Source organism: Vibrio sp. 99-8-1 (assembly GCF_013114595.1).
GTDB lineage: Bacteria > Pseudomonadota > Gammaproteobacteria > Enterobacterales > Vibrionaceae > Vibrio.
The window spans coordinates 57,672-142,750 of sequence record NZ_VTXE01000011.1 but is presented as its reverse complement, the minus strand read 5'-3'; the positions used below and the strand labels follow the sequence as shown (position 1 = coordinate 142,750).

The following is an 85,079-nucleotide window of genomic DNA, read 5'->3' as shown; positions in this document are numbered from 1 at the left end:
GTTCAGCGAGAATTTATTGGCTGCTGATCAAGGCACTGATTTGAAGGCATAGTCATTCTACGGCAAGAATCAGTAACACAGAGCTGGAGCCAATAAAACTCGCCATTTGGGAGCACATCAACACGTCCATTTCTGCGTCAGATAATCTTGAAAGGGAATGCCATTCCTTCAATTATCTTTCTTGAACTGAACGTGTTGATGTTGCTCTGAATCCTGCATCTTGAGGTCACTTGAGTATATGACATATATCGGTCGATTTGCCCCATCACCTTCAGGCCCTCTTCACTTTGGCTCATTAGTCGCAGCACTTGGGAGTTACTTTCAAGCTAAACACAACCATGGTTTGTGGTTAGTACGAATGGAAGATCTTGACCCTCCTAGAGAAGTGAAAGGTGCAGCTAAGCTTATTCTACAAGCATTAGAACATTATCAACTATTTTGGGATAGTGAAGTCATCTATCAAAGTCAACGTCATACTATTTATCAACAACAAATAGATAAGTGGCTAGACAATCAACAAGCTTATTACTGTCAATGCAGTCGAAAACAGATCAAGCAAAATGGCGGTTTCTACCAAGGAACGTGTCGGCAAAAAAACGTAGCCAGTACAGGCAATGCGATTCGGCTGGTCATGCAGCACCCTACTTATCAGTTTCAAGATAAAAAGCACGGCATAATTACCATTCCGCCACAATTGGCTAATGAAGACTTTATTATTAAAAGGCGTGATGGGCTTTTTGCTTATAACCTAGCGGTTGTTATTGATGATATTGAACAGAACATAACAGAAGTGGTTCGGGGTGCAGATTTAATTGAACCGACCGGTAGGCAAATAAGTCTTTATCAGACATTAGGTAAACATAGCGTCAGTTATCTGCACCTACCGTTAGCTTTAGATAGCAAAGGCAATAAGCTATCAAAACAAAATCATGCTCAACCCATCGATATTAAAAATGTAAAACCGACCCTACTTCAAGCTATGTTATTTCTGGGTTTTGTATTCCCCAAGGATATAGAACAGGGCTCAGTAAAAGAGATTCTTCAGTGGGGATGTGAAAACTGGTCTATTTCCGCCCTAAGCGCAAAGTCAGAAATCATGTCACCATTCTCAAATGAACATTCTCAAACGAACAACTCTACGTTATCATAGCGCGATAACCGTGAGGTAGAGGAATGAGCAAGAAATCGTCAGACTCAATTCCTTAGAAAGCAACGACAATTGCAGCAAAGACTAAATAAGATTTAATTGGAGAAATCGCTCTGAATATTATTACCCGTGATGAACACAGTATTTCCAGACAAGATATTAGCGAAAATGCGCTGAAAGTACTTTATCGCCTGCATAAAGCGGGTTATGACGCCTTTTTAGTTGGTGGTGGTGTTCGCGATCTTCTGTTAGGCCAGAAGCCAAAAGACTTTGATATTGCAACCAACGCAACACCTGAACAGATCAAGCAGTTATTTAGAAATTGCCGCTTAATTGGTCGACGTTTTCGCTTAGCGCATATTATGTTTGGTCGTGAAATTATTGAAGTTGCTACTTTCAGAGGCCATCACCAAGAACCAACGAAAAACATCTCTGCCCAATCCGATGAAGGGATGTTGTTAAGAGACAATGTATACGGCTCTATTGAAGAAGACGCCGAACGCCGAGATTTCACTATCAACGCGATGTATTACAACATTGCCGACTACAGTATTCATGATTATGCCGAAGGGATGGAAGATCTAGAAGACCGTCTGATTCGTCTCATTGGAGATCCGCAAACTCGCTATAGAGAAGATCCAGTTCGAATGCTTAGAGCCGTTAGGTTCGCAGCCAAATTGGATATGGACATATGTGATACTACTGCAGACCCTATCCTAGAGCTCGCTCATTTATTAGAGGATATTCCTGCTGCTCGCCTGTTTGAAGAGTCATTAAAATTACTTCAATCCGGCCAAGGTCTGGAAACGTATTTCTTAATGCGGGACTACGATCTGTTTAATCCACTGTTTCCAATTATCGCACGCGACTTTACCGATGAAGGTGAAACTCATAGTGAGCAGATGCTGGAGCTGGTACTAGAGTCTACTGATAAGCGAATTAATGAAGGCAAGCGTATCAACCCTGCCTTTATGTTTGCAGCAATGCTTTGGTACCCATTAAATAAAGAAGCGCAATCTCTCATTGATGATAAAGGTTTCAATTATTACGATGCCATAATGGAAGCCAGCAACACAGTATTGGATGTGCAAGTAAAAACCTTAGCGATCCCAAGACGCCATACCGCAACAATTAGAGAGATCTGGCAATTACAGCTAAGACTACCAAGAAGAAGCGGTAAGCGCGCACAACGCCTTATGGAACTAAACAAGTTCCGTGCAGGTTTTGATTTTCTTGAGATGCGCGGAAAAATTGAAGGTGGAGAGACTGCCGAATTAGCGGCTTGGTGGCAGACATACCAAAACGCTGGACGTAACATGCGACAAGCTATGGTGAATGAACTTGGTCAAGATAAGCCTAACTATCGCCGCCGCAAGAACTACCGCAATAAAAAGAGCAAAGCAACGTCATGATCAAGGTCTATATTGCTATCGGAAGTAACTTATCCGATCCGGTAGCACAAGCAAATAATGCCATCGTTGCATTGCAGTCTTTACCTGAGTCGAAGCTTATCCAAGTCTCATCGCTTTATAGCAGTACTCCAATGGGGCCGAAAGAACAGCCTGATTACATTAATGCTGTAGCGGAGATCGATACGGATTTATCTCCGCTAAAACTACTTGAGCAGACACAAAACATAGAGCAACGTCATGGTCGTGTTCGCAAGGAACAGCGTTGGGGGCCGAGAACTCTCGACCTCGATATTCTGCTGTTCGGCGATCAAACCATAGAAACAGAAAGATTAACCGTCCCTCATTACGGAATGAAAGAACGAGAGTTTGTTCTTTATCCACTTGCTGAAATCGCACCAGAATTAACACTACCCGATGGAACTAAGCTCCAACAGTTGATTAAAACAGTCGCTAAAAATGGGCTTAGTGTTTGGCAACCTTAGCCAAAATCGAATAAGGAATAACAATGAAAAAAATCACTATTAATGACTTAATTAAGTGGAAGCAAGAGGGTAAAAAATTTGCCTCCTCCACCGCTTATGACGCCAGTTTCGCCCAGCTATTCGAACAACAAGAGATGCCAGTATTATTAGTTGGTGACTCATTAGGTATGGTACTGCAAGGTAAAAACGATACCCTGCCAGTGACAGTACAAGATATTGTCTACCATACTCGCTGTGTTCGAGCAGGAAGCCCAAACAGTTTACTCATGGCTGATATGCCATTCATGAGTTATGCCACTGCCGAACAAGCCTGTGAGAATGCCGCTGAGTTAATGAGAGCTGGCGCTAATATGGTAAAAATTGAAGGTGGTGACTGGCTGGTAGAAACCATAGAGAAACTCACACAGCGAGCAGTACCTGTGTGTGCACACTTAGGCTTAACCCCTCAATCTGTTAATATTTTTGGCGGTTACAAAGTCCAAGGCCGTGATGATGAAAAAGCAGAAAAAATGATACAAGACGCACTGGCATTAGAAGCTGCTGGCGCTCAAATTGTACTGCTTGAATGTGTTCCTGCCTCTCTAGCAAAAAGAATCACTGAAGCCGTTAGTGTCCCCGTGATCGGTATTGGAGCCGGTAATGTGACAGATGGTCAAATCCTCGTTATGCACGACATGTTTGGCATTTCAGCTAACTATATGCCTAAGTTTTCAAAGAATTTCTTAGCGGAAACGGGTGATATTCGCTCGGCGGTTAGTCAATATATTGAAGATGTGCATTCTGGTGCTTTCCCTAGCCCAGATCATACCATCGCGTAAGGTATAGAAGATGCAAACATTTGCAAATACTCAATCTCTGCAACAGCAGCTTGTTGAGCATCGTCGTGAAGGCAAAACAATCGCGTTGGTCCCTACCATGGGAAACTTGCATCAAGGACATTTAACCTTAGTAGAGGAAGCGGCCAAATTAGCAGATATTGTCGTCGTGACTATTTTTGTTAATCCTATGCAGTTTGAAAGAGCAGATGACCTCGCTAACTACCCAAGAACATTACAGCAAGATAGTGAAAAACTTGCACAAGCTGGGGTGGATTTTCTGTTTACTCCAACTAGCGAAGTCATGTATCCAGACGGGTTGGATAAGCAGACATTTGTAGAAGTCCCAACACTATCTCACATGCTAGAAGGTGCCTCTCGTCCCGGACATTTTCGCGGTGTGGCGACAATCGTAACAAAACTGTTTAATCTCGTTCAGCCTGATATTGCCTGCTTCGGAAAAAAAGATTACCAACAGTTAGCCGTTATTCGAAAAATGGTCACCGATCTCTGTATGAATATTGAGATAAAGGGCGTCGCTACGGTTCGCGAATCAGATGGTTTAGCCATGAGCTCTCGGAATGGATTATTGACCGAAGAACAACGCAAACAAGCGCCTACAGTAGCAAAAACCATGAACTGGATTGCAAGCCACGTCTCTCTTAACGAGCAAAACAATACCGAACTTATTGAACAAGCCTGCCAACAACTGCTTGCTGAAGGGTTGCAACCCGATGAGATATTTATACGAGATGCAGCGACGCTAGAATCACTTCACTGTGACTCAACTCATGCGGTTATTTTGATGTCGGCTTTTTTAGGTAAAGCGAGATTAATTGATAATCAAGTACAGGCACTTTAGCGCGTTACTAATTTAGTATGTACAAAAAATGGCGGTCATATGACCGCCATTTTTCTATTTAACCTCAACAAAACACCCGTGCACTAACTTCTTAGACCTATCCCTTTCGTCACCAAATAGTGAGCGATGGCGTAAAGTACCACAACAAAAGCCAGCAATACGCTAAATGAAGTCACAATAGCCACATCTGATACGCCTAAGAAACCATATCGGAAGGCGTTTACCATATACACTATTGGATTGATTTTAGATACACCCTGCCAAAGTTCGGGTAATAGATTAATCGAGTAAAATACACCACCTAAGTAAGTTAACGGCGTTAATACAAAGGTCGGGATGATGGAAACATCATCAAATGTTTTAGCAAAAATGGCATTGATTAAACCACCTAGTGAAAAAACAACGGATGTCATAAAGACGGTTGCAATAATGATTCCCCAATGATCTACCTGAAGATCGACAAAAAACAGAGAAACAACCGTAACAATAACCCCCACAGCTAATCCACGAGCGACGCCACCCATGACAAAACCCAAAATAATTATGTAATTGGGCACCGGGGCGACAAGTAACTCTTCTATATTTCGTTGAAATTTTGAGCTAAAAAATGAGGACGCAACATTAGAATAGGAGTTGGTTATAACAGACATCATAATCAAACCTGGAACAATGTATTCCATATAGCTAAAGCCGTTCATTTCACCTATTCGTGAGCCAATAAGGTTACCAAATATTATAAAATACAGCGTCATGGTGATTGCTGGCGGTACAAGAGTCTGAACCCAGATGCGGGTAAAGCGGTTAATCTCTTTCGTTAACAGGCTTTTAAAAGCCGTCCAGTATAATTGATACATTGTGTTCTACTTCCCACTCTGATCGCGTACGATGCCGACAAAAAGCTCTTCCAATCGGTTTGCTTTGTTGCGCATTGATAGCACATTAATGCCTTGTGATGTTAGCTGTGAAAACACCTGATTCAGCCCCTGAGTTTTATCAATCTCAATCTCAATTGAATCATTGTCCAGTACGCTTGTTTTCACCCCCTGCAGATCAGGACGCTCACTTCCAGGCTGAAGATCCAAAATAAACGTCTCTACGTGCAAGGTGTTTAACAAGTTCTTCATTGTGGTATTTTCAATTAACTCACCACGATTAATAATGCCGATGTTTCGACACAACATCTCAGCTTCTTCAAGGTAATGGGTAGTTAAGATGATGGTTATGCCTTGCTTATTTATTCTCTTTAAGAAATCCCACATTGAGCGACGTAATTCAATATCAACCCCTGCGGTAGGCTCATCCAAAATTAAAATATTGGGTTCATGCATCAAGGCACGAGCGATCATCAATCGCCTTTTCATACCACCAGATAGGTTTCTCGCACGCTCTGTACGCTTATCCCATAAATCAAGCTGAGTCAGGTACTTCTTCGCCCTCTCTTTAGCCATCTCGGGTGTCACACCATAATAACCCGCTTGTTGAATTACGATCTGCTCAACCGTTTCAAACTGATTAAAATTAAACTCTTGCGGTACTAACCCTAAATTCTGCTTTGCTCGCTCAAGTTCATCATCAATATCGTGACCAAACACTTTTACCCGACCAGAAGTTTTATTTACCAGTGAAGAGATAATACCTATTGTGGTAGATTTACCCGCCCCATTGGGACCAAGCAAGGCATAAAAATCACCTTTCTCTACTTGTAAGCTCACGCCTTTGAGGGCTTCGAACCCACCTGCGTAAGTTTTGGTTAAATTCTCGATTTCTAATGCATACATAATTTAATTCTTGTCTTATTTAGAAGCGCAGCCAATCTTTCTGCTTAGCTTATATATGGAGCTGAATAGAAAAAAAACAACGGTTTTAATTAGATTTAGCTAATAAAAATACCGACACCGCCAGAGCGAATTCGCCACCGGCCAGATCACAGGGATAACTACTCCAACCAGTACATAATTGACATAAAATTTCCGAGTACCTAAGCGAAACCTTGTGTATAGTACCGAGAGCAAAAAGGGGATTTACATGCCAGATATAAAAAATTTATTTGAAAAAAATGCGGCTTGGTCAGATAAAATGACCTCCGAAAGCCCGGAATATTTCACTAAATTAGTTAATAGACAGAGACCAGAGTATCTATGGATAGGGTGTTCTGATAGTCGAGTACCTGCAGAACTATTAACAGGGTTAGACTCCGGTGAGTTATTTGTTCACCGAAACGTAGCCAATCAAGTTATTCACACTGATTTAAACTGTCTGTCCGTTGTTCAGTACGCCATTGATGTATTAAAAGTTAAGCACGTTATAGTTTGTGGACATTATGGCTGCGGAGGCGTAAATGCCTCTATTGATAACCCGCCTCTAGGCTTAATTAACAACTGGATTCTTCATGTGAGGGATCTGTACCTAAAACATCGTGGCTGGCTTGGTAAGCTTCCTGAAGAGCAGCTTGGTGACCGACTCTGTGAGATTAACGTAGCGGAGCAAGTTTATAACCTAGGTAACTCTACCATCATGCAAAATGCATGGGAGAGAGGCCAAAAAGTCGATGTACATGGCGTGATCTATGGAATTGGTGACGGGAAACTTGTCGATTTAGGCATGCGGTGTGACAGCAGAGAGTCATTAGAAATTGTCTATCAAGATGCGATAAAAAATATCACTGACGGTAAATTGCTTAAGTAAGCGAGACAAAAAATGGGAGGCCAATCGATTGCCTCCCATTTTAAAAAAAACGATTACTCTTGAGGAACAACTTTGCCAATGTAAGGCAAATGGCGGTACTTCTGAGCGTAATCAATACCAACACCAACAACGAACTCATCAGGAATTTCAAAGCCAATCCATTTTACATCCACTTCCACTTCGCGGCGAGAAGGCTTATCCAGCAGAGTACAAATTTGAATCGAATTTGGTTCTCGAATAGACAGAATTTCGCACACCTTGCTCAAGGTATTGCCGGTATCAATGATGTCTTCCACTAAAAGAACATCTTTCCCTTTTATATCGTCATCCAGATCCTTAAGAATACGAACATCGCGAGAACTCTCCATACTATTTCCATAGCTCGATGCTGTCATAAAGTCCACGCAGTGGTTCATCTCAATAGCACGTGCAAGATCCGCCATAAAAACAAATGAGCCTCTTAGCAGACCAACTAAAACAAGTTCTGTTGAATCCCCGTAGTGCTCGGTAATTTGTTTACCCAATTCAATAACACGTTTCTGTACCTCTTGTTCAGAGATCATCACTTCAACTGTATGTTTCATTTTTTACTCGTTCCGTTAATCACCCGCCTATTATACTCAAGTAGTTTGAATATGCTTGCTTGAGAAAAAATTTTTGCTATTTTTTATTTTTTCTATTGCTGTTGAAACTGTTATTTCATGCGGGATATTGACGAAAATAATTCACTCAATCTTGCCGAATTCTTGCTCAATCTCAAATTAATGACATAAATATAAACAACAGCATTTGACCAATCGTATATGCACTTGTACACTCATCATGACGATATAAAAGTCAATATAACTATTAGAAATATAAAACAATCAACATCTTGGCAAGGTATATATAATGGATATGATTACAAAACGTCCTAGAACGCGTCTTTCTCCTCAAAAAAGAAAGCTTCAACTCATGGACATAGCACTAGAAGTATTTGCTCGTCGCGGTATTGGCCGTGGCGGTCACGCAGATATCGCCGATGTCGCACAGGTATCGGTAGCAACAGTATTTAACTACTTCCCTACCAGAGAAGATCTGGTTGACGAAGTCCTTCACCATGTTGTTCGTAATTTCTCAGGCTTTCTTAATGAGAATATCGACACATCACTACACGCGAAAGAGAACCTTAAAAATATTAGTCTACAGTTAATCGAACTGGTTCAGGAAGATAACTATTGGCTGAAAGTTTGGTTTGAATGGAGCGCATCAACACGTGATGAAGTATGGCCGCTGTATATGTCTCTTAATAAAAACAGTCGCCTATTGGTACAAAACATGTTTGAACAATCTATCTCTCGCGGTGAGATATGTGACAAACAAGATCCTGAAAATCTAACCAAAATGTTTCAGGCTATCTGTTATGCCATCTACCTAGAAGCACACAGAAACCCGGACCCAGACCATTTACATCAGTTTGCAGACAGTTTCTTAAATATGCTTTGCATCTATAAAGAAGATTGATCCCACTCTTCTTTATAAGTAGATAATCAGCTTATCGCAGATAGAAAAAAACCGCCAAATAGGCGGTTTTTTATTAACCGTTTATCGCTAAATTATTTCTTCTTTTTAGCTTTAGCATTTGGAAGATCGGTAATTGTACCTTCAAATACTTCTGCGGCCAAACCAACAGACTCATGCAGAGTCGGGTGAGCATGGATAGTCAATGCGATATCTTCCGCATCACAACCCATCTCAATAGCCAAACCGATTTCACCTAACAGCTCACCACCATTAGTACCAACAATTGCGCCACCAATCACTCGGTGTGTCTCTTTGTCAAAAATCAGCTTAGTCATACCATCTGCACAATCGGAAGCGATAGCACGTCCAGACGCAGCCCATGGGAAGGTTGCAACTTCATACTTAAGACCTTCTTCTTTCGCTTCTTTCTCTGTCTTACCTACCCAAGCGACTTCTGGCTCAGTATAAGCAATCGAAGGAATCACTTTAGGATCAAAGTAGTGTTTCTTACCAGAGATGACTTCTGCAGCGACATGCCCTTCATGCACACCTTTGTGAGCAAGCATTGGTTGACCAACAATATCACCAATAGCGTGAATATGAGGGATATTCGTACGCATCTGCTTATCAACATTGATAAAGCCACGTTCATCCACTTCAATGCCGGCTTTCTCTGCATCAAGCAGCTTACCATTTGGTACACGACCAATAGCCACAAGAACCGCGTCATAACGCTCAGGTTCTGCAGGAGCCTTCTTACCTTCCATAGTAACGTAGATACCGTCTTCTTTAGCTTCAACAGCGGTTACTTTGGTTTGTAGCATCAAGTTGAACTTGTTCTTAATGCGTTTGGTATAGACTTTAACGATATCTTTATCAGCGGCAGGAATCACTTGATCGAACATCTCTACAACATCGATCTGAGATCCCAGAGAGTGATACACAGTTCCCATTTCAAGTCCGATGATACCACCGCCCATGATCAGTAACTTACCTGGAACTTCTTTCAGCTCAAGAGCATCTGTTGAGTCCCAAATACGCGGATCTTCATGAGGAATGAAGGGTAATTTAATCGGGCGAGAACCCGCAGCAACAATGGCATTATCAAAGTTAACCGTGGTTTTACCTTCTTCACCGTCCACTTCGATAGAGTTAGGGCCAGTAAATTTACCAAAACCATTTACTACCGTTACTTTACGCATCTTAGCCATTCCGCCAAGACCACCAGTAAGCTGATTAATTACCTTTTCTTTCCAAAGACGGATTTTAGTAATATCCGTTTGCGGCTCACCAAACACGATACCGTGCTCAGCTAGCGCTTTGGCTTCTTCAATTACTTTTGCCACGTGAAGTAGTGCTTTTGATGGGATACACCCAACATTAAGACACACACCACCTAGCGAGCTATAACGCTCAATTAATACGGTTTCCAATCCTAGGTCTGCACAGCGGAATGCAGCAGAGTATCCAGCCGGTCCCGCACCAAGTACAACCACTTGGGCTTTAATTTCTTTGCTCATTGTGACCTCTTGTAGTCATTATCCCTAATAGGCTGATGTTCTTTTTCTTTTCAGACCGCGATAGTTTACAAAGATGTTAACGAAGTGAAAAGAAATTCCCCGTAGCCTGTGAGCTATACAACAATTCCTCTTGATGAAAATTCAATTGAAGCGGAATCGGTTGCTCTCATGATGAAAGATAAGGTGGTTATACAACCACCTTATCATCTATACGTTACAGTACTAAACGACGGATATCAGACAGACATCCATTTAAGTAAGTAATAAAGCGCGCACCTTCTGCACCATCAACCACACGGTGGTCATACGATAGTGACAAAGGAAGTTGCAGACGTGGAACGAAGTCTTGTCCATTCCAAACTGGCTTCATTTCAGACTTAGACACACCTAAGATTGCCACTTCTGGTGCATTAACGATCGGCGTAAATGCCGTACCACCAATACCACCAAGACTTGAAATAGTGAAGCAACCACCTTGCATATCTGCTGCGGTCAGTTTACCTGAACGCGCTTTCTTCGATACAGCCATGAGCTCTTCTGAAAGCTCATAAATACCTTTTTTGTTCACATCTTTAAAGACAGGTACAACAAGGCCATTCGGTGTATCTACTGCGATACCAATATTTACATACTGCTTCAGAATCAGGTTTTCACCATCTTCAGAAAGAGAAGAGTTGAAGGATGGGAATGCTTCTAACGCCTTCGCTGCCGCTTTCATGATAAAGACAAGAGGGGTAATTTTAATACCCGAATCTCTCTTAGCTTCAGCTGCATTCTGCTCCTTACGGAATTTCTCTAGCTCAGTGATGTCAGCATTATCCCATTGTGTCACATGAGGAATCATCACCCAGTTACGGTGTAAATTGGCACCAGAGATTTTCTTAATGCGTGACAAAGGTTTCGTTTCAATATCACCAAACTTACTGAAATCGATATTCGGCCATGGTAGTAAACCAAGAGCGCTACCGTCACCTTTGCCTGAGCCTGCACCAGCTTCTAGACGTTTAAGCGCTTCTTTTACATAGCTTTGAACATCTTCTTTAAGGATACGGCTCTTACGGCCGGTTCCTTTTACTTTGGCAAGGTTAACACCAAACTCGCGAGCAATTCTGCGTACAACAGGTGATGCATGCGCGTACTCGTGGTTTTCTTTAAACTCTTCTGCCGATGCAGATTTTTGCTCTACCACTGCTTTTGCAGGTTCAGCCGCTTTAGGCGAATCCGAGACAGACGGTTCTGCAACAGCTGTCGCAGCCGTTGGCGCTGCTGGCGCACTACCAAGAGTTTCAAAGACCATAATCAATGAACCCGTTGATACTTTATCGCCTTCAGCAACTTTGATCTCTTTTAGCGTACCATTAAATGGCGCTGGTACTTCCATTGAAGCTTTATCACCTTCAACAGTAATGAGTGATTGCTCTTCTTCAATCTCATCACCAATAGAAACCATGATCTCTGTTACTTCAACTTCATCACCACCAATATCAGGTACTGTGACTTCTTTAAGTTCAGCCGCCGCTACCGGAGCAGGAGCCGCATCAGCAGCAGGCGCTTGAGCTGGCTCAGCTTCACCGGCGCCTTCTTCTGTATCAAAAATCATGATTAATGAGCCAGTGGTGACTTTATCACCTTCAGCTACTTTAATTTCTTTTACTGTACCCGCTTGCGATGCAGGTACTTCCATTGAAGCTTTATCACCTTCAACGGTAATAAGAGACTGTTCTTCTTCAACCTTGTCACCAACGCTTACAAGAATTTCAGTAACTTCAACCTCATCGGCACCAATATCAGGTACATTAATTTCGATTGCCATTATTTATTACCTCTTAAGCGTATAGCGGATTTGTTTTTTCAGTATCGATATCAAACTTCTTGATAGCTTCAGCTACCACTGAGTTATTAATATCACCACGTTTAGCTAACTCACTAAGAGCTGCAACCACTACGTAGCCTGCATTCACTTCAAAATGACGACGTAAGTTATCACGGCTATCTGAACGACCGAAACCATCAGTACCCAGCACTTTATAAGACTCTGCTGGAACATATGCGCGAACTTGTTCCGCATAGTTTTTCATGTAATCCGTTGCTGCAATAGCAGGCTCAGTGCCCATCACTTCAGCAATGTAAGGAACCTGTGCTTTCGCTTCTGGGTGAAGCATATTGAAACGCTCTACCGCTTGTCCATCACGAGTCACTTCGTTGAAAGAAGTCACAGAATAAACATCTGACGACACGCCATACTCTTCACTCAGAATCTCTGCCGCTTTACGAACTTCATTCATGATAGTACCAGAGCTCATCAATTGAACTTTGGCCTTCTTACCACGGCCTTTCGCTTTATGACTCTCTAGTTTATAGATACCTTTACGAATACCCTCTTCTGCCCCTTCAGGCATTGCTGGCATAGCGTAGTTTTCATTCATTAGAGTCAGGTAATAGAATACGTTCTCTTGATTCTCACCGTACATACGACGGATACCATCCTGCATAATAACCGCCAACTCATAAGCAAACGTTGGATCGTAAGAGATGCAGTTAGGCACTGTATTAGCTTGAATATGAGAATGACCATCCTCATGCTGCAAACCTTCACCGTTCAATGTTGTACGACCGGCAGTCGCACCCAGTAGGAAACCACGAGCTTGCTGGTCACCAGCCATCCATGCCATATCACCAACACGTTGGAAACCAAACATAGAGTAGTAAATGTAGAATGGAATCATTGGCAAGTCATTGGTGCTGTATGATGTTGCTGCCGCTACCCAAGATGACATTGCACCCAGTTCATTGATCCCTTCTTGGAGAACTTGTCCTGATGTTGCTTCTTTATAGTAAGACACTACACCACGATCTTCTGGCGTATATTCCTGACCATGTGGGTTATAAATACCGACCTGACGGAATAGACCTTCCATACCAAAAGTACGGGCTTCATCAGCGATAATAGGAACAATATTCTTACCAATGCTCTTATCTTTTAGCAGAACATTAAGCGAACGAACAAATGCCATCGTGGTTGAAATATCACGCTTCTGCTCCACTAATAGTGCAGAAAATGCATCAATTTCTGGTACGACAAACTCTTGGCTAAACTTAGGCAAGCGCTTAGGCGTATAACCATGTAACGCATTACGACGAGCGTGAAGATAGTTAAACTCAGCAGAACCTTCTTCTAACTTCAAGTATGGAAGTTGTTTGATTTGCTCATCATCAAGAAGGTCTTGTAGGCCAAGACGATCACGCATGTGCTGAACATGGGACATATCCATTTTCTTAACACCGTGCGCAATGTTTTGTCCTTCCGCGGCTTTACCCATGCCATAACCTTTAATGGTTTTAGCAAGAATAACCGTTGGGCGGCCATCAGTTTGCTCAGCATTTTTGAACGCAGCGTACAGTTTAGATGAGTCATGTCCGCCACGTTTTAGAGCGAAGATCTCATCGTCTGTCATATCGGCAACTAATGCCGCAGTTTCAGGATAACGTCCAAAGAAATGTTCACGTACGTACGCGCCATCTTTCGACTTAAATGTTTGGTAGTCACCATCCACAACTTCGTTCATCAACTGAAGAAGTTTACCAGAGGTGTCTTTTGCTAGTAGAGCATCCCAGCTGCTACCCCAGATAACTTTAACTACATTCCAACCCGCCCCTTTAAACAGGCCTTCCAGTTCTTGAATGATCTTGCCATTACCCATCACTGGGCCATCAAGACGCTGTAGATTACAGTTAATAACAAAACAGAGGTTATCCAGTTTTTCGCGAGCTGCAAATGAGATTGCGCCACGAGATTCTGGCTCATCCATTTCACCATCACCAAGGAAAGCATATACACGTTGCTCGCTAGTCTCTTTTAGCTCACGGCCTTCAAGATATTTAAGGAAACGCGCTTGGTAGATTGCAGAGATTGGTCCTAGACCCATTGATACAGTTGGGAACTGCCAAAACTCAGGCATTAATTTAGGGTGAGGATAAGAAGGAATACCTTTACCATCAACTTCTTGACGGAAGTTATCCAGTTGCTCTTCAGTTAAACGGCCTTCAACAAAAGCACGGGAATAGATACCCGGAGAGATATGACCTTGATAATAAACTAAGTCGCCACCGTCTTTTTCATTTGGAGCGCGGAAGAAATGGTTGAAACATGTCTCATAGAATGCTGCGGATGATTGGAATGACGCCATATGGCCACCAAGATCGAGATCTTTTTTAGAGGCACGAAGTACAATCATGATGGCATTCCATCGAATGATTGAACGAATACGTCGCTCTAATGTTGTGTCACCTGGGTAGGCAGGTTCTTGATCGGCTGGGATGGTATTAATGTAGTTTGTAGTGATACCAGTTGGCATATCTACACCATCAAGGCGTGCTTTATCTAAAACTTGCTCTAGTAAGAACTGGGCACGCTCGACACCTTCTTCACGTACTACTGATTCAAGAGCTTGTAGCCACTCTTGTGTTTCCAGTGCATCAACGTCATTCTTCATGACTTCAGACATGGCGGTCTATCCTTTTGTTAGTTGGATCTAATGAACATGCAATGAACCAATTAAGACTCATTACTTTGCTGGATTCTGCGTAACGAGCGCTTTCTTCGGCTCTCTTCACGAGTTAAGTCCAACAATGTTTCTTCGATATAAGCTAAATGAGAATGAGACATTTCACGAGCCAGTTTAGGCTCTCCAGAAAGTATCGCATCAACGATATTAGCTCTGTGTCTACTTACTTTATCCACCACTTCATTGCGGCGATGTAATAGTTTTAAATTCTGTAATACATTTTGCTCTAGAAGAGGTGCCAAGCTTCGAACAATGTGTAACAACACAACATTGTGAGCGGCTTCTGTGATAGCAATTAGCGAGTCCATCACGGCTGCGGCTTCGTCCGCAACGTTCTTCTCTTCTTCAGCTTTAAAAATTCGTTCCTGACATTGACGAATTCTTGAAAAATCTTCTTCAGTGCCACGCAAGGCTGCAAAATAGGCAGAAACACCTTCGAGTGCGTGACGAGACTCCAGTAAGTCTAGTTGAGCTTCTTGATGAGTCGACAATAAATCGAGTAAAGGATCTGAAAAACCTTGCCAAAGAGACTCACTGACAAATGTCCCACCACCTTGACGACGAGTGAGCAAGCGTCTTGCCTCTAAGCGTTGGATTGCTTCTCGAATAGAAGGACGTGACACATCAAACTGTAAAGCCAGCTCTCGCTCCGGTGGCAACTGCTGCCCTGGAGAAAATGTTCCTTCCATTATCAGCCGCTCTAGCTCTTTTTCTATAACATCTGAGAGCTTAGGCTGACGAATCCTTTGATAAGCCATTTCGGTTTTGTCTACTCTTATTATTAATTTTGAATATGTAAATTGGTAATACCAATTTCAGAGTGGCGTAAAATTTAACATAAGCCCAACCTTTATGTCCAGATGAAAATTGATATAAGTCATAAAATGCTTTTAATTTAACGGGTTAATAACATAATAAGTCATTATGTGAACAACAAAGAGGGCAAGGCATTACATTTGCGCCAAAGAATATGCAACTTGATATTAAAAATTGGTTATTTAAAACGTTTGGTTATTAAAAACAGAGGCTTATTTAAAAAGGTATGATGAGCTGAGGAAGGAACCACCTAAAATCGGGGGTCCTGCGAGTCGAGTTATCTGAGTGTAGTCAGTCAATAAGAGTAGACTCGCACTTGTGTTGCTAGCAGGATCACGCTCTGCCCTTACTTGCAACACTCAACAGGAAGTGGGGGACTTTATAAATCAGAGCCATTGATCAACTGACGATAATGACGCCAATCAAACACCAAGCCCGGATCAGTTTTTCGCAACGGTGCAATATATTGATGACCGGTAATTCTTTGCGAAGTAATCATGGGAAATCGGTTCTGCAACAGTAACGTCAACTGACTCAAGGACAGATACTGCTCATCAGTATAAACATCAAAATCCGTACCTTCTAACTCGATGCCAATAGAGTAATCATTACATCGCTCTACTCCAGCATAGCTCGACTGTCCAGCGTGCCAGGCTCTATCATAAAACGAGACAAATTGTATTATTTCTCCCGTTCTCTTTATTAGGCAGTGAGCGGATACCCGCATAGTATGTATCACCTTGAAAAAAGGGTGAGCATCAGGGTTTAATTGACCCGTGAAGAAATGCTCGATCGAATCATTACCATACTCTCCCGGAGGTAAGCTAATATTATGTATCACTAACAAAGAGATATCAGCATTGTCTGGTCGATAATCAAAATGTTCAGAAGGGACCTTTTTTACCTTCTGTAGCCATCCATCATTATCAATAATCATTCAACTTCCACCATCATTCTAACTAAAGGGTATTTTACAGCGAAATTATACGTTCTTTTGAGAGATTTACTGCTGAATTTCTTCACAAGCAGGAGTATTATGCCTGTCACCTCAACTTCTTTGATGCCAATTCGATGATAAAAAATACTCATAATAGCCAAGCTCGACTTGAATACTTAAAAAAACAACTGCCTCTTGAGATAACTCGTGCTGTTGCCGAAACATTACGTGAGGATCTCGGTGGCTCACTAGAGTCTAGTGCTGACATAACCGCTAATTTGATCCCAGCAGATGCTCAAAATACCGCGACAATCATCACTCGTGAACAGGGTATTTTTTGCGGACAAGCTTGGGCAGACGAAGTATTTGTTCAGCTAGGAAATGAAGTGAAAATTGAGTGGCACGTTAACGATGGTGACTCAGTTGAACCAAACCAAGTTTTATGTACATTAAGTGGGCCATCTCGCGTATTGCTAACGGGTGAACGAAATGCCATGAATTTTATTCAAACACTTTCAGGCTGCGCCACCACAACCGCACGTTATGCAGAAAAGTTAGCCGGAACAAATTGCCGACTTTTGGATACTCGTAAAACGATCCCAGGACTGCGTAGTGCTCTGAAATATGCGGTAACTTGTGGGGGTGGTTTTAACCATCGAATTGGCGTGTTTGATGCTTACTTAATAAAAGAGAATCACATTATTGCTTGTGGTGGCATAGAGAAAGCGATCAGTACAGCCAAGCAGCTCAATCCGGGAAAACCCGTGGAGATTGAAACAGAATCGCTACAAGAACTGCAAGCGGCTATTGATGCTGGTGCTGATATCGTGATGCTGGATAACTTCACTACTGACATGATGCGTGAAGCGGTAAAAATAAATGCGGGACGTGCTGCACTGGAAAACTCAGGCAATGTCACACTCGATACCATTCGTGAATATGCTGAAACAGGGGTTGACTATATCTCTGTTGGCGCACTCACTAAGCATCTGAAAGCGATGGATCTCTCCATGCGTTTTAAATAGGGCATTTTACGTAGTGTGTCTTAAGTAATGCGTTTACACGCCAATGAATAGCAAAACAGCACCTTACGTTCACTTAAATGTTTCGCTTCTGAGGTAACAAGCTCTGTTACCTCATTTATCATTTTTCTAACTGTCTCGAAAGCTATTACAATCAGGGGCCTCCCCTCTCATCAATAGTTTTACTCTCGCCCCAAATTACAGCTATTTTTGTTTCTCTATTCACTTATTCTGTTTACTTTTTGCTCATCTTCGACAACTGCGAATAATGACCAACATGAAGAAAACAACAACCGGTTTTACCTTAATCGAATTGATGATCGTTGTGGCAATCATTGGCATCCTATCTAGCTATGCCATTCCCGCCTACAACAATTATATTAAGAAAAGTGAAATAGCCTCAGCGCAAGCGACGCTTCGTGCCCTTATTCCTCCGGCAGAAATGTGGTATTTAGAAAATGGTAACTTTTCCAGTAGCAACATTCTGCAACAGTTAGGTAGCGCACCGAATGTCAATCCATTAGGAACCATAGCTCTGAATAACAAAGGGGTACTGTCATTTACCTTTTCTGAACATTCTCATTTCTCATCTCAAAGCACACTAAACTACCGAAGAACATCGAACGGTTGGCAGTGTTACGTTAACAGCAAAGAGCTTGAGACAAAAAACTGTGCATATGGCAGTGAGAAAGAAACGGATTAGGCTAACTATGCAAACAAATTTAGTCACGGCTTTGCAGCAAGGTAACTTTCTTTGCGAACAGCAAACAGAACAAATTACTCTACACATTGAGCAACAAAAAAGCTCCGTATCCCAAGCGATATTGCAGCTCAATATTCTTTCTGCTGAACAGCTACAGCAATATGTCTCACAATTATTTCACCTTACGAAAGTAGATATTCATCAATTTCAACACTTCACCCATTGTCACGAAGCCGATCTAACACCATTGATCATTAAGCATCACGCTTTGCCCATAAAACATGAAGAACAATTACTTACACTTGCAATCCTTGATCCTAGCAACCTTGCTGTTGAACGTGATTTCCGCTTTTTTACCGGACTGCAGACCGAATTAGTGGTTGCGAATTTCTATGACTTATCGCTAGTGATAGAGAAACTCAATCAGCACTCTACCTCGCATCTGGTCAAAACCACCAGCGAAGATGCAGCATCACTCGAACAGCAAGATAATTCAGTTAATGAGTTTATTGAGCAAGTAATTACAGATGCCGTCAATAGAGGCGCATCGGATATTCACTTCGAACCTTATAAAGAGCATTACCGTATCAGAATAAGGTGTGACGGGTTGTTACTTGAAGCTCAGCATCCGCCCCACTATCTCGCTCAACGCATCGCTGCCATTATAAAAATACAAGCTAAGCTAGATATCACCGAGAGGCGAATACCGCAAGATGGACGCATTTTTACACCACTGGCCAACAACAACTCCGTTGATTTAAGAGTATCTACCCTGCCCTGTATTTGGGGAGAAAAACTGGTGTTGAGAATACTTAATAATCGAAGAACACTTCTAACCTTGGATGATCTTGGTCTTCATCCCCAACAAAAAACACTCTTTCTCGACGCCCTTAACCAAGCTCAAGGTATGATTCTCGTGACTGGCCCCACAGGGAGTGGCAAAACCGCCTCTTTATACGCAGGCTTAACAACGATTAATACGCCACAACGAAATATATCTACCGCGGAAGATCCTATAGAAATTAATCTGTTTGGCATCAATCAAGTGCAAGTGAACGACAAGATATCCCTCGATTTTAATACAATATTACGCACCCTATTGAGACAAGATCCGGATGTTATTATGGTCGGTGAGATACGTGATAAAGAAACCGCTACCATTGCAATAAAAGCAGCGCAAACAGGACACCTAGTTTTATCTACGTTACATACAAACTCTGCCGTCGATACTCTTATCCGGTTAAATAATATAGGCATTGAGAGCTACAACTTAGCCGCCTCCTTATCTCTGATCATCGCACAAAGGCTGATTAGAACTCTCTGCCCTCACTGCAAACTTGCCACTAAGGTCTCTGATACAGATTCTGGCATTACTGGGCTACCTGTAAATAGCCCTATTTATGCTGCGCAATCAGCCGGATGTAACCGTTGTAATAATGGCTATAAAGGTCGCATAGGCATTTTTGAAGTATTACCGATAGATGATGAGATTAAAGCCGCGATGACCAAACCATTTAACCCAGCAGACATTTTATCTTTGGCAGAAAAGAGAGGAAACTCAAGCTTACAGCACTCTGCACGGATCTACTTGCAAAAGGGAGTAACAAGCATCGAAGAGCTGCAAAGAGTATTAGGTGCTCAATGAACAAATCAACCACAACGTCTTATCTTTATCATTGGCAAGGTATAGACGCGAGTAAACAGCGGGTAAAAGGCGTATTAAGAGCAGAGAATCAAAACCAAGCCATAATTAAATTGAAAAAAGAAAACCTTAAGATCATTAAAATACATCGTCAGTCTAAATTTCACCTAAACGTTACATCATCTAAAATCACTTCAGCGGAAATAACCCTGTTTACTCGTCAACTATCCACAACCATCAGTTGCGGCATTCCCTTAACCCAATCATTACAATTACTCTCAGCCCATCAGAATAACGACCGATTTAAAGCCTTAATTATGCAAATCATAGGGCATATTGAGTCGGGCCATTCACTGTCCGATGCATTACGCTTAGGTGATGAACATTTTGACTCTTTCTATATCCAACTTGTTGCCATCGGAGAGATGACGGGAGCGCTGCAGCCGATTTTTCAGCGTCTAGCTGACTTACGAGAAAAACAGCAAAAAATGAGACAAAAAGCCATTAAAGCCATGATCTATCCAAGCGTCATTATTATCACCGCTATTTTCATCACCGCCATCATACTAACGACCATTATCCCTGAATTTGCCCAGCTGTTTAAAAGCGTCAATGCGGAACTGCCACTCTATACACAATACTTAATACTCATATCTAACTGGCTGAAAAATCATATTATTACTCTCTGCTTACTGCTCATCTCCGCGATATCACTGTTCATATTTGCGTTGCATAAGTTCCCGGCGTTTAATCTATGGTTTAGCCAACAGACAACCAAACTCCCTTTACTTGGGATCATTATACAAAAATGTGCGCTGCTCTCTTTTAGCTACGGTTTATCACTCACATTAAGCTCTGGGATCCCTATATTAACGGCGCTAAAAAACGTCTCTCTCAATATAGATAATCGCTATTATCAACATATAATGACCGTTATTTATCAAGATATATCTCGAGGGACAACACTGCATTCTGCTTTGCAAAAGCAGGGGGATTTACCAGATTATTTTCTACAAATGGTTATGGTTGGAGAACAGTCCGGCACATTAGATACCATGCTCAGCCGCGTCGCTAGCCAGTATGAACACGAGGTTGATGACACAATAGATAACCTACATAAAATACTGGAACCTTCGATTATGATACTGCTAGGTTTAATTATAGGAACATTAATAGTTTCAATATATCTTCCTATCTTTAACTTAATGACAGTAATGGGATAGAATGCTTTTTATAGTTAATTATAGAGATGCACAATGGAAGCATTTTACTTATATCCTTGGCTTTTTCCTGTTTTGGCCGGAGTGTTTGGTCTCATTGTTGGTAGCTTTTTAAATGTCGTTATTTATCGATTACCAATAATGATGGAAAGAGAGTGGAAACAAGATTGCGCGGAGACGTTTCCAGAACTTGATATTAAGATAGATCAGAGCACTTTTAATCTCAGCAAACCCAACTCTAGTTGCCCAAAATGCGGCAAAAGCGTTCGCATCATTGATAATATTCCGTTATTCAGTTGGATCTTACTAAGAGGAAAGTGTCACCACTGCTCGGAACCAATTAGCCCCCGTTATCCTCTTATTGAACTCCTCACTGCGCTACTTTGCACAATAACAGCATTAAAGTTGGGTTTTAGCCCTTTTAATGCCGCTCTACTGTTTTTTATTTTTGCACTAATTGCCGCAACCTTTATCGACTTAGATACCATGCTACTGCCAGATCAAATTACCTTACCGTTAATGTGGGCGGGTATCGCAACAGTGCTAGCAGGTTGGAACCCCATTAGCTTGCATGATTCCGTTATCGGGGCAATGGTGGGCTATCTATGTTTATGGAGTGTTTACTGGTTGTTTAAGCTGGCGACCGGCAAAGAAGGAATGGGCTATGGTGACTTTAAATTGCTCGCCGCTCTAGGAGCTTGGCTTGGCTGGCAAAGTCTTCCCATCATAGTACTTCTCTCTTCATTGGTGGGTTTGGTTTTTGGTGTTATACAGTTACGACTACAAAAAAAGGGCATAGACAAATCATTTCCATTTGGCCCATATCTCGCCATTGCAGCATGGATAAGCCTGCTCTGGGGTACAGATATTACTAACTGGTATTACAGTACAATTTTAGGATATTAATATGCCATTGATCGTTGGGTTAACTGGAGGTATCGCCTCAGGGAAAACCACTGTCGCCAACCTTTTTCAACAGCACTTTTCTATTGAGATCATTGACGCTGATGTTATTGCGAGAGATGTTGTAGCAAAAGGCAGTAAGGGCTTAGATGAAATTGTTAACCATTGTGGTGAAGGCATACTATTAGAAGATGGTACTCTTAACCGTAGCGCCTTACGAGAGAAAGTATTCGCTTCACCAAATGAGAAAAAATGGCTAGATTCGCTACTTCATCCAATGATTCGCCAAAAGATGCAGCAAGATATAAGCAAGATAACAACACCTTATGCACTTTTAGTGGTTCCCTTATTGGTTGAAAATCAACTACAATCAATGGCAGACAGAATTTTAGTCATTGATGTGAGTCCTGAGATACAACTCAAACGCACTATCGCGCGCGACAATGTGTCACAAACTCAAGCGAATGCCATACTTGCCTCTCAAGCGAGTAGAGAGGTTCGTTTGCAGTTTGCAGATGATATTATTAATAATGATAACCATGAACTGTTGCCTCAGGTTACTCAACTGCACAATCAATATATGGCGTTGGCAGTTAATTTAGATAAATAGCTTTAGGAGCTAAATAAGGTCGCGGAATGACGATTCATAAATTTGAACATCCATTAAATGAAAAAACTCGTATTTATCTTAGAGTAGAATCTTTGCTAAGACAGATGCACCATTCTGCGAAATTTTCAGACAATTTACAGTATCAGCAGTTTTTCCGTTCTATTTTTGATCTGCTAGAGATATTCGAGCAAATCCAGTTAAAGGCTGAACTGGCCAAAGATCTTGAAAAACAGCGATTAACTTACAAGAACTGGCTAAACGTTGATGGTGTTGATCAAGAGACGCTATTGTCCGTTCTTAAAGATATTGATTCAGTACATAAGACTTTGATGGCCGCAGAACGATTTGGCCGTTCATTAAAAGAAGAGCGTTTTTTAAGCTCAATACGTCAACGATTCAATCTACCGGGAGGAACCTGCTGTTTTGACCTCCCTGCGCTTCATTACTGGAACCACCTTCCTTTGGAGCAGAGAATCCGCAATGCTGAACAGTGGATGGAAACATTACAACCACTATCTGAATCTTTAAATTTATGGTTAAAACTGTGCCGTGAAACAGGCTATTTCACCCCTCAAATTGCGAGAAATGGTTTTTTCCAAAGTGACGCAGAAGAAGCCAACATATTGCGTTTAAATATTCCGCTTCAGCACGGAGTATTCCCTATGATTTCTGGTCACAAAAATCGCTTTGCTATCAAATTTATGTCATTCGAGTCTGGTCAAGCCTATAGCCAAGATGTTGAGTTTGAACTGGCCATTTGTAGCTAACCTCAGCGAGAAACTCATTTTTAGTCAATACGTTTTTAATCTAATTAACCTCACAAGTTGAGGTTAATTAGGTTGTTAGGAGTTATATCATTATGTCAAAACCAACGATTGTAAAATGTCCCGGCTGCCAAACAGAAGTAGTTTGGGGTGAAGAGAGTCCCTTCCGACCATTTTGTAGCAAACAGTGCCAAATAATTGATTTTGGAGGATGGGCTGACGAAGAGAATTCCATTGCCGGTGCTCCAGACATGTCTGATTCGGATGGTTGGTCGGAAGACGCACAATAAAAAAAGGGCTCCTTTCGGAGCCCTTTTTCTTTTGAGAAATGCTGGTTATAGCATTACTTCTTAGCAAGTTTCTCTTTAATACGAGCAGACTTACCAGAACGTTCACGTAGGTAGTACAACTTGGCACGACGTACTGCACCACGGCGTTTAACTTCGATGCTATCAACCATTGGAGAGTGTGTTTGGAACGTACGCTCAACACCTTCACCGTTCGAGATTTTACGAACTGTGAAAGCTGAATGTAGACCACGGTTACGTACAGCGATTACAACGCCTTCAAAAGCCTGTAGACGCTCACGGTCACCTTCTTTTACCTTAACCTGAACAACAACAGTGTCACCTGCGCCGAATTTAGGAAGGTCTGATTTCATTTGCTCTTCTTCAAGAGCTTTGATGATGTTACTCATTTTGTAAATTCCTAGAATAAACTGATACTAATATAAATAGGTTACTTTGCGTTATATTCGATCACGCATGATCGGCAATAAACTCTGCTAGTAATTGTTCCTGTTCGTCAGTCAGAGCTAGGTTTTCCAGGAGCTCTGGTCTTCTTAGCCAAGTACGGCCTAGCGATTGTTTTAATCGCCAGCGACGAATGTCCTTATGGTTTCCAGATTTTAGTACCTGAGGCACTTCTTTTCCATCCAACATTTCAGGACGCGTATAATGGGGACAATCTAACAGCCCATTAGCAAAAGAGTCTTCTTCTGCTGACGCAAAATCACCAAGTACACCCGGTATAAACCGTGATACTGAATCAATTAACGTCATGGCTGGTATTTCACCACCCGTCATTACAAAATCTCCAATTGACCATTCTTCGTCAACTTCAGACTGAATGACACGCTCATCTATCCCTTCATAACGACCACAAATAAGAACAATGTTTTCATTTGTTGCCAGTTCTTCAACCCCTTGTTGGTCTAACTTACGACCTTGAGGAGAAAGATAGATAACTTTCGTCTTTCCCGGTGCTGCTTGTCTGGCTGTTGCAATGGCATCGCACAGAGGCTGAACCATCATTAACATTCCAGGGCCACCACCGTAAGGTCTATCATCAACAGTTCGATGTTTATCATGAGTGAAATCTCTAGGATTCCATGTCTCAACTGTTAAAAGACCTTTTTTTACCGCTTGACCTGTTACTCCAAAATCAGTCACGCTACTGAACATTTCAGGAAAAAGGCTAATTATGCCAACCCACATCTGTTCTCTCGCTCTACTGTGGAGTTAAAATCCAGGATCCCAGTCAACTTCGATCCGTTGAGCTTGGCGATCAACAATTTTGATCACTTGCTCTTCAAGAAACGGGATTAATCGTTCCTTTTGTCCAAAAGCATCTTTTATATTTGCTTTCACTACCAAAACATCATTTGAGCCGGTTTCTAAAATATCGGTTACTTCACCAAGGTCATACCCTTTTGTCGTAACCACCTGCATACCAAACAATTCACGCCAGTAGAACTCATCTTCTGACAGCTCCGGTAATGAATCTGGATTGATTGCAATTTCAAAGTTAGTTAGAAGATGAGCGTCCTCGCGAACCTCTAGCCCTTCTAATTTAGCGACCATACCTTTGTTATGACGCTTCCAACTTTCAACTTTGTATTCAACCCAAGCACCCTTTTGTTTAATAAACCAAGGGTTATAACTAAAAACACTTTCAGAGTCGTCTGTATAGGAAATCACTTTCAGCCAACCACGAATACCGTAGGTAGCACCAAATTTGCCAACTACTATTTTTTCGTCTTGCTTACTCATTACTTCGTTTCCTTAAACCGACTTAATCTTCTTGTTACTAACTAATTAAGCTGCTTTTTGAGCATCTTTTACTAGTTTTGCAACACGGTCAGATAGTGAAGCACCTTCGCCAACCCAATGGTTAACGCGGTCTAGGTCTAAACGAAGACCTTCTTCTTGACCACGAGCAGTAGGGTTAAAGAAACCTACTTTCTCAATGTAGCGACCAGTAGCTGCATAGCGGCTATCTGCTACTACGATTTGATAAAATGGACGCTTTTTAGCGCCGTGACGTGCCAAACGAATGGTTACCATATCGTCCTCTTTGCTTTCTCAATAATAAAATAAACCCCAGAGAAAATATTTCTTGGGGCCTCGTGCCAATTTAAAGCCCCGGAATTTTACTCTTATTCAAGGGTTTTGCAAGGGAATTATCTTCAGCTCAGCTAACTTCCCTTGATAAAAAAATTGAGGTTTTCTTTATTAACAAAAGGAAACCTCAACTTAAATGGTCTTTTTTCTCTACAACTTGGCTGATCTTAACGGCCGAATGGTCCACCCATTCCGCCCATACCACCCATGCCGCCCATCATTCCTTGCATGTTACGCATCATTCCTTTCATGCCACCTTTTTGCATTTTCTTCATCATTTTCTGCATCTGGGTAAACTGTTTTAGTAGACGGTTAACATCTTGTACTTGGGTACCGGAACCGGCAGCGATACGTTTTTTACGTGACCCTTTAATCAAATCAGGGCGTCGACGCTCTTTCATCGTCATAGATGAGATAATGGCTTCTTGTTGTTTAAACATAGAGTCATCAACTTTATCTTTAACGTGGGCTGGTAAATTGCTCATACCCGGCAACTTATCCATCATTCCCATCATACCGCCCATGTTCTGCATCTGACCCAACTGCTCACGGAAGTCTTCAAGGTCAAAACCTTTTTTCTCTTTAAATTTTTTCGCTAACTTAGCCGCTTTGTCTTTATCAACATTACGTTCTAAATCTTCGATTAAAGAGAGCACGTCTCCCATACCTAAGATACGAGAAGCGACGCGATCAGGGTGGAAAGGTTCTAGCGCATCTGTTTTCTCACCAACACCTAAGAACTTGATAGGCTTTCCTGTGATGTGACGTACAGAAAGAGCAGCACCGCCGCGAGCATCACCATCCACTTTCGTTAGGATGACACCAGTCAAAGGTAAAGCATCGCCAAAAGCTTTAGCGGTATTAGCAGCATCTTGACCTGTCATTGCGTCAACAACAAACAGTGTTTCGACAGGAGTGATGGCAGAGTGAAGGTCTTGAATCTCACTCATCATCGCTTCATCAATCGCCAGACGACCAGCGGTATCGACAATTAATACGTCATAGAATTTTCTTTTGGCATGATCGATAGCTGCGTTAGCAATATCAATTGGCTTCTGTTCAACCGAGGAGGCGAAAAAGTCTACACCAACATCTTCAGCTAATGTTTCAAGCTGTTTAATCGCAGCAGGGCGATAAACATCGGCAGACACCACCAGCACTTTTTTCTTATCAACTTCTTTAAGATGCTTGGATAGTTTACCCACACTGGTGGTTTTACCTGCACCTTGTAAACCCGCCATTAAGATAACAGCAGGAGGCTGACTTGCTAGGTTGAGCGCCTCATTGGACTCCCCCATCACCGCTTCTAGTTCTTTTTGAACTATTTTTACAAACTCTTGACCTGGAGTAAGAGATTTGGAAACTTCAACACCAACAGCGCTCTCTTTAACACGCTTAACAAAATCACGAACCACAGGAAGCGCAACATCCGCTTCCAGTAACGCCATGCGAACTTCACGCAAGGTATCTTTGATGTTGTCTTCTGTTAGTCGGCCTTTGCCACTAATATTCTTTAATGTACTGGATAATCTATCCGTTAAATTCTCAAACATGCTTTTCTCTTCGCTTGGTAGGGGCGATTAATTAGTGGCAGTATACATTAGGCCAGTTGATCTTCCAAAACAGAGCCTTAATAAAAGCCGTTGATAACGATCTTTATCCGGTTTTTTACTTCGGTTTAAGGTTAAAATTGTAAAAGGATGGATAGCTCATCCGCCCTAACCAAGTTATAATGCAAAGTTATCAGTGTGTATATTCATCAATCAGAGATAAATTCTAATAAGCATGGACAGTTTAATCGCGATTGTTGCCGCAATTTTATATTCTCTAGCTATTGCTATGGTTGTACCCGGCTTGGTACAGCAAACAGGTATAAAGACAAAAACAGTATTCACCAGTGCGATTCTTGCTCTGGTTTGTCATGCTGTGCTGCTTCATGATCTGATTCATGCAGATACAACTGGGCAGAATCTAAGCATATTGAATGTGGCCTCCGTTATCAGCTTTATTATCTCCTTGGTCATGACGATTGCCATGCTGAAGACTCGCCTTTGGTTTTTGTTGCCGGTGGTGTACAGCTTTGCAGCTATCAATTTATTAGCATCAACATTTCTTCCCGGTGCTTTCGTCACTCATTTAGAAACCCGACCTGGTTTATTAACACATATAACATTGGCTCTTTTCTCCTATTCAACGTTGACCATAGGTGCTTTATACGCACTTCAGTTAGCTTGGTTGGATTACAAACTCAAAACCAAGAAAGCGATGGTGATCAACCCCAATTTACCGCCTTTAATGATGGTAGAACGCCAACTATTTAAGATTATCCTTATCGGCACGGGTTTACTGACGCTAACACTGATTACGGGTTCTATTTTTCTTGAAGATATGTTCGCAAGAGGCACCGCTCATAAATCGATACTGTCATTGGTTGCTTGGTTTGTTTATTCCACATTACTTTGGGGTCACTATCGAAAAGGATGGCGTGGACGCAAAGTGACTTGGTACGCAGTAGCGGGAGCTTCACTCTTGACCTTAGCCTATTTTGGAAGCCGATTTGTTAGAGAGATAATTTTATCCTAACTCAGCGAAATATACGCATTGGCTATACAAAACATATTTGACAGCTCAAACATTTTAGGTCATTAATTGAGCAACTATAAAAAAGGATTGCTAAACATTGGACGACATATCAACGGGGGTTTTGTTTACCCTTCTTGCCTGTTTAATTGTCATCTCAGGGTATTTCTCCGGTTCAGAGACAGGAATGATGTCACTGAATCGCTATCGCTTAAAACACCTTTCCAGCCAAGGGCATAAAGGCGCCAAAAGGGTTGAAAAACTTTTAAGTCGCCCAGACCGATTAATCGGTTTGATTCTAATTGGCAACAACCTAGTCAATATTCTTGCATCCGCTATCGCGACAATCTTAGGTATGCGTCTCTATGGAGATTTAGGGGTTGCAATCGCGACAGGCTTGCTCACATTGGTTGTACTTGTCTTTGCAGAAGTCACCCCAAAAACATTGGCGGCTTTATATCCTGAGCGTGTCTCTTTTATCAGCAGTATCGTTCTTAATGTTTTGATGAAACTGTTAGCACCGTTGGTGTTGCTAGTGAACCTCATTACCAATACGGTGTTAAGGCTTATCGGTATTAAAGCAACACATGGAACTGAGGACCCATTAAGTTCAGATGAACTGCGCACGGTGGTAAACGAAGCCGGAGGGTTAATTCCTAGGCGACACCAAGATATGCTGATCTCAATTCTAGACCTTGAGAATGTCACCGTTAACGACATTATGGTGCCTAGAAATGAGATAACGGGAATCGATATTAATGATGATTGGAAATCAATAGTTCGCCAACTCACGCACTCTCCTCACGGCAAAATCGTACTCTATCGTGACCAGATAGATGAAGTCGTCGGGATGTTAAGGCTGCGAGAGTCTTATCGATTAATGCTAGAGAAAAATGAGTTCACTAAAGAGACGCTACTGCGTGCCGCCGATGAGGTTTACTTTATTCCTGAAGCGACACCGCTGAACGTGCAATTATTAAAATTTCAGCGCAATAAAGAACGAATTGGACTGATTGTTGATGAGTACGGAGACATAATCGGCCTTATCACCTTAGAGGATATTCTTGAAGAAATTGTTGGTGAGTTCACCACGTCTATTACACCGAGTTTATCTGAAGAGATTACGCCTCAAAGTGATGGTAGCTTCCTTATTGAAGGCAGTGCAAACATAAGAGATATCAATAAGGGCTTACAATGGGATTTACCCACCGATGGCCCAAGAACGCTTAATGGTCTGATCTTGGAGTACTTAGAAGATATTCCCGAAAGCAAACTAAGTATTGAGATTGAACAGCATCAGATGGAAATTGTTGACTTTACAGAAAACAAAATCAGTTTAGTGAAGGTTTTTCCTATCCAAGAGTAGAAACTTTAGCTTCCATTAATGGATACGCGAGAGACAAAAAAGAGTCAGCTTATTTGATAAGCTGACTCTTTTTTCATATAAACAAGCAACAGTAATAACTAACTTCAGGTCGGAATAATTTAAGTCGCTCAGCAGTGCAGTGCAGTGCAGTGCATCTAATTAAAACTTAACTTATTATTAAATATAATTTTTTTAACTTTCTTATCCCGGGTTGAGGTTAACTAGTTTACTTTCAACTCTTGTAGCATAGATTCTGGTAACGCCAACTCATCATTTTTGTTAACCATGATACCAGCATCAATGATGGCTTGAGAGATCGCTTTAGCGTCTTCTAACGAGTGCATCGTGTAAGTGCCACACTGGTACTCATTTAACTCAGGAATGTTGTTTTGACTTTCTACTTTCAACACATCCTTCATTGCCGCCAACCATGCATTAGCAACAACGTCTTCTGCAGGTGTCCCAATCAAGCTCATATAAAAGCCTGTACGGCATCCCATTGGCGAAATATCAATAATTTCCACATCACTACCATTTAAGTGCGAACGCATAAAGCCAGCATATAGATGCTCTAATGTATGAATTCCTCGCTCAGAAAGAATATCTTCATTTGGCACGCAGAATCTTAAATCAAAAACGGTAATTGTATCGCCTTTTGGCGTCTGCATAGTTTTTGCTACGCGTACAGCAGGTGCACTCATTCGTGTGTGGTCAACGGTAAAACTGTCTAAAAGTGGCATTAATTTGTCTCCATTATTGCCTGAAAGCTTCTCTTTCAGGCGATTAATTTTTTATATATGAAAAGTAGTCTGCAAGGTACTCATCAAAACTTAGTGTGTCGTTTTGCTCAATCTCTTTTTGAGCCGCAATTGATGACTCCGCTTCACTCTCCATCGCTTGTCGGCTATAAACAGTGTAATCGTGCGCCAAGTGCTCTTCTCTATACTCAGCACCAAATGCACAGCCTACCTTGTCAATTCCGCCAAACTGTTTTGTCTTCTCTAACAAGCGTCCTGAGATAGTGAGTTCTGGATTATCTATCCAAGACATCAACTCTGTACAGGTTTGCTGATAGTTATTGCCCCCAATAGCAGTATCCATCTCTTTTGCTATCAGTTGTAAATCACTAAATATCTGCTTGGTATAGTCATGTAATGACAACATTTTACCATCACAACCATTATTGAGCTCTTTCAGCATAAGGCCGGGTTTTCTGCCCTCTAAAATAACGGTATTCCAATTGTCTTTCCAGCAACATAGCTGCTTGTTGTCTACCGTATCGGCATCTTTAATCAAGCACCATGTTAAGAATAGATCTAAAAACCGAATTTGCTCTTTGGTAATGCCTATAGGGCTAAATGGGTTAACATCCAGAGAACGAACTTCTATGTACTCAACACCCGCTCGTTTTAAGGCCTCAGAAGGCTTCTCTCCAGATTGGCTGACGCGTTTAGCACGTATGGGAGCATACAGTTCATTTTCTATCTGCAGTACATTACTGTTTAGCTGCTGGTACTCGCCATCCACTTTAATGCCAATTTTGGCAAACTCTTCAGAAGGAGTGTGTATGGCGGCATCTAACCCTTCAAGATACTCATTAAGATTGTTATAGCCGATTTTCAGTTCGCTTTGTGCGCTATTTGTATACCCCAGATCACTTAAACGTAACGATGTCGCATAAGGTAAGTACTGAGTATGGCCGATATTTTCAAAAGGTAAGTCGGTTTTTCGCCCTTGCAAAAATGATGAACATATTGCTGGTGACGCACCAAACAAATAAGGAATTAACCAGCCAAAGTGATAGTAATTTCGAATCAAACTAAAATAGGCATCGGACTTAGTTTGTTCTCTCTCTTTTTGCTGCTGTTCTCCATAAAGAGAATCCCACAAAGACTCAGGAAAAGAGAAATTGAAATGCACGCCAGAAATAACCTGCATCAAACTACCATAACGGTTTTTTAAACCTTTACGATAGAGTGTTTTCATTTTCCCCACATTGGAGCTGCCATATTGAGCAAACTCAATATCATCCTCGTTCTCAACATAACAAGGCATAGAAAGAGGCCAAAATTTCTCATCACCTAATTGAGTTTGAGTAAAGTGGTGAATATCCGACAACTGACCCAATAATTTATCCACATCATTTGAAACCGGAGTAATAAACTCAAGCAAAAATTCTGAGAAATCCGTTGTAATCCATTTATTGGTTAGTGCAGAGCCAAGCCCCTCTGGATGTGGTGTTGAAGCAAGTTTGCCATCTAAGGTATAACGTAAAGTTTCACGTTCTACACCTCGACCAAATTGAGTGAAGTTATTTGGATTGTTCGCTACTTTCTTGAGTCTCGATGTGAAATTTGTCAAAACGAAGGCCACTTATACATTGTAATTTTAGTTAGATTACGCCTTTTATGAGAATTTTCTACCCATAAGAAAGCAAAAAAGGAGAGGCAGAACCTCTCCTTTTATATGTGTCTGCTACTTGGATATTTCAAGTTCTATTATTGGGATATTCAATGTTTCCAGTTTCTCCTTAAGAGATTTCGCATCACCAACAACAATGATTTGATACTCGCTCGGGTCAAACCAACGACTGGCTACCTCATTGATTTGTGTTTTCTGAATGTTATCCAAAACCTCGTTTCGTTGTTCAATATAATCATCATCCAATGAGTAATTCAGGATATTTGATAACAGCTGTGCTTTCTTACCCGGAGTTTCATACTTCAATGCATCTTGCTGACCAATAGCGAGACGCATAAACTGCATCTCGTCGTCAGTGGTGCCATCTTGGCTATAGTGACGCATCTCTTTTAAAAACTCTTTAATAGATTCAACGGTTACATCACGACGAACCTGAGCAGAAAATACTATCAAACCAACTTCTTTATTCCCCACATGATAGCCATTTGCACCATAGGTGTAGCCTTTGTCTTCTCGTAAATTCTGATTTATTCGGCTATTGAAGTTGCCTGCTAAATTAAAGTTTGCCAGCTGGCTTAGGTATTGCTCACCAAGCATATCGTATGGCAAGCCTTGCCGAACCACTCGAATAATACTTTGTGGCGCATTCGGCTTGTCCACCAAATAGATATTCTGTTTCTCTAATGGCGATACCGCTTGAGGACTTAACAACGGAGCATCTTCACCTTGCCAGTCGTTAAGAAATGTCAGTTTTCTAGCCAGTGATGGCTTAGAAATATCACCAACCACCACCACTTGAGCTCCCAACGGCGTATAGTTGCTGGCGTAAAAATCTTTAACATCTTGCAAGGTTAATGATGAGATCGAATCAATCGTGCCATCATTGGAGTACCCATAAACCGTGTTCGCAAATAACACCTGCCTTGTTGCTTGAGAGGCTAACCATGAAGGCTTTTGATGTTCATACACTAAGCCTTCTAATGCTTGTTTTTTCAAGCGCTGGAAATCATCTTGTTTAAAAGCAGGAGAAAATAGCATCTCTTCAACAATCTTTAATGTTGGCTGTAACTTAGCTTCTAAGGCTGAGATGGTAATGGTGGTTGTGTAGTTCCCTGCCGCAAAACTAATGCTGCTGCCTAACGTATCAAGCTCAGCTTGAATCTGTTCGACACTACGCTCAGTTGTACCTTCCTGAATAAGTTCTGCCGTTAAATTGGCTAACCCTTCTTTTCCCGGGGAGACATAACGGCTTCCCGCTGGTAATTGAATATCAATGAGAACGGTAGGCGTCTCTGAAGTCACTGTCCCTAGCACTTCTATCCCATTATCAAGATGTAATCGGTATAGCGATGGCATTTTGCCTAATGCGGCACCCGTAACTGCTGGCATAACCGAGCGATCAAAATTGTCTTCCGCTTTAACATACCTTAACTCTGCTTGATCAATCGGTTGATAGTCGGGCAATGCCCTCTTCGGAGTAACAAATGTAGCTTCCTGTACCGCCAATTCCAATTGACCTTTAGGCACCACACTCAGTGTTACGTTATTTTTTTGGTCGATAAAATCATCATAAGCCTTCATGATGGCCGAAGGTGTTACGGCTTTAAGTCGATCAAGTTGATATTGAATACGATCCGGTTGATTGTAGTACGTTTGGTTGGACGCTAGCTTAGAAACCTTGCCACGTACACTCTCTAAAGAGAATACGGCGTTTGCTTCAGCACGGCCGATTATTTGATCCAATTGCGCTTGAGAGACGCCTTGACGCTTAAACTCATCGAGAGCTTTCATTAGCTCTTCATTAATAATAGTTAAATCGCCTTTTTCTCCAGAATTACCCATGGCATAGACATAAAAATTACACGCTAACTCAGCACAATCTTGAAATGCCCCTGCATCAATGGCTATTTCGCTCTTCACCAATTTTTGATAAAGAATACTGTTTTTTCCATCACCCAGAATAGACGCAAGCGTGTCTAACGTTTCTTGATTTTCTTCACCTCGGTAGGTCGTCGGCCAAGCAATCATCACCATAGGCTGCTTGATCCGGTCCTCTAAAGTGATGAACTTGCTTTCCGCTAATGTTGCTGGCATTTTCTTGGCGTTTTCTACTTCCGGTCCGCTAGGGATAGAGCCAAAGTATTTATTTACCCAATCCAAAGTTTGCTGGATATCGATATCGCCACCAATTGTTAACGTGGCATTATTCGGCCCATACCAACGTAAGAAGAAGGCTTTCAAGTCATTAACATCCACTCGATCCAGATCTTCTACATAACCTATGGTTTGCCAAGAGTATGGATGACCTTCAGGGTACAGAGCTTCTCCCATACGTTCCCACATTAACCCATAAGGACGATTATCGTAGTTTTGTGCGCGTTCGTTTTTGACCGTATCTCTCTGAATTTCAAATTTCCGTTGTGATACCGCATCAATCAAAAAGCCCATACGATCAGATTCTAACCACAAGGCTTTTTCTAACTGATTAGAAGGCAAGGTTTCAAAGTAATTAGTCCGGTCTCTGTTCGTTGTACCATTTAAGGTACCACCTGCTTCCGTTATGATTCTGAAATGCTCTTGATCGCCAACATTCTCGGAGCCTTGAAACATCATATGTTCAAAGAAATGCGCAAAGCCTGAACGGCCTATCTCTTCACGAGCTGAACCGACATGATAAGTAACATCAACATGCACAAGAGGATCGGATTTATCTGGCGATAGAATTAAAGTTAATCCATTGTCCAATTGATACTTGGAGTATGGGATCGAGATTTGGCCTTGTTTGGCTTCCATCTGTTCAATGAAGGTTACCCCCTCAGGGAGTTGAACATCACCACCACTTGGCGCTGTTTGAGAACAGCCATACAAAGCCACGAGAGTTAACACGCCAAGGCATAATTTTCTCATTGATATTTCCTTAAAAAAAACCAAAATACAGAGCTGTTAGAACGCAATATCTCAGCATTTTTCCAACAGCAATAAGGATAAGGGAAGGCAAAAATTTCATTCTCAACCAACCAGCAGCTAAACATAATGGATCACCTATGATAGGTAACCAACTAAATATCAAAGCGCCATACCCATACCGGCTGATCCACGCTATAGCAGTATGACCATGTTTTTCTTCTCTAGTTCGATTGGGAATAAACAATCCTAACCAGTAGTTGGTTAAGCCTCCCAGTGTATTACCAATAGTAGCAACCACAATTATGGTCACACTGGGGTATTGTTCGGTACTTAATGCAGCAATTAAAGAGGCTTCGGAGCCCCCCGGAAGTAATGTGGCGCTCAAAAACCCAGTAATAAATAGGACCCAAAGCGCCGATTCTGCAAAGAAAGTGTAGAGTGCTTCTAGCACCGCATATCCAACACCACTTTCCCTCGTGTATGGCCTGTTTCTAGCTGTTTATGAGCAACCACTACCTCTTTGTAAGAGACCGCTGGATGAAAATCGATTTTTAGCAACCCAACACTGACCATATAGAGTAAAGCGTCCATCTGCTCTCTATCGGGCTCAACCAACATACCTGTCGCCTGGAAGCCTAGCGTGGTCGCTTTTTCGCATATAACATCTTTGGTTAATGTCGGTACTGTGACCACTCTTGCGGCATCTTTAAGGCACTTCAGAGCGTCCAAAGCCGCGTCACCGCCAACAAGGTCAATCAGAACATCAACATCACTCAACCGCTCCGAAACAGGAGAGAATTGATAATTAACGGCGTGAGCACCAAGTGTGGCGAGATAATCCAAGTTGGCTTCACTACACGTTGTATAGACCTCAGCTTGAGCGGCAACCGCCAGTTGCACAGCGATGTGGCCCACACCACCTGCACCCGCCAGAACCAATACTCGTTCACCCGCCTGCACTCCGGCAATATTTATCGCTTGAGCAGCTGTTTGACCCGCGACAGGCAGAGCGGCGGCGGCTTCTAACATTACAGCGTCCGGAACTTGACTTAGCACCGATGCATCTACCGACAAATACTGACTGTAGCCTCCAGCGTCAAGAGGGAAGCCAATTAAACCCGCAACAGCATCTCCCACGGAGAGCTCTTCAACACCGGATCCAACAGAGACTATTTTTCCAGAGATGTCATAACCTGGGGTCCATGGCAAATTGTCTTTGTTGCTCTCTGCCGCCCAACCTAAGCCCGCTCGCGTTTTTACGTCGATTGGGTTTACTCCAGCAAAATAGACTTTAACTACGACCTGTCCTTCTTTAGGCTCAGGTATCGAGGTCGATTCTATGGTTAGTACTTCTGCGTCTCCAAACGTAGGGATAACCACCCTATAATTTTCTGTCATACAAATATCCCTATAGCTGGCAAAAAAAAGGGATGCCGCAGCATCCCTTTGACTATAAACTATTTTGTCTAATTCTCAAATTAACCAGGCCTCACTATGCGCTTTAACCTGCTAATGCTAACAAGATACCAGCCGCAACTGCAGAGCCAAGTACACCTGCAACGTTAGGTCCCATAGCATGCATCAGTAAGAAGTTTTGTGGATTAGCTTGTAACCCAACTTTGTTCACTACTCGTGCCGCCATTGGTACAGCCGAAACACCCGCGGCACCAATTAATGGGTTAATATCTTCCTTCGAGTACTTGTTCAGAAGCTTAGCCATAAGAACACCCGCTGCGGTACCAATACTGAATGCCACAGCTCCAAGAGCCAAAATACCTAACGTTTCAACATTTAGGAATTTGTCAGCCTGCAATTTAGAACCGACACCCAAGCCAAGGAAAATGGTAACGATATTAATCAGCTCGTTTTGCGCCGTCTTAGATAAGCGATCAACAACACCAGCCTCACGCATTAAGTTACCAAGACAGAACATACCAACCAGAGGCGTTGCCGGTGGCAAGAACAGAATGGTCATTACCAATACCGCTAATGGGAAGAGTATTTTTTCTGTTTTACTCACATGCCTAAGTTGGGCCATTTTAATCTGGCGCTCTTCAGGTGACGTTAACGCTTTCATAATTGGTGGCTGAATAATCGGTACTAAGGCCATATAGCTATACGCAGCAACAGCAATAGCACCAAGCAGATCAGGAGATAGACGACTGGATAAAAATATCGCAGTAGGGCCATCAGCTCCACCAATGATTGCGATTGAAGAGGCATCTGCTAATGAGAACTCCATACCAGGGACATAGTTCAGTAATATCGCCCCAAATAGAGTGGCGAAAATACCAAACTGAGCAGCGGCGCCCAACCATAAGGTTTTAGGGTTAGCGATCAATGCACCAAAGTCTGTCATGGCCCCCACACCCATAAATATGAGCAGTGGGAAGACACCGGTTTCTATACCAACGTAATAGACATAGTAAAGTAGCCCGCCTTCGTCAGTGAAGCCTGCATTAGGGATGTTGGCCAAAATCGCACCAAAACCTATAGGCAACAATAACAGCGGCTCAAAGCCTTTTCTAATTGCAAGAAACAGTAGTACACACCCTACTGTGATCATACATATCTGACCAAACTCAAAGTTCGCGATGCCCGTTTCTTGCCATAGAATCAATAAACCTTCCATGATTCTCCCTTATGTAAGACTTAGAAGGGGCGCACCTACTGTTACAGCGTCTCCCTCTTTTACATGGATAGCGGCAACCGTGCCACCTTTCGCTGCTCGAACTTCCGTTTCCATCTTCATTGCTTCAAGAATAAGTAGAACGTCTCCTTCTGCAACTTGAGAGCCCACTTGAACATCGACCTTAAAAATAGTTCCAGCTAATGGTGCTGGTACATCTTCAGCTGCCCCAGCACTCGCAACAGGCGCTGGTGCGGCTTTCCCTTGAGCGTCACTTGGCGTAACAGAAGCTAGTTGACCTTGCGGACCAACCTCTACGTCGTAAACTTGACCATCAACTTTCACACTGTAGGTTTCAATGCCACCCGCAGCTGGTGCTGCAGCAACTGGCGCTTTAACTTCTGGCTCGGTACCTGGTGCAGGTTCAAACGCATCAGGGTTAGCACGGTTTTTCAAGAACTTAAGTCCTACTTGAGGGAATAGTGCGTAGGTTAATACATCGTCAACTGTATCTTTCGCCAACGAAATATCTTCCGCTTTCGCTTTCTCAAGCAGTTCTGCGGTTAGCTCGTCTAACTCATCTTTTAATAGATCAGCTGGACGGCACGTAATCGCTTCTCCACCATCAAGCACTTTCGCTTGTAGATCTTTATCTACATCGGCAGGAGCAGAACCGTACTCACCTTTCAGAATGCCTGCTGTTTCTTTGGTAATACTCTTATAACGTTCACCCGTCAGAACATTAATCACTGCCTGTGTACCAACAATTTGCGACGTTGGTGTAACCAGAGGAATATAACCTAACTCTTTACGTACGCGTGGGATCTCTTCCAATACTTCATCAAGTCTATCAGCTGCGCCTTGCTCTTTAAGCTGACCTTCCATATTGGTTAACATGCCACCAGGAACTTGTGCGATTAAAATTCGTGAATCAACGCCTTTAAGTTGTCCTTCCCATTTAGCGTATTTTTTACGCACCTCGCGGAAATACGCTGCAATAGGTTCAATTTGATTAAGTTTTAAGCCGGTATCGCGTTCTGTACCTTCCAACATAGCAACAACCGTCTCTGTTGGTGTATGTCCGTATGTTTGGCTCATGGAAGAAATTGCGGTATCAAGAATATCTAAACCAGACTCAACCGCTTTAATTGCAGTTGCAGTAGAAAGGCCCGTTGTAGCATGACAGTGTAGAGCCAAAGGCACATCACAAGACTCTTTAATTCGCGTGACCAACTCTTCAGCTTCATAAGGTTTAAGCAGACCGGACATATCTTTGATACAGAGAGAGTGACAACCAAGATCTTCTAGTCGCTTAGCCAGATCAACCCAAGTATCGGAATTGTGTACAGGGCTAGTAGTATATGACAGAGTACCTTGGGCATGAGCACCCACATCAACGGTTGCTTTCACTGCTTTTTGGAAGTTGCGTACATCATTCATTGCATCAAAAATACGGAATACATCCATACCGTTAACGTGTGCACGCTCTACAAATTTCTCTACCACATCATCAGCATAGTGACGATAGCCTAAAAGGTTCTGCCCTCTTAGTAACATCTGCATTGGTGTGTTGGGCATGGCTTTTTTCAGCTCACGTAAACGCTCCCAAGGATCTTCTCCCAAGAATCGGATACAAGAGTCAAACGTCGCGCCTCCCCATGTTTCTAATGACCAGTAGCCAACCTTGTCCAGTTCAGCTGCAATCGGCAACATATCTTCGATACGCATACGCGTAGCAAATAGAGATTGGTGGGCATCGCGTAGCACTACATCAGTAATAGCAAGTGGTTTAGACATGCTCTATAACTCCTTTTATTAAACTTTAACTACTATTTTGAAGCTGAATTTCGGTACTGATGTACCGCAGCAGAGATAGCTGCAACAACTTGCGGACTAACAGCAGATGATGTTTGAGTGTTTGAAATTTGCTTGGGTATAGCAGCAGCTAATGGCGCTTCCTCTGGGACCAGAGTCGACATTAACCTCACTATATAAATAAGAATGGTAAGAAAAACAAAAACCACAGCCATACCTGTGAACATCAGTGTGGCGGCTTGTTCTAATAAACTTCCAATATCTGTCATTATGATTCCTTTCTTTGTCACTAAGACAAGATGCCCGTTTCGAGATCCATTTAGCGAAACACGGCGTAGCTAAGGATTATCTCGATTGGAATATAATTGTCAATTCTGTTTGCGCAAGATAAATTCACGCCATTTGAACCACAAGTCATAACCACCTGATTTATATAAACAATCAAGCAGTAGACCACTAGATAAAGTTTCGATTTTTAATTTTTTCCGTACAGAACAACTTAAGCTAATCTAGATAAAATTACTGAGATATGGGTAAAAAAAAGAGGATTTAGAATCAAAAAAGAAAATGATGTAAACAGTATATTTACCACTTGTTAAATAAAGGTTAATAAATGAGTCGTAAGTTTCCACTCCCGTCACATTAATTATTTAAATTGGCCTTAGTGAACAATAGAAAATAATTAAGACATCTAACGTTAAGCAACAATTTCTCGCTATTTAACCTCAGATTGAAGCAATAAAATCAACTTAACCGATGCATTCAAGCAGAAACAAAAAAACCTCGCAAAGCGAGGTTTTTTTAAAGATGGCGCGCTCGGAAGGATTCGAACCTTCGACCGCCTGGTTCGTAGCCAGGTACTCTATCCAGCTGAGCTACGAGCGCGCAATGTTTGGTGCTACAGTATTACAACTAACCAATACCGTTTTGTTACGACAATTATACTGATAATTACCGCTTAAATAATGGCGCGCTCGGAAGGATTCGAACCTTCGACCGCCTGGTTCGTAGCCAGGTACTCTATCCAGCTGAGCTACGAGCGCGCAATGTTTGGTACTACAGTATTTAAACTTTCCAATACTGTTTTGTTACGACAATTACACTGATAATTACCGTTTAAATAATGGCGCGCTCGGAAGGATTCGAACCTTCGACCGCCTGGTTCGTAGCCAGGTACTCTATCCAGCTGAGCTACGAGCGCGCAATATTCTTTGTTACAGTATTCATGAAACTCAATACTGTTTTGTTACGACAATTACGCAAGATAATTATCGTTTAAATGATGGCGCGCTCGGAAGGATTCGAACCTTCGACCGCCTGGTTCGTAGCCAGGTACTCTATCCAGCTGAGCTACGAGCGCGCAATTCGTGAAATACATCACACTTCATTTCTGAGAAACGAAAAAAATGGTCGTTAGTGACCATTTATTACTAGAGACAAGTCGCTAGTAAATGGCGGTGAGGGAGGGATTCGAACCCTCGATACGGCTACAAACCGTATACTCCCTTAGCAGGGGAGCGCCTTCAGCCTCTCGGCCACCTCACCACATTTTTAGAAATGGCGCGCTCGGAAGGATTCGAACCTTCGACCGCCTGGTTCGTAGCCAGGTACTCTATCCAGCTGAGCTACGAGCGCGTATTTCTAACTAATCGCAAGAATGGCGGTGAGGGAGGGATTCGAACCCTCGATACGGCTACAAACCGTATACTCCCTTAGCAGGGGAGCGCCTTCAGCCTCTCGGCCACCTCACCGTCTTGCGGAGGCACATATTACGATTTACCAAAAATATGTCAAACACTTTCTGGGGTAAAACTTACAAAATATGTGTGATAGAACAGTATTCAACCAACAAGTTCTATTTTCATACTTTTTTATCGATAATATGCACAAAAATATCCAGAAATGAATAGAAAGTTATTTAGCATTTTAGGATAAAAAAAGGCCAACGATTGTTAGCCTAATGTATTGCTTAGTAATTACCTGAAGAAGAGTTACCTGTACCTTTTTCCGCTTGAATTCTCATATATATTTCTTCACGATGTACAGACACTTCTTTTGGTGCATTAACACCAATTCTTACTTGGTTACCTTTAACACCTAATACCGTTACAGTAACTTCATCACCTATCATAAGGGTTTCGCCTACACGGCGAGTCAAAATTAGCATTCTTATGCTCCTTGAGTATTCTCTGAACTATCTCTTTATAAGGCTATTATCCAACAACATCATAAACAAGGTAAACTTAACCAAGTTAAGAAACCGCATATTTTTATTGCTGTTCAAGCGCTTCCTTAGAAACAATGTATTTATTATGAATAATATTTGCTGCTTCCTCTACATTAGCAGGGTTAAGCAGCAACAATGAATATTGCTCTCCAGTCGATGATGCAAAAACATCAATATTACAACTAGCAAGACATTCACATGAGTGCTCTACAATCCTTTTCGCTTTGCTACCCACACTGGTTAGCGAACTCACTTGCTCACTATTACGGATTTTATGCGTAAAAACCAGTCCTAACTTAGCATAAGCACTATGATTGATGACAACACCTGTTCGTTCTGTTTCCTCGATCACAGTCCACACTGCTATAGCTAATATCTGACACTGCTTGATTAACCCATCTAAATCCTCTTTGTCTACTTGAACAAAAATAAGGTCTCGTTGGATAGCAATGCCACAAATACCGTGTTGGCACGTTTCCCCTTTCACCAGCGTACCGCTGTTTTCTGAGAAAGAAGAACGAACTCTTAATGGTATTTGGTTTCTCCATGCATCTTGAACACATGGCAAGTGAAGAACTTTCGCCCCTTTTCTTGCCATCTCTTCCATATTTGGAAAATCGATAGTTTGCAATTGTACTGCGTTTTTCACTACACGCGGATCACAGCTATAAATGCCATCCACGTCGGTAAATATTTGGCACTCGGTGGCATTCAGTGCACCCGCTAACGCTACCGCACTGGTATCTGAACCTCCACGTCCCAAAGTTGTGATATCGCCATTACGGTTAACCCCTTGGAAACCCGCTACGATGACGATGTAATCGTCTTCTAACCAATGGCGAATATTGTCTGTTTTAATCTCTTGAATGGTCGCATCGTTATGCACATTATCAGTAACAATCTGCGCCTGCCCCCCCGTTAAAGAAGTAGCTAGGTAACCACGACGATTCAACTCCATGGCAAGAAGGGACATACTCACCTGCTCACCCGCAGTTAGAAGTACGTCCAACTCTCTTGCTGTCGGCACAGAGTCAATCTCTTGTGCCAGCCCCATCAATCGGTTTGTTTCACCAGACATAGCAGACACCACAACCACCAGTTGGTAGCCACTGTTCTTGCTAGCAATGATCCGCTCTGCAACCGCTCGTATGCGTTCAATAGAGCCGACTGATGTACCGCCAAATTTGAGTACGAGTAACGGTTTTTTCACCGGACTTCCCTTATCTGAGGCTAGGATCTATCGACCCTAATGACAACCCCAACAAAAAAACCAACTAACAGACTATTAGTTGGCTTCATTTATATTATTACTATAAACGCTCTTCAAGCCATGCATTAACTGAGTTGAGTGCTGCAGGCAATGCAGAGGCGTCTGTGCCCCCAGCTTGAGCCATATCAGGACGACCGCCCCCTTTTCCACCCACTTGCTGAGCAACCATATTAACCAGCTCACCCGCTTTTACTTTATTGGTAAGATCTTTGGTAACGCCGGCAATAAGGCCAACTTTATCACCAGATACATTGCCTAGCATGATGATGCCACTGCCAATCTGATTCTTCAGCTCGTCAACCATGCCACGTAAAGCTTTGTTGTCTGCGCCATCAAGCTTGCTAACCAACACATTAATGCCGTTAATTTGCACAACGTTGTTTGCTAAACTCGCACTCTCTTGTGACGCTAGCTTGTCTTTAAGTTGTTGAATTTCTTTTTCCAGCAACTTCGCCTTAGCGTGCATTTCGCTTACTTTAACTTGATGAGATTGATACTGTGAATCGAGCGTATCAAGAGCCGATTCACCTGTAACCGCTTCAATACGACGAATACCCGCAGCAATACCACCTTCTGAAGTAATCTTGAATAAACCTATGTCACCCGTGTTGTTAGCGTGAATACCACCACATAACTCGGTAGAAAATGCGCCCATCGAAAGTACGCGAACTTCATCATCGTATTTCTCACCAAACAGCGCCATAGCCCCTTTGGCTTTGGCGGATTCGATGTCCATAATATTGGTTTCGATACTATGGTTACGACGAATCTCAGCATTCACCATACGTTCAACTTGTTTTAACTCTTCAGGCTTCACCGCTTCTAAATGTGAAAAGTCAAAGCGAAGATGATCAGGTTTAACTAAGGAACCCTTCTGCATAACATGCTCACCTAAGACTCGGCGTAAAGCTTCGTGCAGCAAGTGCGTAGCAGAGTGATTAAGAGAGGTTGCCGCACGACGCTCTGCATCCACGATGGTGGTAACAGGATCAGATGCCGCTAATACACCTTCAATTAACTCACCATGGTGCGCGATAGCATGACCTAACTTGTGAGTATCATCGACTTTGAATACACCAGAGTCGCTCTTAATTACGCCAGTATCTCCACACTGACCGCCAGACTCGGCATAAAAGGTCGTTTCATCTAGAATCACGATCCCTTTATCACCCGCAGACAATGCCGATACTTCATCTCCAGCAACATAAAGCCCCATCACTGATGAGTTGCCTTTGGTAGCTTGATATCCATTAAATTCTGTTGAGCCATCCACCTTAATTACATCGTTGTAATCGGTGGTAAATTGACCTGCGTCACGAGCGCGTTGACGTTGCGCTTCCATCGCTTTTTCAAAGCCAGCTTCATCAATAGATAGATCTCGCTCACGAGCGACATCATTGGTCAAATCAGCCGGAAAACCGTACGTATCGTAAAGCTTAAATACTGTTTCACCATCAAGGACTTTGCCATCTAGCTGATCTAATGCGTCGTTCAAAATGGCCATACCGCGCTCTAGTGTGCGGCCAAAGTTCTCTTCTTCAATGCGAAGTACTTTTTCAACGATCTGCTGTTGTTTTTTCAGCTCGCCACCTGCACTACCCATCACCTCGATCAATACACCGACTAGTTTATGGAAAAATGCACCTTGTGCACCCAGCTTATTACCATGGCGTACAGCACGACGGATAATACGGCGAAGAACATAACCACGGCCTTCGTTTGAAGGCATGACACCATCGACAATCAAGAACGCACATGAGCGAATATGGTCAGCAACAACGCGCAACGATTGATTGGAAAGATCTTGATGTCCGGTAACGTCAGCTACAGATTTAATGAGAGTTTGAAAAACATCAATTTCGTAGTTGGAGTGCACGCCTTGCATAATTGCAGCAATACGCTCGATGCCCATACCAGTATCAACAGCGGGTTTTGGTAGCGGTTCCATCGTCCCATCAGATTGACGATTGAACTGCATAAATACGTTGTTCCAAATCTCGATGAAACGGTCACCATCTTCTTCAGGCGTACCAGGACGGCCACCCCAAATATGATCACCATGATCGTAGAATATTTCGGTACACGGTCCACATGGACCGGTATCACCCATTTGCCAGAAGTTATCTGACTCATAAGGCTTTCCACCTTTCTTATCGCCAATACGAACGATACGATCAGCAGGAATACCGATGTTTTTGTTCCACAATTCGAACGCTTCATCATCAGTTTCATAAACCGTGACTAGCAGACGTTCTTGTGGCAACTGTAATACGTCAGTTAAAAATTCCCATGCATAGGCAATCGCGTCTTGTTTAAAGTAATCACCAAAACTAAAGTTACCCAACATTTCAAAGAAAGTATGGTGGCGTGCGGTAAAACCCACGTTTTCTAAATCATTATGTTTACCACCAGCACGTACACAACGCTGGGCGCTGGTTGCACGTGTATAGGCTCGTTTTTCAGAACCTAAGAAACAATCTTTAAACTGGTTCATACCTGCATTAGTAAATAGCAATGTTGGGTCATTGGCTGGAACTAATGATGAACTTTCTACAATTTGATGTCCTTTGCTTTCAAAGAACTCAAGAAACGCACGGCGTATCTCGTCGGTGCTCATGTACATGCGACTCTTCCTGAAACTTTCGGGATGAATTTCGGGCAAAAATTGCCCATAAATAGTTATTTGGCGGGTATTGTAAATCAAGGGAAGAAAATAGCCTAATTTTCTTAATAAAAGGGAGAGTGTTGTTGGTATGCTGGCTGTTATTTATTCTCTAGTGCGTAACTAATTTGCTCAAAATCGAAGCCCCGGTATTGCATAAAGCGAATTTGTTTGGCGTACATTTTTTGATCTTCGGCGGGCTCCCCTTTAAATTTCTTAAGGGCTACCTGCTTTGCTAATTCAAACCAATCTATTGCTTCTTCATCAAATGCGAATTCAATCTCCATGTCTGAGACTCGCTGCTGTTTCAGTGCCTGAAAAATCCTTAATTTTCCGTGCCCTTTAGTCACATGTTGTCTGATCTGGCTTTTAGCATAACGGAGATCATCAAGATAGCCATGCTCAGCACAATAAGTCACTGCGAGTTCAACATCGTCACGATCGTATCCTTTGTTAAGTAGTTTCTGAGTTAGCTCGTAGCGGCTATGGTCTCGACGACTTAACAAGTTTATAGCGCTTTCTCTTGCAGATAGTTTGATAGGGTAACGTGGTTTCATAATGTGTAATGTCAATAAAACGAAAAAGCCTCGCGATTAAGGCGAGGCTTTTCAGTTAGTCACATTTTATAACTCTTCTTGTGGCATCTCTTCGTTACTGTCCGCGTCATCTAATTGAACCGGAGCCAGTAGCATTTCACGTAGTTTAGTATCGATTTCCAAAGCGGCTTCAGGGTTTTCACGCATATATTTACCAGCGTTAGCTTTACCTTGACCGATCTTATCACCTTTGTAGCTATACCAAGCACCCGCTTTCTCAACCAGCTTATGCTTAACGCCTAGGTCTATTAGCTCACCTTCACGGTTGAAACCTTTGCCATACAAAATTTGAGTTTCTGCTTGTTTAAACGGTGCAGCAATCTTGTTTTTAACCACTTTAATACGAGTTTCATTACCAACAATCTCGTCGCCTTCTTTGATAGAACCAGTTCGACGGATATCAAGACGTACTGAAGCGTAGAATTTAAGTGCATTACCACCCGTTGTGGTTTCTGGGTTACCAAACATAACACCAATCTTCATACGAATTTGGTTAATGAAGATACACATACAGTTAGACTGCTTTAAGTTACCCGTTAACTTACGCATAGCTTGTGAAAGCATACGAGCTTGCAGACCCATATGGCTGTCACCCATTTCACCTTCAATTTCAGCTTTAGGTGTTAATGCAGCAACGGAGTCAACAACTAAGACATCAATCGCACCCGAACGCGCCAAAGCATCACAAATCTCTAAAGCTTGTTCACCCGTATCCGGCTGAGACACTAATAAAGAATCAATATCAACACCTAGTTTCTTCGCATAAATAGGGTCTAATGCGTGTTCTGCGTCAACGAAAGCACATGTTTTGCCAACGCGTTGTGCCGCGGCAATAAGTTCTAAAGTTAGCGTTGTTTTACCTGAACTTTCAGGGCCGTATACTTCAACGATACGTCCCATAGGTAAACCACCAGCACCTAAAGCAATATCGAGAGAAAGAGAACCTGTTGAAATGGTTTCCACATCCATGGTCCGGTTGTCACCAAGGCGCATAATTGACCCTTTACCGAACTGTTTTTCAATTTGACCAAGAGCGGCAGCTAATGCCTTTTGCTTATTCTCGTCCATTACTTTCTCCGACTTATTTCGCTGTCTTGTTATTTTTTGCTGAGCGGCTCTGCTATTGGAGCCATAGAACAGAACTCGCTGTTCTCAATCTCAAAGTGACCTGAGTATATACTGTTGATTCATACAGTGTCTATACCTGTATAACTATTTTTTTTATATTCGATCAACATCGCAGTCGAAATCGAATATGCTGTTCATAAGTGATACAGGAGTGCACATTAATATGGATATTAATTTTAGCCGGATACAGTTTTCCACTCATCGTTATAAAGTCGAAATACCGGATTGGACAATTCAATCAAATCAATCTTGGGCAGTATTCAGTACTGAAGGAGACATAGGTTCAGTACTTGGGGATCTTCTCTGCGGGGAAAGCACACCAGAACAAGGAGAACTTGCCGGAGTCGATGAATCTGTCGCACAAGTTTCTTTACTAGAACAACAACGCCTATTGGAGATCGAGCTGTCTCAAGACGATAGCGACTTTTTAGATCGGATAGATACAGGAACCACAGTGGAAACACTTGTCAAGCAAGTCTGTTCCAGCGAATCCTATGCCGAAAAACTGATCACCGATCTCGATCTTGAATTATTAAGAGACTCAGGATTTCGCATTCTCTCTACCGGTGAAACTCGACGGGTCATGCTAGCGAGAGCATTAGCCTCACAGCCTTCCCTACTGGTGCTTGATGAGCCTTACACTGGCTTGGATGTAGAACACCGAACTCAGCTTGAGAAGTTTTTGCACACTTTGTCACAGCAAATACAGTTATTGCTTATTGTTTCACGAGAAGATGAGATAGCCGACTGGGTTGATAATATCGCACTTTTTGATCAAGGAAAGTTAGTCGAGCAGATGGATAGAGAAAGCTGGCTTTGTCATCCGGTTATTGCGCAGATAAAATCTCAGTCGAAAAAACAGTCTGAGCAAATGGTTGATTTACTTCATAAACACCAACATATTTCTACTTTTCCAGATCCTCTTTTCGAATTAACCAACGGCAGGGTTGCCTACACAGATAAAGTCATTTTCTCGCAATTGAACTGGCGTATAAACAGTGGCGAACATTGGCAAATACGTGGCCCCAACGGATGTGGAAAAAGTACTTTATTGGGACTTATTTTTGGCGATCACCCACAGTGTTACAGCAACCAGATAGATATTTTTGGTAATAAGCGCGGCAGCGGCGAGACCATTTGGGATATTAAACAGAATATTGGCATGGTTTCTTCCGCACTGCATCTGCAATATCGAGTCAATTGCAGTGCTTTAGAGGTGGTACTTTCCGGCTTTTACGACTCTATTGGTTTGTATAATCAACCAAGTAAGAGAGAGATCAATGTCGCTAAAGAGTGGTTGACCATCCTCCATATGGACGCATTGACGAAAACGCCATTTAGACAACTTGAATATGGACAACAGCGTCTATTACTCATTGCTCGAGCTCTCGTCAAACAACCCGCATTATTGATTCTAGATGAACCCTATCAAGGTCTAGATTACCTTGGTCGACGTTTAGTGATGAACACGTTAGACATCATTGCTAAAGAAAACCTTAGCCAGCTACTTTATGTCTCTCATTATCAGGAAGATAGCTTGCAAGCAATTACTAACTACCTCGACTTTGTGAAACATGAAGAGAAAGATGAATATAGGGTTGAGATTTCTCGGCAATAGTAGTTACATCCCACTGAAAATAACTTTATAAACCCAAATAGAAAAGCCACTTCACATCATGAAGTGGCTTTTTAACTCGCTAAAGTAACTAACGATATCCGTTACAAGCTATTTTTCACCTGCTGATGCAACTCTTGAACAGAAGTAACACTATTTCGGTCATCTGCCGTATGAGACATACAAGTTGCGAATGCTGCATTAAGAGTCGTTGTATAATTCACTTTCTCTTGTAATGCACCGCGACGTAGGACTTTTGAATCCTCAATAGCTTGGCGGCCAGCCGCAGTATTAATAATATAGCTATACTCATTATTTTTAATACGGTCCAAAATATGTGGACGACCTTCATGCACTTTATTGACTAATCTTGGATTAATACCTGCTTCACCAAGAATCACGGCCGTCCCATGGGTAGCATCTAATTGATAACCAAGCTTGGTCAGTTTAGAAGCTAAATCCACAACGCGTTGTTTGTCATCATTACGCACAGACAGTAGAGCTCTTCCGCCTTCTGGGTACTCTTTACCACAACCCAGTTCCGCTTTGGCAAACGCTTCAGCAAATGAAGCACCAACCCCCATCACCTCACCAGTAGAGCGCATTTCAGGCCCAAGTAGTGGGTCAACACCAGGGAACTTATCAAACGGAAGCACAACCTCTTTAACCGAATAGTAAGGCGGTATAATCTCTTTGGTAAACCCTTGCGAATCCAACGATTGACCGGCCATTACCCGCGCAGCAATTTTTGCCAGCGGAGCACCCGTTGCTTTTGAAACAAACGGAACGGTACGAGCAGCCCTTGGGTTCACTTCAATCAAGTAAACCTCATTATCTTTTACCGCAAATTGAGTATTCATTAAGCCACGAACCCCAAGTTCAAACGCCAGTTTCTCAACTTGAGTTCGCATTACATCTTGTATCTCTTGGCTTAGTGTATAGGCCGGTAATGAACATGCTGAGTCACCGGAGTGCACACCCGCTTGCTCGATATGCTCCATAATGCCACCGATGACAACACGTTCACCATCGCAAATAGCATCAATATCCACTTCAACCGCATCGTCAAGGAATCTATCCAGCAACACTGGCGACTCATTAGAGACACTTACCGCTTCATTGAAGTAACGGCGCAGATCTGTTTCATCATAAACAATCTCCATCGCTCTTCCGCCTAGAACATAGGATGGACGAACAACTAACGGGAAGCCAATGTCTTTCGATTTCTCAATCGCTTGTTCCATGGTAGTGACGGTAGCATTGTCTGGTTGCTTAAGAGAAAGTCTCTCAACAGCAGCCTGAAAACGTTCACGGTCTTCGGCTCTATCAATGGCATCTGGGCTGGTACCAATGATAGGCACACCTGCTGCTTCAAGTTCACGAGCCAGTTTAAGTGGCGTCTGCCCACCATATTGAACAATCACGCCTTTTGGCTTTTCAATTCTAACAATGGCCAGAACATCTTCTAAAGTTACAGGCTCAAAGTAGAGACGATCAGACGTGTCGTAGTCAGTAGAAACGGTTTCTGGGTTACAGTTCACCATAATGGTTTCATAACCATCGTCACGAAGCGCTAAAGAGGCATGCACACAGCAATAGTCAAACTCAATACCTTGACCTATTCGGTTAGGTCCGCCGCCCAGCACCATGATTTTGTCTTTATCTGTCGGGTTAGCTTCACACTCTTCGTCATATGACGAATACATATAAGCGGTATCTGAGGAGAACTCCGCCGCACAGGTGTCAACTCGTTTGTAAACAGGATGGATATCATATTGATCACGTAGACGACGAATTTCTGTCTCAGCAACACCAAGTAGAGAAGAGAGACGAGCATCAGCAAAACCTTTACGCTTCGCCAGCATGAGCTGCTCTTTGTTGAGTCCTGCAAAACCACCTTTTTTGATGGCTTCTTCCTGCTTCACAAGGTCTTCAATCTGAACCAAGAACCAACGGTCTATCGCGGTTAGATTGAAAACACCGTCGACCGATAGTCCCGCACGGAAAGCATCTGCTATATACCATATACGGTCAGAACCCGCTTCTTTTAGCTCATGGCGAATTTGAGTTAGCGCATCGGGTGCGTCCAAGTCCACCATTTCATCAAAACCATTAACGCCAACTTCTAAGCCACGCAACGCTTTTTGTAACGACTCTTGTTGATTACGGCCGATAGCCATTACTTCACCAACTGACTTCATCTGTGTGGTTAGACGATCGTTAGCCCCAGCGAATTTTTCAAAGTTAAAGCGTGGGATTTTGGTAACAACGTAATCAATGGTCGGCTCGAACGAAGCTGGTGTAGCACCACCGGTAATATCATTCATCAGCTCATCCAGTGTGTAACCGATGGCGAGCTTAGCGGCGACCTTAGCAATAGGGAAACCTGTCGCTTTAGATGCCAATGCAGAAGAACGCGAAACCCTTGGGTTCATCTCAATAATAACCATACGACCATCTTGAGGGTTAATACCAAACTGCACGTTTGATCCGCCGGTTTCTACACCAATTTCTCGCAATACCGCCAGAGAAGCATTTCTCATTAGCTGATATTCTTTATCTGTCAGTGTTTGAGCAGGAGCAACAGTAATCGAGTCACCGGTATGTATTCCCATCGGATCGAAGTTTTCAATAGAGCAGACAATGATGCAGTTGTCGTTTTTATCTCGAACCACTTCCATCTCATACTCTTTCCAACCAATTAACGATTCATCAATTAACAGTTCATTTGTAGGAGATAAGTCCAGACCACGGCGGCAAATTTCTTCAAACTCTTCTTTGTTATATGCGATACCACCACCAGTTCCGCCCATCGTAAATGAAGGGCGAATAATGCAGGGGAAGCCAACCATATCGAGTACTTTATACGCCTCTTCCATGGTTTTCGCAGTGTCAGCTCTTGGACACTCTAATCCGATGGACTTCATCGCTTTATCAAAACGAGAGCGATCTTCTGCTTTATCAATGGCGTCGGCCGTGGCACCAATCATTTCGACATTAAACTCAGCCAGTACTCCGTACTTTTCCAAATCCAATGCACAATTAAGCGCGGTCTGCCCCCCCATGGTTGGTAACACGGCATCAGGGCGCTCTTTTTCAATAATTTTACGCACCACTTCCCAATGAATCGGCTCGATATAAGTTGCATCCGCCATTTCTGGATCAGTCATTATGGTGGCAGGGTTAGAGTTAACCAAAATAACTCGATACCCTTCTTCTCGGAGCGCTTTACAAGCTTGAGCACCGGAATAATCAAACTCACAAGCCTGTCCAATCACAATTGGGCCAGCCCCTAGGATTAGAACACTTTTTAAATCATTACGTTTTGGCATTCTCGTCAACTCCAATTATGCAGTGTGTTGTTTGATTAAATCGATGAAATGGTCAAACAGCGGCGCGGCATCATGTGGTCCAGGGCTCGCTTCAGGGTGACCTTGAAAACTAAATGCAGGCTTATCTGTACGATGGATACCTTGTAAGGAACCATCAAATAGCGATTTGTGCGTTGCTCGTAAATTGTCAGGCAAGCCAGACTCATCTACAGCAAAACCATGGTTTTGTGACGTTATCATCACCACATCTCTATCAAGATCTTTTACTGGGTGGTTAGCACCGTGATGACCAAATTTCATTTTTACCGTTTGTGCTCCAGATGCCAGCGCCAAAATCTGATGCCCTAAGCAGATACCAAAAATCGGCACACCTTTATCTAAAAATGTTTTAGTTGCTTCTATGGCATAATGACATGGCTCTGGATCCCCCGGGCCATTAGAAAGAAAGACACCATTAGGCTTGAGAGCCAGCACGTCTTCGGCTGGAGTTTGTGCAGGCACCACAGTTAAACGGCAGCCTCTATCAACCAACATTCGCAAAATATTTCTCTTAGCACCAAAATCATAGGCGACAACATGATAAGGTAATTCTTGGTCTTGTTTTGCTTCAGGAAGCCCGTCGGTCAATGTCCAAGATCCTTGTTTCCATGGATATGCTTCATTAGTTGTTACTTCCTTCGCCAAATCCATCCCCTTTAAACCTGGGAACTCTTTGGCTTTCATCAGTGCCAGATCTGCATCTAAATGATTTCCAGCCACAATACAGCCATTTTGCGCACCTTTTTCTCGCAGAATTCTCGTTAACTTACGAGTATCTATATCCGCTATACCAACAATATTCTGTGCTGCTAAGTATGCAGATAAAGATTGTTCACTGCGGAAATTAGAAGCAAGTAGAGGTAAATCTCGAATAACAAGCCCTTGAGCATGAATAGAGCTCGATTCTTCATCTTCAGAGTTAGTACCGGTATTGCCAATATGAGGATAGGTGAGTGTCACGATTTGCTGAGAATAGGAAGGGTCGGTGAGGATTTCTTGGTACCCCGTCATTGAGGTATTAAAAACGACTTCTCCAACAGAACAACCATCCGATCCGATAGATAGCCCGTGGAAAACTGTCCCATCTTCTAGGACAAGCATTGCTGACTTTTTCAAGACAACCTCCAGAATAAAAATGCATTAATAGTGTATTAATTTGCAATTCTACCTTCCTTTCAGCCGATTACAACAGCTTAGTGGAATTTAGACAAATTGGCGATATTCTAGAGATGAGTGTGATATGTGTCAATAATAACCAAGCCACAATAGTGCAATTTATTCCAACAACAGTAGCTTTATTGCCTGTAACCGATGTAATACACAAAAAAGTTAGTAAAAAACGATGATAAGCAATAGAAAAACTTTTACCCCACCATAAATCTTATTTTTTTAATGATTAAAAAAACAAATTCAAATAGCAAACGATTAACCGCGAAGTAAATAGTTAAAAATGGAGCTTTTAATTAAAAACCGCATTAAATAGCGCTATTTTAACTGTTAAATTGAGGGGATTTGACAATTTAGAGGAAGAAAAGAAAAAAGTGATAAAACGGAAAAGTTATGCACCGGACAGAACCAATGCATAACTATTTACTTATAGATCATTGAGGCCTAGAACATCGGTCATAGTAAAAAAGCCTGAAGGGCTATCATCTAACCATACCGCAGCTTTTACGGCACCATTGGCAAAGGTCATTCGATCGGTGGCTTTATGGGTAATTTCCACACGCTCACCAAGGTCGGCAAACATTGCTGTGTGCTCACCGACAATATCACCGGCACGTATGGTAGCAAAACCAATCTCATCTTTTGTTCGCTCACCAGTAATCCCTTCTCTCGCATATACGGCAACGTCGTTTAGAGAGTTCCCCATCGCGCCAGCAATCGCCTCTCCCATTCCAATGGCAGTACCAGAAGGTGCATCAATCTTATGTCTATGGTGTGCTTCGACTATTTCAACGTCGCAATAATCACCCATAACCTTGGCTGCTTTTTCCAGCAACTTAAACACTAAATTAACACCAACGCTGTAGTTTGGTGCCATCACTATAGGGACTTGCTGTGCAGCTTTCTCAATAGAGGCTCTTTCTTCATCAGAAAAACCCGTCGTACCAATAACTATTTTCTTACCATACTTTTGACAAAGCTCTATGTTGGCTAATGTGCTTTGAGGAACGGTGAAGTCGATAACAACATCAAAATCATCAATCCTTTTTTCCAGATCATCGACTAGTGCTATATCAAAATGGCCTTCACTGCACAGTTCTCCAACATCAACACCAATTAATGAGGACTCAGAGCGCTCAGACGCAGCGCCTACTGACGCCATAGCGTTGTGATGTGTTGCTTTAACTAGGTTGCGGCCCATACGGCCAGCTGCTCCTGCAATCGCAATTCGAACCATTGCGTCTATCTCCATTTTGTAAGGGAAATTCAATGTAACCGAAACGGTTAACCGCTTCAATGGTTTTCAATATTTGCTTATCGTTAACCAAGTGATCTTAAGATCGGGGTTAAATATCATTTGGATATAAGCTCGGATCTCTGCTTCTGTACCATTTCTAATACGGGCAAATTCGCTTCTGGAAATGAGTAATGTTTAAGCTGATCAATGGCTACCCACTCACCTTGTTGTCCCTCTTTTCCATAAGGTTCGTTATTAAATTCTTCAACAGCATAAAAATCGAATGTTAATGACTTATCAGGATAGTCATAATCAAGATGCGCATAGTGACTGAGCTTTACGACCTTTATATCTATCTCTTCAAACAGCTCTCGACAAATGGCTTGCTCGGTCTCTTCATCTTGCTCTACTTTACCTCCCGGAAACTCCCAGAAACCGCCTTTATGTAGGTGATCGGGTCTTTTAGTTATGTAAATCTTATCTTTGTCACGGTTGTATATAATCGCGGCAACAATATGAACTCGTTTCATGTACAACTCCTTGTTTGACTATCACTCTGCTCATCGCTAATCAGGTAAAAAAAAGAGCTGCAACCGCAACTCTTTATTCGTTTCATGTGTCAGGAAAAATTAATCAATTTTACCGTGGCACTGCTTATATTTTTTACCCGAGCCGCATGGGCAAGGTTCATTTCGGCCAACTTTTCTACCGTCACGTACGACAGGTTGTTGAGAGCCATCTTGTTCTTCATCACCGTCTGCTAGCTGATTCTCCGCCGACTGGTGTTGGAACTGTTGTCTGCGAGCGGCTTCTTCTGCTTGAAGACGACGCTGCTCTTCCATTCGCTCTACTTCTTCTTGCTGTTGCACTCGCACTTTACTTAAAATCATTACCACATCAGATTTAAGTGCATCGAGTAAGTTTTCGAACAGTTCAAAAGATTCGCGTTTGTACTCTTGTTTCGGGTTCTTTTGAGCATAGCCACGCAAGTGAATCCCTTGTCGTAGATGATCCATCGCCGCCAAATGCTCTTTCCATAAGTTATCAAGAGTCTGCAACATCACGGATTTTTCAAAGTTACGTAGAACTTGTTCACCTACGGTCTCTTCTTTCGACTTATAAACTTCAACAGCAGTATCGATAATCCGTTCACGTAACGTCTCTTCATACAGCTTATCATCTGCATCTAGCCACGCTTGAATATCAACATCGAGATCAAAATCGTTTTTCAATCGTTCTTGCAGGCCTGCAATATCCCACATATCTTCTAGCGACTGTGGTGGAATATATTCGTTCATAATATCTGTGAACACGTCTTGGCGATTCTGCTCAATCATTTCACTGATATCATCAACGTTCATCAGCTCATCACGCAGCTCATAAACCACTTTACGCTGGTCATTAGCCACATCATCATAATCTAGTAGCTGTTTACGTATATCGAAGTTACGACCTTCTACTTTACGTTGTGCTTTCTCTATAGAACGAGAAAGCATACGACTTTCGATCGCTTCCCCTTCATCCATACCACTTTGAATCAATCCAGCCATACGGTCGGAAGTAAAGATACGCAGTAATGAATCTTCCATCGACAAGTAGAAGCGTGAAGAACCTGCATCCCCTTGACGACCAGAACGTCCACGTAACTGGTTATCGATACGACGTGATTCATGACGCTCTGTACCAATGATATGCAAACCACCAGACTCAAGGACTTGGTCATGGACAACTTGCCAGTTCTGTTTAATCTTTTCGATCTGCTCTTCTGTTGGGTTATCCAGTTTTGCAACTTCTGCTTGCCAACTACCACCCAAAACAATATCCGTACCACGTCCAGCCATATTGGTTGCGATAGTGACGGCAGACGGCGCCCCAGCGAAAGCGACAATATCGGCTTCTTTTTCGTGGAACTTAGCATTAAGAACATTGTGTTTAATCTTAGATTGCTTTAATGCATTTGACAGTAATTCTGACTTCTCAATCGAAACGGTACCAACAAGAATCGGTTGGCCTTTTTCTACACGCTCTTTGATGTCTTCAATAATGGCATTAAACTTCTCAAGCTCGGTACGATAAACCACATCCGGCATATCATCGCGGATCATCGGTTTATTGGTTGGAATGACCACTGTCTCCAAACCATAGATAGATTGGAACTCAAAAGCTTCAGTATCCGCCGTTCCCGTCATACCTGACAGTTTTTCGTATAGACGGAAGAAGTTCTGGAAGGTAATAGATGCTAACGTTTGGTTTTCATTCTGAATTTTAACACCTTCTTTTGCTTCAACAGCTTGGTGTAACCCTTCAGACCAACGACGACCCGGCATGGTACGGCCGGTATGCTCATCAACAATGATTATCTCGTCGTTTTGAACAATATAGTCAACGTCTCTTTCAAACAGTACGTGTGCGCGCAATGCAGCATTAACGTGATGAAGTAAGCTAATATTGGTTGGTGAGTAAAGCGTATCGCCCTCTTCCATCAATCCAGACTTAACTAACAGCTCTTCAACAAACTCTTGGCCATTTTCAGTAAGATGAACCTGCTTAGATTTTTCATCAAGCGTATAGTGACCATCACCGCGATACTCTTCTGTATCTTCTTCGGCTTGTCTTTCTAAAGAAGGAATTAAAGTGTTGATTCGTGTATACAGCTCAGAGCTGTCTTCTGCAGGACCAGAAATGATCAGAGGCGTTCGGGCTTCATCAATCAAGATGGAATCCACTTCATCCACAACGGCAAAGTAGCGTTCACGCTGAACTCTGTCTTCGTTTCTGAATGCCATATTGTCACGCAAATAATCAAAACCAAATTCGTTATTTGTACCGTATAAAATATCGCATAGATAAGCTTGTTTCTTCTCCGGTGGCGCCATATTTGGAATATTAACGCCAACAGTCATACCCAAGAATTCGAATAGAGCACGGTTAGTTTCAGCATCACGAGCCGCCAAGTAGTCATTGACGGTTACAATATGAACACCTTTGCCAGGAAGGGCATTAAGGTAGGCAGACAACGTTGCCGTTAAAGTTTTACCTTCACCGGTTCTCATCTCAGCGATCTGACCTGAGTTAAGCACCATACCACCAATAAGCTGCACATCGAAATGGCGCATACCAAATACACGCTTTGATGCTTCACGTACGGTTGCAAATGCTTCAGGAAGAAGCTGGTCTAAAGACGCACCTTGTTCAAGGCGTTCACGAAACTCAACTGTTTTCGCTTTAAGCTCTTCGTCCGATAAGGCTTCAAACTCAGGCTCGTAGTTATTAATCTGTTTTACAATCTTTCCTAATCGACGCAAAGTTCGATCATTGCGACTGCCAACAACTTTTGTCAGTAGCTTAGTTATCATTTCTCGTGGATCTCATGTTGTTAGGCGCTCTGCCTAGCTGATACTTGAATTCATGTCTCTAACCACCAATACGATGAGACGGAACCATCTGCATACTACATTGTGGCGAATCTTTTATTTTTCAAGTCGATTAATAAAGGATCTCAGTATATTAAGCGATTATTTTCCTTAGCTCCATTAAGATCAAAGTTTGTTTGAACTGATCGCTATTTTTTTTGTAAATTGCCTAATAAGAAAGCAATTTATTCGCCATCAACTCAGCCATTTCATTTTGGTTCCCCTATTTGACTTTAACTCACACAAGCAAATCTGAACGCTCCCATAGTAAAACAGCTAGGCAATATCACTCAGAGTGGCAATTTCAGATAGAGCGTACGATATAAATAAGAGTAAGTGACAACACCAATAGGTGGATTTTTAGGCATAAAAAAACCAGACTGATTAGTCTGGTTTTCTGTAACTGATTTGATTGGCTAAATTATGCTAACACCATATTAGGTTCTGCATAAGCCACAGGAGAGCCAACTTCTTCTTCAAATGTTGCCCATTCCCAAGCTTCTTGATCTGCCAATACCGCTCTTAATAACTGATTATTTAAAGCATGACCCGATTTATACGCACGAAGCTCACCAACAATACTGTGACCACACATGTAAAGGTCACCAATAGCGTCGAGTACTTTATGGCTGACAAATTCGTTTTCAAATCGCAGACCTTCTTCATTTAGGATGCGATACTCATCTAATACTATCGCGCAGTCAAAACTGCCACCCAAACATAGGTTTTGTGATTGTAAATACTCGATATCTCGCATGAAACCAAAAGTTCTTGCACGAGAAATATCTTTTACAAATGCACTAGAAGAGAAATCGAACAGCATATGTTGTTCGTCAATTTCTATCGCTGGATGATTAAATTCGATAGCGAAATCCATGCGGAATCCGTTATAAGGAACCAACTCGGCCCACTTATCACCATCTTCAAAACGAACTGGCTTCTTAATCCGAATAAAACGCTTAGGGGCATTTAAGGTTTCAATACCAGCCGATTGCAATAGAAAAACGAATGGGCTTGCGCTTCCATCCATAATCGGAATTTCAGGCGCATCCACTTCAACAATAACATTATCTACACCCATACCGGCTAAAGCAGCATTTAGATGTTCAACCGTTGAGATTCGGACGCCTTCATCATTAACCAAGGCAGTACATAACATGGTGTCGCGTACTGATGCAGGATCAGCAGGAAAATCAACAGCAGGGCTTAAATCGGTTCTTCTATAAATGATACCGGTGTTGGCCGCCGCAGGACGCAAAGTAAGCGTAACTTTACGGCCAGAGTGTAAACCTACACCTGTCGTTTTCACGATCTCTTTTAGAGTACGCTGTCTTATCATTTACTTTGCCTCATGTTACTTATCAAAAATCACGGTCAATGTTAAAACCGACCGCGAATCCTACCACAAATTTAACAACTGTCAAATTTATCAGCTATTTCTAGTCCGCTTGGCGACGAAGAAATGCTGGAATATCTAAATAACCGCTCTCTTTGTCCGCCTTAGGTGCCGCACTTTGGCTAGTTGTTGCCGCTGCATGACCAGAATTTGACGGTGTTGCAGGTTGTGGCTTTGCCTCTTCATTTTTATGCAAAGGCTGTGCCGTTTTTGACTCAACTTTTGCAGCAGCAGGTTGTGCTGGTGTTGATGCTACCGGAGCCGGCTTCGGCTTTGCAGCAGAACCCGCAACCAATGTGATTTCCGGTTTCTTCTCGCTACCTATACCTGTCGCAACAACCGTTACTCGGAATTCATCAGACATATCAGGGTCTAGTGATGTACCAATAACTACCGTTGCGTTGTCAGATGCGAATGCTTTAACTGTATTACCTACTGTTTCAAACTCATCTAGGCGCATATCTAAACCAGCAGTAATGTTCACTAGAACACCACGAGCACCAGCTAAATCAATGTCTTCTAACAGTGGCGATGAAATGGCAGCTTCTGCCGCTTCTTCAGCTCGCTCTTCACCTTTAGCAACACCACTACCCATCATTGCATGACCCATCTCAGACATTACCGTTCTAACATCAGCAAAGTCGACGTTAATCATGCCTGGGCGAGTAATCAGCTCAGCAATACCTTGTACCGCATTTTTTAATACGTCATTCGCGTATCCAAATGCTTCTAACAAAGTCACGCTACGGCCATACACTTTTAGTAGCTTCTCATTTGGAATGGTAATTAAAGAGTCCACATGTTTAGATAACTCTTCAATTCCTTGGTCAGCAAACGCTAAGCGCTTCTTACCTTCGAATCCAAATGGTTTTGTTACTACAGCGACTGTTAGAATATTTAATTCTTTAGCAACTTCTGCAATAACAGGAGCAGCACCAGTACCTGTTCCACCACCCATTCCTGCGGCGATGAATACCATATCGGCACCAGTAATACTTTCTTTAATTTTTTCTCGATCTTCGAGAGCTGAGTCACGTCCTACTTGAGGGTTTGCACCTGCACCAAGTCCTTTCGTGATATCACCGCCTATTTGAATGACACTATTTACGCTGGTTTTTCTCAGTGCTTGTGCGTCTGTATTTACGCTAATAAACTCAACACCTTCGATGGATTCGCGAACCATGTGTTCTACAGCGTTACCGCCACCACCACCAACTCCAACAACCTTAATTACAGCATCGTCAGACATTTCCATCATTGGCTCAAACATGTGTTTTCTCCGTTTTTCCTGCTCTCAGGTTAAAACTCTTTTTGTATCCAATTACGCATTCTACTAAAAACTGAGCCAATAGAGGAACGTTTTGGTTCACTATATTCGCCATCGTCATTAATTTGGCTATCTTTTGCGTAATGAAGTAATCCAACTGCCGTAGAATGATACGGCTCTTTAACATAATCAGTAAGTCCACTCACTTCTAACGGCTTACCAACCCTGACTCGATTTGCGCCAAATACGCGCTCTGCGCATTCAACTAAACCTTCAATTTGAGCAGCACCGCCAGTTAAGACGACACCCGCTGCAAGATGATGTTTAATACCATCATCCCTTAACTTTGCTTGAACAGAGTTAACTGATTGATTAATAAAACCCATTAGTTCTGCATAACGAGCTTCTATAACACCGGATAACTCTTGTCTCTTTAATATTCTTGATGGACGACCGCCTACACTTGGGACATTAACCGTATCATCTTTACTGACTAGTTCACTAAGAGCACAGCCATATTTCACTTTTATCTCTTCTGCATCTCCTACTGGAGTACCAAAAGCAAAAGCGATGTCACTTGTTACTGCGTTGCCAGCATAAGAGAATACTTCTGTGTGTCTTAACGCTCCACCTGTCCAGATAGAGACGTCCATCGTACCCGCACCGATATCAACGACGCAAACACCAAGTTCTCGTTCATCTTCAGTAATGACAGCATTACTTGAAGCTAAACCAGAGAAAACCAGTTGCTCTACTTTTAAACCGCAACGTTCAACTGCTTTAATAATATTCTTAGCCATATCATTATGGCAAGAAATAAGATGAACGCTTACTTCCATACGCACACCTGATAAACCAAGCGGGTTTTTAATCCCTTCTTGATAATCAATGGTAAATTCCTGTGGAATAACATGCAGAATTCGCTGTTCTTCGCCAATTTTTATTGACTTAGCAGTATGAATAGCACGGTCCATATCATCTTGCGACACCTCTTCATCAGAGATAGCACCCATGCCTTTTTCTATTCGGCTAGCAATATGTTGACCAGAAAGAGAGATGAAAACGTTACTTATTTTACATTCCGCCATTAACTCTGCTTGATCAACTGCACGTTGCACAGACTTAACTACAGACTCAAGATCGTTAACTCCCCCTTTATCCATCCCACGGGACGGACTACTACCGGCACCAATAATGTTTATCTGGCCATCGGGTAGAAGTTCTCCAACTAAAGCAGACACGCTGGCAGTACCAATATCAAGACCAACAATAATGTTGTCGTCTGCGGTTTTAGTCATTTATGCTCTCTTGTTCTATTTCTTGTTCTGGAAACCAACCCACTGCGGCCCCAGTGTCATACCGTAAATCGATATAACTAATCTTTTCTGTCTTACTTCCCAATCGATAATATAAAGAAATAAAACGCTCAATTCTTTCCGTTAATGACTCTTTACCTAACTCTAAGCGGATGCCATTGTCGAGTATAATTTGCCAAGCACGGCGATCATTTAATACTAATGAATCAATGGATAAACCCAATGGCGCAAATAGAGGATTTGATGCTCTCCATGTTGCCAGTACATCCTTACTGCTTTTTTCAGGACCGTATAGTTTAACCTTTTCTTCTGTTAATTGTGCAACATCTCCGTTGAATATATCACCGGTGTCATTTAACAGTGTAGTTCCATTCCAAATTGCAGAGGCTTTATGCTCAACTAAATAGACTTTAATAATATCAGGCCACTGTTTTCTAATGGACGCTTGAAATACCCAAGGTAGTTGGATGAGCGCTTGTTGCAACTCATCCACATCTTGGGACATAAAGGTACCAATATGTTCCACTTTACCTAATGCACGTTGTACATCTTGGTCGGATGTATAGGCTAACTCCCCTTGTATAACAACCTTAGAGAGAGGCAAACGCTGTTCATCTAACATCCAGCTTACTGTTGAATATAACAAATAACTGATAGAAACAAATACGAAACAGAAAAACAAACTTCCAATCACGTGTTTTTTTGTCATTTTTGACGTGACATTAAAAGTTGGAAAATTAACCGTAGTATTCATAAACCCAATGTTATTCGCCCCAGTAATTAATAGCACAATTATTTTAATTTAAGAATTATACTTAGCCGAGGCAAAGTATCTAGTCCCATAAGCCGATAATTCGATCTGAAAAGTCGAAAAACTGCGTTTTCCTACTTTTTACACAGAATATTAACCGTTTTGCATATTTGTTACGTTCAATTTAAGCTGTTCTAGCTGACGAGCGACTTTTCCTATATCACCCGCACCTTGAGTTAATATCAAATCATTATCTTGCATAATATTAGCTAAAACCGACGGTAATGATTTTGCATCGGGAACAAATACAGGATCTATTTTGCCTCTCGCTCTTATCGTTCGACAAAGAGAACGTCCATCTGCGCCTTGAATAGGTTTTTCTCCCGCAGAATAGACATCAAGCATAATCAGCAGATCAACTTTTTCGAGTACATTAGCAAAATCATCATATAAGTCACGAGTTCGGCTATAACGATGGGGTTGGAATATCATCACCAATCGCTTGTCTTCCCAGCCAGCTCTTGCCGCTTGGATAGTGACATCAACCTCGCTTGGGTGATGACCATAATCATCCACCAACATAACATTGCCATGGCCAGTATCAAACTCACCTAAATGTTCAAATCGTCGGCCTGTTCCTTCTGTACCAGCCATTGCATTTAAAATAGCCTCATCACTGATATCATCTTCTGTCGCCACCGCAATCGCAGCTGATGCGTTAAGCGCATTATGACGGCCAGGAATGTTCAGAGTAATATCCAATGCAGCTTTGCCTTGGCGAATAACCGTAAATTTCCCTTGCTGCCCTTGCTGTCGATAATTCTCAATTCGAACATCGGCATCATCTGAAAATCCATAAGTAATAACTTGGCGACTTACTTTGGGTATCAACTCTCTCACAACTGGGTCATCAATACACATTATTGCCTGCCCGTAGAATGGTAAATTGTGCAGAAAATCAATAAACGTCTGCTTTAGTATCTCAAAATCACCACCATAGGTATCCATATGATCTGCTTCAATATTTGTAACAATACTGACCATTGGCTGCAGATGTAAAAAAGAGGCATCACTTTCATCGGCTTCGGCGATCAAAATTCGGCTTGAACCCAGTCGGGCATTTGTGCCTGCACTCTTAACTAAACCACCATTAACAAAAGTCGGATCTAATCCCGCTTCTGAGTATATCTGCGTGACTAATGCAGTAGTCGTGGTTTTACCATGGGTGCCAGCAACCGCGATGCCGTGTCGAAAACGCATCAGCTCTGCTAACATTTCCGCCCGACGAACCACGGGTATACGCTTCTCTTTAGCAGCAACTAACTCAGGGTTATCTGTTTTTATTGCAGTAGATACCACGACCACACTGGCCTTCTCTATATTCCCGGCATCATGACCAAAATAGATCTCTGCACCTTTACTGCTTAACCTTTCAGTAACGGCATTCTCAGAAAGATCTGATCCAGAGATCTGATAACCTTCATTAAGCAATACTTCTGCAATACCACTCATGCCAGCACCACCAATGCCAACAAAGTGAATGCACTTTACTCTGCGCATTTCCGGTACTACCGCTCTGATTTGCGATATATTTTGAGTAGGATCTATAGTCATTCAGTTATTCTCATTTCTCAGTCAAGGCAACAATGGCCTTTGCTACAATTTTGTCTGCATCCAATTTGGCTGCTGATTTAGACTTGTTCGCCATTTCTAGCATATCTTGCCGTGATAGGTGCGAAATCATTTCTGCTAGCTTATCAGCAGTTAGGTCCGGCTGTTCTATCATTTTTGCAGCACCCACTTCAACAAGGTGATCTGCATTCAATGCTTGCTGGCGATCTTTATGCATGAACGGGATAAAAATAGCGCCTAGTCCTGCAGCAGACACTTCGGAAACCGTTAGTGCACCAGAACGACATACTATGATATCCGCCCAATGATAAGCTTGAGCAACATCATCAATAAACTCCGTCACAATGGCACTGTTTATACCATGTTGCCTGTAACTGCTCTGCACATCATCTGCGTTACCTTTGCCTGCTTGATGCTTTATTACATAGCCATCCTGCAGCTTTTCCATTACCTCAGGCAGAGTGTTATTGAGTATTTGGGCTCCCTGACTGCCTCCCATAAGCAAGATACGTATATCACCATCTCGCTCAGCAAAACGTTGCTGCGGCTCAGGTAAACACGCTACGTCTTGTCGAACAGGGTTGCCAACAACCTCTGCTGATGGAAAAGCACCAGGAAACGCCTGAAACACTTTTTTGGCAATCTTGGCAAGCCAGTTATTGGTTAATCCAGCAACCGCATTCTGCTCATGAAGTACAACCGGGATACCGAGCAACCATGCCGCGATGCCACCGGGTCCACTAACGTAGCCACCCATACCTAATACCACATCAGGTTGCCACTGCTTAATATGCTTTTTGGCTTGATTTATCGCATTCAAAATCTGAAAAGGAGCTTTAAGTAATTTAGCAATACCTTGGCCACGTAAGCCTTTTACTTTAATAAAATCGATCTCAATACCATGCTGAGGAACCAAATCGGCTTCCATTCGATCAGCCGTTCCTAACCAACGGATCTCCCAGCCCTGCTGCTGTAACTGCTTTGCTACCGCTAATCCGGGGAATACATGCCCACCAGTGCCACCAGCCATAACTAATAAACGTTTATTTTTCTTCATCTTCGTTCTTTTCAATATCTTCTTGTTGAAAATCGGAGCTATCTTCTGTCATTAAGCCCACTTGCTTCAGTCGACACTCATGATCAATTCGCAGCAATATAGAGACAGCGATCGTCATAATAATCAAGCTCGATCCACCATAACTGATTAATGGCAAAGTTAAGCCTTTTGTTGGAACAATTCCCGCCGCTGCACCGACATTGACTAGTGACTGAAACGCAAACCAAACACCAATACCAAAAGCCAAGTAACCACCAAACTGCTCACCAGATTCTAGTGCTTTCTTGCCAATATATATCGCTTTTAAAACTAAAGAAAAAATCAGTATTAAAATGAGCGACACACCAACAAAACCAAGCTCTTCTGCTATTACAGCGAAGACAAAATCGGTATGAGCTTCAGGCAGATATTCCAGTTTTTGAATAGAGTTACCTAGCCCTTGGCCAAACCACTCTCCTCGGCCAAAAGCCATCAGCGATTGAGTGAGCTGATAACCGCTGCCGAAAGGATCTTCCCAAGGGTCTAAAAATGACGTCACTCTTCGCATTCGATATGGTTCGATTAAGATCAGTACAATAACCCCAGCAATACCCACCATCATAAGAGCAATAAACTGCCATAGCTTCGCTCCGGCGATAAATAGCATTGCGAACAAGGTGACCAGCATAACGACCACAGTTCCCAAGTCTGGTTGACCCAATAACAAGCCTGCAAATAGAGCAAAAATGAAGATAGGCTTCATAAAGCCGCCAAAGAACGTTTCTCTTACTTCATCGGCTTTCCTGACCAGATAACCCGCCATAAAAATAAAGAGAGATAATTTGGCCACCTCTGCGGGTTGTAAATTGAACAATCCAAGTGGAATCCAGCGAGAGGCACCATTTACAGATTTCCCGGCAAACAGCACAAACACCAGCATTAAGAATGAGAGAGTAAGAAGAACAGTACTAAATTGTAGCCATTTCTTTAATGGTACTTGTAAAACCATCGCTGACGTTATCAACGCTAAGGTGATAAAAATGGCATGCCTGAACATAAAATGGAATGGCTGGCCGGTTAAACGAGTACTAATAGGAAAAGAGGCAGATGTGACCATAACTAGCCCTGTGAACATGAGTCCAAGAGCAATCCAAACCAATTGACGGTCAAATAAAACATAAGGAGCAGATGTGCTGCTCCAATCAAAAAAAGTCTCTTTTACCCGACCAATTCTGCTCATCTTTAACTCACCTTAAGCAAATTTCTTCGCAAGTGCGGTAAATGCATCACCTCTTGCCATAAAATTGCTAAATTGATCAAAACTGGCACACGCCGGAGAGAGCATAACAAGATCACCCGCAGAAACACTCTCTGCTAACGATTTAATGATCTCTTCAATGTCTTTCCAACGAGTAGCAGATGGATGAAGTGTCATAAACTCCTCACCATCTTCACCATAGCAATATAGCTTCACATTTAGTCGTTCTAATGCTGGTCTAAGTTCTGAGAAATCAGCACCTTTTCCTTTTCCGCCAACCAACAAATGTAATGTCCCCGATAACTGTAACCCAGACAAGGCCGCCAAGGTACTCGCAACATTTGTCGCTTTGGAATCATTGACCCATTTAACTCCGCTTTTATCTTCAACAACCTGACATCGGTGAGTAAGACCGTTATATGAGGTCAAAGTACCCAACAGCGGCAAGCAATTAACATCCAGACAGTGAAGCAGTGCAAGTACAGTGAGCACATTGGTAAAATTATGTTTCCCTACTAATTTTAACTGCGACGTTGGTAAAATTAGCTGCTCAGAAAAAGAGAGGTACTCCACCCCATCAATAAGGGTAAAACCAAACTCAGATGCATCATTACCAAAAGTGACGAGATTACCCTTTGGTGCGACATCACCATGGGTCATATCATGACAACAATCAGAATCCGGATAAGTGGCCATATCTTCGCGATTAACCACCAGTGATTCTGCATGACGAAATATTCTTAACTTAGCTTGACGGTATGATTCCATATCATCATAGCGATCCATATGGTCTTCAGATAAGTTCAGAAATGCCGCGACTTTAACAGACAGTGACGACGTCGTTTCCAGTTGAAAACTGGATAATTCTAACACATAGATATCAGCAGGATCATTTAACAGCTCAAGTGCCGGAACACCAATATTGCCACCTACACCCACTTTCATGCCAGCGGCTTTCAGCATCTCACCGGTTAAATCGGTAACGGTACTTTTTCCATTGGAGCCAGTAATCGCAACAACAGGTGCATCGGTAGCCCAAGCAAACAGCTCTATATCCCCAACAACAGGGATACCTTTAGCAATCACAGCTTGAATTTCCGTCGTACTCAATGCAATACCGGGATTGGTCACCACCAAATCGGCAGACAATAACCAGTTGTTATTCCAACTCCCTGAATGAAGCGGTATATCTTGATTGAGTTCATCTACGCCGGGGGGGTGCAGACGCGTATCTATCACTTTAATTGATAAATTAAGATCCAATTTCTGTAAGTGCTTAACGACAGAGAGCCCGGTAACACCGAGCCCTACGACAACCACTTGTTGAATATTATTCCAGTGACTCATTAATTATCGAACCTTCAAGGTCGCCAATCCAATCAAAACTAACACAATAGAGATAATCCAGAAGCGCACAATTACTCGCGGTTCTGGCCAGCCTTTAAGTTCGTAATGGTGATGAATCGGTGCCATTCTAAACACTCGCTGACCACGTAATTTATAAGAGCCAACCTGAAGAATAACCGACAAGGTCTCTATAACAAAAACCCCACCCATAATAACCAAGATAAACTCTTGTCTTACTAAAACAGCAATAATACCTAGAGCACCACCCAGTGCTAACGAGCCAACATCGCCCATAAATACTTGAGCAGGATAGGTGTTAAACCATAAGAAGCCGAGACCCGCCCCCACCATTGCGGTACAAACAATAACCAGCTCACTGGTTAAGGGAATATATGGAATGTGTAAGTACTGGGCAAAGTTAACATTGCCTGTTGCCCAAGCAATAGCAGCAAAGCCGGCAGACACAAGAACCGTCGGCATGATGGCTAATCCATCTAATCCATCCGTTAGGTTTACCGCATTGCTGGTTCCAACAATAACAAAATAACTGAGTACTATGTAAAACAGACCTAGTTGCGGCATGATCTCTTTAAAAAATGGCACCACTAATTGAGTAGCAGCGGTATCTTTACCATGAATATAGAGCGCAAATGCGACAACTAAAGCGATGGCAGATTGCCAAAAATATTTCCAGCGAGCGATTAAACCTGCGGTATCTTTTCTCACCACTTTACGATAATCGTCAACAAATCCAACGGCGCCATAGCCAACAAGAACCGCCAGAACTGCCCATACATAGACATTGCGTAAATCTGCCCACAAAAACACAGTAATAATAATAGAGGCTAATATCATTAAGCCCCCCATTGTAGGAGTACCGCGTTTGCTGAAATGGGATTCGGGACCATCATTACGCACAACTTGACCAATTTGCATCAGTTGCAGACGTTGAATCAATTTCGGGCCGATCCAAAGAGAGAATCCAAGAGCAGTAATGACACTTACTATTGCTCTGAATGAGAGATATTCAAATAACCTAAAAAATGAGAAATAAGGCTGTAATAACTCTGCTAACCAGATAATCATTTATGCTTCTCCTTTAAAGCTTCAGCCACAAGACTCATTCGGGCGCTATTTGCCCCTTTAACCAATACAGTATGATTTTGAACTGAGGACTGTTGTAACTGTTGTTCGATATAGCGAATCAACTCAGCATGGGTTTCAAAGTGAAGCCCACCACATACTTCACTTATGATTTTGCTATCATCACCATAAGTCAGTACATATTCAAATTTAAACGGGGCAGCATAATCCCCGAGTTGTTGATGAAGTGCAAGAGTTTCACTGCCCAATTCGGCCATATATCCTAAAATTAACCAACGCGTTCCAGAATATGTTGATAAAAGGTCTATTGCCGCCTTCATAGCAGGCATACTTGCATTATAACTGTCATCAATCAAGCGTAGGCTATCGGTTAGCTGCTTAACCTCAACTCTCCCCTTCACATTTTCTACTTTTGCTAGCCCTTTACCAATGTCATCCAAACTGCAATCACATTGAATAGCCAAAGCGGCAGCGGCCAAAGCGTTAGCAACATTATGCCTGCCAACTACCGCTAAAGAGATATTCTGAACACCAATTGGGGTATGCATATTGAAAGTTGCATTACCTTGCTGATCAAGGCTTATATCACTGGCATAAATATCTGCTTGGTCATTTTCAATGGAGAAAGAGATCAATTTTTTGTCCGCTAATACCTCATTCCACGCCTCTTCACCGTGGCTATCAAGGTTCACTATTGCACTATCACCAGCCTGTAAACCTTGATAAATTTCCCCTTTCGCGACTTTAACCCCATCTAACGAGCCAAACCCTTCCAAATGCGCTGCAGCAACGTTGTTCACTAACGCAACACTTGGTTTCACTAAGTGGGTGGTATAAGCAATTTCACCGATATGATTAGCACCCAACTCTATCACTGCATAATCATCATCGACTTCAGAACGCAGTAACGTTAATGGCACACCAATATCATTGTTAAAATTGCCAGCGGTAAATAGAACTTTTCCTTTATTTGCTAAAATCGAAGAGACCATCTCTTTAACTGTGGTTTTGCCACAACTGCCAGTTATAGCGAGGGTTTTACTGTTGCTTTGCTGATGAACCCATGCCGCCATTAAACCCAATGCAATTCGTGTGTCGTTCACTATTAATTGTGGAAGAGCAACATCTAATGGTCGCTCAACCAACAGTGCCGTTGCCCCATTCTTCTCAGCATCATGACAGAAGTCATGAGCATCAAATCGCTCACCAACCAGAGCTATAAAAAGTGCGCCAGCCCCTATCGTTCGAGTGTCTGTAGACACACTCTCTATCTGACAGTCTGAACCTTGCAGTTCACCTTCAACGATGTCCGCAAGTTGACTTAGTGATGTCGTGATCATAACTCGATACCTAGCAACGTCGCCGCCGATTCTCGATCCGAATAATGAATGGTTTCATCATTCAGTACTTGATAGTCTTCATGCCCTTTGCCTGCCACTAAAATAATATCCGTGCTATCGGCAGCGCTAAATGCTTCACTCATGGCTGAGAACCTATCATGTATCTTATCCACCAACTGAGGTGCACTCATACCATCGAGCATATCAGCAAAAATGACATCTGCGTCTTCACTGCGAGGGTTATCATCGGTCAGTATCACTTTATCCGCTAGCTTCTCTGCAATGGCTGACATCATAGGTCTTTTACCCATATCTCTGTCACCACCACAACCAAAAATAGCCCACAACTTTCCTTTGCAATGCACTCTTAATGCCAGCAAAACTTTTTCTAATGCGTCCGGAGTATGAGCATAATCGACTACGACTTTTGCTTTGCCTTGAACCTGAAACAGTTCCATTCTACCAATAACAGGCTTTAGCTTACTGGCGGTCGAAACAAGGGCTTGCTTATCAAAGTTGAGCGACAGTAACGTTGCCAGCGCTAACATAATATTTGACGCATTAAATGCACCAATTAGCGGCACTTGAAGTTCGCCTTTCCCCCAGTAACCATCAAAAGAGATGTTAATACCGCTCTCTGAATAGTCTACCGAGTCAGCCCAAAGCGCACGTTTATGATTTAACGGTTTTTCAATCGATACTGCTACGGCGTCTGGCAATAGCTGCAACCATTTTTCACCCACTTTGTCATCGGCATTAATCATCGCCTGTTGGCATTTATGCTGAGTAAAAAGGGTTAACTTTGCTTCTTCATAAGCTTCCATTGAGCCGTGGTAATCAAGATGGTCTCGGCTTAAATTGGTAAATATACCCGCTTGAAAAGAGAGATCACTCACCCTCCCTTGCACTAAGCCATGCGAAGAGACCTCTAAAGCGGCATAGTTTGCCCCTTTATCATCAAGTTGAGCCAATGTTTTCCGTATATCAATAGCATTGCCAGTGGTGTTAGCTGTGACTTGCAAATCATCAAGAAAGCCATTACCTGTAGTTCCCATTACAGCCGCTTTCTTTCCTAATAAGTCGATCCACTGAGCAATAAGTTGGGTAATGGTTGTTTTACCGTTGGTCCCCGTTACACCAACAAGTTTTGGGCTAGAAGCATAAAGTCGTCCAGCTAATTCCGACAAGTTAATATTAAGATCATTGAGATACACAATCGGACAGCCATTTTTATACTCAATCGTGCCATGATTGTGCTGAGTACAAGCTTGAGCGATAACCGCATTCGCGCCATTTTTGGTCGCTTTATCTATGTATTGTCTTCCATCTAATGCATGACCAATAATGGCAACAAACGTATCACCTTGTTGCAATTGTCGGCTATCCAATTCAAGAGCCTGAACGTTTATTTCATTTAATGCAGAGTCATTGAACTCTATCCATGGGGAGAGTAATGACGCTAAACTCTGAGGAATCACCATTAAGTTCTATCCTTTATTTTATTTTGCATCTGGAGCAATATTTAATATTTGTAAAGTCGACTTCATAATATCGGCAAACACTGGGCCGGCAACTGAACCACCATAATATTGATCACCTTGCGGCTCATTAACAATAACGACCATGGCCACTTTGGGTTTACTCACTGGAGCAACCCCCGCAACAACCGCTACGTATTCATCACTATAGCCACCAGCGGTTGCTTTTCGAGACGTACCCGTTTTTGCCGCAATACGATAACCCGGTACTGCTGCTCGTGTTGCTGTACCGCCTTTTTGTGTTACTTTCTCAAGCATTTCTAACACATTTCTTGCGTGTTTTTTATCGACAACCTGTTTCGCATTTTCACTGTGGTTGCCCTCGATAATATGTAACGGTCGATACATTCCATAACTTCCCAGCGTTGCGTAAGCGTGGGCCAGTTGAATGGGAGTGACTGAAATACCATAACCAAACGATAGTGTCGCAATTTCAAATTTTGACCAGCGACGTCTATTGGGGAAGATCCCTTCTGTCTCACCCACTAGGTTGACACCAGTCGTCGCACCAAAACCAACCGAATTATACATACCCAGCAGTGCTTCTAACGGCATACCCAATGCTAAATTGGCCACCCCAATGTTACTGGATTTCTTTAGAATCGTTCCCAGATCGGCCTTACCCACTTTGGAGGTATCCCTAACTCGACTCCCCCCAATTTGCATCACACCATTACCGGTATCAATAATGGTTTTGTCATCGGCAGTACCGTTCTCTAATGCCGCCAACACCACAAAGGGCTTCATTGTTGAGCCCGGCTCTAACGAATCGGTAATGGTCCGGTTTCGCATCTTAAAACTTTGTAGCTGTTGTCGGTTATTGGGGTTGTATGAAGGAGCATTGACCATCGCCAATACTTCTCCGCTATCGACATCCAAAATGACGACAGACCCTGATGTCGCCCGGTAATCAGCAACAGCCTGTTTGATAGCGCGATAGGCGATGGCTTGTAATCTTTGGTCAACGGTTAGCTGCAGCGGCTTGCCTTCTTTGCTATCACTTAACGCGATGTTCTCTACCACTCGTCCATAGCGATCTTTACGTATGGTTTTCTTTCCTGCTTCACCCGTTAACCATGAATCATAACTGCGCTCAACACCTTCTAATCCATGATCATCAATGCCTGTCACACCAACAAGGTGAGCACTTACTTCCCCAGAAGGGTAGTAACGTCTTGATTCATTATTGAGCCCAATCCCGGTTAGCTTTAACTCTTTTACATAGTTAGCCATGGCTGAGCCGACTTGACGTTGCAGATAAATAAACCGGCGCTTGCTGTTTTTCTCTATTTTCTTCAGCAAAACATCTCGCTTTATGCCAAGAACATCAGCAAGTGCGTGCCAGCGATCCAGTTCAGAAAAACCGCCCGCTTTAAAAATCGCGACAGGATCAGCCCATATCGCTTGTACTGGTACACTTACCGCTAACTGCTCACCATTTCGATCAGAGATAATCCCTCGAGCAGTAGGAATCGATTTCACTCGGACAGATCGCATATCACCTTCGCGAATCAGATTATCCGGTTCAATAACTTGAATGTAGGCAACTCGGCCTATTAAGGTCGCAACGACTAAGAAAACAAAAGAAACAAGCACATAAAAGCGCCAAGGAATAAGCAAGGAGTCTGGCTTTTTCTCCACGCGTTTATTGGCATTTTTATTATTTTTAACCGCTTTCGCAGCTCTTAACGGTTTCTTAGTTGTCATTGGGCAGAAATCACAACCTCTTTATCAGCGTCAGGCCGCTTCATCTCTAACTCATCCACCGCCATTTTGTGCACTCGACTATGCTCAGCTAATGCGTTCTCTTCTAAAATGAGGTTACGCCACTCACTGTCCAGTATTTCGCGCTCAACCAAAGCACGATCTTTTTCGGTAATGGCTAGACGAGTCTCATGAGTGCTGAATACGATGCCCATTGCGGTAGCAAAAATACAAAACAGCAACAACAAAGGTAGCAAACCGGCCTTAAATAGGTCAGTTACTATTAACTTGGTCAGATTCGGCGACTTGGCTGTCATAGTTTCTCAGCAATACGCAGCATAGAGCTTCTGGAACGAGTATTCACTTCTACTTCATTCACTGAGGGTTTGATTGCTTTACCTACTGTTTTCAGTGCAGCACTTCCAAGCGCTCTGATTTGCTCTTCTGTCAGTGGGATACCATGAGGAACTTGAGGACCACGGCTCTCTTTGCGCATAAAGCGTTTAACCATTCGATCTTCTAAGGAGTGAAAACTGATCACAGAGAGACGCCCTTCTGGCGCTAATATGCTCAACGCTCCTTTTAGCGCCACATCAATCTCTTCCAGCTCACTGTTAATATAAATACGAAAGGCTTGGAAAGCCCGAGTAGCAGGGTGTTTTTTCTCTTTAAAACTTTTAGGTGCCGCGTCTGAGATCAGTTTAGCCAACTGCCCTGTACGGGTAAGTGGCTCTTTCTCTTCATCATCTCGGTGAGCGATAATCGCCTTGGCAATTCTGCGGGCATGTTTGTCTTCACCAAACTCTCGAATAACCCAAGTAATATCATCTAAATCCGCTTCCAATAGCCATTGAGAGACAGGCATTCCCGATGTGGGATCCATTCTCATATCCAAAGGACCATCTTTCATAAAGCTAAAACCGCGTTCAGCATCATCAAGCTGTGGAGAGGAAACACCAAGATCTAATAAAACACCATCAACTTTTCCATCAATACCATGCTGTTTTGCGTAATCCGCCATTCCTGAAAATGGTCCATGAATAATGGTAAATCGCTCATCATCAATTTTATTGGCTTCAGCAATCGCAGTAGGATCTCTGTCGATACTATATAACCGACCATTTTCGCCTAACTTGGACAAAATAGTGCGGCTATGCCCTCCTCGCCCAAATGTTCCATCAATATAAATACCGTCGGACTTTATGGCTAATCCATCAATAGATTCATTGAGTAAAACAGAGATATGCTGGAAAGATTCGGTCATGATAGAGGCTCGTATTCCTTGGGGAATTAAATATGGTTAATAGTGTACCGAAATGCAATAAACTCGCTAGTATCAATCTGAGGAATCTGACGAATTCCAAACAAAAATCACTTATTCAGCACATGATTTTCTGTAAAAAGTAAAAAACCCACCGCTCTCGCAGTGGGTCTTAAGTTGGGGAGTCGACTTATAAGCCGGGTTCTGTGCCGCTTTCGCGGTGATAGCCATTCCTCTAGGCCAGCAATCGCTCACTGGCTCCAGCAACCTACCCGCTTCCAAACGCGAGCAGCGCCATATGGAAGCCTATTTGGTCTTGCTCCGGGTGGAGTTTACCTTGCTACGAACTGTTGCCAGCCGCACGGTGCGCTCTTACCGCACCCTTTCACCCTTACCTGTGCTGTCTCTTCTCTAACGAAAAAAGAAGCCATCGGCGGTTTTCTCTCTGCTGCACTTGTCGTGGGCTTGCACCCCCCAGGCGTTACCTGGCACCCTGCTCTATGGAGCCCGGACTTTCCTCCCCTCCGTCAGTCTCCACAGGATTAACCGTAGGACATCAACGAAGCAGCGACTATCCAGTCAACTCCGGCGCGGATTGTAACTAAGCAATATTAAGATGTCTAGCTTTATACTCAATTACTCTAGGTGCTCCAATCCCCACTTATACAGCGCATTTTTCTTCATGCTATGCAGTTCAGCAACAATGGCTGCGGCTTTTTTCAGCGGTAGCTCTTTCACCAACATAGTCAGTAAACGGATAGCATCTGCTGGGAATTCTTCACTTTCGCTTTCTCGATAACCGTGAATAAGAATCACCATCTCTCCACGCTTGCGGTTATCATCCTCTTCAATCCAAGCAATTAGCTCTCCCAACGGCAGACCTTTTATCGTCTCAAAGGTTTTTGTCAGCTCTCGGGCAAGTACAACTTCTCTCTCTGGACCTAACACTTCAAGCATATCTTTTAGTGAATCCATAATCCGATGAGGAGACTCATAAAAAATACAGGTACGTTCTGCTTGTTCAATCTCTCTGATTCTATCTTGTCTTCCTTTACTTTTGGCAGGAAGAAAACCTTCAAAACTAAATCGATCAGACGGTAATCCAGAAGCACTTAACGCAGTAACAAAAGCACACGCTCCCGGTAATGGGACAACATTGACACCCGCTTGACGACATTTATTGACTAAATGGTATCCTGGATCACTAATTAATGGCGTACCAGCATCGGAAACTAGTGCAATAGACTGGCCTTGCTGCAATTTTTCAACCAATACTTGCGCTTTCTGCTGTTCATTGTGATCATGCAACGCATAGGTTTTAGTTTGAATATTAAAATGGGATAATAACTTACCAGTATGGCGAGTATCTTCGGCGGCAATAAGGTCAACGAGAGATAATATTTCTATTGCTCGCTGAGTAATATCCCCTAAATTGCCTATTGGAGTTGGTACAATATAGAGAGTTGGGATCTCTGACGGGAATCTTTTATTATCTGTCATTTGTTTACCATCACTTCAGCGATTAATATAGTACTTAATTTTACACACAATTGAATAAGAACTCATGGCTAGAATGAACCACAAGCGAACCAGTGTACCACGCCTTCTCACTCCAATTGCACTAGCAATTACTCTTGCGGCCTGTTCATCTATGCCTCAAGCGCCACAAAGCTTGGATATTACCTCTGAGCCGACCTTAAGTTCACACAGCTATTTAATCAAAGCCGACACCATTGAAGGCAATGAACAGAATAACTGGTTGATCATGGCACTCAAAGCCGCCGTTGATGAAGGAAAGCTAAATCAAGCTTCACTACTCATTCAGCGAATAGGTCAATTACCTTTATCTGAAATGCAACAAGCGGAGTGGCAACTGGCTCGCGCTGAATATCTAAACTTAAGAGAACAACCCGACGAAGCGCTAAAAGAGCTAAACTTCCCTCGTTGGTGGCGAATTCCAGATGAGCAATGGAAAGATTATCATCAATTGAAAGCGGATCTTTATCTAAGCTTACTTGACCACCTTAACGCGACGCGTGAGCTTATACAGTTATCCCAGTACGTAGCAGAAGATCAGCGTCAGCAACTGACGAATGACATCTGGCAAACCATCAGCCTCTACTCCACTCTCGATATAACCGAGTTTGCTATTGAAGATGATGAGAAAGATCTAGAAGCGTGGCTTCAATTAGCCGTGTATATGAAAACCCTTAATGGCCATATTGGTAAGCTAAAGAGTGCCATCGAAGGTTGGATGATTGAGTATCCATACCATGCAGCCGCTATTTATCCTCCAATCGAAATTCAGAATATTCTGGCACTAGAAATTGTTGAGGCCAAAAATACTGCCCTATTGCTACCACTAACCGGAAAGTATCAAAAACAAGCGGAACTGATCAGAGACGGTTTCATGCTGGCGATGATGGACGACTACAACCGTAAAGATGATGAAAGCCTTACTATTATCAACAGCAGTGCTTTGGATGAAGAGGCACTAGCGGAAAAAATTCAAAACAACAGTATCGATTTCATTGTTGGCCCATTAGTGAAAGACAATATAGAAGTGGTTCAAAACATTCAGTTAGCACAACAGAAGCAAGTCCCTATGCTAGCACTTAACCTGCCTGACGATATCAATCCAGAAGTCAACAGTTGTTACCTTGCCCTGTCTCCTGAACAAGAAGTACAGCAGGCCGCAAAACATCTCTTCTCTCAAGGGTTCCAGTATCCACTCATTCTTGCACCTAAAGGCGCTTTAGGTGAACGTGTAGCAATAGCATTCCAAAATGAGTGGAAGAAGTTTAGTCGCAATAAAGCATCAGTCAGTTACTTTGGTAATAAATCTCAACTTCAGCAAAATATTAATACCGTCTTTGGCATCAACGCCAGCAAAGCCAGAAATGCTCAGATGGATAAGCTATTAAATATGGAGTTAGAGAACCAAGCGAGAAGCCGACGAGATATAGATGCTGTATACATTGTAGCGAAAAGCTCAGAACTCACTTTGATAAAACCGTTTATCGAGGTCATCATCAACCCGGAAACAACACCACCGACATTATTTGCTAATTCACGCAGCAATAGCGGAAGCAAAAGGCAGTTTGAAGATCTTTCTGGCGTAATTTTCAGTGACATACCTCTACTGACGGAACAAAACAGCAGATTAGATAATCAAATGAAAACCTTGTGGCCAGATTACGGTAATAATGAAAAACGCCTGCAAGCTCTAGGAATGGATGCTTATAAACTGGTCAAAGAGCTACCTCAAATGAAAGTTGATCCTAACTATCATGTACAAGGAAAAACCGGCGTTCTTTCTCTAAGCCCGCAATGTGTGGTGCAGAGAGAAATTAGCTGGATAGAGCATGAAGCTCTTTAGCAAAAAAGAGATAGGTAACCAATACGAACAAGTTGCTAAGAGATACTTGTTGGATCATGGGTTAACGTTTATAGAAAATAACTTCTGCTGCAAATTAGGTGAGATAGACCTAATTATGCAGCATAAGCAAAGCATTGTTTTTGTGGAAGTGAAGTATAGAAAGCACCTCAGCTACGGACACGCCGCTGAGTTTGTCACCAAGAACAAAGCGAGCAAGCTAATAAAAGCGGCTCATATTTGGTTAAAGAAAAACAAATTATCACCCATTTCTACCGAATTTCGATTTGATGTCGTCGCAATTCATCAACATGGAAACGACATCAATTGGATAAAAAACGCGATCACCGAAGGATAAACATGCAAGACATCATTAAAGCCAGTTTTACTGAAAGTATTCAGATCCAAATTGCAGCCGCCGAGGCGTTGCCGGACGCCATTACTCACGCTGCACAAGCGATGGTTGCCACTCTTCTAAATGGCAACAAAATTCTTTGCTGTGGGAATGGTGGATCTGCGGCAAACTCTCAGCAATTTGTCTCCTGTTTACTTAATCATTTTGAAACTGAAAGACCCAGTCTGCCCGCGATGGCATTAACCGCGGACAATACCACCCTTACTGCGGTAGCAAACGATTATGACTATCAACAAATCTTTTCTAAGCAAGTAAGGGCGCTTGGCCAAGAAGGAGACATACTTCTCGCCATATCTACCAGTGGTAATAGCCAAAACATTGTCAAAGCGATGGAAGCGGCTGTAAGCAGAGATATGACCATTATTGCGTTAACAGGAAAAGATGGTGGCGAAATGGCAGGGCTACTTGGTGAACATGATGTAGAAATCCGTATCCCTTCTCTAAGAACAGCACGTATTCACGAAGTCCATATGGTCACCTTGCACTGCTTGTGTGACCTTATTGATCAAGTTCTATTTCCCTCGCACGAGGAGTAATGATGAAAAACAAATTTAAAATTATATTGGTCTCTTTTTTCTCACTTTACCTAACAGGTTGTGCTGGTGTTCTTGTGGTAGGCGCTGGTGCAGCAACCGCCGCCTACTTCGTTACAGATCCACGGAGCAGCTCTGAGCTTTTGCATGATCAAGATATTTCCTTACAAATAAACGCACTTGGTAATAAAGCACCGTTTAAGACTAATGTGCGTGTCACCGCAAGTACCTTTAAAGGAAATACTCTACTTATGGGACAAGCCATAAGCCAAGATTACAAAGATTCATTAGAGAGCGAAGTGCGGAAAATATCGGGAGTTAAAGTTGTCTATAACCAGCTAAAGGTAAAACCGTTACTCTCTATCACCGATGTTAGCAACGACACTTGGATTACCACCAAGGTTAAATCCGCGTTGATCGCAGACTCTGAACTTCGAGATCTTAAGATATCGGTATTCACTGAAGATAGTGAAGTCTTCTTAGTTGGGTCTGTGTCTCCTTATCACGCAGAGAAAGCGGTTGAAGTCGCAAGAAATATCTCTGGAGTTAAAAAGGTAGTTAAAGCCTTTTATTACGGGGAAGCAGACAAGAAAGAGAAAGAGAGCCCAGACAGCTCTCAACCAGCACCAACAGAATCTGTTACCAAATCAGAGGCAACCGAAGAGGTTATTCCTTATATCGAGCCAGAAGAAGTTGACGGGCTATAAGCCTGATATCCAAGCATAAAAAAAAGCAGCCATTGGCTGCTTTTTTTTATTTGACTACTTTAAGGCTAGGTCGGCCTTTCGGTTTTGGTGGTGCTTCATCTGATACTTCTTCAGTTGTATCATCAGCCACCGTTAACCCAAATGTCGTGACAGGCGTAATCGCGTCGTCATCCACCAATTCCTCGTAATCCACCATATAAGCATCTTCAGGTTCAAACATTGTACCGGCACCATTTTCACGGGCATAGATCGCTTGAATAGCATATAAAGGAACAATTACAGAATGAGGCTGACCGCCAAAACGAGCACTAAAAGTAACCGTCTCATTCCCCATTTCAAAATTGCCCACCGCTCGAGGGGCAACATTAAGAATAATTTGTCCATCTTGAACAAACTGATCCGGAACTCGCACTCCAGGCAAATCCGCATCAACCACCAAATGAGGGGTTAAATCATTATCAACCAACCACTCATAATGGGCTCTTAATAAATAGGGACGACGTGGTGTCATATCATTCATTTCCATGATTTAACGAACCAAACGCATCTCACGTTCTGCTTCTGTTAAAGATGCAAGGAATGAATCACGTTCGAACACACGGTTCATGTAAATTTTCAGCTCTTTTGAACCCGGTCCAACCAACTCAATACCAAATGTCGGTAAACGCCATAATAGCGGAGCTAGGTAACAATCAATAAGGCTAAACTCTTCACTCATAAAGTATTCGTATTCTGCAAATACAGGAGCTAAAGTTAGAAGATCATTGCGTAACTTCTGACGAGCAGATTCAGCTTCTTCAACAGAGCCTTCTACGATTTTTTTCGCAAGGGTATACCAGTTACGTTCAATGCGGTAAATCATTAAACGGCTGTTACCACGAGCAACAGGGTAAACAGGCATTAGCGGCGGATGCGGGAAACGCTCATCCAAGTACTCCATAATGATTTTAGAGTCGTATAACGCAAGCTCACGATCAATTAGAGTAGGCACTGACTTATAAGGATTAAGCTCAATCAACTCATTAGGCAAATTGGCATCATCAACCAATTCCACTTCAACACTTACGCCTTTTTCCGCTAAAACAATACGCACCTGGTGACTGTATAAGTCAGAGGCACTTGAAAAAAGAGTCATTACAGAACGTTTATTGGCAGCTACAGCCATTGAGCCCTCCAGTACACTTACAAACAAAAAAACAATGGAGGCTAGTTGCCTCCATTGCATACAAATTAGCACCGAATGATAGCATATTTAATGCACATCACGCCAATACTCTTTCTTCAGCAGTACAAAAACAATCGTGAGTAAAACTAAGAAAGCCATTACCCACCAACCCAGTGCTTCACGCTCTAGTTTGACTGGATCTCCGGAGTATTCTAGGAAGTTCACTAAGTCACGAACTGCCATATCATACTCTTTGCTACTTAACTCACCACTGCCATCCGTTTCTATACCAACAACAACCGTTTTCTCTACACCATCAACTACCTGAACTTCAGTAATTGGCGTAGGAATACCTTGCAGCTCTTCAAGAACATGCGGCATACCAACACTTGGGAAAACAATGTTATTTACGCCAAATGTTTTACTTGGGTCAGTATAAAAAGTTCGTAGATACGTATACAGCCAATCCGCGCCACGCACTCTTGCAACCAAAGTCAAATCAGGCGGTGGAGCACCAAACCATTTAGCCGCTTCTTCATCTGGAATGGCATTTTCCATTAATTGGCCGATCTTCGCTTCAGGGTCAAACACCAAGTGCTCTTTCATCAGGTCCAACGGAATATCAAGATCCGTCGCCACTCGTTGAAAGCGCTGATACTGGGTTGAGTGACAACCAAAGCAGTAGTTCATGAATAACTTGGCGCCGTTTTGCAACGATGCTTTATCACTTAAATCATTATTCGCACTGTCTAAATGTACGTTACCGCCGGCAGCAAATGCCAATGAAGGTAACATAGTAAATAGTATTACAATCCACTTTTTCATTTGAATGTCACCCTCTCTGGTAATGGTTTTGTTTTTTCATATTTGCTGTAAATAAACAACAGCACAAAGAACATGAAATAACCTAAGCTAAAGAGACGAGCTAGCCATGTATACAAATCTGTTGCTGGCAGTGCACCTAGAACACCCAGTGCAATAAAGCTCACGGTGAATTGAACAATGTTAATTAAGTGAAGCTTGCTACGATAACGATATGAACGTACGTTGCAGCGATCCAACCAAGGAAGTAGGAACAACACAACAATTGCACCACCCATAGCGACAACACCTAATAGCTTATCAGGCACGGCACGTAAGATGGCATAGAATGGCGTAAAGTACCAAACCGGCGCAATATGTTCAGGTGTTTTCAGCGGGTTTGCTGCTTCAAAGTTTGGTGGCTCTAGGAAATAGCCTCCCATTTCTGGATTGAAGAATAACACGTAACAGAACAAGAATAAGAAGCCTGCAACACCAACCAGATCTTTTACCGTTCCATAAGGATGGAAAGGAATAGAATCGATGATGTCATACTTCTTGGTGTAGTATTTATGGAACTTAAATTGCGGCTCATAATCATCACCCATGCTACCTTTTGGCAGCTTGGTTTCGATACCATCAGGGTTATTTGATCCGACTTCATGCAGTGCCAATATGTGTAAAACCACAAGAAGCAACAACACAATAGGCAGGGCTACAACGTGTAATGCAAAGAAGCGGTTGAGTGTCGCTCCAGAGATAACATAGTCGCCACGAATCCATAATGTCAGGTCATCACCGATAACAGGGATGGCACCAAATAAGGAGATAATTACCTGCGCTCCCCAGTATGACATTTGTCCCCATGGCAATAGATAGCCCATAAACGCTTCAGCCATCAGCACCAAGAAGATCAACATACCAAAGATCCACAGCAGCTCACGAGGTTTTTGGTATGAACCGTAAATAAAGCCACGGAACATATGCAGATACACCACAACAAAGAACGCTGACGCGCCTGTTGAGTGCATGTAACGAAGCAACCATCCATACTCTACATCACGCATGATGTACTCTACAGATGCGAATGCGCCATCACCAGACGGTTCATAGCTCATCGTTAACCAAACACCAGTCAACAGTTGGTTAACCAGTACTAGCATCGCTAACGAGCCAAATAAATACCAAAAGTTAAAGTTCTTCGGCATTGGGTATTCTGATAAATGCTTTTTATAAGCATTCATCATGGGCAGACGTTTTTCAAACCATTCAGCTAGAGCTTGCATTAGGCTTCTCCCTCTTCATCTACACCAATCACAATTCTTGTATCACTCAAATACATGTGTTTTGGTATAACCAAGTTCAAAGGTGCAGGTACACCCTGGAACACACGGCCTGCCATATCAAATTTAGAGCCATGACATGGGCAGAAGAAACCAGACTTAACACCTTGAACCTGTTCATTAAAACTGTCAGGTAAATAGGTTGGTGAACAACCAAGGTGGGTACAAATACCAACAGCAACAAAGTACTCTGGTTTAATTGAACGATACGCATTTTGTGCGTAAAGGGGTTGTTGCTCTTCAGAAGATGACGGATCACGTAGTTCACCATCAATCTCATTCAGCGCATTCACTATTGATTCAGCTCGACGAACGACCCAAACAGGTTTACCACGCCATTCGACGCGAACCATTTGACCTTCTTCTAGCTTACTGATATCGACTTCAACGGGGGCACCCGCTGCTTTCGCTTTCTCACTTGGGTTCCAAGATTTAATAAAAGGAACAGCGACAGCGACAGCTCCTAAACCCCCAACAACCGCAGTTGTGGCAGTTAAGAAGCGCCTACGTCCACTGTTTAAAGGCGCATTGCTCATCCAACATATCTCCCATTTGCTCTGCTTTATTTTTTTCTATTCACAGGGCATGGCTAACAAAACTAATTTTATTCTACTTTTAGCGGTGAATAATAAGTAAAAAGACACCTTTTGTTAACATTTATAACAAAAATTCGTTCAGCGCTTCACAAAAACACTTATAGGATGAAAATAATGTCGCCCAAAACGGAGTAATCTTTTGATTCTGAATAATTAGCTTGATCAAATAAATATGTAAAAAAGGTGGGATTGTTACAAAATGTTCTGATATTTAGATACAAAAAAGCTCGGTATAAACCGAGCTTTTGATTCCACAATCCAGCAATAAAGCTGAAACGTAATCTTTGAAAAGATTAACGCTTAGAGAATTGTGGGCGACGACGTGCTTTACGTAGACCAACTTTCTTACGTTCTACTTGACGTGCGTCACGAGTAACGTATCCAGCTGCGCGTAGAGCAGGGCGTAGTGTTTCATCGTACTCCATAAGAGCGCGAGTGATACCGTGGCGGATCGCACCAGCTTGACCAGAAATACCACCACCTTTAACAGTGATGTATAGGTCTAGTTTTTCTAACATTTCAACTAACTCAAGTGGTTGACGAACAACCATACGAGAAGTTTCACGTCCAAAGTAAACATCAAGGCTACGCTTGTTGATTACGATGTTACCACTGCCTGGTTTAATGAAAACGCGAGCAGCTGAGCTTTTGCGACGACCAGTGCCGTAGTATTGATTCTCTGCCATTGTCATAATCCCCGATTAGATGTCTAGTACTGTTGGTTGTTGAGCAATATGGTTATGCTCAGCACCAGCGTAAACTTTAAGCTTACGGTACAT

At 42.5% G+C, this 85,079-nt stretch carries 74 protein-coding genes, 7 tRNA genes, 1 other RNA gene and 1 pseudogene (1 of these 83 only partly in view); 22 read left to right on the top strand and 61 right to left on the bottom strand.

The window, feature by feature from the left end; translation table 11 throughout:
- The first annotated feature begins 238 nt into the window (after positions 1-238).
- The 5 genes and pseudogenes from gluQRS to panC all read left to right on the top strand — a co-directional run bounded on the left by gluQRS (position 239) and on the right by panC (position 4,718).
- The gene (gene gluQRS / locus F0227_RS08250) at positions 239-1,150 is read left to right on the top strand and encodes a tRNA glutamyl-Q(34) synthetase GluQRS (RefSeq protein WP_171752716.1); all 912 of its coding nucleotides are present in this window, start codon (positions 239-241) and stop codon (positions 1,148-1,150) included.
- A gap of 85 nt (positions 1,151-1,235) precedes the next feature.
- Positions 1,236-2,559, top strand: a pseudogene (pcnB, locus tag F0227_RS08245) (polynucleotide adenylyltransferase PcnB).
- Positions 2,556-3,041, top strand: a complete 486-nt coding sequence (folK, locus tag F0227_RS08240; RefSeq protein WP_171752715.1) for a 2-amino-4-hydroxy-6-hydroxymethyldihydropteridine diphosphokinase — start codon at positions 2,556-2,558, stop codon at positions 3,039-3,041. The pseudogene pcnB and the gene folK overlap by 4 nt, the downstream one beginning before the upstream one ends.
- Positions 3,042-3,064: 23 nt before the next feature.
- Positions 3,065-3,859 (top strand): 3-methyl-2-oxobutanoate hydroxymethyltransferase, encoded by a 795-nt coding sequence (gene panB, locus F0227_RS08235; protein WP_171752714.1) that lies wholly within the window; start codon positions 3,065-3,067, stop codon positions 3,857-3,859.
- 10 nt (positions 3,860-3,869) lie between these two features.
- Positions 3,870-4,718: a pantoate--beta-alanine ligase gene (gene panC / locus F0227_RS08230; RefSeq protein WP_171752713.1), complete on the top strand. Its 849-nt coding sequence runs from the start codon at positions 3,870-3,872 to the stop codon at positions 4,716-4,718.
- An 83-nt stretch (positions 4,719-4,801) separates the two neighbouring features.
- Here the strand turns inward: panC and F0227_RS08225 are convergent, their stop codons facing one another.
- Both F0227_RS08225 and F0227_RS08220 read right to left on the bottom strand, forming a co-directional pair.
- Positions 4,802-5,572 (bottom strand): ABC transporter permease, encoded by a 771-nt coding sequence (locus F0227_RS08225; RefSeq protein WP_171752712.1) that lies wholly within the window; start codon positions 5,570-5,572, stop codon positions 4,802-4,804.
- A gap of 6 nt (positions 5,573-5,578) precedes the next feature.
- Positions 5,579-6,496 carry an ABC transporter ATP-binding protein gene (locus F0227_RS08220; protein ID WP_171752711.1) on the bottom strand — a complete coding sequence of 306 codons (918 nt, stop codon included), beginning with the start codon at positions 6,494-6,496 and terminating at the stop codon, positions 5,579-5,581.
- Between the two features lie 247 nt (positions 6,497-6,743).
- Between F0227_RS08220 and can the strand changes: the two genes are divergently transcribed.
- A complete protein-coding gene (gene can / locus F0227_RS08215; RefSeq protein WP_171752710.1) occupies positions 6,744-7,403 on the top strand; it encodes a carbonate dehydratase in 660 nt (219 codons plus the stop codon).
- Between the two features lie 53 nt (positions 7,404-7,456).
- On the opposite strand, the gene hpt is transcribed toward can, so the two are convergent.
- On the bottom strand, positions 7,457-7,987 hold the full coding sequence (gene hpt, locus F0227_RS08210; RefSeq protein WP_171752709.1) for a hypoxanthine phosphoribosyltransferase: 531 nt from the start codon (positions 7,985-7,987) through the stop codon (positions 7,457-7,459).
- A 307-nt stretch (positions 7,988-8,294) separates the two neighbouring features.
- On the opposite strand from hpt, the gene F0227_RS08205 reads away from it, so the two are divergent.
- The gene (locus F0227_RS08205; RefSeq protein ID WP_171752708.1) at positions 8,295-8,906 is read left to right on the top strand and encodes a TetR/AcrR family transcriptional regulator; all 612 of its coding nucleotides are present in this window, start codon (positions 8,295-8,297) and stop codon (positions 8,904-8,906) included.
- Positions 8,907-8,998: 92 nt separating this feature from the next.
- Here the strand turns inward: F0227_RS08205 and lpdA are convergent, their stop codons facing one another.
- From lpdA to ampD, 5 genes are all read right to left on the bottom strand, one after another.
- Positions 8,999-10,426: a dihydrolipoyl dehydrogenase gene (gene lpdA / locus F0227_RS08200; RefSeq protein ID WP_171752707.1), complete on the bottom strand. Its 1,428-nt coding sequence runs from the start codon at positions 10,424-10,426 to the stop codon at positions 8,999-9,001.
- A 214-nt stretch (positions 10,427-10,640) separates the two neighbouring features.
- The gene (aceF, locus tag F0227_RS08195; protein WP_171752706.1) at positions 10,641-12,239 is read right to left on the bottom strand and encodes a pyruvate dehydrogenase complex dihydrolipoyllysine-residue acetyltransferase; all 1,599 of its coding nucleotides are present in this window, start codon (positions 12,237-12,239) and stop codon (positions 10,641-10,643) included.
- Positions 12,240-12,252: 13 nt separating this feature from the next.
- A complete protein-coding gene (aceE, locus tag F0227_RS08190) occupies positions 12,253-14,931 on the bottom strand; it encodes a pyruvate dehydrogenase (acetyl-transferring), homodimeric type (RefSeq protein ID WP_171752705.1) in 2,679 nt (892 codons plus the stop codon).
- Between the two features lie 50 nt (positions 14,932-14,981).
- Complete coding sequence (gene pdhR, locus F0227_RS08185) at positions 14,982-15,749, bottom strand: pyruvate dehydrogenase complex transcriptional repressor PdhR (protein ID WP_171752704.1); 768 nt, start codon at positions 15,747-15,749, stop codon at positions 14,982-14,984.
- Positions 15,750-16,186: 437 nt separating this feature from the next.
- On the bottom strand, positions 16,187-16,744 hold the full coding sequence (gene ampD / locus F0227_RS08180; protein ID WP_171752703.1) for a 1,6-anhydro-N-acetylmuramyl-L-alanine amidase AmpD: 558 nt from the start codon (positions 16,742-16,744) through the stop codon (positions 16,187-16,189).
- A gap of 137 nt (positions 16,745-16,881) precedes the next feature.
- On the opposite strand from ampD, the gene nadC reads away from it, so the two are divergent.
- The 8 genes from nadC to yacG all read left to right on the top strand — a co-directional run bounded on the left by nadC (position 16,882) and on the right by yacG (position 23,898).
- Entirely contained in the window at positions 16,882-17,769 is an 888-nt protein-coding gene (gene nadC / locus F0227_RS08175) for a carboxylating nicotinate-nucleotide diphosphorylase (RefSeq protein WP_171752717.1), read from the top strand.
- A gap of 274 nt (positions 17,770-18,043) precedes the next feature.
- Positions 18,044-18,469, top strand: coding sequence for a prepilin-type N-terminal cleavage/methylation domain-containing protein (locus F0227_RS08170; protein ID WP_216613355.1), 426 nt, complete (start codon positions 18,044-18,046; stop codon positions 18,467-18,469).
- Between the two features lie 7 nt (positions 18,470-18,476).
- A complete protein-coding gene (locus F0227_RS08165) occupies positions 18,477-20,114 on the top strand; it encodes an ATPase, T2SS/T4P/T4SS family (RefSeq protein WP_171752701.1) in 1,638 nt (545 codons plus the stop codon).
- The gene (locus tag F0227_RS08160) at positions 20,111-21,334 is read left to right on the top strand and encodes a type II secretion system F family protein (RefSeq protein ID WP_171752700.1); all 1,224 of its coding nucleotides are present in this window, start codon (positions 20,111-20,113) and stop codon (positions 21,332-21,334) included. Before F0227_RS08165 ends, F0227_RS08160 begins: the two co-directional genes overlap by 4 nt.
- A gap of 33 nt (positions 21,335-21,367) precedes the next feature.
- Positions 21,368-22,237, top strand: coding sequence for an A24 family peptidase (locus F0227_RS08155; protein WP_171752699.1), 870 nt, complete (start codon positions 21,368-21,370; stop codon positions 22,235-22,237).
- A gap of 1 nt (position 22,238) precedes the next feature.
- Entirely contained in the window at positions 22,239-22,844 is a 606-nt protein-coding gene (gene coaE, locus F0227_RS08150; protein ID WP_171752698.1) for a dephospho-CoA kinase, read from the top strand.
- Positions 22,845-22,870: 26 nt separating this feature from the next.
- On the top strand, positions 22,871-23,611 hold the full coding sequence (gene zapD, locus F0227_RS08145) for a cell division protein ZapD (RefSeq protein WP_171752697.1): 741 nt from the start codon (positions 22,871-22,873) through the stop codon (positions 23,609-23,611).
- Between the two features lie 92 nt (positions 23,612-23,703).
- On the top strand, positions 23,704-23,898 hold the full coding sequence (gene yacG / locus F0227_RS08140) for a DNA gyrase inhibitor YacG (RefSeq protein WP_171752696.1): 195 nt from the start codon (positions 23,704-23,706) through the stop codon (positions 23,896-23,898).
- A 53-nt stretch (positions 23,899-23,951) separates the two neighbouring features.
- On the opposite strand, the gene rplS is transcribed toward yacG, so the two are convergent.
- From rplS to ffh, 5 genes are all read right to left on the bottom strand, one after another.
- Positions 23,952-24,305: a 50S ribosomal protein L19 gene (gene rplS, locus F0227_RS08135; protein WP_171752695.1), complete on the bottom strand. Its 354-nt coding sequence runs from the start codon at positions 24,303-24,305 to the stop codon at positions 23,952-23,954.
- A 61-nt stretch (positions 24,306-24,366) separates the two neighbouring features.
- Positions 24,367-25,104, bottom strand: coding sequence for a tRNA (guanosine(37)-N1)-methyltransferase TrmD (trmD, locus tag F0227_RS08130; RefSeq protein WP_171752694.1), 738 nt, complete (start codon positions 25,102-25,104; stop codon positions 24,367-24,369).
- A 24-nt stretch (positions 25,105-25,128) separates the two neighbouring features.
- Complete coding sequence (gene rimM, locus F0227_RS08125) at positions 25,129-25,659, bottom strand: ribosome maturation factor RimM (protein ID WP_171752693.1); 531 nt, start codon at positions 25,657-25,659, stop codon at positions 25,129-25,131.
- Positions 25,660-25,704: 45 nt separating this feature from the next.
- Positions 25,705-25,953: a 30S ribosomal protein S16 gene (gene rpsP, locus F0227_RS08120; RefSeq protein ID WP_171752692.1), complete on the bottom strand. Its 249-nt coding sequence runs from the start codon at positions 25,951-25,953 to the stop codon at positions 25,705-25,707.
- Positions 25,954-26,177: 224 nt separating this feature from the next.
- Positions 26,178-27,563, bottom strand: a complete 1,386-nt coding sequence (ffh, locus tag F0227_RS08115; RefSeq protein ID WP_171752691.1) for a signal recognition particle protein — start codon at positions 27,561-27,563, stop codon at positions 26,178-26,180.
- A 232-nt stretch (positions 27,564-27,795) separates the two neighbouring features.
- Here ffh and F0227_RS08110 point away from each other — a divergent pair, with 232 nt between their 5' ends.
- Together F0227_RS08110 and F0227_RS08105 are read left to right on the top strand one after the other, a co-directional pair.
- Positions 27,796-28,593, top strand: a complete 798-nt coding sequence (locus F0227_RS08110; RefSeq protein WP_171752690.1) for an inner membrane protein YpjD — start codon at positions 27,796-27,798, stop codon at positions 28,591-28,593.
- 97 nt (positions 28,594-28,690) lie between these two features.
- Positions 28,691-29,956, top strand: coding sequence for a CNNM domain-containing protein (locus F0227_RS08105; RefSeq protein ID WP_171752689.1), 1,266 nt, complete (start codon positions 28,691-28,693; stop codon positions 29,954-29,956).
- Between the two features lie 221 nt (positions 29,957-30,177).
- Here the strand turns inward: F0227_RS08105 and luxS are convergent, their stop codons facing one another.
- From luxS to recA, 20 genes are all read right to left on the bottom strand, one after another.
- A complete protein-coding gene (luxS, locus tag F0227_RS08100; protein WP_171752688.1) occupies positions 30,178-30,696 on the bottom strand; it encodes an S-ribosylhomocysteine lyase in 519 nt (172 codons plus the stop codon).
- Positions 30,697-30,739: 43 nt separating this feature from the next.
- Complete coding sequence (gene gshA, locus F0227_RS08095) at positions 30,740-32,317, bottom strand: glutamate--cysteine ligase (RefSeq protein ID WP_171752687.1); 1,578 nt, start codon at positions 32,315-32,317, stop codon at positions 30,740-30,742.
- Positions 32,318-32,431: 114 nt separating this feature from the next.
- Positions 32,432-35,284: a pitrilysin family protein gene (locus tag F0227_RS08090; RefSeq protein ID WP_171752686.1), complete on the bottom strand. Its 2,853-nt coding sequence runs from the start codon at positions 35,282-35,284 to the stop codon at positions 32,432-32,434.
- A 10-nt stretch (positions 35,285-35,294) separates the two neighbouring features.
- Positions 35,295-35,735: a YqaA family protein gene (locus F0227_RS08085; protein ID WP_171752685.1), complete on the bottom strand. Its 441-nt coding sequence runs from the start codon at positions 35,733-35,735 to the stop codon at positions 35,295-35,297.
- Entirely contained in the window at positions 35,729-36,682 is a 954-nt protein-coding gene (locus F0227_RS08080) for an NADP-dependent oxidoreductase (protein WP_171752684.1), read from the bottom strand. Before F0227_RS08080 ends, F0227_RS08085 begins: the two co-directional genes overlap by 7 nt.
- A gap of 103 nt (positions 36,683-36,785) precedes the next feature.
- Complete coding sequence (locus F0227_RS08075) at positions 36,786-37,916, bottom strand: sodium ion-translocating decarboxylase subunit beta (RefSeq protein ID WP_171752683.1); 1,131 nt, start codon at positions 37,914-37,916, stop codon at positions 36,786-36,788.
- Positions 37,917-37,925: 9 nt separating this feature from the next.
- Entirely contained in the window at positions 37,926-39,710 is a 1,785-nt protein-coding gene (oadA, locus tag F0227_RS08070; RefSeq protein ID WP_171752682.1) for a sodium-extruding oxaloacetate decarboxylase subunit alpha, read from the bottom strand.
- Between the two features lie 32 nt (positions 39,711-39,742).
- The gene (locus F0227_RS08065) at positions 39,743-39,997 is read right to left on the bottom strand and encodes an oxaloacetate decarboxylase subunit gamma (RefSeq protein ID WP_171752681.1); all 255 of its coding nucleotides are present in this window, start codon (positions 39,995-39,997) and stop codon (positions 39,743-39,745) included.
- A 539-nt stretch (positions 39,998-40,536) separates the two neighbouring features.
- Positions 40,537-40,613: transfer RNA gene (locus F0227_RS08060), tRNA-Arg, on the bottom strand.
- 81 nt (positions 40,614-40,694) lie between these two features.
- Positions 40,695-40,771, bottom strand: a tRNA-Arg gene (locus F0227_RS08055).
- An 81-nt stretch (positions 40,772-40,852) separates the two neighbouring features.
- Positions 40,853-40,929, bottom strand: a tRNA-Arg gene (locus tag F0227_RS08050).
- Positions 40,930-41,011: 82 nt separating this feature from the next.
- Positions 41,012-41,088 (bottom strand) — tRNA-Arg (locus F0227_RS08045).
- A gap of 92 nt (positions 41,089-41,180) precedes the next feature.
- Positions 41,181-41,273 (bottom strand) — tRNA-Ser (locus F0227_RS08040).
- Between the two features lie 13 nt (positions 41,274-41,286).
- Positions 41,287-41,363 (bottom strand) — tRNA-Arg (locus F0227_RS08035).
- Between the two features lie 23 nt (positions 41,364-41,386).
- Positions 41,387-41,479, bottom strand: a tRNA-Ser gene (locus F0227_RS08030).
- 218 nt (positions 41,480-41,697) lie between these two features.
- Positions 41,698-41,895: a carbon storage regulator CsrA gene (gene csrA, locus F0227_RS08025; RefSeq protein ID WP_171752680.1), complete on the bottom strand. Its 198-nt coding sequence runs from the start codon at positions 41,893-41,895 to the stop codon at positions 41,698-41,700.
- A 103-nt stretch (positions 41,896-41,998) separates the two neighbouring features.
- Positions 41,999-43,165 carry an aspartate kinase gene (locus F0227_RS08020; RefSeq protein WP_171752679.1) on the bottom strand — a complete coding sequence of 389 codons (1,167 nt, stop codon included), beginning with the start codon at positions 43,163-43,165 and terminating at the stop codon, positions 41,999-42,001.
- 100 nt (positions 43,166-43,265) lie between these two features.
- Entirely contained in the window at positions 43,266-45,848 is a 2,583-nt protein-coding gene (gene alaS, locus F0227_RS08015) for an alanine--tRNA ligase (RefSeq protein ID WP_171752678.1), read from the bottom strand.
- A 140-nt stretch (positions 45,849-45,988) separates the two neighbouring features.
- Positions 45,989-46,444 (bottom strand): recombination regulator RecX, encoded by a 456-nt coding sequence (recX, locus tag F0227_RS08010; RefSeq protein WP_171752677.1) that lies wholly within the window; start codon positions 46,442-46,444, stop codon positions 45,989-45,991.
- A gap of 66 nt (positions 46,445-46,510) precedes the next feature.
- Positions 46,511-47,551 (bottom strand): recombinase RecA, encoded by a 1,041-nt coding sequence (gene recA / locus F0227_RS08005; protein WP_171752676.1) that lies wholly within the window; start codon positions 47,549-47,551, stop codon positions 46,511-46,513.
- A 223-nt stretch (positions 47,552-47,774) separates the two neighbouring features.
- Here recA and modF point away from each other — a divergent pair, with 223 nt between their 5' ends.
- Complete coding sequence (gene modF / locus F0227_RS08000; protein ID WP_171752675.1) at positions 47,775-49,229, top strand: molybdate ABC transporter ATP-binding protein ModF; 1,455 nt, start codon at positions 47,775-47,777, stop codon at positions 49,227-49,229.
- A 101-nt stretch (positions 49,230-49,330) separates the two neighbouring features.
- On the opposite strand, the gene carB is transcribed toward modF, so the two are convergent.
- From carB to rsmI, 21 genes are all read right to left on the bottom strand, one after another.
- A complete protein-coding gene (gene carB / locus F0227_RS07995; protein ID WP_171752674.1) occupies positions 49,331-52,558 on the bottom strand; it encodes a carbamoyl-phosphate synthase large subunit in 3,228 nt (1,075 codons plus the stop codon).
- A gap of 15 nt (positions 52,559-52,573) precedes the next feature.
- Complete coding sequence (gene carA, locus F0227_RS07990; RefSeq protein ID WP_171752673.1) at positions 52,574-53,713, bottom strand: glutamine-hydrolyzing carbamoyl-phosphate synthase small subunit; 1,140 nt, start codon at positions 53,711-53,713, stop codon at positions 52,574-52,576.
- 478 nt (positions 53,714-54,191) lie between these two features.
- On the bottom strand, positions 54,192-55,001 hold the full coding sequence (gene dapB, locus F0227_RS07985) for a 4-hydroxy-tetrahydrodipicolinate reductase (RefSeq protein ID WP_171752672.1): 810 nt from the start codon (positions 54,999-55,001) through the stop codon (positions 54,192-54,194).
- Between the two features lie 116 nt (positions 55,002-55,117).
- Positions 55,118-55,531, bottom strand: a complete 414-nt coding sequence (gene mutT, locus F0227_RS07980) for an 8-oxo-dGTP diphosphatase MutT (protein ID WP_171752671.1) — start codon at positions 55,529-55,531, stop codon at positions 55,118-55,120.
- Between the two features lie 99 nt (positions 55,532-55,630).
- A complete protein-coding gene (secA, locus tag F0227_RS07975) occupies positions 55,631-58,357 on the bottom strand; it encodes a preprotein translocase subunit SecA (RefSeq protein ID WP_171752670.1) in 2,727 nt (908 codons plus the stop codon).
- Between the two features lie 478 nt (positions 58,358-58,835).
- Positions 58,836-59,753, bottom strand: coding sequence for a UDP-3-O-acyl-N-acetylglucosamine deacetylase (lpxC, locus tag F0227_RS07970; RefSeq protein WP_171752669.1), 918 nt, complete (start codon positions 59,751-59,753; stop codon positions 58,836-58,838).
- Positions 59,754-59,853: 100 nt separating this feature from the next.
- Positions 59,854-61,080 (bottom strand): cell division protein FtsZ, encoded by a 1,227-nt coding sequence (gene ftsZ / locus F0227_RS07965; protein ID WP_171752668.1) that lies wholly within the window; start codon positions 61,078-61,080, stop codon positions 59,854-59,856.
- Positions 61,081-61,109: 29 nt separating this feature from the next.
- Positions 61,110-62,375 (bottom strand): cell division protein FtsA, encoded by a 1,266-nt coding sequence (gene ftsA, locus F0227_RS07960; protein WP_171752667.1) that lies wholly within the window; start codon positions 62,373-62,375, stop codon positions 61,110-61,112.
- Positions 62,368-63,102, bottom strand: a complete 735-nt coding sequence (locus F0227_RS07955; protein ID WP_253822066.1) for a cell division protein FtsQ/DivIB — start codon at positions 63,100-63,102, stop codon at positions 62,368-62,370. Before F0227_RS07955 ends, ftsA begins: the two co-directional genes overlap by 8 nt.
- A gap of 195 nt (positions 63,103-63,297) precedes the next feature.
- Positions 63,298-64,758 (bottom strand): UDP-N-acetylmuramate--L-alanine ligase, encoded by a 1,461-nt coding sequence (gene murC / locus F0227_RS07950; protein ID WP_171752665.1) that lies wholly within the window; start codon positions 64,756-64,758, stop codon positions 63,298-63,300.
- A gap of 10 nt (positions 64,759-64,768) precedes the next feature.
- On the bottom strand, positions 64,769-65,833 hold the full coding sequence (gene murG / locus F0227_RS07945) for an undecaprenyldiphospho-muramoylpentapeptide beta-N-acetylglucosaminyltransferase (protein ID WP_171752664.1): 1,065 nt from the start codon (positions 65,831-65,833) through the stop codon (positions 64,769-64,771).
- Positions 65,820-67,052, bottom strand: a complete 1,233-nt coding sequence (gene ftsW / locus F0227_RS07940; RefSeq protein ID WP_171752663.1) for a cell division protein FtsW — start codon at positions 67,050-67,052, stop codon at positions 65,820-65,822. Before ftsW ends, murG begins: the two co-directional genes overlap by 14 nt.
- A gap of 12 nt (positions 67,053-67,064) precedes the next feature.
- Positions 67,065-68,417 carry a UDP-N-acetylmuramoyl-L-alanine--D-glutamate ligase gene (gene murD, locus F0227_RS07935; protein ID WP_171752662.1) on the bottom strand — a complete coding sequence of 451 codons (1,353 nt, stop codon included), beginning with the start codon at positions 68,415-68,417 and terminating at the stop codon, positions 67,065-67,067.
- A 3-nt stretch (positions 68,418-68,420) separates the two neighbouring features.
- Positions 68,421-69,503 (bottom strand): phospho-N-acetylmuramoyl-pentapeptide-transferase, encoded by a 1,083-nt coding sequence (gene mraY / locus F0227_RS07930; protein WP_171752661.1) that lies wholly within the window; start codon positions 69,501-69,503, stop codon positions 68,421-68,423.
- Positions 69,500-70,861: a UDP-N-acetylmuramoyl-tripeptide--D-alanyl-D-alanine ligase gene (gene murF, locus F0227_RS07925; protein ID WP_171752660.1), complete on the bottom strand. Its 1,362-nt coding sequence runs from the start codon at positions 70,859-70,861 to the stop codon at positions 69,500-69,502. The genes mraY and murF overlap by 4 nt, the downstream gene beginning before the upstream one ends.
- A complete protein-coding gene (gene murE, locus F0227_RS07920) occupies positions 70,858-72,342 on the bottom strand; it encodes a UDP-N-acetylmuramoyl-L-alanyl-D-glutamate--2,6-diaminopimelate ligase (protein WP_171752659.1) in 1,485 nt (494 codons plus the stop codon). The genes murF and murE overlap by 4 nt, the downstream gene beginning before the upstream one ends.
- Positions 72,343-72,360: 18 nt before the next feature.
- Complete coding sequence (locus F0227_RS07915; RefSeq protein ID WP_171752658.1) at positions 72,361-74,106, bottom strand: penicillin-binding transpeptidase domain-containing protein; 1,746 nt, start codon at positions 74,104-74,106, stop codon at positions 72,361-72,363.
- The gene (gene ftsL / locus F0227_RS07910) at positions 74,103-74,420 is read right to left on the bottom strand and encodes a cell division protein FtsL (RefSeq protein WP_171752657.1); all 318 of its coding nucleotides are present in this window, start codon (positions 74,418-74,420) and stop codon (positions 74,103-74,105) included. Before ftsL ends, F0227_RS07915 begins: the two co-directional genes overlap by 4 nt.
- Positions 74,417-75,367 carry a 16S rRNA (cytosine(1402)-N(4))-methyltransferase RsmH gene (gene rsmH, locus F0227_RS07905; protein WP_171752656.1) on the bottom strand — a complete coding sequence of 317 codons (951 nt, stop codon included), beginning with the start codon at positions 75,365-75,367 and terminating at the stop codon, positions 74,417-74,419. The genes ftsL and rsmH overlap by 4 nt, the downstream gene beginning before the upstream one ends.
- 174 nt (positions 75,368-75,541) lie before the next feature.
- An RNA gene (gene rnpB, locus F0227_RS07900) (RNase P RNA component class A) lies at positions 75,542-75,951 on the bottom strand.
- Between the two features lie 49 nt (positions 75,952-76,000).
- The gene (gene rsmI / locus F0227_RS07895; protein WP_171752655.1) at positions 76,001-76,864 is read right to left on the bottom strand and encodes a 16S rRNA (cytidine(1402)-2'-O)-methyltransferase; all 864 of its coding nucleotides are present in this window, start codon (positions 76,862-76,864) and stop codon (positions 76,001-76,003) included.
- Positions 76,865-76,928: 64 nt separating this feature from the next.
- Between rsmI and F0227_RS07890 the strand changes: the two genes are divergently transcribed.
- From F0227_RS07890 to F0227_RS07875, 4 genes are read left to right on the top strand one after another with little or no spacing between them, the layout of a single operon-like run.
- A complete protein-coding gene (locus F0227_RS07890) occupies positions 76,929-78,743 on the top strand; it encodes a penicillin-binding protein activator (protein WP_171752654.1) in 1,815 nt (604 codons plus the stop codon).
- Positions 78,730-79,098, top strand: a complete 369-nt coding sequence (locus tag F0227_RS07885) for a YraN family protein (protein WP_171752653.1) — start codon at positions 78,730-78,732, stop codon at positions 79,096-79,098. Before F0227_RS07890 ends, F0227_RS07885 begins: the two co-directional genes overlap by 14 nt.
- A 2-nt stretch (positions 79,099-79,100) precedes the next feature.
- Complete coding sequence (locus F0227_RS07880; RefSeq protein ID WP_171752652.1) at positions 79,101-79,691, top strand: phosphoheptose isomerase; 591 nt, start codon at positions 79,101-79,103, stop codon at positions 79,689-79,691.
- A 2-nt stretch (positions 79,692-79,693) separates the two neighbouring features.
- The gene (locus F0227_RS07875) at positions 79,694-80,395 is read left to right on the top strand and encodes a BON domain-containing protein (protein ID WP_171752651.1); all 702 of its coding nucleotides are present in this window, start codon (positions 79,694-79,696) and stop codon (positions 80,393-80,395) included.
- Between the two features lie 46 nt (positions 80,396-80,441).
- Here F0227_RS07875 and sspB read toward each other — a convergent pair whose 3' ends face one another.
- The 7 genes from sspB to rplM form a co-directional block, all read right to left on the bottom strand.
- Positions 80,442-80,921, bottom strand: a complete 480-nt coding sequence (sspB, locus tag F0227_RS07870; RefSeq protein ID WP_171752650.1) for a ClpXP protease specificity-enhancing factor — start codon at positions 80,919-80,921, stop codon at positions 80,442-80,444.
- 3 nt (positions 80,922-80,924) lie between these two features.
- On the bottom strand, positions 80,925-81,560 hold the full coding sequence (gene sspA, locus F0227_RS07865; protein WP_171752649.1) for a stringent starvation protein SspA: 636 nt from the start codon (positions 81,558-81,560) through the stop codon (positions 80,925-80,927).
- A gap of 87 nt (positions 81,561-81,647) precedes the next feature.
- Positions 81,648-82,385 (bottom strand): cytochrome c1, encoded by a 738-nt coding sequence (locus F0227_RS07860; RefSeq protein ID WP_171752648.1) that lies wholly within the window; start codon positions 82,383-82,385, stop codon positions 81,648-81,650.
- On the bottom strand, positions 82,382-83,647 hold the full coding sequence (locus F0227_RS07855; RefSeq protein ID WP_171752647.1) for a cytochrome bc complex cytochrome b subunit: 1,266 nt from the start codon (positions 83,645-83,647) through the stop codon (positions 82,382-82,384). Before F0227_RS07855 ends, F0227_RS07860 begins: the two co-directional genes overlap by 4 nt.
- On the bottom strand, positions 83,647-84,240 hold the full coding sequence (petA, locus tag F0227_RS07850) for a ubiquinol-cytochrome c reductase iron-sulfur subunit (RefSeq protein WP_171752646.1): 594 nt from the start codon (positions 84,238-84,240) through the stop codon (positions 83,647-83,649). The genes F0227_RS07855 and petA overlap by 1 nt, the downstream gene beginning before the upstream one ends.
- A 353-nt stretch (positions 84,241-84,593) precedes the next feature.
- Positions 84,594-84,986 (bottom strand): 30S ribosomal protein S9, encoded by a 393-nt coding sequence (gene rpsI / locus F0227_RS07845; RefSeq protein ID WP_171752645.1) that lies wholly within the window; start codon positions 84,984-84,986, stop codon positions 84,594-84,596.
- Positions 84,987-85,001: 15 nt separating this feature from the next.
- A protein-coding gene (gene rplM, locus F0227_RS07840) for a 50S ribosomal protein L13 (RefSeq protein ID WP_171752644.1) crosses the window boundary here: on the bottom strand, positions 85,002-85,079 show its end. The gene runs 351 nt beyond the window's last position; 78 of the gene's 429 nt are visible here — the last part of the coding sequence; its start codon lies beyond the right edge, outside the window; its stop codon occupies positions 85,002-85,004.

What these genes read in the sequence shown, in the direction of transcription:
- F0227_RS08090 (WP_171752686.1), bottom strand. Translation starts at nt 35,284, where the DNA reads ATGAGAAAATTATGCCTTGGCGTGTTAACTCTCGTGGCTTTGTATGGC.
- mraY (WP_171752661.1), bottom strand. Translation starts at nt 69,503, where the DNA reads ATGATTATCTGGTTAGCAGAGTTATTACAGCCTTATTTCTCATTTTTT.
- trmD (WP_171752694.1), bottom strand. Translation starts at nt 25,104, where the DNA reads ATGTGGGTTGGCATAATTAGCCTTTTTCCTGAAATGTTCAGTAGCGTG.
- rsmI (WP_171752655.1), bottom strand. Translation starts at nt 76,864, where the DNA reads ATGACAGATAATAAAAGATTCCCGTCAGAGATCCCAACTCTCTATATT.
- F0227_RS07880 (WP_171752652.1), top strand. Translation starts at nt 79,101, where the DNA reads ATGCAAGACATCATTAAAGCCAGTTTTACTGAAAGTATTCAGATCCAA.
- gluQRS (WP_171752716.1), top strand. Translation starts at nt 239, where the DNA reads ATGACATATATCGGTCGATTTGCCCCATCACCTTCAGGCCCTCTTCAC.
- modF (WP_171752675.1), top strand. Translation starts at nt 47,775, where the DNA reads ATGGATATTAATTTTAGCCGGATACAGTTTTCCACTCATCGTTATAAA.
- yacG (WP_171752696.1), top strand. Translation starts at nt 23,704, where the DNA reads ATGTCAAAACCAACGATTGTAAAATGTCCCGGCTGCCAAACAGAAGTA.
- F0227_RS08165 (WP_171752701.1), top strand. Translation starts at nt 18,477, where the DNA reads ATGCAAACAAATTTAGTCACGGCTTTGCAGCAAGGTAACTTTCTTTGC.
- alaS (WP_171752678.1), bottom strand. Translation starts at nt 45,848, where the DNA reads ATGTACATGAGCACCGACGAGATACGCCGTGCGTTTCTTGAGTTCTTT.
- murF (WP_171752660.1), bottom strand. Translation starts at nt 70,861, where the DNA reads ATGATCACGACATCACTAAGTCAACTTGCGGACATCGTTGAAGGTGAA.
- ftsA (WP_171752667.1), bottom strand. Translation starts at nt 62,375, where the DNA reads ATGACTAAAACCGCAGACGACAACATTATTGTTGGTCTTGATATTGGT.
- zapD (WP_171752697.1), top strand. Translation starts at nt 22,871, where the DNA reads ATGACGATTCATAAATTTGAACATCCATTAAATGAAAAAACTCGTATT.
- coaE (WP_171752698.1), top strand. Translation starts at nt 22,239, where the DNA reads ATGCCATTGATCGTTGGGTTAACTGGAGGTATCGCCTCAGGGAAAACC.
- sspB (WP_171752650.1), bottom strand. Translation starts at nt 80,921, where the DNA reads ATGGAAATGAATGATATGACACCACGTCGTCCCTATTTATTAAGAGCC.
- petA (WP_171752646.1), bottom strand. Translation starts at nt 84,240, where the DNA reads ATGAGCAATGCGCCTTTAAACAGTGGACGTAGGCGCTTCTTAACTGCC.
- folK (WP_171752715.1), top strand. Translation starts at nt 2,556, where the DNA reads ATGATCAAGGTCTATATTGCTATCGGAAGTAACTTATCCGATCCGGTA.
- recX (WP_171752677.1), bottom strand. Translation starts at nt 46,444, where the DNA reads ATGAAACCACGTTACCCTATCAAACTATCTGCAAGAGAAAGCGCTATA.
- F0227_RS07915 (WP_171752658.1), bottom strand. Translation starts at nt 74,106, where the DNA reads ATGACAACTAAGAAACCGTTAAGAGCTGCGAAAGCGGTTAAAAATAAT.
- murE (WP_171752659.1), bottom strand. Translation starts at nt 72,342, where the DNA reads ATGGTGATTCCTCAGAGTTTAGCGTCATTACTCTCCCCATGGATAGAG.
- F0227_RS08065 (WP_171752681.1), bottom strand. Translation starts at nt 39,997, where the DNA reads ATGACAGATATTGGAAGTTTATTAGAACAAGCCGCCACACTGATGTTC.
- murG (WP_171752664.1), bottom strand. Translation starts at nt 65,833, where the DNA reads ATGAAGAAAAATAAACGTTTATTAGTTATGGCTGGTGGCACTGGTGGG.
- ftsZ (WP_171752668.1), bottom strand. Translation starts at nt 61,080, where the DNA reads ATGTTTGAGCCAATGATGGAAATGTCTGACGATGCTGTAATTAAGGTT.
- rpsI (WP_171752645.1), bottom strand. Translation starts at nt 84,986, where the DNA reads ATGGCAGAGAATCAATACTACGGCACTGGTCGTCGCAAAAGCTCAGCT.
- rplS (WP_171752695.1), bottom strand. Translation starts at nt 24,305, where the DNA reads ATGAGTAACATCATCAAAGCTCTTGAAGAAGAGCAAATGAAATCAGAC.
- secA (WP_171752670.1), bottom strand. Translation starts at nt 58,357, where the DNA reads ATGATAACTAAGCTACTGACAAAAGTTGTTGGCAGTCGCAATGATCGA.
- rimM (WP_171752693.1), bottom strand. Translation starts at nt 25,659, where the DNA reads ATGAGTAAGCAAGACGAAAAAATAGTAGTTGGCAAATTTGGTGCTACC.
- csrA (WP_171752680.1), bottom strand. Translation starts at nt 41,895, where the DNA reads ATGCTAATTTTGACTCGCCGTGTAGGCGAAACCCTTATGATAGGTGAT.
- ftsW (WP_171752663.1), bottom strand. Translation starts at nt 67,052, where the DNA reads ATGAGCAGAATTGGTCGGGTAAAAGAGACTTTTTTTGATTGGAGCAGC.
- ffh (WP_171752691.1), bottom strand. Translation starts at nt 27,563, where the DNA reads ATGTTTGAGAATTTAACGGATAGATTATCCAGTACATTAAAGAATATT.
- luxS (WP_171752688.1), bottom strand. Translation starts at nt 30,696, where the DNA reads ATGCCACTTTTAGACAGTTTTACCGTTGACCACACACGAATGAGTGCA.
- F0227_RS07860 (WP_171752648.1), bottom strand. Translation starts at nt 82,385, where the DNA reads ATGAAAAAGTGGATTGTAATACTATTTACTATGTTACCTTCATTGGCA.
- dapB (WP_171752672.1), bottom strand. Translation starts at nt 55,001, where the DNA reads ATGGTTCGAATTGCGATTGCAGGAGCAGCTGGCCGTATGGGCCGCAAC.
- carB (WP_171752674.1), bottom strand. Translation starts at nt 52,558, where the DNA reads ATGCCAAAACGTAATGATTTAAAAAGTGTTCTAATCCTAGGGGCTGGC.
- F0227_RS08205 (WP_171752708.1), top strand. Translation starts at nt 8,295, where the DNA reads ATGGATATGATTACAAAACGTCCTAGAACGCGTCTTTCTCCTCAAAAA.
- murC (WP_171752665.1), bottom strand. Translation starts at nt 64,758, where the DNA reads ATGACTATAGATCCTACTCAAAATATATCGCAAATCAGAGCGGTAGTA.
- aceE (WP_171752705.1), bottom strand. Translation starts at nt 14,931, where the DNA reads ATGTCTGAAGTCATGAAGAATGACGTTGATGCACTGGAAACACAAGAG.
- F0227_RS08160 (WP_171752700.1), top strand. Translation starts at nt 20,111, where the DNA reads ATGAACAAATCAACCACAACGTCTTATCTTTATCATTGGCAAGGTATA.
- can (WP_171752710.1), top strand. Translation starts at nt 6,744, where the DNA reads ATGCCAGATATAAAAAATTTATTTGAAAAAAATGCGGCTTGGTCAGAT.
- rpsP (WP_171752692.1), bottom strand. Translation starts at nt 25,953, where the DNA reads ATGGTAACCATTCGTTTGGCACGTCACGGCGCTAAAAAGCGTCCATTT.
- F0227_RS08075 (WP_171752683.1), bottom strand. Translation starts at nt 37,916, where the DNA reads ATGGAAGGTTTATTGATTCTATGGCAAGAAACGGGCATCGCGAACTTT.
- F0227_RS07890 (WP_171752654.1), top strand. Translation starts at nt 76,929, where the DNA reads ATGGCTAGAATGAACCACAAGCGAACCAGTGTACCACGCCTTCTCACT.
- F0227_RS08110 (WP_171752690.1), top strand. Translation starts at nt 27,796, where the DNA reads ATGGACAGTTTAATCGCGATTGTTGCCGCAATTTTATATTCTCTAGCT.
- oadA (WP_171752682.1), bottom strand. Translation starts at nt 39,710, where the DNA reads ATGTCTAAACCACTTGCTATTACTGATGTAGTGCTACGCGATGCCCAC.
- F0227_RS07955 (WP_253822066.1), bottom strand. Translation starts at nt 63,102, where the DNA reads ATGACAAAAAAACACGTGATTGGAAGTTTGTTTTTCTGTTTCGTATTT.
- hpt (WP_171752709.1), bottom strand. Translation starts at nt 7,987, where the DNA reads ATGAAACATACAGTTGAAGTGATGATCTCTGAACAAGAGGTACAGAAA.
- F0227_RS08080 (WP_171752684.1), bottom strand. Translation starts at nt 36,682, where the DNA reads ATGACAGAAAATTATAGGGTGGTTATCCCTACGTTTGGAGACGCAGAA.
- panC (WP_171752713.1), top strand. Translation starts at nt 3,870, where the DNA reads ATGCAAACATTTGCAAATACTCAATCTCTGCAACAGCAGCTTGTTGAG.
- aceF (WP_171752706.1), bottom strand. Translation starts at nt 12,239, where the DNA reads ATGGCAATCGAAATTAATGTACCTGATATTGGTGCCGATGAGGTTGAA.
- lpdA (WP_171752707.1), bottom strand. Translation starts at nt 10,426, where the DNA reads ATGAGCAAAGAAATTAAAGCCCAAGTGGTTGTACTTGGTGCGGGACCG.
- F0227_RS08225 (WP_171752712.1), bottom strand. Translation starts at nt 5,572, where the DNA reads ATGTATCAATTATACTGGACGGCTTTTAAAAGCCTGTTAACGAAAGAG.
- pdhR (WP_171752704.1), bottom strand. Translation starts at nt 15,749, where the DNA reads ATGGCTTATCAAAGGATTCGTCAGCCTAAGCTCTCAGATGTTATAGAA.
- recA (WP_171752676.1), bottom strand. Translation starts at nt 47,551, where the DNA reads ATGGACGAGAATAAGCAAAAGGCATTAGCTGCCGCTCTTGGTCAAATT.
- F0227_RS07885 (WP_171752653.1), top strand. Translation starts at nt 78,730, where the DNA reads ATGAAGCTCTTTAGCAAAAAAGAGATAGGTAACCAATACGAACAAGTT.
- sspA (WP_171752649.1), bottom strand. Translation starts at nt 81,560, where the DNA reads ATGGCTGTAGCTGCCAATAAACGTTCTGTAATGACTCTTTTTTCAAGT.
- F0227_RS07875 (WP_171752651.1), top strand. Translation starts at nt 79,694, where the DNA reads ATGAAAAACAAATTTAAAATTATATTGGTCTCTTTTTTCTCACTTTAC.
- ampD (WP_171752703.1), bottom strand. Translation starts at nt 16,744, where the DNA reads ATGATTATTGATAATGATGGATGGCTACAGAAGGTAAAAAAGGTCCCT.
- lpxC (WP_171752669.1), bottom strand. Translation starts at nt 59,753, where the DNA reads ATGATAAGACAGCGTACTCTAAAAGAGATCGTGAAAACGACAGGTGTA.
- ftsL (WP_171752657.1), bottom strand. Translation starts at nt 74,420, where the DNA reads ATGACAGCCAAGTCGCCGAATCTGACCAAGTTAATAGTAACTGACCTA.
- F0227_RS07855 (WP_171752647.1), bottom strand. Translation starts at nt 83,647, where the DNA reads ATGCAAGCTCTAGCTGAATGGTTTGAAAAACGTCTGCCCATGATGAAT.
- rsmH (WP_171752656.1), bottom strand. Translation starts at nt 75,367, where the DNA reads ATGACCGAATCTTTCCAGCATATCTCTGTTTTACTCAATGAATCTATT.
- F0227_RS08220 (WP_171752711.1), bottom strand. Translation starts at nt 6,496, where the DNA reads ATGTATGCATTAGAAATCGAGAATTTAACCAAAACTTACGCAGGTGGG.
- panB (WP_171752714.1), top strand. Translation starts at nt 3,065, where the DNA reads ATGAAAAAAATCACTATTAATGACTTAATTAAGTGGAAGCAAGAGGGT.
- F0227_RS08155 (WP_171752699.1), top strand. Translation starts at nt 21,368, where the DNA reads ATGGAAGCATTTTACTTATATCCTTGGCTTTTTCCTGTTTTGGCCGGA.
- mutT (WP_171752671.1), bottom strand. Translation starts at nt 55,531, where the DNA reads ATGAAACGAGTTCATATTGTTGCCGCGATTATATACAACCGTGACAAA.
- F0227_RS08170 (WP_216613355.1), top strand. Translation starts at nt 18,044, where the DNA reads ATGAAGAAAACAACAACCGGTTTTACCTTAATCGAATTGATGATCGTT.
- murD (WP_171752662.1), bottom strand. Translation starts at nt 68,417, where the DNA reads ATGAGTCACTGGAATAATATTCAACAAGTGGTTGTCGTAGGGCTCGGT.